General features: G+C 62.0%; 107 protein-coding genes and 2 pseudogenes (2 of these 109 cut by a window edge). 59 read left to right on the plus strand and 50 right to left on the minus strand.

Annotation, left to right across the window (positions count from 1 at the left end; all coding sequences use genetic code 11):
- Together BLW25_RS20650 and BLW25_RS20655 are read right to left on the minus strand one after the other, a co-directional pair.
- Positions 1-146, minus strand: partial view of a YncE family protein gene (locus BLW25_RS20650; RefSeq protein WP_092903691.1) — the 5' portion only. The gene continues 799 nt to the left of window position 1, outside the view; only the first 146 of its 945 coding nucleotides appear in the window; the start codon lies at positions 144-146; its stop codon lies beyond the left edge, outside the window.
- Positions 143-670, minus strand: coding sequence for an SRPBCC family protein (locus BLW25_RS20655; protein ID WP_092903692.1), 528 nt, complete (start codon positions 668-670; stop codon positions 143-145). The genes BLW25_RS20650 and BLW25_RS20655 overlap by 4 nt, the downstream gene beginning before the upstream one ends.
- A gap of 183 nt (positions 671-853) precedes the next feature.
- Here BLW25_RS20655 and BLW25_RS20660 point away from each other — a divergent pair, with 183 nt between their 5' ends.
- The 14 genes from BLW25_RS20660 to BLW25_RS20725 all read left to right on the plus strand — a co-directional run bounded on the left by BLW25_RS20660 (position 854) and on the right by BLW25_RS20725 (position 12,421).
- Complete coding sequence (locus BLW25_RS20660; protein WP_394328455.1) at positions 854-2,047, plus strand: ABC transporter substrate-binding protein; 1,194 nt, start codon at positions 854-856, stop codon at positions 2,045-2,047.
- A gap of 41 nt (positions 2,048-2,088) precedes the next feature.
- Positions 2,089-3,063, plus strand: a complete 975-nt coding sequence (locus BLW25_RS20665; protein ID WP_092903693.1) for a PQQ-dependent catabolism-associated beta-propeller protein — start codon at positions 2,089-2,091, stop codon at positions 3,061-3,063.
- A 10-nt stretch (positions 3,064-3,073) separates the two neighbouring features.
- The gene (locus tag BLW25_RS20670; protein WP_171909682.1) at positions 3,074-3,517 is read left to right on the plus strand and encodes a cupredoxin domain-containing protein; all 444 of its coding nucleotides are present in this window, start codon (positions 3,074-3,076) and stop codon (positions 3,515-3,517) included.
- 14 nt (positions 3,518-3,531) lie between these two features.
- Positions 3,532-3,789, plus strand: a complete 258-nt coding sequence (locus BLW25_RS20675; RefSeq protein WP_092903694.1) for a hypothetical protein — start codon at positions 3,532-3,534, stop codon at positions 3,787-3,789.
- On the plus strand, positions 3,786-4,526 hold the full coding sequence (locus tag BLW25_RS20680) for an ATP-binding cassette domain-containing protein (RefSeq protein ID WP_092903695.1): 741 nt from the start codon (positions 3,786-3,788) through the stop codon (positions 4,524-4,526). The genes BLW25_RS20675 and BLW25_RS20680 overlap by 4 nt, the downstream gene beginning before the upstream one ends.
- Positions 4,523-5,326: an ABC transporter permease gene (locus tag BLW25_RS20685; protein ID WP_092903696.1), complete on the plus strand. Its 804-nt coding sequence runs from the start codon at positions 4,523-4,525 to the stop codon at positions 5,324-5,326. Before BLW25_RS20680 ends, BLW25_RS20685 begins: the two co-directional genes overlap by 4 nt.
- Positions 5,323-5,919 carry a hypothetical protein gene (locus BLW25_RS20690; RefSeq protein WP_366268596.1) on the plus strand — a complete coding sequence of 199 codons (597 nt, stop codon included), beginning with the start codon at positions 5,323-5,325 and terminating at the stop codon, positions 5,917-5,919. Before BLW25_RS20685 ends, BLW25_RS20690 begins: the two co-directional genes overlap by 4 nt.
- Before the next feature lie 119 nt (positions 5,920-6,038).
- Complete coding sequence (locus BLW25_RS20695; protein ID WP_092903698.1) at positions 6,039-6,731, plus strand: LuxR C-terminal-related transcriptional regulator; 693 nt, start codon at positions 6,039-6,041, stop codon at positions 6,729-6,731.
- A gap of 2 nt (positions 6,732-6,733) precedes the next feature.
- Positions 6,734-7,900, plus strand: coding sequence for an FIST N-terminal domain-containing protein (locus BLW25_RS20700; RefSeq protein WP_092903700.1), 1,167 nt, complete (start codon positions 6,734-6,736; stop codon positions 7,898-7,900).
- Positions 7,890-9,233, plus strand: coding sequence for an ATP-binding response regulator (locus tag BLW25_RS20705; protein WP_092903702.1), 1,344 nt, complete (start codon positions 7,890-7,892; stop codon positions 9,231-9,233). The genes BLW25_RS20700 and BLW25_RS20705 overlap by 11 nt, the downstream gene beginning before the upstream one ends.
- A 2-nt stretch (positions 9,234-9,235) precedes the next feature.
- Complete coding sequence (locus BLW25_RS20710) at positions 9,236-10,789, plus strand: sensor histidine kinase (protein ID WP_171909683.1); 1,554 nt, start codon at positions 9,236-9,238, stop codon at positions 10,787-10,789.
- The gene (locus BLW25_RS20715; protein WP_092903706.1) at positions 10,789-11,475 is read left to right on the plus strand and encodes a response regulator transcription factor; all 687 of its coding nucleotides are present in this window, start codon (positions 10,789-10,791) and stop codon (positions 11,473-11,475) included. The genes BLW25_RS20710 and BLW25_RS20715 overlap by 1 nt, the downstream gene beginning before the upstream one ends.
- Entirely contained in the window at positions 11,472-12,074 is a 603-nt protein-coding gene (locus BLW25_RS20720) for a hypothetical protein (RefSeq protein ID WP_092903708.1), read from the plus strand. Before BLW25_RS20715 ends, BLW25_RS20720 begins: the two co-directional genes overlap by 4 nt.
- Entirely contained in the window at positions 12,074-12,421 is a 348-nt protein-coding gene (locus tag BLW25_RS20725) for a hypothetical protein (protein ID WP_092903710.1), read from the plus strand. The genes BLW25_RS20720 and BLW25_RS20725 overlap by 1 nt, the downstream gene beginning before the upstream one ends.
- A 29-nt stretch (positions 12,422-12,450) precedes the next feature.
- Here BLW25_RS20725 and pqqE read toward each other — a convergent pair whose 3' ends face one another.
- The 6 genes from pqqE to BLW25_RS20755 all read right to left on the minus strand — a co-directional run bounded on the left by pqqE (position 12,451) and on the right by BLW25_RS20755 (position 17,625).
- Complete coding sequence (gene pqqE / locus BLW25_RS20730; RefSeq protein ID WP_092903712.1) at positions 12,451-13,572, minus strand: pyrroloquinoline quinone biosynthesis protein PqqE; 1,122 nt, start codon at positions 13,570-13,572, stop codon at positions 12,451-12,453.
- Positions 13,569-13,856 (minus strand): pyrroloquinoline quinone biosynthesis peptide chaperone PqqD, encoded by a 288-nt coding sequence (gene pqqD, locus BLW25_RS20735; protein ID WP_092903714.1) that lies wholly within the window; start codon positions 13,854-13,856, stop codon positions 13,569-13,571. The genes pqqE and pqqD overlap by 4 nt, the downstream gene beginning before the upstream one ends.
- Positions 13,853-14,617, minus strand: coding sequence for a pyrroloquinoline-quinone synthase PqqC (gene pqqC, locus BLW25_RS20740; protein ID WP_253188609.1), 765 nt, complete (start codon positions 14,615-14,617; stop codon positions 13,853-13,855). Before pqqC ends, pqqD begins: the two co-directional genes overlap by 4 nt.
- The gene (pqqB, locus tag BLW25_RS20745) at positions 14,614-15,498 is read right to left on the minus strand and encodes a pyrroloquinoline quinone biosynthesis protein PqqB (protein WP_092903716.1); all 885 of its coding nucleotides are present in this window, start codon (positions 15,496-15,498) and stop codon (positions 14,614-14,616) included. Before pqqB ends, pqqC begins: the two co-directional genes overlap by 4 nt.
- 10 nt (positions 15,499-15,508) lie before the next feature.
- On the minus strand, positions 15,509-15,610 hold the full coding sequence (gene pqqA, locus BLW25_RS20750) for a pyrroloquinoline quinone precursor peptide PqqA (RefSeq protein WP_092903718.1): 102 nt from the start codon (positions 15,608-15,610) through the stop codon (positions 15,509-15,511).
- A 134-nt stretch (positions 15,611-15,744) separates the two neighbouring features.
- A complete protein-coding gene (locus tag BLW25_RS20755; RefSeq protein ID WP_092903720.1) occupies positions 15,745-17,625 on the minus strand; it encodes a sigma-54-dependent Fis family transcriptional regulator in 1,881 nt (626 codons plus the stop codon).
- Positions 17,626-18,060: 435 nt separating this feature from the next.
- Here BLW25_RS20755 and BLW25_RS20760 point away from each other — a divergent pair, with 435 nt between their 5' ends.
- On the plus strand, positions 18,061-19,863 hold the full coding sequence (locus tag BLW25_RS20760) for an NAD(P)-binding domain-containing protein (RefSeq protein ID WP_092903722.1): 1,803 nt from the start codon (positions 18,061-18,063) through the stop codon (positions 19,861-19,863).
- A 108-nt stretch (positions 19,864-19,971) separates the two neighbouring features.
- Here the strand turns inward: BLW25_RS20760 and BLW25_RS20765 are convergent, their stop codons facing one another.
- The 5 genes from BLW25_RS20765 to BLW25_RS20785 form a co-directional block, all read right to left on the minus strand.
- Positions 19,972-20,175 (minus strand): hypothetical protein, encoded by a 204-nt coding sequence (locus BLW25_RS20765; protein ID WP_092903725.1) that lies wholly within the window; start codon positions 20,173-20,175, stop codon positions 19,972-19,974.
- A gap of 33 nt (positions 20,176-20,208) precedes the next feature.
- Complete coding sequence (locus BLW25_RS20770) at positions 20,209-20,919, minus strand: hypothetical protein (RefSeq protein ID WP_092903727.1); 711 nt, start codon at positions 20,917-20,919, stop codon at positions 20,209-20,211.
- 242 nt (positions 20,920-21,161) lie between these two features.
- Complete coding sequence (locus BLW25_RS20775) at positions 21,162-21,566, minus strand: hypothetical protein (protein WP_092903729.1); 405 nt, start codon at positions 21,564-21,566, stop codon at positions 21,162-21,164.
- Between the two features lie 133 nt (positions 21,567-21,699).
- Positions 21,700-22,074 (minus strand): PRC-barrel domain-containing protein, encoded by a 375-nt coding sequence (locus BLW25_RS20780; RefSeq protein WP_092903731.1) that lies wholly within the window; start codon positions 22,072-22,074, stop codon positions 21,700-21,702.
- 54 nt (positions 22,075-22,128) lie between these two features.
- Entirely contained in the window at positions 22,129-23,028 is a 900-nt protein-coding gene (locus BLW25_RS20785; protein WP_092903733.1) for a PRC-barrel domain-containing protein, read from the minus strand.
- Positions 23,029-23,644: 616 nt separating this feature from the next.
- Here BLW25_RS20785 and BLW25_RS20790 point away from each other — a divergent pair.
- Positions 23,645-24,619, plus strand: coding sequence for a diacylglycerol/lipid kinase family protein (locus BLW25_RS20790; protein ID WP_171909684.1), 975 nt, complete (start codon positions 23,645-23,647; stop codon positions 24,617-24,619).
- A complete protein-coding gene (locus BLW25_RS20795) occupies positions 24,616-25,422 on the plus strand; it encodes a metallophosphoesterase family protein (RefSeq protein ID WP_092903738.1) in 807 nt (268 codons plus the stop codon). Before BLW25_RS20790 ends, BLW25_RS20795 begins: the two co-directional genes overlap by 4 nt.
- Before the next feature lie 254 nt (positions 25,423-25,676).
- Here the strand turns inward: BLW25_RS20795 and BLW25_RS20800 are convergent, their stop codons facing one another.
- Positions 25,677-26,324 (minus strand): DedA family protein, encoded by a 648-nt coding sequence (locus tag BLW25_RS20800; protein WP_092903740.1) that lies wholly within the window; start codon positions 26,322-26,324, stop codon positions 25,677-25,679.
- A gap of 153 nt (positions 26,325-26,477) precedes the next feature.
- Here BLW25_RS20800 and uppP point away from each other — a divergent pair, with 153 nt between their 5' ends.
- A complete protein-coding gene (gene uppP, locus BLW25_RS20805) occupies positions 26,478-27,302 on the plus strand; it encodes an undecaprenyl-diphosphatase UppP (protein WP_092903742.1) in 825 nt (274 codons plus the stop codon).
- Positions 27,303-27,321: 19 nt separating this feature from the next.
- Here the strand turns inward: uppP and BLW25_RS20810 are convergent, their stop codons facing one another.
- Positions 27,322-28,617 carry a sensor histidine kinase gene (locus tag BLW25_RS20810; RefSeq protein WP_092903744.1) on the minus strand — a complete coding sequence of 432 codons (1,296 nt, stop codon included), beginning with the start codon at positions 28,615-28,617 and terminating at the stop codon, positions 27,322-27,324.
- Positions 28,601-29,299: a response regulator transcription factor gene (locus tag BLW25_RS20815; protein ID WP_092903746.1), complete on the minus strand. Its 699-nt coding sequence runs from the start codon at positions 29,297-29,299 to the stop codon at positions 28,601-28,603. The genes BLW25_RS20810 and BLW25_RS20815 overlap by 17 nt, the downstream gene beginning before the upstream one ends.
- 205 nt (positions 29,300-29,504) lie before the next feature.
- Here BLW25_RS20815 and BLW25_RS20820 point away from each other — a divergent pair, with 205 nt between their 5' ends.
- The 6 genes from BLW25_RS20820 to BLW25_RS20845 all read left to right on the plus strand — a co-directional run bounded on the left by BLW25_RS20820 (position 29,505) and on the right by BLW25_RS20845 (position 40,867).
- Positions 29,505-30,134 carry a cadmium resistance transporter gene (locus BLW25_RS20820; RefSeq protein WP_092903748.1) on the plus strand — a complete coding sequence of 210 codons (630 nt, stop codon included), beginning with the start codon at positions 29,505-29,507 and terminating at the stop codon, positions 30,132-30,134.
- Between the two features lie 3 nt (positions 30,135-30,137).
- Positions 30,138-33,608: a glycosyltransferase gene (locus BLW25_RS20825; protein WP_092903750.1), complete on the plus strand. Its 3,471-nt coding sequence runs from the start codon at positions 30,138-30,140 to the stop codon at positions 33,606-33,608.
- Positions 33,605-36,154 (plus strand): DUF3131 domain-containing protein, encoded by a 2,550-nt coding sequence (locus BLW25_RS20830; protein WP_092903752.1) that lies wholly within the window; start codon positions 33,605-33,607, stop codon positions 36,152-36,154. The genes BLW25_RS20825 and BLW25_RS20830 overlap by 4 nt, the downstream gene beginning before the upstream one ends.
- Positions 36,155-36,509: 355 nt before the next feature.
- Complete coding sequence (locus BLW25_RS24775) at positions 36,510-37,043, plus strand: hypothetical protein (protein WP_216279453.1); 534 nt, start codon at positions 36,510-36,512, stop codon at positions 37,041-37,043.
- On the plus strand, positions 37,033-39,912 hold the full coding sequence (locus tag BLW25_RS20840) for a response regulator (RefSeq protein WP_092903754.1): 2,880 nt from the start codon (positions 37,033-37,035) through the stop codon (positions 39,910-39,912). The genes BLW25_RS24775 and BLW25_RS20840 overlap by 11 nt, the downstream gene beginning before the upstream one ends.
- Positions 39,913-39,928: 16 nt before the next feature.
- Complete coding sequence (locus BLW25_RS20845; RefSeq protein WP_216279454.1) at positions 39,929-40,867, plus strand: diguanylate cyclase; 939 nt, start codon at positions 39,929-39,931, stop codon at positions 40,865-40,867.
- Between the two features lie 428 nt (positions 40,868-41,295).
- Here BLW25_RS20845 and BLW25_RS20850 read toward each other — a convergent pair whose 3' ends face one another.
- Genes BLW25_RS20850 through BLW25_RS20870 form a run of 5 tightly spaced genes read right to left on the minus strand, consistent with a single transcriptional unit; the run spans position 41,296 to position 45,985 of the window.
- Positions 41,296-42,681, minus strand: coding sequence for an aspartate ammonia-lyase (locus BLW25_RS20850; protein ID WP_092903758.1), 1,386 nt, complete (start codon positions 42,679-42,681; stop codon positions 41,296-41,298).
- A 47-nt stretch (positions 42,682-42,728) separates the two neighbouring features.
- On the minus strand, positions 42,729-43,490 hold the full coding sequence (locus BLW25_RS20855) for an amino acid ABC transporter ATP-binding protein (protein WP_394328456.1): 762 nt from the start codon (positions 43,488-43,490) through the stop codon (positions 42,729-42,731).
- A gap of 8 nt (positions 43,491-43,498) precedes the next feature.
- Entirely contained in the window at positions 43,499-44,380 is an 882-nt protein-coding gene (locus BLW25_RS20860; RefSeq protein WP_216279455.1) for an amino acid ABC transporter permease, read from the minus strand.
- 1 nt (position 44,381) lies between these two features.
- Positions 44,382-45,125: an amino acid ABC transporter permease gene (locus BLW25_RS20865; RefSeq protein ID WP_092903760.1), complete on the minus strand. Its 744-nt coding sequence runs from the start codon at positions 45,123-45,125 to the stop codon at positions 44,382-44,384.
- 56 nt (positions 45,126-45,181) lie between these two features.
- Positions 45,182-45,985 (minus strand): transporter substrate-binding domain-containing protein, encoded by an 804-nt coding sequence (locus tag BLW25_RS20870; RefSeq protein WP_092903762.1) that lies wholly within the window; start codon positions 45,983-45,985, stop codon positions 45,182-45,184.
- 185 nt (positions 45,986-46,170) lie between these two features.
- Between BLW25_RS20870 and BLW25_RS20875 the strand changes: the two genes are divergently transcribed.
- Positions 46,171-47,133 (plus strand): GlxA family transcriptional regulator, encoded by a 963-nt coding sequence (locus BLW25_RS20875; protein WP_253188610.1) that lies wholly within the window; start codon positions 46,171-46,173, stop codon positions 47,131-47,133.
- A 443-nt stretch (positions 47,134-47,576) separates the two neighbouring features.
- Here BLW25_RS20875 and repC read toward each other — a convergent pair whose 3' ends face one another.
- From repC to repA, 3 genes are all read right to left on the minus strand, one after another.
- The gene (repC, locus tag BLW25_RS20880) at positions 47,577-48,662 is read right to left on the minus strand and encodes a replication initiation protein RepC (protein WP_143040579.1); all 1,086 of its coding nucleotides are present in this window, start codon (positions 48,660-48,662) and stop codon (positions 47,577-47,579) included.
- A gap of 148 nt (positions 48,663-48,810) precedes the next feature.
- Positions 48,811-49,761, minus strand: coding sequence for a plasmid partitioning protein RepB (gene repB, locus BLW25_RS20885; RefSeq protein WP_092903769.1), 951 nt, complete (start codon positions 49,759-49,761; stop codon positions 48,811-48,813).
- 1 nt (position 49,762) lies between these two features.
- Positions 49,763-50,953 carry a plasmid partitioning protein RepA gene (repA, locus tag BLW25_RS20890; protein ID WP_092903771.1) on the minus strand — a complete coding sequence of 397 codons (1,191 nt, stop codon included), beginning with the start codon at positions 50,951-50,953 and terminating at the stop codon, positions 49,763-49,765.
- A 295-nt stretch (positions 50,954-51,248) separates the two neighbouring features.
- Here repA and BLW25_RS20895 point away from each other — a divergent pair, with 295 nt between their 5' ends.
- From BLW25_RS20895 to BLW25_RS25420, 3 genes and pseudogenes are all read left to right on the plus strand, one after another.
- Positions 51,249-51,563, plus strand: coding sequence for a helix-turn-helix domain-containing protein (locus BLW25_RS20895; protein WP_092903773.1), 315 nt, complete (start codon positions 51,249-51,251; stop codon positions 51,561-51,563).
- Positions 51,560-52,804, plus strand: a complete 1,245-nt coding sequence (locus tag BLW25_RS20900; RefSeq protein ID WP_092903775.1) for a type II toxin-antitoxin system HipA family toxin — start codon at positions 51,560-51,562, stop codon at positions 52,802-52,804. The genes BLW25_RS20895 and BLW25_RS20900 overlap by 4 nt, the downstream gene beginning before the upstream one ends.
- A gap of 130 nt (positions 52,805-52,934) precedes the next feature.
- Positions 52,935-53,252 (plus strand): annotated as a pseudogene (locus BLW25_RS25420) (DUF1403 family protein); the annotation flags it as partial.
- Positions 53,253-53,275: 23 nt separating this feature from the next.
- Here BLW25_RS25420 and BLW25_RS20905 read toward each other — a convergent pair.
- The 5 genes from BLW25_RS20905 to BLW25_RS20925 form a co-directional block, all read right to left on the minus strand.
- Positions 53,276-53,893: a biliverdin-producing heme oxygenase gene (locus BLW25_RS20905; protein WP_216279456.1), complete on the minus strand. Its 618-nt coding sequence runs from the start codon at positions 53,891-53,893 to the stop codon at positions 53,276-53,278.
- Positions 53,894-53,964: 71 nt separating this feature from the next.
- Entirely contained in the window at positions 53,965-56,505 is a 2,541-nt protein-coding gene (locus tag BLW25_RS20910) for a TonB-dependent receptor (protein WP_092903779.1), read from the minus strand.
- A gap of 113 nt (positions 56,506-56,618) precedes the next feature.
- Positions 56,619-57,632, minus strand: coding sequence for a FecR family protein (locus BLW25_RS20915; RefSeq protein ID WP_092903781.1), 1,014 nt, complete (start codon positions 57,630-57,632; stop codon positions 56,619-56,621).
- A gap of 97 nt (positions 57,633-57,729) precedes the next feature.
- A complete protein-coding gene (locus tag BLW25_RS20920) occupies positions 57,730-58,245 on the minus strand; it encodes an RNA polymerase sigma factor (RefSeq protein WP_092903783.1) in 516 nt (171 codons plus the stop codon).
- A 357-nt stretch (positions 58,246-58,602) separates the two neighbouring features.
- A complete protein-coding gene (locus tag BLW25_RS20925; RefSeq protein ID WP_143040581.1) occupies positions 58,603-59,757 on the minus strand; it encodes a hypothetical protein in 1,155 nt (384 codons plus the stop codon).
- A 1,011-nt stretch (positions 59,758-60,768) separates the two neighbouring features.
- Here BLW25_RS20925 and BLW25_RS20930 point away from each other — a divergent pair.
- From BLW25_RS20930 to BLW25_RS20945, 4 genes are all read left to right on the plus strand, one after another.
- Positions 60,769-61,272 carry an RNA polymerase sigma factor gene (locus BLW25_RS20930; RefSeq protein ID WP_092903787.1) on the plus strand — a complete coding sequence of 168 codons (504 nt, stop codon included), beginning with the start codon at positions 60,769-60,771 and terminating at the stop codon, positions 61,270-61,272.
- 1 nt (position 61,273) lies between these two features.
- Positions 61,274-62,230: a FecR family protein gene (locus BLW25_RS20935; RefSeq protein ID WP_092903789.1), complete on the plus strand. Its 957-nt coding sequence runs from the start codon at positions 61,274-61,276 to the stop codon at positions 62,228-62,230.
- 287 nt (positions 62,231-62,517) lie between these two features.
- Entirely contained in the window at positions 62,518-65,103 is a 2,586-nt protein-coding gene (locus BLW25_RS20940) for a TonB-dependent receptor (RefSeq protein WP_216279457.1), read from the plus strand.
- Between the two features lie 63 nt (positions 65,104-65,166).
- Positions 65,167-65,823 carry a biliverdin-producing heme oxygenase gene (locus BLW25_RS20945; RefSeq protein ID WP_092903793.1) on the plus strand — a complete coding sequence of 219 codons (657 nt, stop codon included), beginning with the start codon at positions 65,167-65,169 and terminating at the stop codon, positions 65,821-65,823.
- 172 nt (positions 65,824-65,995) lie between these two features.
- On the opposite strand, the gene BLW25_RS20950 is transcribed toward BLW25_RS20945, so the two are convergent.
- The gene (locus BLW25_RS20950; RefSeq protein WP_171909685.1) at positions 65,996-66,712 is read right to left on the minus strand and encodes an IclR family transcriptional regulator; all 717 of its coding nucleotides are present in this window, start codon (positions 66,710-66,712) and stop codon (positions 65,996-65,998) included.
- A 110-nt stretch (positions 66,713-66,822) separates the two neighbouring features.
- The gene (locus BLW25_RS20955) at positions 66,823-67,500 is read right to left on the minus strand and encodes a hypothetical protein (RefSeq protein WP_143040582.1); all 678 of its coding nucleotides are present in this window, start codon (positions 67,498-67,500) and stop codon (positions 66,823-66,825) included.
- 224 nt (positions 67,501-67,724) lie between these two features.
- Between BLW25_RS20955 and BLW25_RS20960 the strand changes: the two genes are divergently transcribed.
- From BLW25_RS20960 to BLW25_RS20980, 5 genes are read left to right on the plus strand one after another with little or no spacing between them, the layout of a single operon-like run.
- Positions 67,725-68,711 (plus strand): TRAP transporter substrate-binding protein, encoded by a 987-nt coding sequence (locus BLW25_RS20960; RefSeq protein ID WP_171909686.1) that lies wholly within the window; start codon positions 67,725-67,727, stop codon positions 68,709-68,711.
- 34 nt (positions 68,712-68,745) lie between these two features.
- Positions 68,746-69,240 carry a TRAP transporter small permease gene (locus tag BLW25_RS20965; RefSeq protein WP_092903801.1) on the plus strand — a complete coding sequence of 165 codons (495 nt, stop codon included), beginning with the start codon at positions 68,746-68,748 and terminating at the stop codon, positions 69,238-69,240.
- The gene (locus tag BLW25_RS20970; protein WP_092903802.1) at positions 69,237-70,511 is read left to right on the plus strand and encodes a TRAP transporter large permease; all 1,275 of its coding nucleotides are present in this window, start codon (positions 69,237-69,239) and stop codon (positions 70,509-70,511) included. Before BLW25_RS20965 ends, BLW25_RS20970 begins: the two co-directional genes overlap by 4 nt.
- A 52-nt stretch (positions 70,512-70,563) precedes the next feature.
- Positions 70,564-71,349 carry a 2-oxo-hept-4-ene-1,7-dioate hydratase gene (hpaH, locus tag BLW25_RS20975; protein WP_092903804.1) on the plus strand — a complete coding sequence of 262 codons (786 nt, stop codon included), beginning with the start codon at positions 70,564-70,566 and terminating at the stop codon, positions 71,347-71,349.
- On the plus strand, positions 71,346-72,110 hold the full coding sequence (locus BLW25_RS20980; protein WP_092903806.1) for an HpcH/HpaI aldolase family protein: 765 nt from the start codon (positions 71,346-71,348) through the stop codon (positions 72,108-72,110). The genes hpaH and BLW25_RS20980 overlap by 4 nt, the downstream gene beginning before the upstream one ends.
- A 31-nt stretch (positions 72,111-72,141) precedes the next feature.
- Here the strand turns inward: BLW25_RS20980 and BLW25_RS24535 are convergent, their stop codons facing one another.
- Together BLW25_RS24535 and BLW25_RS20990 are read right to left on the minus strand one after the other, a co-directional pair.
- Positions 72,142-72,300: a hypothetical protein gene (locus tag BLW25_RS24535; protein ID WP_171909687.1), complete on the minus strand. Its 159-nt coding sequence runs from the start codon at positions 72,298-72,300 to the stop codon at positions 72,142-72,144.
- Positions 72,301-72,801: 501 nt separating this feature from the next.
- The gene (locus BLW25_RS20990) at positions 72,802-74,361 is read right to left on the minus strand and encodes an aldehyde dehydrogenase (protein WP_092903810.1); all 1,560 of its coding nucleotides are present in this window, start codon (positions 74,359-74,361) and stop codon (positions 72,802-72,804) included.
- 282 nt (positions 74,362-74,643) lie between these two features.
- Between BLW25_RS20990 and BLW25_RS20995 the strand changes: the two genes are divergently transcribed.
- The 5 genes from BLW25_RS20995 to BLW25_RS21015 all read left to right on the plus strand — a co-directional run bounded on the left by BLW25_RS20995 (position 74,644) and on the right by BLW25_RS21015 (position 80,173).
- Positions 74,644-75,687, plus strand: a complete 1,044-nt coding sequence (locus tag BLW25_RS20995) for an ABC transporter substrate-binding protein (protein WP_171909688.1) — start codon at positions 74,644-74,646, stop codon at positions 75,685-75,687.
- Positions 75,688-75,760: 73 nt separating this feature from the next.
- Positions 75,761-76,933 carry an ABC transporter permease gene (locus tag BLW25_RS21000; protein ID WP_171909689.1) on the plus strand — a complete coding sequence of 391 codons (1,173 nt, stop codon included), beginning with the start codon at positions 75,761-75,763 and terminating at the stop codon, positions 76,931-76,933.
- A 3-nt stretch (positions 76,934-76,936) separates the two neighbouring features.
- Positions 76,937-77,716: an ABC transporter permease gene (locus tag BLW25_RS21005; RefSeq protein WP_092903816.1), complete on the plus strand. Its 780-nt coding sequence runs from the start codon at positions 76,937-76,939 to the stop codon at positions 77,714-77,716.
- A 39-nt stretch (positions 77,717-77,755) separates the two neighbouring features.
- A complete protein-coding gene (locus BLW25_RS21010; RefSeq protein WP_092903818.1) occupies positions 77,756-78,865 on the plus strand; it encodes an ABC transporter ATP-binding protein in 1,110 nt (369 codons plus the stop codon).
- A complete protein-coding gene (locus BLW25_RS21015; protein WP_092903820.1) occupies positions 78,866-80,173 on the plus strand; it encodes an aspartate aminotransferase family protein in 1,308 nt (435 codons plus the stop codon).
- 86 nt (positions 80,174-80,259) lie between these two features.
- Here the strand turns inward: BLW25_RS21015 and BLW25_RS21020 are convergent, their stop codons facing one another.
- The 6 genes from BLW25_RS21020 to BLW25_RS21050 form a co-directional block, all read right to left on the minus strand.
- Positions 80,260-80,973 carry an isochorismatase family protein gene (locus BLW25_RS21020; protein WP_092903822.1) on the minus strand — a complete coding sequence of 238 codons (714 nt, stop codon included), beginning with the start codon at positions 80,971-80,973 and terminating at the stop codon, positions 80,260-80,262.
- Between the two features lies 1 nt (position 80,974).
- Complete coding sequence (locus tag BLW25_RS21025) at positions 80,975-82,342, minus strand: dihydroorotase (protein WP_092903824.1); 1,368 nt, start codon at positions 82,340-82,342, stop codon at positions 80,975-80,977.
- A gap of 7 nt (positions 82,343-82,349) precedes the next feature.
- Complete coding sequence (acnA, locus tag BLW25_RS21030; RefSeq protein ID WP_092903826.1) at positions 82,350-84,971, minus strand: aconitate hydratase AcnA; 2,622 nt, start codon at positions 84,969-84,971, stop codon at positions 82,350-82,352.
- Positions 84,972-85,272: 301 nt separating this feature from the next.
- The gene (locus BLW25_RS21040) at positions 85,273-86,073 is read right to left on the minus strand and encodes a GntR family transcriptional regulator (RefSeq protein WP_216279458.1); all 801 of its coding nucleotides are present in this window, start codon (positions 86,071-86,073) and stop codon (positions 85,273-85,275) included.
- 82 nt (positions 86,074-86,155) lie between these two features.
- A complete protein-coding gene (locus BLW25_RS21045; RefSeq protein WP_092903832.1) occupies positions 86,156-86,896 on the minus strand; it encodes a maleate cis-trans isomerase family protein in 741 nt (246 codons plus the stop codon).
- Positions 86,893-88,128, minus strand: coding sequence for an FAD-dependent oxidoreductase (locus tag BLW25_RS21050; protein WP_092903834.1), 1,236 nt, complete (start codon positions 88,126-88,128; stop codon positions 86,893-86,895). Before BLW25_RS21050 ends, BLW25_RS21045 begins: the two co-directional genes overlap by 4 nt.
- 96 nt (positions 88,129-88,224) lie before the next feature.
- Between BLW25_RS21050 and BLW25_RS24540 the strand changes: the two genes are divergently transcribed.
- The gene (locus tag BLW25_RS24540) at positions 88,225-88,374 is read left to right on the plus strand and encodes a hypothetical protein (protein WP_171909691.1); all 150 of its coding nucleotides are present in this window, start codon (positions 88,225-88,227) and stop codon (positions 88,372-88,374) included.
- An 8-nt stretch (positions 88,375-88,382) separates the two neighbouring features.
- Here the strand turns inward: BLW25_RS24540 and BLW25_RS21055 are convergent, their stop codons facing one another.
- Both BLW25_RS21055 and BLW25_RS21060 read right to left on the minus strand, forming a co-directional pair.
- Positions 88,383-89,015, minus strand: a complete 633-nt coding sequence (locus BLW25_RS21055; RefSeq protein ID WP_092903836.1) for a GntR family transcriptional regulator — start codon at positions 89,013-89,015, stop codon at positions 88,383-88,385.
- A gap of 22 nt (positions 89,016-89,037) precedes the next feature.
- Positions 89,038-89,943, minus strand: coding sequence for an isocitrate lyase/PEP mutase family protein (locus BLW25_RS21060; RefSeq protein ID WP_092903838.1), 906 nt, complete (start codon positions 89,941-89,943; stop codon positions 89,038-89,040).
- Positions 89,944-90,145: 202 nt separating this feature from the next.
- On the opposite strand from BLW25_RS21060, the pseudogene BLW25_RS25110 reads away from it, so the two are divergent.
- Positions 90,146-90,316, plus strand: a pseudogene (locus BLW25_RS25110) (transposase); the annotation flags it as partial.
- A gap of 491 nt (positions 90,317-90,807) precedes the next feature.
- Here BLW25_RS25110 and BLW25_RS21070 read toward each other — a convergent pair.
- From BLW25_RS21070 to BLW25_RS21095, 6 genes are all read right to left on the minus strand, one after another.
- On the minus strand, positions 90,808-91,659 hold the full coding sequence (locus tag BLW25_RS21070) for an EamA family transporter (protein ID WP_092903840.1): 852 nt from the start codon (positions 91,657-91,659) through the stop codon (positions 90,808-90,810).
- 79 nt (positions 91,660-91,738) lie between these two features.
- Positions 91,739-92,827 (minus strand): dihydroorotase, encoded by a 1,089-nt coding sequence (pyrC, locus tag BLW25_RS21075; RefSeq protein WP_092903842.1) that lies wholly within the window; start codon positions 92,825-92,827, stop codon positions 91,739-91,741.
- Between the two features lie 34 nt (positions 92,828-92,861).
- A complete protein-coding gene (locus BLW25_RS21080) occupies positions 92,862-93,815 on the minus strand; it encodes a PDR/VanB family oxidoreductase (RefSeq protein WP_092903844.1) in 954 nt (317 codons plus the stop codon).
- The gene (locus BLW25_RS21085) at positions 93,812-94,135 is read right to left on the minus strand and encodes a hypothetical protein (RefSeq protein WP_092903846.1); all 324 of its coding nucleotides are present in this window, start codon (positions 94,133-94,135) and stop codon (positions 93,812-93,814) included. The genes BLW25_RS21080 and BLW25_RS21085 overlap by 4 nt, the downstream gene beginning before the upstream one ends.
- Positions 94,136-94,170: 35 nt before the next feature.
- A complete protein-coding gene (locus BLW25_RS21090) occupies positions 94,171-95,460 on the minus strand; it encodes a Zn-dependent hydrolase (protein ID WP_092903849.1) in 1,290 nt (429 codons plus the stop codon).
- The gene (locus BLW25_RS21095; protein WP_092903851.1) at positions 95,457-96,551 is read right to left on the minus strand and encodes an Ldh family oxidoreductase; all 1,095 of its coding nucleotides are present in this window, start codon (positions 96,549-96,551) and stop codon (positions 95,457-95,459) included. The genes BLW25_RS21090 and BLW25_RS21095 overlap by 4 nt, the downstream gene beginning before the upstream one ends.
- A 347-nt stretch (positions 96,552-96,898) precedes the next feature.
- Between BLW25_RS21095 and BLW25_RS21100 the strand changes: the two genes are divergently transcribed.
- Entirely contained in the window at positions 96,899-98,032 is a 1,134-nt protein-coding gene (locus BLW25_RS21100) for an aromatic ring-hydroxylating oxygenase subunit alpha (RefSeq protein WP_092903853.1), read from the plus strand.
- An 83-nt stretch (positions 98,033-98,115) separates the two neighbouring features.
- On the opposite strand, the gene BLW25_RS21105 is transcribed toward BLW25_RS21100, so the two are convergent.
- Positions 98,116-99,069 carry a LysR family transcriptional regulator gene (locus tag BLW25_RS21105; protein WP_092903855.1) on the minus strand — a complete coding sequence of 318 codons (954 nt, stop codon included), beginning with the start codon at positions 99,067-99,069 and terminating at the stop codon, positions 98,116-98,118.
- Positions 99,070-99,171: 102 nt separating this feature from the next.
- On the opposite strand from BLW25_RS21105, the gene BLW25_RS21110 reads away from it, so the two are divergent.
- The 12 genes from BLW25_RS21110 (at position 99,172) to BLW25_RS21165 (ending at position 110,827) form a co-directional block, all read left to right on the plus strand.
- Positions 99,172-99,948, plus strand: a complete 777-nt coding sequence (locus BLW25_RS21110; RefSeq protein ID WP_092903857.1) for a maleate cis-trans isomerase family protein — start codon at positions 99,172-99,174, stop codon at positions 99,946-99,948.
- 9 nt (positions 99,949-99,957) lie between these two features.
- Positions 99,958-101,469, plus strand: coding sequence for an amidohydrolase family protein (locus BLW25_RS21115; RefSeq protein ID WP_092903859.1), 1,512 nt, complete (start codon positions 99,958-99,960; stop codon positions 101,467-101,469).
- A gap of 55 nt (positions 101,470-101,524) precedes the next feature.
- Entirely contained in the window at positions 101,525-102,307 is a 783-nt protein-coding gene (gene ehuA, locus BLW25_RS21120; protein ID WP_092904034.1) for an ectoine/hydroxyectoine ABC transporter ATP-binding protein EhuA, read from the plus strand.
- Between the two features lie 11 nt (positions 102,308-102,318).
- Complete coding sequence (gene ehuC / locus BLW25_RS21125) at positions 102,319-102,996, plus strand: ectoine/hydroxyectoine ABC transporter permease subunit EhuC (protein WP_092903861.1); 678 nt, start codon at positions 102,319-102,321, stop codon at positions 102,994-102,996.
- Positions 102,993-103,652, plus strand: a complete 660-nt coding sequence (gene ehuD, locus BLW25_RS21130; RefSeq protein WP_092903863.1) for an ectoine/hydroxyectoine ABC transporter permease subunit EhuD — start codon at positions 102,993-102,995, stop codon at positions 103,650-103,652. The genes ehuC and ehuD overlap by 4 nt, the downstream gene beginning before the upstream one ends.
- Before the next feature lie 33 nt (positions 103,653-103,685).
- A complete protein-coding gene (ehuB, locus tag BLW25_RS21135) occupies positions 103,686-104,531 on the plus strand; it encodes an ectoine/hydroxyectoine ABC transporter substrate-binding protein EhuB (RefSeq protein WP_092903865.1) in 846 nt (281 codons plus the stop codon).
- Positions 104,532-104,589: 58 nt separating this feature from the next.
- Entirely contained in the window at positions 104,590-105,738 is a 1,149-nt protein-coding gene (locus tag BLW25_RS21140) for a M20 family metallopeptidase (RefSeq protein WP_171909692.1), read from the plus strand.
- 82 nt (positions 105,739-105,820) lie between these two features.
- Positions 105,821-107,053 carry a Gfo/Idh/MocA family protein gene (locus BLW25_RS21145; protein WP_092903869.1) on the plus strand — a complete coding sequence of 411 codons (1,233 nt, stop codon included), beginning with the start codon at positions 105,821-105,823 and terminating at the stop codon, positions 107,051-107,053.
- A gap of 2 nt (positions 107,054-107,055) precedes the next feature.
- Positions 107,056-107,760, plus strand: coding sequence for an SDR family NAD(P)-dependent oxidoreductase (locus BLW25_RS21150; RefSeq protein ID WP_092903871.1), 705 nt, complete (start codon positions 107,056-107,058; stop codon positions 107,758-107,760).
- Between the two features lie 36 nt (positions 107,761-107,796).
- Positions 107,797-108,354, plus strand: coding sequence for an ureidoglycolate lyase (locus BLW25_RS21155; protein ID WP_092903873.1), 558 nt, complete (start codon positions 107,797-107,799; stop codon positions 108,352-108,354).
- 111 nt (positions 108,355-108,465) lie between these two features.
- Positions 108,466-109,350 (plus strand): LysR family transcriptional regulator, encoded by an 885-nt coding sequence (locus BLW25_RS21160; protein ID WP_092903875.1) that lies wholly within the window; start codon positions 108,466-108,468, stop codon positions 109,348-109,350.
- Between the two features lie 106 nt (positions 109,351-109,456).
- Complete coding sequence (locus BLW25_RS21165; protein WP_216279459.1) at positions 109,457-110,827, plus strand: aspartate ammonia-lyase; 1,371 nt, start codon at positions 109,457-109,459, stop codon at positions 110,825-110,827.
- 194 nt (positions 110,828-111,021) lie between these two features.
- On the opposite strand, the gene BLW25_RS21170 is transcribed toward BLW25_RS21165, so the two are convergent.
- Both BLW25_RS21170 and BLW25_RS21175 read right to left on the minus strand, forming a co-directional pair.
- A complete protein-coding gene (locus BLW25_RS21170) occupies positions 111,022-111,561 on the minus strand; it encodes a GNAT family N-acetyltransferase (protein ID WP_092903879.1) in 540 nt (179 codons plus the stop codon).
- A 30-nt stretch (positions 111,562-111,591) separates the two neighbouring features.
- Positions 111,592-111,981 carry an MFS transporter gene (locus tag BLW25_RS21175; protein ID WP_092903881.1) on the minus strand — a complete coding sequence of 130 codons (390 nt, stop codon included), beginning with the start codon at positions 111,979-111,981 and terminating at the stop codon, positions 111,592-111,594.
- Between the two features lie 350 nt (positions 111,982-112,331).
- On the opposite strand from BLW25_RS21175, the gene BLW25_RS21180 reads away from it, so the two are divergent.
- Entirely contained in the window at positions 112,332-112,733 is a 402-nt protein-coding gene (locus BLW25_RS21180) for a DUF2946 family protein (protein WP_092903883.1), read from the plus strand.
- Between the two features lie 134 nt (positions 112,734-112,867).
- Positions 112,868-113,466, plus strand: the beginning of a protein-coding gene (locus BLW25_RS21185) for a PepSY-associated TM helix domain-containing protein (protein WP_092903885.1). Its footprint extends 793 nt past the window's final position; the window shows 599 of its 1,392 coding nt (coding positions 1-599); the start codon lies at positions 112,868-112,870; the stop codon falls past the right edge of the window.

Here is a 113,466-nt window from a genome sequence, read left to right on the forward strand (position 1 = left end):
CTTGCGGTGTCAACAAGTGTCAGGGCATCCGCGTTTTGCGAGGTGATTGCGGCCAGATCGGCCCGGGCTCCGGGTACCCCATAAAGGCAGGCCAGGCATAAGGCCGCCCCGAACAGGGGTGCCCTGCAGGCCTGACGCAGGCTCATCCTGCCGCGCCGAACCGCACCAGCAGCGCGTCGACCATCTGCTGGCCGAGCGCCTCCACCGCGGCTGTCGACGCATCATCATTCAGATCCGCCGGCGGGTCGTTTTGCGGGAATGCGCGGTAGAAGGCCGATTTCAGCTCGACCCTGGCCTTGCCGCCTTCGTCTTTGATGGTGATATGCAGCGCGTAATTGGTGGCCTTGATGTAATCGAGATTATCCTCGGTCAGCCGGGTCGAGATCGCGAATTTCGCCGGGTCGATCTTCAGCAGCTCTTCATTGATCGAAACACCGTTGTCCAGCACCCGCACCCGGGTCGCGCCTTTTTCGGCACCCGTCGCCGTGATCGAGGTGACCGAGGGCAGCCAGGTCATGTCGCTGAAAGAACCGATCACCGCCCAGACCTCCTCCGGGCTGGCATTCAGCAGCACCGATTGTTCGGATTTCAGCCGCGACGGGCCATGGGCCTGTGCCATGCCCGCCAGCAGGGCAAGGCAGGCCGAAATCGCAATCATCAGTTTCTTCATTTCCGCATACTCCCACAGGCGGCGCGCCGCGCTTTTGCCGCAGGATGCGACCTGAATTAAGTTACGGGCAAATCATCCAAAAGTATTATCTGCCCTAAAATCATTACCTTATTATTTTATTATAGAGACAAACTGCTTTGTCACCTGCCCTTGCCATGCCCAGGTAAGGCAAGGGAGAATGGCATGATTAATCTGTCCCGGGCTGCATCCGGCCTTTTGTTTTCCGTCACGGCCCTCGCCGCACCGGGCGCCATGGCCGAAGAGACAACCGATTATCGCGTGGCGGTGATCCGGGTGGTGGCGCCGGGGCCAATGCCGATCTCACGGCTTGATCTACCACCTGACGATCTGGGTTTCGCCGGGGCCGGCCTCGGGACTGCGGATAATGCCACCACCGGCGGGTTTCTCGGTCAGAGCTTCACCACGGAAACAGTGCTTGCGACGCCAGAGACCGTAGAGGCAGAGATGCAAAAGCTGCTCGATGCCGGGATTCCCTATATCGTGACTTTGGCAGACGCGGCTACGACGGTGCGGCTCGCCGATATGGCGGGCGACCAGGCGCTGGTCATCAATGCGGCCTCCACCGATGACGCGTTGCGGGGCAAAGATTGCCGCGCAAATCTGCTGCATGTCGCGCCATCGGATGCGATGCTGACGGATGCTCTGGCACAATATCTGGTCTGGAAACGCTGGAATCGCTGGTTCCTGATCGAGGGCAACCACCCGGAGGACCAGGCGCTTGGCGCGGCCTATCGCAGGGCGGCCGAGAAATTCGGCGCGACCATCGTCGAAACCCGTATCTATGAAGATACCGGCGGCGCGCGCAGATCGGATTCCGGCCATGTGCAGGTACAGCGCCAGATGCCGGTCTTCACCCAGTCGGCCCCCGCGCATGACATCCTGGTCGCCGCCGATCACTCCGGCGTCTTTGCCGCATGGCTGCCCTATCACAGCTGGGATGCCAGCCCCGTCGCGGGCTCTGCCGGTCTGATGCCAGAAAGCTGGAGCCCGGCGCATGAGGCCTGGGGCGCCACCCAGTTTCAGAGCCGGTTCGAGAAACTGGCCGGCCGCCCGGCACGCGATGAGGATTATCAGGTCTGGATGGCGCTCCGGGTGATCGGCGAGGCCGCAACCCGCACCAAAGGCGGCGATTTCGACGTGATGCGCGCCTTCATCCTGTCGGACAAATTCGATCTGGCAGCGTTCAAGGGGCAAAAGCTGACCTTCCGCGACTGGGATGGGCAATTGCGCCAGCCGGTCTTGCTGGTGGCCGGCAATGTGGTCGCCTCGGTCAGCCCGCAGGAGGAATTCCTGCATCAGGTCAGCCAGCTCGACACCCTGGGCGTCGATCGCGCGGAAACCGAATGCAAACGATGAGGAGGAGGACGAGGATGAGAAGATCTGTGACCAGGCCCGTGATGCAGCCCGTGATCAGGCTCGCGCTTGCCTGTTCGGTTGCCTTCCTTGCCGGCCCGGCCCTGGCCGACAAAATTTTCGTCTCCAATGAAAAGGGCAATACCGTCACGGTTCTGGATTCGGCAACACTTGAGGTGATCCACACCATCACCGGCATGCAGCGCCCGCGCGGCATCACCGCCTCGCCCGATGGCAAACATATCTATGTCTGTGCCTCAGATGACAATCTGGTGCGGGTCTATGACAGCGCCACCTATGAAGAGCTGCCCTCGCTGCCCTCCGGCCCCGACCCCGAACTTTTCGTGCTCCATCCCTCGGGCAATCCGCTGTTCATCGCCAATGAAGACGACAATATCGTCACCGTGGTCGATGTGGTGACCCGACAGGTGCTGGCCGAAGTGCCCGTGGGGGTGGAGCCGGAAGGGATGGGGGTCTCGCCCGATGGCAAGATCGTGGTGAACACTTCGGAAACCACGAATATGGCGCATATGATCGACACGACGACCTATGAGATCGTCGCCAATGTACTGGTCGACAGCCGCCCGCGCTTTGCCGAATATACCCCGGACGGCAAAATCCTGTTTGTCACCGCCGAGATCGGCGGCACCGTTTCGGTGATCGATACTGCGACGAATGAGATCACCAGAACCATCACATTCGAGGTGGCCGGGATCCTGCCCGAGGCATTGCAGCCGGTAGGCCTGCGCGTCACCGCTGATGGGGCCAAGGCCTATGTCGCGCTTGGGCCGGCGAACCGGGTGGCGGTGGTGGATGTCGCAAGCCTCGAAGTGACAAATTACCTGCTGGTCGGGCAACGGGTCTGGCAGCTGGCTTTCTCGCCCGATGGCAAATTTCTCTACACCACCAACGGCAATTCCAACGACATCTCGGTGATTGATACCGCAACCGATGAGGTGACGGTTTCGGTGCCGGTGGGCGAGCAGCCCTGGGGTGTGGTTGCGGTCAAAACGGAATGAGGAGGATAGTATGAAAGCGATTGCCATTGCCGCCACCCTCGCGCTGACCCTGACCGGCAGCGCCAGCCTTGCCCAGCAGTTCGATTACGGATTTGCCGGGCTGATGGGCAAGGCCAACCGCGTGACCCTGCCGGATCTGATGCTCGGCTCGGGCAAGCCCGTGCAGCCGGACGGGCCCGTCGATCTGAAATCGGGCACCTATTACAAGATGAACATCGTGGCCGATGGTTCTGCCGAGCTGGCTTTGTCGGGCGGCGACTTCTTTCGTTCGATCTGGATCAATGAGATCGTGATCAACAAAATCGAAATTCGCCCGATGGGCGTGCATTCGCTGGAATTCGACGCGGGCGGCACCGCCGAGATCAGCTTTATCGCGATCACCCCCGGCAGCTTTTCGCTGTCTATCCCCGGATCCTCGGGAGAAAGCCAGAAGGCCATTTTCAACATCCGCTGAAAGGAGAACGACCCATGAAAAAACTGCTGCTTGCCGCCATGATTGCCGGCTTTGCCATGCCCGCTCTCGCCGATGACCACGACAAGGCCACCCCCGAACAGATTGCCAAAATCGACGAGGCCCTTGCCGCTGTCAGCTGCGAGGTGGATCCCGACAATATCGAGGTCGAGGAAGATGGCTCGTTTGACCTTGATGATGTGATCTGCGCCGATGGCCAGTATGATGTGAAACTGAACGCCGATTTCACCGAGAAAGAGCGCCGCAAGGAATGAGTGCAGACCAGGGCAGCGCGCTGAGGGTCGCAGGGGTCAGCCATCGCTTCGGCGCAACAGAGGCCCTGCGCGATGTGTCCTTTCAGGTCAGGAAGGGCGAATTCTGCGCGCTGCTCGGGGTGAACGGAGCGGGCAAGACAACGCTCTTTTCGCTGATCACCAGGCTTTATGACAGCTCTTCGGGGCTGATCGGGGTTGCGGGCTATGACGCCCGCCGCCAGCCGTCACAGGCCCTGGCGCGGCTTGGCGTGGTGTTCCAGAGCCGGGCGCTTGATGGTGACCTGACGCTGAGGCAGAACCTTGCCTATCACGCGGCACTGCATGGCATGGGCGGCACCGCCGCGCGCCGCCGGATTGCCGAGGTAACCGGCCTGGTCGGGCTTTCGGGCAAAGAGGCTGACCGGGTCTCGACGCTGTCAGGGGGGCAGCTGCGCCGGGCAGAGGTCGCGCGCGCGCTTTTGCACCGGCCGGAACTGCTGTTGCTGGATGAGGCCACGGCGGGCCTTGATCTGCGGGCACGGGCGGAGCTGGTCGCACTTGTACGCCGCCTGATTGCGGAAGAAGGCGTGTCGACGCTTTGGGCCACCCATATTTTTGAGGAAATCGCGCCGGAGGATCATGTCGTCATCCTGCACAGAGGGGCGGTTCTGGCTGATGGGCGCGCCGCAGAGGTCGCCGCAGGCGTGACGCTTGCCGAGAGATTTCTGGATCTGACCGGCGCGGGGCGCGCAGCATGAAAGGCTGGTCCATTGCCTTTGCCGGCATCGCCAGACGCGAATTCCTGCGCTTCACCCGCCAGCGCGAGCGGTTCCTGGCCGCGCTGGTCAGACCGCTGGTCTGGCTGTTCATTTTTGCCGCCGGCTTCCGTTCGGTTCTGGGCCTTTCGATCACGCCGCCTTACCGCACCTATGTGCTCTATGAGGTCTATGTGATCCCCGGGCTTTGCGGCATGATCCTCTTGTTTTCCGGCATGCAAAGCTCGCTTTCGATGGTCTATGACCGCGAAACCGGGGCGATGCGCAGCCTCCTGGTCAGCCCCTATCCGCGTTGGTTCCTGCTTGGCGCCAAGCTGTTTTCAGCGGTGCTGGTCGCGGTTTTGCAAGCCTATGCCTTTTTGCTGATCGCCTGGTTCTGGGGGGTTCGCCCGCCCTGGATCGGCTATCTGACGGTGCTGCCCGCACTGATCCTTGCCGGTCTGATGCTGGGTTCGCTGGGGCTGCTGATCTCATCGGCCATCCGCCAGCTTGAGAACTTTGCAGGTGTGATGAACTTCGTGATCTTCCCGATGTTCTTCGCCTCTTCCGCGCTTTACCCGCTGTGGCGGATGCGGGAATCAAGCGTGCTTCTGTATCACATCTGCGCCTGGAATCCCTTCACCCATTCGGTCGAGTTGATCCGCTTCGCGCTCTATGGCCAGATAGAGCCGCTGGCGCTGGCGGCCACCCTTGGCTGTCTGGTGGTTTTCTTCGGCGCCACCATTTTCATGTATGATCCGGCAAAGGGCCTCTGGCGCGGCCGGAAAGGAGGGGCGTCATGATCCTTCGCAGTCTCTTGCTGGCCGCGCTGCTGCCGGGTTCCGCACTTGCTGCGGGCGAGGCCGATCCCGACTGGCCCTGTATCCAGCGCCGCCAGCCGCAGCTTTCGCTTGGCCAGGTCTGGTCCGGGCCGCAACCGGACGAGGCGATCACTGCCCGCGCCGCCGAACCCGATATCCAGCGCGTCGCCTCGGTGCTGGCCTTGCGCCGCACAACACCCGAAGAGGCGGAGGCCCTGGTTGAGGCATTCGTCGCCGGGGGCAGCGATCCGGCCCGGCTGACCGCGCTTTATCTCGCCACCTTCGGGCATATCCAGCGCACCCGCGACCGGGTGATGGCCGGGATCACCCGCTACGCGCATAAACAGGCCGGTCTGGATGAACAGATCAAAGCCCGGCGGCATGAGTTCGAACAGCTCTCCGCAGCCGATTCGCCCGACTTCGACGCTATCGACAAGGCCGAGCAGGATATCGACTGGTCGACCCGGATTTTCCAGGATCGCCAGCAGGCCCTGACCTATGTCTGCGAAACGCCGGTCATTCTGGAACAACGCGCCTTTGCCATTGGCCGTCTGATCGGCGGAAAACTGCAGTAATGCGTCCTTATTGCACAGATTTGCGACCTGTCTGCAGTTAGGTCTCGATTCATAATAAGAATGTTCTAAGCTTCTTATGTCGTCTGCAGGGAGGTGCGGGCGTCAAAGGGGAGGGCAGAATGGAACATCAGACCGTCAAAGCGGGGGATGTCGCCGCGCCATCGGCTTATAAGTCCGTCCGGGACGTGCTTATCGTCGAAGACCATCCTCTGATGGGCGAGGCGCTTTCGATGACATTGCAGGCGGCCTTTCGTCTGACCCGGGTGCGCTGTGTCGCGACCCTTGCGCTGGCCGAGGCAACTCTTCGCGCCGAGGGGATCCCCGATGCCGTCCTGCTGGATCTGAACCTGCCGGATGTGAAGGGCATCGAGGCGGTGATCAGCCTGAAATCGCAGCTGGGCAAGCGCCCGCTGACGGTTATTTCCGCCGAGGTACAGCCCGAAATGGTATCGTCGGTGATCGCCGCAGGCGCCTGCGGCTATATCTCAAAATGCCTGCCCCGCTCTGAGATGGTCGAGGCGTTCCGCCGGATGTGGGAAGGCGAAACCGTATTGCCCGAGGGATTTGCCGAAGAAGCGGGCAATGGCGATCTTGCCGCGCTGACCCATAATTTCAGCACCCTCACCCAGCAGCAGATGAATATTCTGCGGCTGATCTGCCAGGGGCGGCCGAACAAGATCATCAGCTATGAGCTTTCAATCGCGGAGGCGACGGTAAAGACCCATATCGCGGCGATTATGTCGAAGATCCATGCCAGCAACCGTACCCAGGTGGCGCTGCTGGCCAACAGGGTCCGCCTGTTCGGGCGCTGAGAATGGACATCTCGCAGTCAGGTCGCCCTGCCCGGCCGATTGCCGCCTCGGCACGCGGCGGCTTTGTCGCGGTATCCGGATCGCTGATCTGCGCTTTCGCTGCTTTGGACCCCGCGCTGATCCTGGTTTTTGCCGATGATCAGGAACTGGTCACCCCGCTGACCGGCGCGCTGCATGACGCTTTCGGCGCCGGCTGCAAGGTTCTCGGCTGTTCCTCGGCCGGTGGCTTCTGCTTTGACGGATATCAGGAAGACAGCGTTGTCGCGATAGCCTTCCCCGCCAGCAGTTTCCGCGCCGAGGCGGTCTGTCTGCGCGGGCTGCGCCAGCATGTGACGCTGGACTGGATGGTCTCGCTGCGCGGTCTGATGGAGAAGTCGCGCGGACATGCCGGAAAATCGCGCTTCGGGCTGTTGCTGATCGACGGCTCCAGCGGTTGTGAGGAACTGGTGACCACGACGGTGGATGCGTCGTTGCCGGATCTGATGGTGCTGGGGGGCTCAGCCGGGGACGGGTTGCGGTTCGAACAGACAAGGCTGGCAATGGATGGTGTGGAATATGCCGAAAGCGCGCTGTTTTGCGTGATAAACACCGATTTCGACGTGAAAGAGGTGATTTTTGATCATTTTGTGCCGGTCGGCAACCGTATGGTTGTCACCTCTGCCGATCCGGAAACCCGGCTGATCCATGAGATCAACGCCGAACCCGCGGCCGAGGAATATGCAAGACTGATCGATGTGCGGGTGGATGAACTGGGACCAAGCGCTTTTGCCGAGAACCCCCTGCTGGAATGTGCCGGCGGGCGCCATTATGTCCGCGCGATCAGCGGCGTGACCCCGAATGGAGATCTGGCGCTGATGTGCTCGATCGAGCCGGGGGCGATCCTTACGCTGGGGCGCTCAGAAAGCCTGACCGAGGGGTTGCGGCGGCAGATGGAGCAGATCGGCCCGGCCGAACTGGTGCTGGGCTTTGACTGCATCCTGCGGCGCATTGCGGTTGAACGGGCCGGCGAGCAGGAGACTGTCGGCCAGCTCTGCCGTGATTTTCGCGTGGCGGGCTTTAATACCTATGGCGAGCAGCATGGCGGCATCCATGTGAACCAGACCTTTGTCGGGCTCGCGATCCTTGATCACAGCGGCGGCAAGGGCGTGGACAGCATTGATGTTGCGTGAGACGGACAGCCCCGGCCAGAAAATCACCAAGCTGACGCGGATCAATGAAGTGCTGATCCGCCGGCTTGAAAGCATCAGCCAGAAACGCGGCCCCGCCTATGCGTTGTCGCGGGCGGCTGAGGTGCTGGAGCGCGAGGTGGTGGCGCGCAACCTCGATCTTGAGACCGCGCTGGCTGAACTTGCGCTGATCAATACCGAACTGGCCAACGCGCGCGAGGTCGCCGACCAGGCCAATCGCGCCAAATCGCGGTTTCTGCGGGCGGCCAGCCATGATCTTTTGCAACCCCTCAGCGCGGCCAAACTGTTTCTCGCCCATCTTCGCGAAGTCTCGGGCGATGCGCTGCAACGCGACCTTGTCTCGCATCTGACAGCCACCATCGATTCCGCCGAAGAGCTGATCCGCGCCCTGTTGCAGATCGCCAAGCTCGACAGTCGCAGCTTTCAGACCAATCTTGCGCCGGTGGCGATGGGGCGGTTGTTTCGCCGGCTGATCATCGACACCCAGCCGGTGGCCAGCGCCCGGCGGATCGACCTGCGTTTTGTCGGATCGAAGGCCACCGTGCTGAGCGACGGGGTCTACCTGCGCCAGATCGCGCAGAACCTGATCACCAACGCGCTGAAATATACCACCGGCCGCAAGGTGCTGGTCGGGCTGCGTCATGACCGCAACAGTGCGGTGGGGCCTGCGGTCTGGTTTGAGGTGCTGGACCAGGGGCCGGGCATCGCGCCAGCCGATCAGACCCGTATTTTCAATGAATTTGAACGGCTCTCACTGGAAACGCAGCCCGGCACAGGTCTTGGCCTTTCCATCGTTCAGCGCGCCTGTGATCAACTTGACCACCGGCTCGAACTGATCTCGCATCCGGGCCTCGGCTCGCGCTTTCGCGTCAGGCTGCCTCTGGTCCAGACCCCCTCTTTGCCAGCGATGCCTGCAGAGGCACCCGATATGCCGCGCGCCGATCTGACAGGGCGCCGCGTCTTGCTGATCGAGAACGACCAGACCATGCGTCAGGCGATGCAATATCTGCTGGAAAGCTGGGGCATGATCGTCTGGCCCGTCGCCGGGAGTGACGAGGCGGTGCAGGTGGCGATGCTTGCCGCGCCCGACCTCATCCTCTCGGATTACCGGCTCGATGGCGAAGATACCGGGATGGCGGCGATCCGGCGCCTCTCGCAAGAGCTGGCCCTGGCGCCGCCGGCGCTGATTGTCAGCGCCGAACCCGCCGATATGATCCGCAGGAAAACCGGCGATCCGGGGCTGGAAATCCTGGAAAAACCTGTCGCCGCCGAAGATCTGAACCGCGCCATTCGTCACTCCCTCGGGGTGCTATGAGAGTGGCCCGGCGCTGGTTACGTCCCGGCCTGAGGCCCCGGCTGTGGACAGCCGCGACGCTGCTGGCCGGGCTGACGATGCTTTCGGCGGGGCTGGCGGTTTACGGCCTGTCACGCACCCAGTCCTACGCGCATGAGGCGATGGCGGCGCAGAGCCGGGTCGAGGCCTATGGTGTGTTTTCGGCGCGGGTGAATGACTGGATGATCGGCTGGCTCACGCGGCCGGAGACACCGCCCGACCCTGCCACGGTGCTGGCAACAATTGATCAGCTCGACCGGCTGGTCGCCGAGGATGTCGCCGGCGCCGCAACATCGGAACAACAGGCGCAGCGCGCACGGCAAAGCATGACCCCGGCGCGGCTGCGCGGCTTTTTCGGCCAGCTGGAAAAGACGCTGGCGCAATCCGGCCCGGGCACGCCACAGGGGGATGCGGCGATTGCCTTCTATATGGCACAGGCCCCCGAGGCCGTGGGCGGCCAGATCATCCAGGAAACCCGGCGTCGCGAAAATGCCCTGCTGGCGATGGATCGGCTGCAGAACACCCTGCGGATCTTTGCCCTTGCGGCGGGGCTGGCGGCGCCTCTGGTGCTGGCGGCGCTTTATCTTCTGGTGCTGCGCCCGCTGTTTGGCCGGCTGGAGCGGGTCACGGCCTCGGCCGAAAGCCTCGCAAGCGGTCGGTTCCCGCGCGGCGCCGGCGGGCATGACGAGCTTGGGCTGATGCTGGCGCGGTTGCGGCAGATGGCGCGCCGGCTGGACCGCAGGCGCGCCGGGCTGGAGCGCGACAGCCAGCGCCTTGAGGGTATCATCGCCGGGCGCACCGCTGATCTGTCTGCCGCGAATGAACGGCTGGCGCAGACCGATGCCGACCGCCGCCGTCTGTTCGCAGATGTCGGCCATGAACTGCGCACGCCCCTGACCGTCATCATGGGCGAGGCAGAGCTTGGGTCCCGCCATCCCGATCCGCTTGTACGCGCGGCCTTTCAGACAATCCTGGCGCGCGGCCAGCGTCTTAACCGCAGGATCGAGGATATCTTGCGCATCGCACGGTCTGACTCCGGTCAGCTGGAGCTTTGCCGCGACAGGGTGTCGCTGGATCAGGCGATCAGTGCGGCGCTGACGGATACCGCGCCTTTGCTGCGCCGCGCCGGGGTCAGCGTCCAGACAGAGGTCGCAGAGATCCATCTCTGCGCCGATTCCGACTGGCTACGCCAGGTCTTTGCCGGCCTCTTCGAGAATGCCTCGAAATATGCGGGGCGCGGCGCAGAGGTGGCGGTGACTGCCAGCGAAGAGGATGGGATTGCCCGGATCGTGATCACCGATACCGGGCCCGGCCTCGCCCCCGGCTTGCGCGATCAGGTGTTTCGCCGCTTTGCCCGCAGCGGAAATGCTCCGGGCTTTGGTGTCGGCCTTGCCCTTGCGGCCTGGGTCGTGGAAGCTTCGGGTGGACGCATGGGCCTGTTGCCCGAAGATCGGTCCGAAGCCGGTTTTGCGCAGGGAACGCAGGATCACCGGGGGCTTGGGGTGCAGATCGAGCTGCCGCTTTGGGAGGAGAGGTAATGGCGCATATTCTGGTGGTCGAAGACGACCCTGACATCGCCTCGCTGCTGTCGCGCGGGTTGGAAGCGGCCGGCCATCAGGTCGAATGGGCCGAGACGGCCGGGGCCGCCGCGGATTTCGTTGAGACGCGCGGTTGCGACGCCGCGATAATCGATATGATGCTGGGCGGTGACAGCGGTGCGGAATTGCTGGCCGGGATGCGGGCGCGGGGCAAGCGCATGCCCGCGATCATCCTGTCTGCCCTGAACCGGATCGAGGATCGCACCGAGGGGCTGGAAGCGGGCGCCCAGGACTATGTTGTGAAACCCTTCCAGCTCTCGGAGCTGCTGGCACGGCTCGAGGTGCAGCTGCGCCGTTCGGCGCCGCGCATCGCGCCGGTGACGCTGGCCGATCTGACCTATGACGCCACATCGCGCATGGTGACCGGCGCGGCGCGGCCACAGATGATGACCGAACGCGAAGGCGAATTGCTGGCCTATCTGCTGCAACGGCCCGGGGTTCTGCTGACGCGGGGCGAGTTGTTTGACGCGCTCTGGGCGCAGCATGGTGGCTCGACCGAGAATGTGGTCGATGTCTATCTGGGCTATTTGCGGCGCAAACTGGGGAATTTCACCCCCTATGGGCTCAGCCTGAAAACCCTGCGCAGCCGCGGCTTCATGCTGACGGCGCAGGGGGATGATCCGTGAAGCGCCTCGCGCTGGTTCTGGCGCTCTGCCTCAGTGGGGCGGCGTCGGCGGGGCCGCTTTCGGATCTGATCATGGCGGAAGGTGTCTTTGCTGATGCCAGGGCCGGCGCGGTGCTGCAATACAGTCTCAGCCGTAATGGGCCGGGCGATGCGGCACCGGCGCAATCGGTGCTGCGCCTTCTGGTGATGGAAGATAACGGCACGAAATTTCTGCTGCTGGACCAGGAATCCGGCGGCACGCGCAGCGAGATTGCCCGCTTTCCCGCCGCCAGCGCCAATCCGCTTTTGTTGTATTTTCTGGAAAATATCGTCCGCGATATGAGCCAGGCGACCGGGGGCAACCCTTTCTACATCCGCAACCGTATCCGCGCCGCGCTGATCGCCGCAGAGGCCGCGCCCGGATCTGATGGTCGCATCACGGTGACACTGGAGCCTTTCGCGGCGGATCCGAACCGCGACCGCCTTGGCGCCTTTGCCGGATTGCAGCTGCAGCTTTCCTTTGCCCCTGAAGAGCCCGGTCGCCTCCTCAGCCTTAAGGCGGATACCAGAGCCGGGCCGGGTGGCTATAGTGAAGAGATGATCCTGACCGGGGGGGAATGATGCACCGCCGCCTTGTAACCGCTGCTTTGCTGCCACTGCTGCTTGCCGCCCCTGCGGCCGCCGAGACGCTGGCCAATGACTATCCGACCGAGGCGCGGGCGGAATATGTCTTCACCTGCATGACCGTCAACGGCCAGACCCAGGATATGCTGCGCCGCTGCTCCTGTTCCATTGATACGATTGCCTCGATCCTGCCCTATGACAATTTCGTCTCGGCAGAGACGGTGCTGCGGATGCGGATCGGCGGCGGTGAGCGTACCGCGCTGTTTCGCGGCAGCCCGACGATGCAGGCGGTCGCCGCCGATCTGCGCCGCGCCCAGGCCGAGGCCGAGATGGTCTGTTTCTGAACCAGACGGCGCAGCCTGCGGGCGGATGATCAGACCACGCCGGGCACCAGTTTGCGATAGATGAAAGCCGGTGGCGGCGCGCTGGTTTCCAGCGCGATCATCTCATCAATTCTGGCCCGGAAGGGCGAAAGACGGCATACCGGGTCTGTCGCGCGCGAGTCGCCGGTCAGCGCCATGGCCTGGCAGCGGCAGCCGCCGTAATCAATCTCGCGCCGGTCGCAGCTCTGGCAGGGTTCGGGGAGCCAGTCTGTGCCTCTGAAGGCCGAAAAGGCCGGACCCTGCCATATCTCTGCCAGCGAAGCGCTGCGCACATTCTGGAACACCAGGCCCGGGATGATTTCGGCGGCATGGCAGGGCAGAACCCTGCCATCGGGGGCGATATTAAGCCCGGTCGTGCCCCAGCCATTCATGCAGGCCTTTGGAAAATCGGCAAAATAATCGGGTGGCACGAAATCAATCGCCAGGGTCCCTGCATAGGTCCTGCGGGCTTCGGCCACCACCCGCTTGGCCTCATCGACCTGCTCGCGGGTCGGTTGCAAACCGGCGCGGTTTTTCAGCGCCCAGCCCTGGAACTGCACGCAAGCCACCTCGATCCGGCGGGCGCCCAGCCTGGCCGCCAGCGCGATGGTGGCCGGCAGATCGCCCAGATTGTGCCGGTGCATCACCGCATTGATGGTCAGTGGAAATCCCAGCCGGGCGATTTCAGCGGCGGTCTGCATCTTACGGGCAAAGCCGCCCTTATAGCCTCCGACGAAATCCGCGACCTCGGGCGTGGTGCCCTGCAGCGAGAGCTGGATATGATCAAGGCCGGCCCGGTCCAGCGCCTCCAGCCTTACAGGCGTCAGCCCGATGCCGGAAGTGATAAGATTGGTGTAAAGCCCCGCCGCCCGTGCCGCTGCCACCAGGTCGACCAGATCGGGGCGCGACGCAGGCTCGCCCCCGGAAAGATGCAGCTGCAAGACACCAAGTGCGGCAGCTTCCTGAAACACCCGCGCCCATTCGGTGCTTGTCAGCTCGCCCTGGCGCTGCACCATATCAAGCGGGTTCGAGCAATAGGGACAGGAGAGCGGGCAGCGATGGGTCAGTTCGGCCAGCATCGCGATCGGCGGCGCCTGCTGCGGGGATGGCCGGGGCGTGACGCTGTCTTTCATGACAGATCGACCAGCCGCCTGACAGCGAGGCCCTGCAAGAATTCGATCACATCGGCCTCGATCATGTCGCGCGGCGCATCATAGCGCCGGGCCAGATCTTCCGATATCGCGGCGATATCGCGGGCGCCGTCCACCTCATCAAGCACCGCCTTGCCAATCGGGTCCAGCATCAACGCAATCTCGGGGCCAAGCAGCACCGGTGTCTCCCGCACCGCATCATAATGCAGCCTCACCCCGCGCGGCAGGCTGGGGCGATCCGATCCAATGACCGCGGCGCCGGTCATCGCATCAGCCCCTGATCCGGGCGCCATGCCCCGGGCGGGATCAGCCCGGGCGCGACATAGGCACCGTAAAGCGCGTCGAGCTGGGCCCAGAGCACATCGGTTTTAAACTCCAGCGCCGCGACGGCCATATCCTCCTGCTCACGCGTTTTCGCCTGATCCAGCACCCAGGCGAGGCCGAACGCCACATCCTTCGGCGCCTCCTTCAGCCGGTGCTGAAAGTAAGATATCGTATCCGGATTGGCGAAAGCATAGTGCCGCAGCAGGCCCGCAATGCGTTCTTCATGGATCGCCGGGGCGAAAAGCTCGGTCAGGCTGGCGGCGACGGCCTGCAAAAGCGGCTGCTCGCGGACATATCTGACATAGGCATCAACCGCGAAACGGGTGGCCGGCAGGACACCCTCGCAGGACGCCACATAAGCGGCGTCAAGCCCGACGCCTTCGGCGAGACGCAGCCAGCGGCTGATCCCCCCCGGCTGGCTGTCGCTGCCGTCGTGATCTTCGATCCGCGCGCGCCAGGCCCGGCGCAGGCCCGGCTCCTCTACCCGGCTCATGAAGGCCGCGTCTTTCATCGGGATGCGCGACTGGTAATAGTAGCGGTTCACCACCCAGGCCCGGACCTGGTCAATCGTACAGCCGCCCGAATGCAGCAGGCGGTGAAACGGGTGTTTGTCGTGATAGCGCAGAACCCCGACCTGGCGCAGCCGTGCCTCAAGCGCGGCCTTGCGATCCTCGGGGGTGATGGCGGGGGCAGCAGCGCTCACAGCAATATCTCCTGTCCGTCGCGGGCGATCTCCCAGCCTGCCGCCCCGACCCGGGCGCGTTCCTCCGAGCCGGGCCGCAGCACGGGATTGGTATTGTTGATATGGATATAGATGCGCCGCGCGATGCTCAGCCCGTCAAACGCGGCGAGGCTGCCATCCGGCCCTGCCATGGCGATATGACCCATCCGCCCGCCGGTTTTCACGCCGGTGCCGGTCCTGGTCATTTCATCATCGCTCCAGACTGTGCCGTCGAAGAGAAGAAGATCCGCGCCCCCGACCCGGTCGCGCAGATCCGGCGTCACCGCAGCACAGCCCGGGATGTAGAACATCACCCGACCGCCGCAGTCGATCCGCAGTCCGATGGTCTGTTCTCCCAGGAGATCGGTCTTCACCTCGCCCTCTTCCAGAAACAGCGGCACCTTGCCCGGGACGGCAAAAGCGGTCAGCCGCAGCCCGGCAAGCGGCTCAAAGGGTTCATCGGGCCGGACCACCTGCCTGCCGACCAAAGCGGGGTTGAGCACGCGGAACACCGGCTGTTCAAGGATCGCAAGCGTCGCGGCCGTCGCATGGATCTGAAAAGGGGTGCTTTCGCGCAGGGTCAGCAGCCCGGCGATATGATCGATATCGCCATTGGTCAGCACGACGGCACGCACTGGGCTGCCGCGCCGGGACGGCGGATGCAGCCCCGAGAGGCGCATCTGCTCGCGGATATCAGGCGAGGCATTCAGCACCACCCAGTCGCGGCCATCAGCTGATACCGCAACCGAACTCTGGCTCATGCCAGCGATCTCGCCCGACCGCGCATCGGCGCAATTCCGGCACCCACAATTCCATTGGGGCAGGCCACCGCCGGCGGCTGCCCCAAGAATCTTTACATGCATTCCGGACGAATCAGATCAGGTCGCGGCCACCGCGATCGTCTTCCGACGGACCGTACATGTTGATTTCCATACCGCATTTCACTTCAAGAGCCTTCGGTTTCGACCAGGTCATGGCAGTTCCTCCTTTGCCTCATCGCTAAAGCTTACGCCGGTGATGTCACTTGGCAATACAACTTTAGTTTCCCCCTGGCGTGACGCAGCCTGTCCGGTAAAGCAGCGGGACCCGGCCGGCTGCGGTTGTCTGCCCTAGCGGTTGACCCGCCGCGCGACCGGCTTTGCCTGACGTTTCAGGCCAAGCCGCGCCATCCTGCGATGCACCGTCGCCCGGTCAACCTGCAACAAAGCGGCGACCGCAGAAATGTTCCAGCCATTCTCGGCCAGGAGATGGCTGAGCATCGCAGCCGAACCCGGGCCGGCATCGCCGCCCTGCCCCCGCATATGGGCGGGAAAATGCTCTGCCCCGATCAGGAGCTTGTCTGCCACCAGCCCGCCCGTCGCCGCGATACTTCGGGCAAGCGCTTCCATCTCATGCAGATTGCCCTCCCATTTATGGCCCGTCAGCAGCGCGGCCGCCGGAAGATCAAAGGTCACGCCGGATCCGAAGGCGGCAGTAAACAGCTTTCTCGCGATCGCCATGATGTCCTGGCGCGCGGAAAGGCCCGGCAGCACCAGCCGGGTTGCCGCCAGCCTGTGGTGAAACTCCTCACGCGGGGCACCATTGGCGCCAAGGCCCCGGCTGGTGACGATGATGCGCGCGCTCGACTCGCGTTCCCGCATTGCGCCGATGGGACGAAAGCGGCGCGTGACCAGCAGGCTCGCGAGCCTTGCCCGAAGCGCGGCGGGCAATTGTTCCGGATTATCGAGCACCAATGTGCCATGATCCGCCGCGCTGATCAGACCGGGTTCATAGCTGCGCAGTTCGCCGCGCCCGAACAGCACCGCGGCCTCTTCACCGGTGATCGTCTCACAGGCCACGGTGATCAGCGGACCGCGCCGGCCCGCAGCATGAATCGCGCGCGCCAGTGCCGATTTTCCGCTGCCGCAGGGCCCCTCGATCAGCATCGGCATATCGCTGCGCGCAAGGACCATTGCCTGCCCGACCACCTCCTGCATCACCGTGTCAGTGCCTGCAAGCTCGCTGAGTTCGGCCGTCAGACGGGGCGCCGGAACGGTATGCGTGACCAGTGCGCGACGTGGCTCGATTGCATGGGCAAAGAGGCGGTAGCCGTCGCGGGTTTCAATCAGCCGGTCACGGGCCTCATGCTGGCGGGTCAGCCGTTCGAGGCCAGAGCAATCGAGATTGAAAATCTCTTCGATGGGGCGGCCGATCAGCGATGCGCCGCGCCGCCAGTCCTCGCCAAGGCTGCGCGCCATCAGCCGGGCCGCGCCATTGGTCATCCCGATCACCCTGCCCCCTTCGTCAAGACGCAACGCGGCTTCGGGATCGACATCCAGAAAATCCGGGCTGCCGGCCAGGCGCAGAACCCAGTCGGTGCGACTTTCCGCCATGATATTCGCCATCTCGATCCGCCGCGCAGTCTGGCGCACCAGGTTAAGCGCAAGGCTCTGGCTGGTGCGGATCAACGGCGAGGAAAGCAGCGAGATATCAAGAACCGCCGCCAGCTGCCCCGCCGTGTCATAGATCGGCGCAGCGGTGCAGGACAGTCCGGTATGGCTGATATCGAAATGGTCGCTCTGATGAATGATCAGCGGCTCGCCGGTCTCGATACAGGCGCCAAGCGCACAGGTGCCAGCGCGGGCCTCGGACCATTCCGCGCCGAGATACAGCCCGGACCGGCGCAGCGCGTCTTTCTGCGTCTCCTCTCCCAGATATTCGACGGTGACACCGGCGGCATCCGCGAGCAGCAGCACATAATTCTGCCCGGCGACCAGTTTATAAAGATCATCGATACCAGAGCGCGCGATCCGGATCAGATCCTCCGAGCGCTGGCGGTGCTGGCGCAGGGCCGCGTCCGGAAGGATATAGGCTTCGCCCCGCGCGGCAGGATCAAGCCCGTGCTTTTTCAGGCATCGCAGCCAGCTTTGCACCACGACGGGATCGCGGGTCTCGCTGCCGTGATGCAAGGCGGTCTCGATCTCGCGGATATGCTCGATATCGGTCTGCATTCTGCTCCCCGTCAGGGCGGTGGCCGCAGGTATTGTCGGGCGGCAACCCCGTGATCCTGGCATAAATCTTCTGTGCCGTTAACCACGCCGTCTGTGCGGTGCAGCATCCTGCCGCACTGCCGCAAGGCTGTTGCAGCCCGGTGCAACACTGTGCGCCCGCTATGCCTCAGTACCTCCCGCCAAGCCTTTGGAATCGTTGATCTGCAAGAAAGGCGTTCGCGCTGAACCGGCGGCAGGCCAGGCTGTTGCCACAGTGGAGGAGACCGAGAATGAAAGCCTTGCGCTTCCATGCCGCCCGGCACCTGCGGATCCCGGAGGCGAGGGAGATTCCCGCGCCGAAGTTCCGGATCGTTCTGACCTGACCCGATCCCGGCAGGCAGGGGTTGGGAGGCCCCGGTCAACCGGATGAGACACAGCACCATGGGAGGAGAAACTATGCTTGATACGATGAGAGAAGGCGCGCTTGCCGCGCTGGTTGCCGATCTGGAACGCGCGCTGGTGGCGCAGGATGCCGAGGCGGTGGCCGGGCTGTTTCTGGAAACCGGCTTCTGGCGCGACCTTGCGGCCTTTACCTGGAACCTGAAAACCTGCGAGGGCCGGGCTGAGATCGCGGAAATGGCCCGGGCGCAACTGGCGCATGTCAGGCCGTCGCTGCTGCGCCTTGACCCGTCGGAGCCTGTTTCAGAGGCGGCTGGCGTCACCGAGGGCTGGCTGCTGATCGAGACCGCCACCGGCCGGGGTCAGGGCTATATCCGCATGAAAGAGGGTAAGATCTGGACGCTTCTGACCACGCTCCATGAGCTGAAAGGCCATGAGGAACCGAGGAAGCTGCGCCGTCCGATGGGGGCCGAACATGGCCATGACCCGAACCGCAGAACCTGGAAGGAAAAGCAGCTTGATGAGGCGGCGCGGCTTGGCTTCGAAGAACAGCCCTATGTGCTGGTGATCGGTGGCGGTCAGGGTGGCATCGCGCTTGGTGCGCGGCTCAGGCAGCTTTCCGTCCCGACCATCGTGATCGACAAACACCCGCGCCCCGGCGATCAGTGGCGCAACCGCTACAAATCGCTCTGCCTGCATGACCCGGTCTGGTATGACCACCTGCCCTATATCCCCTTCCCCGACAACTGGCCGGTCTTCGCGCCCAAGGACAAGGTCGGCGACTGGCTGGAGATGTATACGAAGGTGATGGAACTGAACTACTGGTCCTCCACCACCGCGAAATCGGCGAAATATGACGAGGCGAAAGGCGAATGGGAGGTGGTGGTTCATCGCGACGGGCGCGATATCACCCTGCGCCCGAAGCAGCTGGTTCTGGCGACCGGCATGTCCGGCAAGGCCAATGTGCCAGTGATCCCGGGCCAGGATGTGTTCCAGGGCGAGCAGCAGCATTCCAGCCAGCACCCCGGCCCCGACGCCTATAAAGGCAAGCGCGTTGTGGTGATTGGCGCCAATAATTCGGCGCATGACATCTGTGCTGCACTGTGGGAGGGCGGCGCCGATGTGACGATGGTGCAGCGCTCATCCACCCATATCGTCAAATCGGAAAGTCTGATGGAGGTCTGTCTGGGCGGGCTTTACTCTGAGGCGGCGGTGGCCAGCGGCATCACCCATGACAAGGCGGATATGATCTTTGCCTCGGTGCCCTATAAGATCATGGCCGATTTCCATGTGCCACAATATGACGAGATCAAGGTCCGGGATGCGGCGTTTTATGCCGCGCTGGAAAAAGCCGGGTTCATGCTCGATTTCGGCGATGATGAAAGCGGGCTCTTCATGAAATACCTGCGCCGGGGGTCGGGCTATTACATCGACGTGGGCGCCTGCGATCTGATCATCGATGGCTCGATCAAACTGCAATCCGGCAAAGGGATCAGCCATTTGTCTGAAACTGCCGTGGTGCTGGACGACGGCACCGAATTGCCTGCCGATCTGGTGGTCTATGCCACCGGCTATGGGTCGATGAACGGCTGGGCTGCGGATCTGATCAGCCAGGAAGTGGCGGATAAGGTTGGCAAATGCTGGGGGCTGGGGTCGGAAACGACCAAAGATCCTGGGCCATGGGAGGGCGAGCAACGCAATATGTGGAAGCCCACCATGCAGGATGGGCTCTGGTTCCACGGTGGCAATCTGCATCAGTCGCGTCACTATTCGCGCTATCTCGCGCTGCAACTGAAAGCGCGTCAGGCCGGGCTTGAGACGCCGGTCTGGGGGCTCGAAGCGCCGCATCATTTGCGCTGAAGCCAGGCATGGGCCGCTTTGCCACTGGCGAAGCGGCCCGTTGATCCATGCCGAACGCGCCGGGTCTGTGCCGGGGGTTACGCTGAACCTGGCCCAGGTCGCGCCGGATTACTGGCTGGTGGATCGGGTCAGAACAGGCTGAGGCGCGCCCAGATCATCCTGCTCCAGCGGGTCGGCCCCCGTCTTCAGCAACTTAACAACCGCTGTGAAATGTTTGATCCGCGCCATGCGGAAAAGCAGCGCCAGATCGGGTTCCCGCACCAGCCGCGCTTTGATGTAATGGCCAAGCAGCCCAAGACCGACTGCCGCCACCAGGAACAGACCGATCCATTTCCCCCAGTCACTTCATGGTGTGGGGCCTGAGGCAGAGAAGCTGCGGAACTCTTCCGTAAGGCGGTCGAGCATATCCATGCTGCGATTGGTCTCATCGGCAAGCGCCACCATGATCCCGATCGATTGCCGCCGGGAGCAGTCTTGCGGCTCCTCGACGCTGCGCCGCGCCACACCATCCGCAATCGCGCTTTGCAGTTCGGCGTCAAAGATATCGGGCATCACTTCGGCGCGGGCCAGATCGACACGGCTGCGACCGCCATGGCATTTTGCGGCATAGGCATTGTGCAGCCGGGCAGAGCTTATGATCTCTGCCTTTCTGTGGGCGAGCGTGCTGCGATAATTCGCCTCTGTTTCAGGAACGAGGTAGATCCGGTCCGCCTCGGCAAGGCCGCTGTATTCGGTGACAGGCAGATCGCGGTCCGGTATCACCCAGTCCAGCGGGTCGATGCGCAAAAGATCGGCCGAACTGGCCAGCTGCAGCACACAGACCAGCACGGCCAGCGCTGCCAGCAGCTTGCGCGCTATCTGTCCCGGGCCCTTTTCCGCGATGACGGCAACCGCCAGGGCAATCCCGATCAGCGCAAGCACGATGCCGCCAGGGTTGAAACGGCTGTCGGAGACCGTTTCACCATTCACCATCAAAGTGCTGGTGCTGCCGATGAACAGAAAGAACGGCAGGAGCCCAAGGAGAAGGGCGATAACGGGTTTCAGAAAACGTTGCATGGATAACCTCTGGCCGTTGCCTTTATGGTGGTTTCGATCTGGTGGAGCGCGCAGCGGCGCCCGGGCAATTTCCCCTTCGGAGACATCCCGCTGAACCTGACCTAAAGTGTCTGCGCGCGGAATGCGATGAAAGCCTGTCCGGTTCAGGATCAGCGCCCCCACAGTCAGCTGCGCCGGCAACGGCCTCGCGGATTGCCTCGGCCCTACGGGCCGGTCGCGTGGTCAAAGAGCAAAACTGCGGATCACTCTTCTTCCTCCAGCCACCAGGCCACGCTGCCGATCTGCCGATAGTCGTAATGTGCGTTGTCGCGGAAATCGGACCCCGGCGAGACCAGCTCCTGCGCGTCGGTCAGATCGCGGATCGAGCCGTCAGCCGCGGCCAGCGTGATCCCCTCCCCCACCACCTCCCAGTGGCACCAGAGCGCGCTTTCGTGGGCCTTCTTCACGGCGACATTCAGGTCGGCAAAGGGAAAGGGCCAGTCGTGACGATATGCGCTGCTATCGGGCAGCAAGAGCCAGATGCCTTCGCGACGGCCGGTATAGCTGTTCCCGAACCCGTCGAGGCGGAAATCGAAATCGGCCTCATAAAGGACATGTGCTATGTGGCCACTGGCGATACCTGCGCCCGATCCGGCACAGATCGCCACGGTGCGTGCAACCGACCATTTGTGACAATCAAAGCCATTTGGGGCCCGGTCACGCCCCTTCTGGTCTGGTCGTGACGAAATAACCGGCCCCTTGCGGGGCCGGAAATCAACGGGAAAAGCCAGGCCAGCCGGTTTACAGCCAGTAGGGATTGACCCCGTAATGATCATAGGAGCGTTTCTGCCAGTCACGGTTGGAACGCCAGTCATCCGAATAGGCCGGTGCGCCCTCAAGCTGAGCTTTGGTCAGATCGGTGACATAGACGCCCCGCGCGCCGTCATAGCGCAGCTTGCCGAAGGGGATGGGATGATAGTCCGAACCGATCCCGAGGAACCCGCCGAACTGCAACACGCCATAGACGACCTTGCCCGAGGCGGGGTCGATCATGACATCATCGATATGACCGAGATCATCGCCCGCCGGGCTGTAGACTCTGGTGCCTTTGACGTCATCTTTGCCCGAAATCAGGTGGGCGGTGGTGGCTTCATATCCGGGAACTGCAGTGGTCATCTGTCTTCTCCTTTTGCAAAGATTAGGAAAGGTGGTCTGGTTCGGGCGCCCGGCTTACGTTCTGTGCTCGGGCAGCGCTTCAAGCTGTTCGCGGGTCAGGGATGTTTCGATCCGCACGACGGCGTTGTCGGCATCCCGGATGACGGTGAGAGTATCAACCGGCACGAGGACGGATCTTGCGCCAATCCCGAGAAAGCCGCCGACATCAATCACCGCGCCGGAAAGTGTGTCCCCGTTCAGGACCAGATCGCTGACCGACCCGATATTCTCGCCTGCCATGTCCTGCACGGCGGCACCCGTCAGCTCCTCCGAGGTCGGGGAAACTGCTGCGCGCTGGCCGGCAACGGGGGCTGCGGTGGTGGCATCGGCGGCCTCCCCGGCAATGGGGCTCAGGGCGGCATGGTCATCCCAGGAATATCCGGCCGTCAGATTGTCATCGCTCCATTCAGGAAGCGCCTCAAGCTGCTGACGCGACAGGCTGGCGACGACGAAGAAGTCACCCAGATCATCCGGCGTCGCGGTATCAGCCACGAAGTAAAGATCATTGGTGCCCACCATTACGGTGCGGCTGCCCATCCCGAGGAAACCACCGATATCAAGCAGAACACCCTGGATCTCGCCATCCTGGCTGAGGATGATATCGTTGATCCTGCCGATATCATCCCACTGGTCACGACCGGCGATAAAGGTCTCGCCACTGGTCCAGCGGGCGGCCCGCTCGTCCCAGGCGGGATCTGCGGGTCGGGCGGCGCGCAGCTCGGTTACAGCATCCGGGCTGAGGGTATAAAGGTTCATCCCGGTAAATTCCGACGCGCGGAACCCCGGAACCATAGCGCCTTGGGCCATCTCGCCGGCAACGGCTGCTTCGGCCGGAGCTTCGGTCGTCCCGGTCTGGGCCGCCACGATGCCACTGGTCGCCAGAAGAATGGCAGAGGTGAGCATGAGAGTCTTCATGTAGTCTCCTGTCGTTTCAGTTTCAGCCAGGGCGTTGCGGATAAAGCGAATGGCCTCTCCGAACCTTCCGGCCCGCCCATCTCGGGCATGACAAACGAACGGGCGTGGGGAGGAAATGTTCCGGCTGAATTTGAAAACAAAATTACAATAAATCGTTTTATATCAATTAATTGAATTGATTATCGCGGCGCCATGAAGGCGCCGCTTCCCGCTCTGCGGGTAACCGGTCACGGCAGGCGGGGCCTGGCTTATGTGACCGAGGGACCTGTGGTCCGGATTTTTATGCTGCGGCGTATTCAGCCCGGTCGGCAGGTACGATGCCGGTCTCTCATGAAGGGCCGGGCTAGTACTGCGAACGGTAAGCCAACTTCCGGCAGGGATCGCGGTTCCCCCAGACCGAGGACCCGAAGTCATGCGCGGCACGTAACCGCGGTCATTCGCCGTGAAGCCATGGCGATTTGGGCAAAAACCCGCCCAGGCCGCGGGCGAGATCGGAGAATACGGCGCGGAAGGGAACGTAAACGGCGCGGTGGGCATTCGCCTGCCGGTGCCAGTGCAAATGCCTCTTCGTGCAACGCGCTGCTGCCAATCAATCGCGCTCGCGGAGCTTTATAATATGGGCAAGAACCTTACCGGCGACGGCAGGCTGGATCTGGCATCGACCTCGGTCGCGCTGCTGGCCAATGCTGCATCGGGCCGCGATGATACAGCCGCGCAGGTCGAAGAGATCCGCGCGCGGCTGGAGCCGCATGTCGGCCGTTTCCGCCACTATCCTTTGCGCAAGGGATCAGAAATCGCCTCTGTCGCGCGGCAGGCCGTGAAAGACGGTGCCGGGCTTGTTGCAACTCTGGGCGGAGACGGGACACAATCCGCCGTCGCCGGTGCGCTTGCCGGGTCTGATACGGTGATGGCGGTGCTGCCGGGCGGCACATTCAACTATTTCTCGCGCGGGCTGGGTCTGGGCAATGACCTGTCCGATGCGCTTGAGGCGCTGGTGGCGGGGCATGTTGCCTGGATCGATCTTGGTGAGGTGAACGGGCGCATCTTTCTCAACAATGCCAGTTTCGGCGTCTATCCCGACATTCTGGAACGCCGCGAGTCGATATATCATCGCTGGGGCCGCAGCCGTCTCATGGCCTATTGGTCGGTCCTGGCCTCGCTGTTCGATCTGCGTCATCCGATGCAACTCAGGGTCAGTGCCTCGGGCGAGACGCGCGACATCACCACACCGCTCGCCTTTGCGGCACGCAGCCCCTATCAGCTGGAGAGCCTGGGGCTGGAAGGAGCGGAGGCGGTGCGCGACGGGCATTTCGCGTTGTTCATCGCACAGGGTCACCGCAGGCGTGACCTGATGACGGCGGCGCTGCGGCTGGCCTTTGGTCGTGCGCGGGAAGGCGTGGATTTTGAACTGATCATTGCCGATGATATCGTGATCTCCGGCGGGCGTGCGCGGCGGCTGGTCGCATTCGACGGCGAGAAAACCCATATGGCGGGCCCCTGGCACCTGAAGGTTCGGAAGGACCATCTGCGTGTGATCGTCCCGCCTCCTGCAACTGCGCCGCCCGACAGTCAGAAGAACGAGAGCCAATGACGAAACTTCTGCACCTGACTGACCTGCATTTCGGGGCAGAGAGGCAGGACCTGACGCCCGCGCTGGCGCGGGCGATTGCGCTGGCCGATCCCGATGTGATCGCGGTCTCGGGTGATCTGACCCATCGGGCCCGGCCGGAGCAGTTCAAAGCAGCCGTTGCATTCCTCCGGCAGCTAGGGCGACCGGCCATCGCGGTGCCGGGAAACCATGATATACCTCTGTGGAATCTTGGGCTGCGGCTGACCGCGCCATTCCGGCGCTGGCGCGAGGGGGTGCCCGCCGATCTGCGCAGCGACTGGTTGCACATTGGCGATTTCCACCTCTTTGCCGCCAATACTGCCGATCCGATGCGTATCCGCTCCGGCATCCTGCGCGAAAAGGATATCCGGCGGATCTGCGCCGGGCTTGTATCGGCGCCGCCCGCTGGATTCAGAGTGCTGGTCTGCCACCATCCGATCGAGGAGCCGCCAGGATTTGATCGCGGCGAGACGCGCAATGCCGCGCAGGGAATAGCGCGTCTGGTGAAAGGGGGGCTGGATATCAGCCTGAGCGGGCATCTGCATCACTGGCAGCCCGGTCTGGGCGTAACCGAAACAAACACCCGCCCGCTGTTGCAGATCCAGTCCGGCACCGCGCTTTGCGCCCGCCCGGGCGAGAAAAACCACGGCTTCGCGCTGCTGCAAACCCATCCGGGCGGCGTCAGCGTCACGCCCTGGCTGCTCAGCGAGGCTGAAAAACGCTTTTGCCCCGCCAAAGTGGTGAATTTCCGGCGGAGCGATGCAGGCTGGCTTCAGGAGAGGTGAGCGGGCTCAGTTTTGCCCGTTCACGACAGCCATGGCTGAATGAGCAGGGAAGCAGAATCTCGCGCTCATCTGACGGCACCTTTTCAGGCGCTGCCCTGACATCCTCAACCTCGCGCTGACACTTTCCCCAAAGCGTCCACATGTTATTGCAAAGAATGGTGAGAACCAGGATCACAGATTGTCAGGGGCCGCAGATGCACATGACGATCATGCTGCGCTGCCCGACAGGACGGACCGGGCCCTGCACTGCATCTTCAGGGCTGTCGGAGCGATGCCCGCGATACAGCCCGGACAAATCGTTTGCAGCACCGCTGAACGGGAAGCAGCTTCACCGCCCATTCCAGAACCAAACTGACCGTCATCGCAAAAAACAGTGCGACGATAATCGCGATCCAGGTGTTTTCGCCAAACCAGTGCCCGGCGAGATAGCCTGCGAGCGTCATGAAAAGCGCCCAGCAGATACCGGCAACCGTGCACCAGGGCAAAAAGCGCCAATAGCTGGTATCGACCATTCCTGCCGCCAGATTGGTCGTGATGCGCAAGCCCGGCAAATACCGCATCGAAACCAGGGTAAGGCCAAGACGCTTTTCCAGACCTGCTTCGACCTTCATGATCAGCGGCTCCAGCCGGCGCAGATAGCCCGAGGTGAGACGCTGTCGGTCCACCATTCTGCCGGCCCCGTAAGCCACATGATCTCCCAGCACCGAGCCAAGCGCCGCCGCCAGCATGAGCGGCCAGAGCAGCGGCTGGCTTTCGGCGGCGGCGAGCGCCGCCAGCGGCACCACCACAGTTTCGGCGGGCACCGGCGGGATGAAACCGTCCCCCATCACGCAGAGGAAGACAATCAGATAGATCCATGGCGAGCGTGCCATCGGCATGACGATGTCGTTGATAATTTCCATGGCACCCGGGATCAGAAAGAGGGCGGTAAGTCGCACCGGTCCCGCTACCACGGCGACCTGACCTGAACCTGATGCGGGCCAACCCGGGATGCTATCAGGTTCCGGTCAGCCGCATCCCTTATCAGGACCTCGGAATAACGAAGAGTGCAGCCGATGGAAATCTGGGAAGCAGCCGTTCTGGGGCTGTTGCAGGGCCTGACCGAGTTTCTGCCGGTCTCCTCAAGTGCACATCTGCGCATCGCGGGCGCGGTGATGCCGGCGGCGCATGATCCGGGGGCCGCTTTCACTGCCATCGTGCAAATCGGCACCGAACTGGCGGTTTTGCTGTATTTCCGCCGTGAGATCCTCGCGATCTGGCGCGCGATGGCACAGCAGATCGGCGGCAGGGCCTTTGATGCTGATGCGGCCCGGCTGGGTTGGCTGATCGCGATCGGCACGCTGCCGATTGTCGGGCTTGGGCTGGCTTTCGCAGATCTGATCGAAACCGCCTTGCGCAACCTTTATGTCACCGCTGCCATGCTGATCTGCTTTGGGATCGTGCTGGGGCTGGCGGACAGGTTCGGCAGCCGCAAGAAGGCGTTGCGCCAGCTTGGCTGGCGGGCCGGTATTTTGCTTGGCTTTGCCCAGGCCCTGGCACTGATCCCCGGTGTCTCGCGTTCGGGTGCGACGATCAGCGCCGGTCTCTTGCTGGGCTTCCGCCGCGAGGATGCCGCGCGCTATGCCTTCCTGCTGGCGATCCCTGCGGTGTTCGGCTCGGGCTTTTATCAATTGTTCAAATCGATGGGAGTGCCGGATCAGGTCGGGCTCGCCCCGACCGCTGTGGGCACTGCCGTGGCGTTTCTGAGCGGCTATATGGTTATCGTGGCCTTCATGCGACTGATCTCGACCGCCTCTTTCCTGCCCTTTGTCTGTTACCGGATCGGGCTTGGCCTTGTCTTGCTGGCCTTGCTCATGACCGGATGCCTGGCGCCTGTCTGATCCCCTGGGCCGCGCGGGATCAGGACAGCGGCAGCATCAGCTCGACACAGAAAGTCCCGTTCTGCGCCATGGTCGCGGTGCCGCCGAGATTGGCCATCGCCTGACGCACGATGGCAAGGCCGAGGCCAGTGCCGCCCTCGCTTTGCCGCCCCTTGCGAAAGCGGTCAAACAACAGCTCGGCTTCGGCTGCCGGTGGGGCGGGCCCTTCATCCGAGACGCGGATGACAGCGCGATTGTCCGGCAGAGCCTGCAAAGACAGCGTCAGCCGGCCCCGGCCATGTTTCAGCGCATTGTCGAGCAGGCTGCGAACCGCCTGGCGCAGCTGCCCGCCGCCGCGCGCAAGCATCAGCCCCTCGCTGAGGGTCAGCGTCAGCGCGCGCCCGGCTGCCTCACAGGCCGGCAACATGTCGGCGGCGGCATCGCGCAGAATACGCGCCACCGCCACCGGGACCTCTGCGGTTCCGACACTGTTTTCATGATCAAGCCGCGCCAGATCGAGCAATTGCTGCAGCAGGTGGCGCATCTGGTCCATATCATGGCGAATGGCCTGCCAGTCTGGCTTTGCGCCCATTTCCGCATTTTGCAGCCGCAGATCCAGCACCGCAAGCGGCGTGCGCAGCTCATGCGCCGCATCTGCCGTAAAGCGTTTCTCCATCGCATAGGCCTCGGCCAGCCGGGCGAGGGCGATATTGGCCGAGCGGGCGAGCGGCAGGATCTCGACGGGCAGCTCTTCCAGCGGGATGCGGCGATCAGGGGTGGATTTGCTGATGGTCGCGGCCAGCGCGGCAGCCCGGTGTACCGAACCAAGCGCCCAGTCCGACAGCATCCGGATCGAGACCAGGCTGATCAGCGCCAGAATCGCAATCACCAACGCAGAACCGGCCATGCGGTCACGGAAAATCTGGCAGAGCTCTTCGCATTCCGCCCAGTCATTACGTCCTAATATCAGCACCTTATCAGCGCCGACTGCCCGCACTGCCATCGTGGAGGGGATCTGATCGGGGCGGCCAGAGGGGGGAATGAACTCAAGGGCAGGCTGCGCCGCCGGGCTATGGGCGATCAGCCTGCCATCCGCCCCATAGAGCGCATAGCGCCAGTCGGATGCTGAGAAGTGATGCGGCAGACGGGCAATGTCGTCCGGTTCCGGTGGCTGCGGCAGTCCTGCCAGCAGGATCTCGATCTGTTCGCGGAACACATGGTCGCGGACATCATTGTCCAGATCCAGAAGATAGATCGCCACATTCACCACGCCGAGGGTGAATACCGCCGCCATCACCAGGATCAGACGGCTGCGAAGACTATTGATCCGGCGCATTCGTCCCCCCGAGTGTCAGCCGGTAGCCAAGACCGCGCAGGGTCTCAATCCGCACCGAAGTCGGCGTCCCCGCCAGTTTTTTGCGCAGACGGGAAACGATGGCCTCGACGGCATTCGGGGTCACCGGCTCGTCCAGCGAGTAAAGCCTGTCCTCGATGCTGTCCTTGATCACAACACCGGGCGCCGCGCGGATCATCTCTTCGAGCAGTGCATATTCCTTACGGGCCAGATCGAGCGTTACGCCTGAGACACGCACGGACATCGCCGCGGGCTCAAAGAGCAGATCGCCGAATTGCAGCAAGATCGATTGCCGCGCACCCGGACGGCGCAGCACGGCCCGCAGACGGGCCTCCAGTTCGGTCAGGCTGAAGGGCTTTACCACATAATCATCCGCGCCGGCATTCAGCCCGGTGACCTTGCTTTCCACCCCGTCGCGGGCGGTCAGGATGATTACCGGAATGCCGGCATTCTGCCCGCCGCGCCGCAACGCCGTCAGCAGGTTGAGACCGTCACCATCGGCAAGCCCGAGGTCGAGCACCATCGCCTGATAGGTGGAGATCGCCAGCATATGCTGCGCTTCCACACCGCCCGGAGTGTGATCGACCACGAAGCCAGCCCGTCTCAGATGGTCAGCAACCATGGCGGCCAGATCCCGGTTATCCTCGACCAGCAAAACCCGCATTCCGCCTCCCTTTGCGCAGCCTGCCCCGGCTTTGCCTCTGCCCCGATCCTGACCGCCAAAGCTGATCAGGCGCTGACAGTCTCAGACCCTGTGCCGAACTCGGCGGCCTCAGGCAAGCCTATCAGGTTCCTGTCAGCCAAGACCGATAGAGTTCCGGGCCTGCGGCAGGCCGGCCCGCGACGGATCCGACACAGGTGAGACTGGTATGAGTTCTGAAATTCTGGCGCTCGTTGCGCTCGCCATACCGCTGTTCGCGGCCACCAATGTCGACAATTTGATTCTTCTTACAGGGTTCTTCGCCGACCGTCGCCTGCGGGTGGCGGAGGTCCTCGCCGCTCAGTTTGCCAGTATGGCGCTGCTGATCCTTGCAAGCCTGCTGGTTGCGGGTGGTGTGCTGGCGCTGACCGACGGCCATGTGGGACTGCTGGGGCTGCTGCCGATCGGGATCGGGGTTTACAAACTGTGCCAGCGTCGCCTGGACGTTCCGGATGCCAGCGGCGGCATTGCGCGCCCACGCGCGGCGGTGCTCAGCAATATTGGCGCAGTTTCGTTGGTCATGCTGGCCAATGGCGGTGACAATATCAGCGCCTATGCGCCGGTATTCGCGCTTAAGTCAGGGGCTGCAACAGGCATCATCATCCTGAGTTTTCTGCTTATGACAGCGCTTTGGTCCGCGCTGGCCTTCTGGTTGGTCCGTCATCCGGCGATCGGCCGGCCGATCCGCAGATATGGCGAATTGCTGCTGCCCTATGTGCTGATCCTGATTGGTCTGTGTGTTCTCTGGGACGGGGTATCGGCGGGATATCCCCGGCAGGGAGAGCGTGGCGTATTTTAATACATGAGCCAGACCCGTGACGCCTTTTTGCCGCCGCCCGCCGGAAAGCTGATGCCGCCTCCCGAGCCGGGCGAACCTGTATTCCAGGACCGCAGCGGATCGCGTCATCGCAGCTGGCGCCGGATCTTCCGCTTCGGATTGCTGGCACTGTTGCTCTGGCTGGCGACGCTGTTTGTCCTCGCCCTGCAGCCCGGATCCGAGCACAGCCCGGAGCAGATGCGCGCGCAAGGCGAGACCGCTCCCCGTCTCGCCGGGGCGGCGCGGGGGGGTCCACATCCGGAACTGCAAACCGTCCAGGCGCTGGCAGATGCGACCGCTGATCCAGACCCGCAAACCGGCCAGCGCGGACGATGCCGTCCGGCGCAGCCGATTTTTGGCGCCGCAATGGCCTCAGCCACAGAGACGCAGCACAGTGCCAGGCGGATCTATGCGATCCTGCCGATGTATCTCGACAATGCCTTTCTGCCGCTTGAAAGGCATTGCGGACTGATCGATGCCATCCTGCCGGAGTGGTTTGAGATTGATGCCGATGCGCTGCGGGTGGAGGCAGCCAGCCTCGATACGGAATTGACGGAAACGGTCGCCTCGATACGGGCGGCCCGGGGAAAAGAGCTGACATTCCTGCCGGTTTTCAGCGCGGGCGGCACGCTGGAGCCGCGGGCATTTCTGGATCGGATTACAAAGGCCGAGGCCCGCCCTGGTCTGGTTCAGGCGATGCTCACCAGCGCCGCCGGGAACGGCGCCGATGGGCTTTGTCTGCGGCTGCGGGGTGTCAGCGGCGCAGAGCTGAAAGCTGCGCTGCCTTTTCTGCACGAATTTTCAGACGCCGCCCACGCCGCCGGAATGACCCGTTGCCTCATCACGGATGCAGGCTCGCGGCAATGGGCCGAAAAGACCGTCACCGCCCTGTTCGATACCGTCGTTGTCACTCTGTTCCACGAGCCCTGGATGGGGTCTGTTCCGGCGCCGCTCGCGCCACAGGACTGGTTCCGCAGCGAGGCCCGGGAAATGCGCAGCCTTGTCGGGCAGAAAAAGCTGGTGATCGCGCTTGGCGGCCATGCCGAGGACTGGGTGTCCGGGAGGGCCGGGCCAGAGCGGCTGAGCCTCGCCGAGGCGATGCACCGCATTGCCGGGGCCGGGGCTGAGATCCGCTTTTCTCCGACCGCGCTGAACAGCTATGCCGAATTTGCCGACGCCTCAGGAGCCCGGCATCAGATCTGGATGCTGGACGCGGCCTCGGCCTATAACGCGGTCAAGACGCTGGATGATCTGGGCATTGCCGGCATCGGCCTGGCCAGCCCCGGCGACGAAGAACCGGCCTTCTGGGACGCGCTCGCGCGCTGGCCGGCGGCGACGGTCGGAGATGACTATTTGCGCCCGACATTTCCGGATCGCGTCATCTATACCGGGACCGGCTCTTTCTACAGCTTCGGGCAGCCGCCGCGAACAGGGTTGCGCAAGGTGCAGCTGGAAGAAAGCAGCGGCATGATCGTCGGCCAGGACTATCTGGTGACGCCGGAGCCGGTGACGATGGGGCGCTTCGGCACATCATCGGGGCCGCAGATCGCGCTGACCTTTGATGACGGGCCTGACCAGGTTGCCACCACGAAGATTCTTGACGTGCTGCGGCGCCATGATGCGCCGGCGACCTTTTTCGTGGTCGGGCAATCCGCCATGGTGGCGCCTGGCCTGCTGACGCGGGCCATCGCCGAGGGACATATCATCGGCTCACACACCTTCCGCCATCCTCATATGGATGCGATTGGACCTTTGCGCGCCCGCACCGAGATCCGCTCGAACCGGATGGTGATCGAGGGGCTGACCGGGGCCACGCCCTTGCTTTACCGCCCGCCCTATGTGCGCGGTCCGGGGCCGCTGGATCTCTCAGAAGCCCAGGTGTTCGGGATGATCGGCGAGGAAGGCCATATAGTGGTCGGCAGCGATATTGTGCCCCCCGACTGGGCCGGTCTTGGCGCCGAAGAGATCGTGGCCGAGGTGCTGAGCGACCTGGAAACCACCGGTGGCAATGTGATTGTGCTGCATGACGGGCGCAGCCAGGGCATGCATACCACCGCCGCCGTCGATCTGCTGATCCCGGCGCTGCGCGAAAGGGGCTATCAGATCGTGCCGGTCCCCGCGCTGCTGGGGCTGGATACGGCCGCGATGATGCCCGAAGCGCCCTGGGCCACCACCCCGGTCAAGACAGCGTCAATCAGGTTGATCGGCGGGCTGATGCAATTCGCCGTCCTGGCGCTCTGGCTCTGCCTTTGCATCAGTTTCCTGCGCAATCTGCTATATTTCTTGCTGGCCTGGCGCCGCATCGCCAGCTACCCCAGCGATTTTGCGCCCCCTCCGCCGGTTACCGTCATCGTCCCCGCCTATAATGAAGAAGCGGTGATTGTCGCGACGCTGCGTTCGGTGCTGGCAAGCGATTATCCCCGGCTGCACTGCATCGTGGTGGATGACGGGTCATCGGACCGGACCGCAGCGGTGCTGCAGGCCGCCTTTGGCACCAGGCCGGATGTCACGCTGATCACCCAGCCGAACCAGGGCAAATGGAGCGCGCTGAACCGCGGCTTTGCGCTTTCTGAAACGCCGGTCACTATTTGCCTTGATGCCGATACGCGAATTGATCCCGGGGCGATCAGGGCATTGGTAAAGCCCTTTTCCGACCCCCAGGTCGGGGCGGTGGCCGGGACCGTTACGGTGGGCAATCGTCGCGGTCTGCTGACCCGGTTCCAGAATATCGAATATATCGTCTCGCAGCAGATCACCCGCCGGGCACAGGAACATCTGGATGCCATCATGGTGGTGCCGGGCGCACTCGGGGCCTGGCGTACCGACATCGTGCGAAATGCCGGGGGCTTTTCCGGGGAGACACTTGCCGAGGATACCGATCTGACCATCCTTTTACGACGGGGCGGCTATCGTGTCGCCTATTCCGAAGAGGCCCGTGCCGCGACCGAGGCCCCCGCCGATATCGCATCGCTGATGAAACAGCGGCTGCGCTGGACGCTGGGCAATCTGCAGGCCATCTGGAGACACCGCCGCGCGGGGGCAGACCTTGGCCCGCGCAGATCGTCTTCGATGCTGGATATGCTGCTGTTCGGCTTCGTGGTGCCGGTTCTGGCGCCGATCGCCGACCTCACCCTCGTGGCCTTTGCCGCCAGCGTCTTTGCAGACTGGTCGGCGGGCAACCCGGTGCAGATCCCGGTCGGGATGGGTCTGGCACTGCTGCTTTTTCTGATGGTTCAGCTGATGGATTTTCTCGCGGCGGTCATCGCGCTGCGCTGTGACAGGCGCAGCCCGCTCCGGCTGGCCCTGCTGGTGCCACTGATGAACCTGCTCTATCGCCCGCTGCTCTGTATCACGGTCTATCGCGCGCTCTGGGCCGCGCTGACCGGCAGGCTCAGCCAGTGGAACAAGCTGCGCCGACGCGGACTTGAGAGCCAGGCAGGGGTGCAGGCACCATGAAACGCCGCAGAATGCTCGGGCTTCTGGCTGCTTCCGCGCTGCCCTTGCCGGCGGCCGCCCAGAAAACCGCCTCTGCCGATCCACGACGGCTGCTGGTCTCGATCCGCGACATCGGCCACAGAACCGATCCGGCGGGGCTTTCGGCCGTGCTCGATCTGCTGACCGCCGCCATGATCCCGGTCAATCTGGTGCCTGCTGCGGGTGAGGAGGGCATGGATCCGCAGGCCAATGGCGAAATCTTTACTCTTGTCAGCAACTATACCAGACGCTTCCCTGGCCTGATTGGGCTGGCAGCGCGCTGCGGTCGTCCTGGGGATCTGCCGCCCTATGATATCGCGCGCCAGGGCTTTATGGCCCGGCAGGCGCTGCATCGGCTCATGCCGGAAGCGCCGCCGTTTTGCACGGTGCTGGCCTGCTCCGGGCCTATTGCGGAAGGTGATACAGCGGTGCTTGCCGGCGCGGGGTTTCGCACCCTGCTGGTCCTGCCCGCGGTGGCAGCACCCGTGCGCGTGACCGGGAGCCCGCAAGATGTTCTGGTTGTCACCGGTGGCGAGCCCCTTGGCTTCCCGGATGCGGGCACCGTATTCGCCCGCCGCCATCTCGGGCAGTATCGCCATCTGGTTTTCAGCGCCCCTGAGGCTGGGACTGCGACTCCTGCGGCCATCGTCGCAGGGCTGAGCGCCTTCTCGCATCAGCTGCGCGAGGAGACGACATCAGCCCGGCGCGTCAGCCTGTTGGCCAGCGAGGTGGCACTGCGCAACCATGCGGGCTTTCGGCGGCGGCTGGCTCTGCATCTGTTTGAGCCCGATCCCCGGCTGGAAGAAGATGCCGCTGCGCTGGAGGTCTTTGCCCGGATGCTGACCAGGGCAGAGATCCCGTATAGCAAAGGCCCCGATCTGCCCCTGTCCGACACGGCAGAAAGACCGACAGGCCTGTGCTGGATGGAGTTGACAAATCCTGGCCTTCGCCACCCTTCGCCATCCCATCTTTCCCGGCTCGATCAGAACGGCGCTGGCGAGGCGTCAGGCTGGCGGCTGCAGGCAGGAGCTGGCGCCGGCATCCCTGTCGGACTGGCATCGGCAAGGGCCGACAGCTTCGGGCTGAACGCCCAGGCCATGCAGATGCTGCCAGTCCTTTTGTCCGTCCGGACCGAAAGTGAGAGTGCAGAAGCGCTTGCAACAGATTTCCCGCTGTCCTGCGAGGGCGTGATCACTGTCAGCCCGGCGGCAATTCGCAGCGATTATGCCCGCGCGGCGCTCCTGCGCATGATCACGAAATTGCGGGTGCTGCCGGGGAACCATCTGACCACCCTGCCCGCGCTGGCGGCAGATCTGCTGCCGCGTGACCCGTTTCTGCCTGCGGTTCTGCGCGCCCGCGGCCTTCGCCTGAGCGCTGGCACAGAAGCAGGGCGGCCAGACCCGTCGCGCTATGGTGACGCACACGATCTGATGGAGGATGCCCGGGCGGCGTGGTCCTATTTCAGCGGCCTCACCAACCGGACCACCGGCCTCTGCCCGGCAACGGTACAGACCGGGGGCGGCGCAGGCTCAGTCCAGGACCGGCTGACGATGTGGGAGGCCGGCAGCCACATCAATGCGCTGATGGCGGCGGCAGATCTGGGACTGATCGCGGCCGAGGAGTTTTCGGCGCGTTGCAAGCGCCTGTTGAAGACACTCTCGCGGGCCGCAAACGGGCCGCTCAGGCTGCCGCCCGAGACGATCAGCTCGTCGACCGGCAAGGGCTCGTCGCGGTTCAACGCCTTCGACACCGGGCGGCTTTTACTGGCGCTGGACCGGTTGCGCCGGTACCGGCTGGCGCCGCCGGATGTCGCCGCACTGGTCGCCTCCTGGGATTTCTCCAGCATCCTCAGGCAGCGCCACCTGCATTCGTGGCGCGATGGTGCTTTTGTCGATGAATATCGCTCGAATTATTCCGATTATGTCGCGGTCGGTTTCCGTCGATGGGCCTATGACGTGGCCTCGCCCTTTGACAGCCTGCGTCTGCAGGACAATGCGGACCAGCAGATTGCATTGCTGCGTCTGGTCGAGCAGTTCGGCCCGCTCGGGATCGAACCCACTTTCCTGCATCTGCTCGAAATCGGGCCCGAGCGTTGTGCGCTGACGCTCGCCGATTGCCTGAGCGCGCTTTTGCGCGATGCAGCGGCAGATTATGGCCATCCGGTTGCGCCCTCAGAATCGCCCGTGAACCAGGTGCCCTGGTTCACCTATCAGGGCTTCCGGCTGCGCACGGATCCTGAGCCCTGGATGGTCACTGCGGGCTTCGCCGATACGACTGTCTATGACAGCGGCTTTCTGGCCAGGCTGCGCGCGACCAGTTCAAAGGCTGCCTATCTGCTGCATGCGGTGCGGCCCGACACTGACAGCGCAAAGCTGACTGCGCAGGTGCGGCAGAAGGCCAGGCGCGCGGGTGGCTTCGATTCTGCTATTTTCGTAGCAGACGGACAATCGACGGAGGGCTATACAGATCTGAACACAAATGCTGTCATCCTGACAGCGATTTGCCGAATGTTCGCTGACCAATCTTAGGTCAGGATGGCGCTGTTGATGTGACCATGATCGGCATCGATGGAACAGTTTAGCATGATCTGCGATCCCCGATGACCACTCGCGCTCCTGCGTCGGGCGGGGGATTTCACCGACATGCTCCATATCGCTCAGGCCGCGTCAGGTTCGATTTCTGCGCCGTGAGATGCTTCTGTCGGAGGCTCAGCCTGGCAAAGCCCGGCACCGGCCCGTCAGGGCGGGACGACGTGAGGCGGTTCGTCACCCTCCCGGTCGTTTGTCGAAGTGGCTCCCCGGGTGGATTGCCTTTCCCCGCCATTAACATTTAATAGTTGAGTAGAAATAGCCAATAACACGCTTAACAGGATTTTGCCGGATCATGAGGGCATGGCTTAAGATCAGAGACTTCCGGTCCGGCGGTGAGCTTTCAGACCAGCGTGCCGTGTCACCGGGTGGCGCCCCGGATACAGCTGAGCCCGGAGATCTGCAACTTCACCCCGATGACGGATCCGCAAGCGGAGGTCTGGCCGCGCTGATCCCTGCCGGGCTGCTGCTGTTTGCGGGGCTCGGTGGTCTCGCATTTGCGAGCCTGCTTGCGGATGGAGTCGAGGGACAATTCGTGGTCGTCAGCCCGCCCTGGCAGGCAGCCGTTCATCTGGTCACCCGCGCTGACGGAGCACTGCTGGCCGGAGGGGGGTTCAGCAATGTGATCGTTGCGGCTTCCGACCGGCCGGGCTTTGCCGATGACCTGCGCGCAGCCGGTGCATGGCTGGTCTTTCCCGCGCCACGCGCCCTTGGCTGCGGCACGCCGGAACAGACCAGCATGCAGGCAGGCCGGGCCAGTGCAGGGCCTGCATTCCAGAAAACCATTCAAGATCAGACCAACAGGCAGGATTCCTCTGATGCAGTATGAGCTGACATTGCTGCGCGAAAAATTTGGCCGTTTTCTGATCGGCCTGCTCTGGCTCCATGCGCCACTCCTGGCGGTGGTGGCGGCACTCAACGGGCATAGCTGGCTCTGGGCCGGGCTTGCCGGCGTGGGGATCGCCGGAACCTATCACCTCAGCTATGCCCGCAACGGCATCGCGCTGAGCACCCGCTATATCTCATCTGTGGCGCTGATGGCGGAGCCGGCATTGCTGGTCTTTCTGCTGCGCGGTCATGCCTGGCAGATGGATATGCATATGTATTTCTTTGCCATGCTGGCGCTGACCATCGCCTGGTTCGATGCGCGCCCGATCCTGATGGCGGCGGTCGCGGTCGCCCTGCATCACCTGGTGCTGGTCTATCTGCTGCCCTACGCGGTCTTCCCTGCCAATGCCGATCTGGCGCGGGTGCTGCTGCATGCGGCGATCGTGGCCTTCCAGACTATTGTCCTGGTCTGGCTGGCGCGGATGATCAGCGCCGCATTCGAGCGGATCCGCGACATGAACCAGGAAATTCTGACCGCCAATGCCGAACTGAAGCAGCGCACGACCGAGGCGGAAAAGGCCAATCAGGCCAAATCGATGTTCGTTGCCAATATGAGCCATGAGATCCGCACGCCACTGAATGCGGTGCTGGGCTTTTGCCATCTGATGCAGCGCACCGAGATGAATGCCCGCCAGCTGGATTATGTGCAAAAGATCAGTGATGCCGGCACCACGCTCCTGCGGCTGATCAATGACATTCTCGACTTCTCGAAGAACGAGGCGGGCAAGCTTACGCTGGAGGCTGCGCCGTTCAATCCCCATGCCGTGATCGAACAGCAGTTGCAGATGGTGCTGGTCGACGCCGAAAGCAAAGGCGTTCGCCTTGAGGTGCAGAAAGACCCCGGCATCCCGCGCGAGGTGATGGGCGACGGATTGCGCTTTGGTCAGGTGATCCTGAACCTGGTCAGCAATGCGGTGAAATTTACCGAACAGGGCTCTGTCACCGTGCGCACCCGCGCCGAGGCGCCTGTCGGGGATGGTGACGATGACCGGGTGAGCATGCTGGTCGAGATCATCGATACCGGTATCGGCATGTCGCCCGAACAGCAGAAGAACCTTTTCACCTCTTTCACCCAGGCCGATAATACCATGACGCGCCGCTTCGGTGGCACGGGGCTTGGGCTTGCGATCAGCCGGCAGATCGTCGGGCTGATGGGCGGCGACATCACTGTGCGAAGCCGGCAATGGGAAGGGACAACCTTCAGCTTCACGGTGCATTTCGACCCCGTCTCGGGTATGGTGTCGCAGGATGTGGTCCCCGATTGCGGCCTGCGCGATCTGCGTATCCTCGGCGTCGACGACAACCCCGCCTCGCGTCAGCTGATCGAAGAGCTGTTCAACCAATGGGGAATGAGGGCCGATGTCGCGGTCTCGGCCAGCGAGGCGATCAGCCGGCTGCAGGCGGCGGACGGGGCCGGAAAACCCTATGAGCTGGTACTGATCGACTGGAAGATGCCCGGCATGGACGGGCTGGAGGCGGTGCGGGCGATCAGCCAGGATGCCTATATCCGGGCCAAACCGAAAATGGTGGTCGTCACCGCTTATGGCTCGGACCGGTTCACCAGCGAAATCGATGGCTATGGCCATGCCGGCTATCTGACAAAGCCGTTGCAACCCCGCGCTGTGATCACGACGCTCGAGGATCTGTTCCGCAACCGGCTGGCGGGATCGGCGCAGGATCGTGCCCAAAAGGCAAATCCCCGTATCGATGGCGTACCCCAGGTCGAACCCGCCTTGCGCGGCCAGCGCGTGCTCTTGGTCGAGGATAATGAGATCAACCGCGAAATCGCGATTGAACTCCTGACCGATGCCGGGTTGCGGGTCGATGCCGTTGAGAACGGCTTGCAGGCGGTGGAACAGGTCGCGCGCCAGGGCGACAGCTATGCGATGGTCCTGATGGATCTGCAAATGCCGATCATGGACGGAATCGAGGCGACAATCCGCATCCGCAAGGATCGCAGCGCCGCAGAACTGCCGATCGTCGCGATGACGGCTCATGCCTATGCTGATGAGAAAGACCGCTGCATGGCGGCAGGAATGAATGACCATGTTGCCAAACCGGTCGAGCCGCCGGTGCTGCTGGCAGCGCTGAACCGCTGGCTGAAACCGGTGAACCCGGGCCCTGCCCCGGTCAGTGTCACAGTGGTCGCACCGGCGGGGGATGACCTGCCCGACAATCTGCCGCCTTTCGGCATTGCCCGCGCACTGGAACGGGTGAATGGCAAACGCCCGCTCCTGCGCCGGCTGATCCTGAGCTTTGCCGACAGCCAGGCCAGTGTGCCCGATGAGCTGGGCCGTCTGCTGGCCGAGGGGAAATATGATGATGCCCGCCGCACCGCCCATACGCTGAAAGGGCTTGCCGGTTCGCTGGAATTGCCGGATCTGCAACAGGCTGCCGCCGAGATGGAGCGGGCGCTGAAAGAGGGAACCCCCAGGGAGCACGAGGCCGCCCCCTATATTGCCCGCATCGCGGCATGGCTGGAACCGGCAGTCGCCGCCGCGCGCGGGCTGAGCGGCACTACCGTCGCAGCGCGAGACGGGGCAGCACCGGTGGCTCCGGCCAGTGCAGCTGAGATTGAGGCACGGCGCGCGACGCTCCACGAGCAGCTGATCAAACGCAGCCTGAGCGCCCGCGCCGGTTTTGCGGCCTGGGCCGGAGCGCTTGGCCTGCCCGCCGAAGCCATCGCCGCCCATCCGCTGCGCCTCGCGCTGGACAGGCTGGATTATGCCACTGCGCTGCGCGAGCTGGAAATGTCCGGGCAGGACGCCGGATCCGGATCGGAGAAAGCCTCCGCCGAAGCACAAAGCTGAGAATGGGAAGAAAGCCGTGACCACGCCACAGGAGCGCGAGCCCCGTAAAGCCGTTGTTCTGATCGTCGATGACGATATCTCCAATATCGAGATCATGAATGCGGCGCTCGGGGATGATTATGAGATCTGCTTTGCCACCTCGGGCGAGCAGGCGCTGGAGGTGATGCAACTGACCCTGCCCGACCTCGTGCTGCTGGATGTGGTGATGCCGGGGATGCAGGGGTTCGAAGTCTGCTCCATCCTCAAACGCGACCCGCTGCTCTCGGATATTCCGGTGATCTTCACCACCGGGCTGGGTGATACCGAGGATGAGGTGCGCGGCCTTTCGCTGGGGGCCATCGATTATGTCACAAAGCCCATCCATCCGGTGGTGCTGCGCAACCGCGTGAAAAACCATATCGAGCTGAAGACTCTGCGCGACAATCTGGCCGAGATCGCGGTGACCGATGCGCTGACCGGGCTGCACAACCGGCGCAAGCTGGATCAGCTGATGCAGGATGCATTGCAACGCCGGGCCAGCTCGGAAAGCTGGCTTTCGGTGATCATGATCGACATTGATTTCTTCAAGCTGTTCAACGATGCCTATGGCCATCAGAGCGGCGATCAGTGCATTCATATGATCGCCTCGGCCCTCAACCGGGCGGTCAAGGCGGCGGCAGGCTTTTCGGCGCGCTATGGCGGCGAGGAATTTGCCTGCGTGCTTCCCGATACCGCCCCCGAAGAGGCGCTGGTCATTGCGGGCAATATCCGCGCCCAGGTGCATCAGCTGCAGATCCCCCACGAGAAATCAATGGTCAGCCCCTGGGTGACGCTGAGTATCGGCATCGCCTCAGGGCGCACCGATACCAGGCTTTCGATGAAGGAATGGATCGAGGCAGCCGACCGTCAGCTCTATATCGCGAAATCGGAAGGCCGGGATCGGGTGGCTGCGATCACTATTTCCGGCGAGAGCTGAGCACAGGTTCAACCGAAGAAAGACCCCGCAGATCAATCATTGCAGCGGTCTGGCAGCATGTCGAACCCTATGGGCATTGTTGTCGAGATCACCTCTTGAGCCAGCAGCCCCCCTGCCCCGCTGAGTTCATGCCACCTATTCGATCCCGGCGGTGCCGGGCAAATTGAAGCGGTTCATGTGGACCAGGTGATCGCCATTGGTCGGCGAGAATCTGCGCCCCGATGTGGAAGTGGATCACTGCCGAGCGCCACCGGTCGCGGGGGGGCGCAAAAAAGGCCGTGCGATACGTCCGATCCGGGAGAGCCGAAGCTCGGCTGTCAGCTGATTTCTGCAACACGGCAGGTGCACCCGATCAGCGCCACCCGACCCAAGGGTCGCATGTGACAGGCGCGATCCGCCTCAGGCGCCGCATTGAATTTTTGCGGCGATCAACGAACGGGCACGACGGCCGCGCGCAGTCTGTCCATAACCCCTTCCCGGCTCATCAGGCCTTTGGCGATCATGACATCCACGAAGGGGACACCTTCCTTATCCGCCTGCTTCACAATTGCCGAAACCTGGGTATAGCCCAGTTCCGCGACCATCACCGTGGCCAGTGCGGGTGAGTTCAGCAGCAGTTCCAGCGCGCGTTCGGGACGGGCCTCGATGCCGCTGATGCATTTATCAGCGAAAAGCCGGCTGCCATTGGTCAGAAGACGGCAACTTTCAAAGAGGCGTGAGGCGATTACCGGCTCGAAATGATTGATCTCAAGCTGGCCGGCCATCGAGGCCAGCGCCACGCTCTGATCGTTTCCGGCCAGCGCGAAGGCAAGCTGCTGCACCAGCATTGGCAGGACCGGGTTGATCTTGCCGGGCATGATCGAGGAGCCGGGCTGCACCGCAGGAAGGCGGATCTCACCAATGCCGGTTTGCGGGTCCGATGAGATCAGGATCAGGTCATGCGCGATCTTGGCGATGGTTTCGCCGGCGATGCGGATCTCAGAAGAGACGCGGGCAAAGGTGTCTGAATTCTGCATCGCGTCAAACGGATTGTCAGCGCGGAGCAAAGGCAGGCCCAGATTGGCGCTGAGATTGGCATAAAGCGCCGCCGGATAGCCCGGGTCAGAGCCCAGTCCGGTGCCGATGGCGCTGCCGCCAAGCGGCAGGGTCAGAAGATCGGATGACGCTGCTGCGATCTTTGCCGCCTGACGGCGCACGGCGCTGGCATAGCCGCCGAATTCCTGGCCCAGCGTCATTGGCTGCGCCGCCTGCATGCAGGTGCGCCCGATTTTCAGCACATCGGCGAAAGCAGTGGCGCGCTCCGCAAAAGCATCGGCGAGATGGTTCAGCGCCTGAACCAGGGGCAGAGTGGCGTCATAGACCGCCAGTTTCAGCGCTGATGGCACGACGTCATTCGTCGATTGCCCGTGGTTCACATGGTCATTGGGGTGCAGGCTGGCGTAATCTCCGGCCTCGTGCCCGAGGATCTGCAAGGCACGGTTGGCGATAACCTCATTCGCGTTCATATTGATCGAGGTGCCGCCCGAGCCTTCCATGATGTCGATGATGAACTGCTCATGATGCCTGCCCGCCAGCAGTTCATCACAGGCGGCAATGATCGCCGCCGCGAGATCGGGCTGCAGCACACCGATGTCGCGATTGGCCTGTGCCGCCGCTTTCTTGATCGCCGCAAGGCCGTTCACGAAGCGCGGGTGATCGCCGATCCGCTCGCTGCCAAGCGCGGAGTTTTCGGAGCCGCGCAGCGTGTTCACGCCATAAAGCGCCGTATCGGGAAGTTCGCGCGGGCCAAGGCCATCGGTTTCAATACGAGCCATGCTCGGTCATCCTGTCTGATCAGTGGATAAAGGTCGGGGGCGGACGCTCAGAGCACCTGGGAAAGGAACTGCCGCGTGCGCGGGTCGGTCGGATTGGCGAAGAACCCGGCAGGGGGCCCATGTTCGACGATGACGCCCTTGTCGGTAAAATAGATATGGTCCGCGACCTCACGGGCAAAGCCCATCTCATGGGTCACAAGGATGCAGGTCATGCCCTCGGCCGCGAGATCCTTGATTGTCACCAGCACTTCTTTCACCGTTTCCGGGTCCAGCGCTGCGGTCACCTCGTCAAAGAGCATGATGTCGGGGCGCATCGCCAGGCTGCGGGCAATGGCGACACGCTGCTGCTGGCCGCCGGACAGTTCGCCCGGATAGCTGTTCTCCTTGCCCTCGAGCCGGACTTTGCGGATCAGCGCGCGGGCGCGTTTTTCGACCTCGGCGGGGTTTTCCTTCAGCACTTTCACAGGTGCCATCATGACATTCTGCAGCGCGGTCTTATGCGGAAAGAGGTTATATTGCTGGAACACCATCCCGACCTTTTTGCGAAGCGCGAGCTTGTCGAGCTTCGGGTCATGCACTTCCAGGCCCTCAACCCGGATCGAGCCGCCCTGTATGTCGTTCAGCGCATTGATGCAGCGGATCAGCGTGGACTTTCCCGAGCCCGAGGGGCCAATGATGCAGATCACCTCGCCCTTCATGATATCAAGGCTGATCCCGTTCAGCACCGGCACCGAGCCATAGGATTTCCGTACGTCTTTCAGGGAGACGATGGGCTGGTCTTCTGTCCATTTCACGTCGGTCATGGCCATCAGCCCTCTCAGAGTTTCACGGAATAGCGGCGTTCCAGCCGCGAGGTCATCAGGCTGATCGGGTAGCAATAGATAAAGAACCAGCACAGCACATAGAGATACATCGGGATCAGCACATCGGGCCGCCCTTCGGCCGAAAGCGCCGAACGGGTATAGCCCATGATGTCATCGACCCCGATGATCGAGACCAGCGGCGTGGCCATGGTCAGCACCGCGTAAAGGTTCATCCAGTTCGGCAGGATACGTTTTACCGTCTGTGGCAGGATCACCATCCGCATGGTCTGGCCGCGCGAGAAGCCAAGCGATTCCGCGCTCTCCCACTGCCCCGACGGTACCGACTGGATCGCGCCGCGCACATATTCCGACATATAGGCCATCACCGGCAGCGACAGTCCGATCACCGCCTTCAGCCAGCCGGGAAAGGGCATCGTCACGCCAAACAGCGTCACCTGGAACGGAATCAGGAGGATCGCGTAGAACAAAAGCACCAGCCAGGGCGAGTTGCGGAAGAACTGTGTCACCAGCCAGGCCAGCTTGCGGATCACCATGACCGGCGAAACCTGAAGGATGCCCAAAAGCACACCAAGCACGGTGCCGATCGCCATGGAAAGCACAGAGATCAGGATATTATAGCCAAAGCCCTGGGCCAGCAGAGGCGTCCATTTCAGCAGGACCGAAGGAATCGAGGCCTGACCCGGCTGGGTGCCCTGCGCCCAGGCGGTGCCGATCACACTGGCGATCAGGCAGGCGAAGACGAGGGTCAGGGTCAGCGGGTTAAAGAGTGTCTCCCGCCAGTTCAGCGCGGGCGCGACATGGATGCGGCGTGGCAGCAGCACATCCATGTGACCGGGCACGCGACGGTCGGGTTCGGGGATCGGGCGCAGCCACATGTCAGACTCCATATCCGGGGATGCGCAGCGCCTTTTCCCAGCGACCAAGGATCCAGACAAGGACCGCGACCAGCAGGATATAGGTCAGCAGAAGAACGGTCATCATTTCGCGCACATTCAGCTGTTCCGACCAGATCTGTGCGGCGGCGTATAAAAGCTCTGGCACAGCAATCGCATAGGCAAGCGAGGTGGTTTTAACGAGGTTCACCAGATTGGTGCCCAGCGATGGCAGTGAGATCCTGAGCGCCAGCGGCAGTACCACATAAAGATAGGTCTGAAACCGCGTGAAGCCGAGCGCCTCTGACGCCTCGATGGTGGAGCGCGGCACGGCGTCGATGCCAGAGCGAAAGATCTCGGTATTCAGCGCACCCGCAAAGAGCGAGAGCGAAATCACCGCCCAGGCAAAGGCAGAGATCATCGGCGTGCTGAGCCCGGTTTCACCCGTCACCCTCAAGACCGAGCCAAGCGCGAAGAAGAAGAAGTAAAGCTGCACCAGCGGTGGCGTATTGCGGAAAAAGGTTACAAACAGCCCGACCGGCGCGCGCAGGATCAGGTATTTCGACCCCTGGGCAAAAGCGCCGATCATGCCGATGATCAGCGAGAAGATGATCGACAGCACCGAGAGTTTGACCGTCATCCACAACCCGCCAAGGAACTGTGCCCGGTCCCAGGCGTCATAGCCAATTGTGATCTTGAGCCCGTAGCTCTGGCGGAGCCACTGGAAAAACGTCTCGACAGTTTCCACCGCCAACTCCCCGGGAAAAGGCCGGCCCCGCTACAGGGCCGGCGGGATCAGAGCGGTTATTTGAACTTTTCGTATTGCTCTTCGAAGAACGGAGCGGGAGCGATGCCATAGCGCTCATTGCCGTCGATCAGGAAGCGCGTCTTGTGCCAGTCAGTGACGATCTCGCTGATCTTCTGCCCGTATGGGCCGTTCAACTCTGCCAGCGGCACGGCGATGGCCCAGGGCTGCATCTGTTCGGTGACGAAGGGCATCTCGTAATCGGCCCAGACCGCTTCCGAGGCCAGCTGGCTTTCGATCCAGGTGTTATCATAGGCGATGCCGACGCAGCTGCCATTGGTCAGTGCGGCGGTTGCCTCGGGAACGCCCGCGAAGGCCACGATATTGGCTTTGTATTTCTGGGTGATCTCGCGCAGGTAATAGCTGCCCTGAATGCCGCAAAGTTCCTTGCCTTCCAGATCCGACCATTCTTTCAGGCCATTCGCCTTGGGTGCCAGCACATTCGCGCCGCCCGCGTAATAGTTCGGCTCGATCATGCCGACCACCTCACGGCGCTGCGGATTGTCGCCCAGCGTCGCGATGATCAGGTCGATCCGGCCCTGTTGCAGGAATTCCATCCGGTTCGACGCCACAACCGGCACCAGCTCAAGCTCGACGCCAAGGCGGGTCGCGATGTCTTGCGCAAGGTCGATCTCAAGCCCGACGATTTTGCCAGACGCATCCAGATAGCCCCAGGGGCGGTAATCGTTCTTGACGCCGACCACGATCTTGCCGGCGCCGGCGATCTTGTCCAGCGTGTCAGCCGAGGCGAGCCCGGTGCTGGCAAGCAAAGCCGTCAGCGCGATTTTCAGCGATTTTTTCATTCGTCACTCCCGTGGATCAATGTCCGGTTTGGCTGCTCCAGGTCTGTCGCCCGGTATCTGTCTTATGTCTCTCGCCTGGCCCGAGATCGGGGGCTTGAAGAATCACCCTATTCTGATCGGGCCAAAGCTGCGAAAATACTCCCGAACAGACATTTTGTTGTCATTTACGGACAGGTTAACGAGGAGTGACACGAGGCACAACCGAGAGATATGGCTTCGTCCTGATCAATGATTTCGCGTTGATGTCGATGGCCTCTTCCGTGGATCCGCTCCGCTCGGCCAATCAGATGTCAGGAAGACAGCTTTACGACTACGTCTTTCTCTCGGCGCAGGGCGGGCCGGTTCGGGCCTCTTGCGGGGCATGGTTCGACACCATTGCCCTTGCCGCATCACCACCCGATCTCGACTATCTGTTTATCGTCGCAGGCGGCAATCCCTTCGCTCTCGACATCCCGGACTGCACAGGGTTTCTGCGCCAGGCAGCCCGGCGCGGCGTACCGCTTGGCGGGATTTCCGGCGGGGTCGTGTTGCTGGCGCGGGCCGGATTGCTGGACAGGCGACGCATCGCTGTCCACTGGGAATATGCCGACTCTCTGCGCGAACTGGCCCCCGATCTGCTGATCGAACAGCGGCTTTTCGTGCTGGATCGCGACCGCGCCACCTGCGCGGGGGGCGTCGCTGGCCTTGACATGATGCATGCGCTGATCCGCTCGCAGCACGGCCATGCCCTGGCGGACTCGGTCAGTCGGCGCTTCATCTACACCACCATCCGCACGCCGGACGCGGCACAGCGTGGCAGCGTGGAGACAGAAGCCCGGCTACTGCCGGCGGTCTTTGCCGCGACCCGCCTGATGGAAGACCACATCGCCGATCCCTTGCCGCTGGGACAGCTTGCCCGCCTGTCGGGGTTGAGCAGCCGGCAGATGCAGCGCCAGTTTCGGCGGGATCTGGGCGTTTCGGTTATGGATCATTACAGCGCAATCCGGCTCGACAAGGCCGATGAGCTTTTGCGGCAAACCCGGCTGCCGATCGGCCAGGTGGCCTATGCGACAGGCTATTCCAGTCAGTCTAATTTCAGCCGCGCCTTCCTGCGTCGCTTCGGAATGAACCCCAGCGAAAGGCGCACTGCAGCCACTGTGCCTGGATAGCGCCTGATGCATGAGCCGCAGAAACCGCGGCGACTGCCTTTACGGTCGTCCCGACGGCACAGGCTGTGACTTCTCTGCCCTGCCCCGTCAGCTATTTCGGCGTCAGCCGATCCGATCCAGCAGCTTTTAGCCTTACTCGCCAAATCAAAACGCGCGTCCTGCTGTGGCCAGTCTCGTTGAAGGCCCGTGATCTACTTTTCTCAGTTCGACTAGGGCACTTAACATTATCACGAAGTCACCCGGTCACGGTTCCGGCGGTCGAATGGTCAAAGGCCGGGCGCAAGGCGCAGAGAAACCCTTTCCGTAAACTCCATCCTCGTTGCATTCTGATCTGCTGTTTCCTAGAAATAGGCTTTGGACAGAGAGTCAGATTCGCCTGGCATTCTTTGCACGGACCCGGAAACCGTTATGTTCAACCTCTGATCTCCCGTAACAAGTTGAATTTATTGGTTTCCGGCCGGAAACCGATGGCTTCTGGTCAGGGATCTGAACATTTTCAGGATATTGATCTCTCCGTTCTCAGCCTTCTGACTCAATGTCGCAAGATAGCGCGGCACATTCTTGATACGCTCGAAAGCCTGAACCAGACCAAGGACGGCCAGGGTATATCCTTTTGGTCCAAGACTTTGCCTGGCGTTTTTCTGAAGATCCGACTTGAGACCCAATGCCGGAGCAAGTGTCTCAGCAAGATTCTCGAGGTCTGACCAGGTCTGAACGGGCGTCGGCGAGAGTTCGACGGCGCTTTTGGCAGCATCTGCGCAGTCGGATGCCGTAATAGCTTCTGTAATCGAAGAGGGCGTAGATTCTTCAATTATTTCTTTATCAGAATTCTGAATATGCAGGTCATTCTGGCCGTGGCTGTCGGTCATCTGAGGTGTATTACGCAGGGCTTCGATCGCGGATTCAAGCTCTTCGGTGGATGTTTTGTTGCGCAAAAGCTTGTGCATCTCGGCATCGGAGGACTGACTTTCCCAGAGGAGATGCCGAAGGACAGAGCGGAGTGACCGCAACCGCAGGGTCTGTTGTTTTGCGTCCTCTGCCAGTGCGGCGATACGTTCCGCATGCGCCTTAAGCCCGCTCAGATCAAAGCCGTAGCACATCATCATCGCGCCCGTTACGTCACGAACGGCGTAGCGCTTGCGATTGGGGCTCAACTTGCGCTGGATCACTCCAGCGGCGCAGAGATGGGCCAGATGACGGCGAAGCGTGCGTTCATCCATGGCGTCGCACCGTTCTTGCAGCGCCCGATTAGAGGGGAACACGATCAGTTCACCAGCATGCCATTTTGCGGGGGTAACGAAACTCAGAAGCCCGCGCAGAACGGTCAGACTTCTTGGCCTGATGCCGATGGCTTCGCGCGCCGTCTGGATCTGGGCAAGAATTGTCCAGCGAGGATCATGATTCTGGATGAGTGCTGCTTTCATGGCATTCTGACCATCAGGAACGCGTCCGGCGAACAGCAAAACCCTCCTGGTCTGATCCGCAGATGCGGTCAGTTCATTTTGCGCAAGGCACAAAAGTTCGTTCACCGCGATTGCGGTGTTGCGGGGGCAGAAGCCTTGAGCTACAGTCCGAGGTGTGAAAATGCTGTGGACAGGGTTGGCGCCCTTTTTGTAGCTTAAGGCCTCTCGGGTTCACTCGAGAGGCTTTTTCCTTTTCCGGCCGTTCTCCTTTCTCTTACTGCTTCGATTTCGCTTGTGCCTCGAGCAACGCGTCAATCGCGGCCTGAGGGTTCTTTCTGATCCAGGCATGCAGGTCTTTTGCCGTTGTGATCGAGACGGTGATGGTCGCCTTAAGGGCCGTTGTTTTCACGATGGCGGGCGCTTCGGTGGCCAGCACCTGAGGCTTTGCCTGTGGCGGTGCTTTTGCTTTCGACGGAATCGCCCGCTCGACCGCTGCAAAACGGTCGTCGCTGGTGCCTTTCCTTGCCTCTGCCGCTTTGATGAAATCTGTCTGGTTTCCGGGCGGAAACCCTGCTTTTTCAATATCTTGCGCGAGGCTATACCAGCGATCCCTGCCAAAACCGGGGGCGGCGCCAATGGCGCGGATCAGGTCAGGAGAGATGCGCTGAATGACCTGCCGGATCCGCGACAGATTGGTGAGCTTGTCACCATTGGCACGGGCCTTCTGGTCGATGTTCAGCGCATCCGCGATCAGATCATCTGACTTGCCTTCGGCCATCAGCTGACCTGCAAAGGCGGCTTTTTCGATAAAACTCAGATCCTTGCGGGCGCTGTTTTCCTGACCTTGCGCGATAATCGCCTGGTCATCGCTCAGGTCCCGGACAAGGGCTTTTGCCACCTGGCCAAGCTGACGCAGGGCTAGAAGACGCCGCCGGCCATAGACGATGCGAAACCGGCCTGCGGGCAGGGGGCTGACCAGGATCGGCACCAGCTGGCCGTTCTGGCGAATGCTCTGCGCGAGTTCGGCGATTTCATCCGGGTCAATTTCAAGCCGGTCCTGATGTGGGCTGTCCTCGATCAGGGCGACATCAAGGTCGCGCACACTGGCGGCTGCAGCGGCCTGCAGGGAACGCGCCATGCCGGCAAGGGCAGGGGCCGGTTTGGCCGCGGTATCGGGATCGGCCACTTCGTCAGGGCTGACATGGAATGTAATTTTGCGTGCCAACTTACACTTCCTTCCTGCCCCAGGCGGATTGGATCAGGCCCTCAATCTCATCGACGACACCGGTGATGCTTTCGATGGCCCGATCATAGGTTTGCCGGGTGAAATCGCTGCGATTGGCCTCGAACAGCGTTTGCTGTGTCAGCCCTGCATCCGAGACCGCCGAGGATTTGAGGAAAGTGCGGGTCAGCACCTCATCGGTGAACATGGTGCGCAGGAAGGCCGCCATCTGGGTCTGTGGCCCGTCATTTGGCTCGAAACGCGTGATCAGGAATTTCATGAAATCCCAGTTCGGGCTTGCGCCGACCTGAGCGATGGTCGCCATCAGGCTCGCGGTGAGCTGCAGGAATTGCGCCATCGAGGCAACATCCAGCATGCTTGGCACCACTGTCACGATCAGCGATGTCGAGGCAACCAGGGCCGACAGCGTAATGAAGCCAAGCTGCGGCGGACAATCGATGACAACGACATCATAGAGGCTTTCGACATCCGCGAGGCAGATCGCGAGACGCTGGTAGAAGGGGGGCTGGGTATTGTTCTGCAAAGCATGCGCGGTCTCGGTCTCGAATTCCGAGAGCAAGAGCCCGGCCGGCGCCAGATCAAGATTGTGGAAATAGGTCTTTCGCAGAACGCTGGCGAAGGGCAGGGGGTCGTCATAGCGCAGGGCGTCATAGACCGTGCCGGTTTCAGCCAGCTCGATCTCGGGGCGGACGCCGAACATGGTGGTCAGCGAGGCCTGCGGATCCAGATCGACCGCCAGGACGCGATACCCGTCCAGCGCAAGCTTTTGCGCAAGGTGAATGGCCGTCGTTGTCTTGCCGGCGCCGCCTTTGAAATTCGCCACCGAAATGATCTGAAGCCTGTCGCCGTCGCGGCGACCCGGCACGAGGAACTGGAACCGCCTGGCCCGGCTGTCCTGAGCGATTGCGTGGCGCGCCTGATCAACCTGCACCGCTGTGTAAAAACGGCGGCCACGACTGTCCGTGTCGACATCAAGGTCAAGTTTTTCGTTGAAAAACTGTTTGCGCAGATGATCCTGGGAAATGCCGATCAGGTCGGCGGCTTCTGCGGCACTGAAGCGGCGCAGTTCTTTCTGCTGGTCGGGCAGGAAGGAACGGCGCATGTTTGCGTCAAGAGATCGGCTGAGGCGGTGTGCCATAGCCTGAATGCGCTGATCGATCCGTTCGTCTGACATCTGCTCACCCTTTTCGGGACTATTTGTCGTAGGAACGCCAGGCGGAGATTTATCCTGCTCATGCGTTCTTTTGTAGCTTTGGCAGTTGTTACAGATTCTGGCAAGGGCGGAATGCACTATATATAGCGATCTCACATGGCCCATGTGCCAGGAAAAGGGTCTGAAGAGAGTAGGGCGCTCTGGTCTGGTCCGGTGTTCCCAGGTTTGACAAGCATTAGATGTCTTGCAACTAGTGAATAATATATTAGCCTTTAATGCGACAAAATATGATAATGACTAATATATTGGCTATAAAATGTTCATCGGTCTTGAGACATCTGCTGAAGTTAGGGATTCGATGCGTCAGGCGGCGCGTCAGCGACGTCTTCTGCTTGGCTGGAGCCAGGCTGACCTCGCCGCCCGCTCTGGCGTGTCCTTGGGCAGTCTGAAACGATTTGAAACTTCGGGCGAGATTTCACTGACGTCTCTCCTTGCCATTGCAGAGGCGATGGCCGTGCTTGAAGGGTTCTTATCGCTGTTTCCAATGCCCGAACCGCGCAACCTTTCTGAGATTGAGCGGCAGGCCCATGTTCCGCAACGGGCAGGCCGCAAGCCGGGATCTGCCAGATGACATCAATCCGCTTGCGCGCTTTCCTTTGTTTTGATGGCCGAACGGAAATCCCGGTGGCGCAGTTGGGCTGGGATGCGCGGGCGCGACATGCGGTGGCAGAATGGGATCCGGACTTTTCTTCCCGCTCCCTGCCGCTCTCACCGCTGCGCATCAAAAGTTATAACGCGCTGCTGAGGCCGCAGCAGCGGGCCTTTGGCGATCTTCCGGCGCTGTTCGGGGACAGCCTGCCTGATGGCTGGGGCCGATTGCTGATCGACCGTGAACTTGCCGCACGTGGCGTGAGCCGCGTGGAATTGACCGATCTGGAACGACTGGCGCTGGTCGGGACAGATGGGATGGGGGCGATGGTCTATCGTCCTGAACACCCGCATCAGCCGGAAGAGGAGATCAGTCTCGACTGGTTCGACAGGCTTGTGCCTGAACTGGATCACGGCATTGCGCTCGATGATCTGGAGCGGCTGCGCCATATGGCGGGGGGCTCTCAGGGGGCACGGCCGAAATTTGTCGCGCAGCTGGCAGAGCAGGGCACGCAACTGCGCAGCCACCGCAAAAAATGGCGAAAGGGATGGCGTCAGGTCCTGATCAAGCGACGGGCGAAACTGGATCCTCCCGGTTCGGTTGAGGCGGAAGCGGCTTATGCTGCAATGGCCCGGGCCGCAGGGATTGAGATTGCGCGGGTCGACGTCCTGCGCGCGCAGTCTGGCGAAGCCTTCTTTGTGACGGACCGGTTTGACCGCGACGGTCATCAGCGGTTGCATATGCAGACGGCAGCGGCGTTGCTCGAGACAGATTTTCGCAGCGCAATGGGGTTCGACTATCGGCAATTGCTGAAAATGGTCTCGGTTCTGACCCGCGACCGGCGTGCTGTCGAAGAAATGTACCGGCGGATGGTGTTCAACATTCTGGCCATGAACCGGGATGACCATTTGAAAAATCATGCTTTTCTTATGAACAGCGACGGTGAATGGCGCCTCTCTCCTGCCTATGATCTGAGCTTCAGCGCAGGCCCGGGCGGGGAGCACAGCATGTTGATTGCAGGGGAGGGGCGGTATCCTGGTCGGTCCGCAATGGCCCGTGTGGCAGAAGCCGCCGGGCTGAGACCAGGCAGAGCGCGGGACCTGATTGCTGAAGTCAGCGATGCTTGCGCGCTCTGGCCCAGCTTCGCGCGGGCGGCAGAAGTTCCGGCGGGTTTGCAGGATATGATTGGCGCATCACTTGTTGCCGCCAGGCTCTGGGACTGAATTGCCAATAGCTGGTTCGCTATCGTAGCCGTTACATCTATACATCCGATAATGCAAGATTATTGATCATAAAACGAAATTGACGAGCGCGGCTTATAATTTGAAAATAGATGGATATAAGCGCCGTATCATGTCGACGTTCCCGAGTGTCCGTGCTGAGAAATCGCCCCTGACACACAAAAATCCTCCGGCCCTGCCGCGATGGGTCCGGCGTGCTGTGAGGCTGGAAGATATTGAGACGGCGGTGTTTTCTTCCAGGTCAGCTCTGGCTGCGCTGGATCCGATCGCCGGGTCTGGAGGTCTGGTCTGCGTCCTGTGGGGCAAGCGTCTCGCGCACTTTGCGCCCGCAGCGGTTTCCCGGCTGGAAGGGTCCCGGGAGGGCCAGGCGCAGCTGCGTGATGCCTTTACGCAGCCTAAACCCGGCGGTGGTCCTGGCCCCGCCGGGCAGATGAGCGCCTTGGCGGCAGAGTTTTATACAGGCGTCAGAAAGGCAGCGACCAGGCTTCTGACCCGCTGGAAGGCCGCCTCTGCGCCGGCGATGGCGCGGGCCTCTTCGGCTTTGCTCAGCGCGACGGCGTCTAGGGCCTCTTTAAAACGGCGCCAGGACGCCGCCCGCCCCTCGGGCGCTTCGGCGAGATGGCGGGCGCCATGATCGGCGGAAAGCCCCATTTTCAGCGCAGCCTTGAACAGGAACGCGGCGCCAAGGTTCGATCCTTCGACGACATAGAGCCAGCCGAGCGCCTCGGGCAAATCCATCCCCTCTCCTGCAGGGGGCAAGGTCGTATCGTCGGCGATGGCAAGACCGATATCGTTAAGATCTGCCGCAACCGCTGCAAAGCGGGACCGGCCTGCGAGGCCCGGAAAGGCCTGTTGCAGCGCCGGATCCTGGTAAAGCGGCGCCACATCGCGGTGAAAGCCAGACTGCACCTTCAGAAACCGCGCGTAATTCTGCACGCTTTCAAATGGGCGCGCGGCCATGATCGCGGCGTCAAGGCGCTCATGGGTGGAATGGGTGGCCTCGCGCAGCCGCCGGGCACGGCCATATGTGCCGGTGGGTTCAGATGCGGTGGGTGTGTCGTGAAGTGTCAAGATCATGCCTGCCGGAGAGTGAGGGACGGAAAGGCCGGGCAACTGCTGCTGCCCGGCCCCGGGGAAGGGGGTCAGAACTTCATGGTGAAGTTGACCCGCGCCGTGCGGCCCGGTGCGGCCTGGGGCGTGGCGGAAAGCGGCTCGATATAGAAGCGGTCGGTGAGGTTCTCGACACTGAAATCCAGCGAGGAGGTCTCGTTGACCCTGTAAGAGCCGAACAGATCAAGGATGGTGCTTTTCGTGTAATAGGTCGGCGGGTTCACTGCGCCGGCCGGCATGACATAGCCGCTGTAGCGCTGCCCGGTATGCCAGGCCCTGAGGCCGAGCGTCAGGCGATGATCCTCCAGCATCCGCGCGCCGCCCGTCAGCGACCCGCTGGTCCTGGGCGGCATATTGACGATGCCGTAATCGGTGGCCCCGGTGGTGAAGCCACATGTCCCGGCGTCACACATTTCGACCTTGCTGTAATGGGTGACATTGCCTTCGACAAAGAAGGCGCCGGTATCGTAATTCAGCGTCAGTTCTGCCCCGCGGAACGCGGCTTTTTCGATATTGCCCCAGGTATAGGTGCTGAGCGGCGCGCGTTTGCGGATGATGTAATCTTCGTAATCATTCCGGAAGAGAACGAACTTTACCCGCATCTGGTCATCGTCGCGCAAAAGGCCGTCCCGGGCATAATTCACGCCCAGTTCGATATTCTTCGCCCGTTCCGGTTCGAGATCCGGATTGATGGTGATGGAACCCGCCCCGAACGCGCCCTGTTCGCGCAGGCTTGGCGGGCGCCAGCCTTCGGTATAGGTGGCGAATATCTGCATCCCTTCGAGCGGCGCGAGGGTGATGCCGAAATTCCTGCTCAGCTGGTTGCGGCTCTGATCGCCCAGCCCCGCCGTCAGGCCCTTGCCTTCAAGGCTGTAGTAATCATAGCGAAAGCCACCCGAGACGGTGAGCCAGTCATTGATTTCAAGTTTGCTCTTGTGGAAGAAACTTGCGAGCCGGCGGTTGGCATTCGGGTTCGCGCTGAGATAGCTGGTGGCCCAGGGATAGACCAGTGTGATCTGGTCGCTGCGCCCGCGCTCCAGAACGGCCTCGATGCCGTTGCTCATGGTCCACAGACCGGCCCCGGTCGAAATATGCGAGGTATTGGTGATATCGCCGCCGAAGGTGCGGTTGCTGGTCTCGCCGGTGCCGCCAAGCTGGGAGCGGATCACCCCGCTGGTGGTATCGACCTCGGTGGCCCAGAGGCTTGCGCGCAGGTCGATCAGCTCGTTGTCGGGGGTGTAGCTGTAGCTGAGGCCCACCGATTTCGTCGTGGTCTTGCTGTGGATGAACTCGCTGGGCGGAATATAGATGATGCTGCCGGGCAGGCCGAAATTCAGCATCGTCTCATCGGTCTCGCCATAGACATTGCGATAATGCGAGACGTTGAGCCGCAGGCTGTGATCGCCCCAGGTCCAGGTCGCCTTGCCAAGATATGTCGCGACATCCTGCGAGGTGTTGAAAACCTCGCTGTCCTTGCCATAGACCGAGATCGGGCGATCCCTTGGCAGCCGCGTGCCATGCACCGTGGTATTGTAGTTCTCCTGGCCATGCGAGCCGGTGAAATAATTGCCTGACCTGCGTCGTGAGGCCCCGAGCACCAGGTCGAAATTCTCGCGTTTCATCGCCCATGCAACGCTTCCGTTCCAGGCGTCACCGTTGAAGCCGCTGCCGCCGCTGCGACCGGCCTCAGTGCCGGTGGCCGGGGCACCGACCGAATTCGATGCCGTGCCGAAACGCAGGCGAAAGCCCTGATCCTTGCCAGGCGCCAGCACATCTTCGGCGTTGATCGTGGTCATATTGACCACGCCCCCCATCGCGCCAACGCCGCCTGCCCCGGAGGAGGGGCCTTTCGAGATATCAACGCCCGCGATGAAATCGGGGTCGATATAGGTCTCGTTGCGCGAACCGCGATAGCCGCGGTAGCTGCCACTGGTCTGGCGCGCGCCATCGACGGTGACGCTGACCCGGCTCTGTCCCTGCAGGCCGCGGATGTTGAGATCGACGGATGGCCCGACGCGGTTGCCGGCAGAGATCACGCCGGGCGCCGATTTGAAGACATCGGACACGGTGCCGGTGGTGAAACGGTCGATCTGTTCGGTCGTGATCACATTGACCGACCCCGGGGTGGTGAAAGCCGCATCTGCCATCTGGGCGCTGCCAAGAACGATGGTGCCCAGCATGACGGATCCATCAGCGGCCCCTTGGTCACGGCTCTGTTCGACCAGGGCCGCGGCATTGGCTCCGCCCTGGTGCACAGCCAGACCGCTGCCGGCAACCAGGCGTTCCAGCGCTTCGGCTGGCGACATTGCCCCCCGGACCCCGGGTGACATCTTGCCCTGCGCCGCCGAGGACGGGTAGCTGAGCTGCCAGCCGGTTGCTTTGATGAAGGCCGCAAGCGCCGAGGGCAGTGGTTGCGCCGGAATATCAAACCGGCTCTCTGCCATACCGGGCCGGGCTTCCGTTTCGGCCCGCAGTGCTGGCGCTGTCGCCAGGCAGCAGAGGATCGTTGTCAGAAGAAACCAGCCTTTGGCCCGTGACGCTGGCCTCTGGCCGGAAAAATGCGGTGCAGTCATGTCCCTATCCCTTTGCAGGTCACGGGCCGCTCCTGTGGTTTCAGATGTGGATCCCCGGGCCCTTCAGAGGCATGACGTTTCGGAAGCGTGAAACGGAAAAAATAGTTGAGTGTTTAACGAAGAATTATGATCCCCCCGGGAATCCTGGTCAGACTGAGCCCGGCGGTCTCGGCCAGAATCCGCATTGCGGTCTCGACATCATCGAGGCGGTAATTGCCACTGACGGCCATGCCGGCGACGGCGGAATTCATCATCATCACTGTCCCGCTGCGATAGCGCTGCAATTCATCGACGACGGTGCTGAGCGGGGTCTCGTCGAACAGGATCCGCCCCTGGCGCCAGGCGAGCGCGCTCGCACTGTCGGCCGCCTGCACCTGCGACAGGCCGGAAGGCCCGAGGAAAATCATCTGTTCCGGCTCCAGCGTGACCGGCGGTGCCACCGCGCCGGAGCCTGCAACCTCGACCCGGCCCTCTTCCAGCACGACCGTGTCATGATCCGCGCCAAGCCGCAGGCTGAATTTCGTCCCGGTCACGGTGACGGTGCCATATTGCCCGGTCACGCGGAACGGTCTCGACGTATCGGGGATAACGCCGAACCAGGCCTCACCTTCCAGAAGCCGGATCTCACGGCGTCCATCCGCGAAATCGATCGCCACGGCGCTTGCCGTGTTGAGGATCATTGTTGATCCGTCTGGCAAGGTCAGATTCGCCTGTTCACCGGCAACGGTGTAGAAGTCCGAATGCCAGATGCGCCACAGATGCGGCCCCTGCCAGATCCCCAAAGCCAGCATAAAAACCGCCGCTGCCGCGACACCTGCGCGGGCCATACGCGGCCAGGCGCTGCGACCGGCAGCGCGACTGGCAGAACGCAGCCCGAAGACGCCGGACTGCGCAGGTGCCGCCGCAAGAACAGCGTCGCGAAACCCGGGCGCACCCCACATGTCCTCAAGCCGCAGGAATTCATCGGCATGACGGCTGTCTTCGGCCAGCCAGTCCGCAAAGGCCTGGCTCGCCCGGGCAGAGGGCGCCTCATTGCGCAGGTTCACGAACCAGTCCAGTGCCTGATCGGCCACCGGATCCTCATGCGTGAAGGTCGCGCTGTCTGTTTCCTGTCTCTCTCGTGTCATTGGGTCATCCGATGATTGCCTGTGCCACTTTGGTATTGACGTTTCACCGCCGGAAAAGCGCAAAGAAACCCGTAACGTGGGGAAGGAGGGTGATGCGTCATGTTCGCCCCCGCCTTGCCAGCACATCGCGGCAATGCATCATTGCCAGTTTCAGATCATTCAGCACCGTCCGCTCGGACACATCCAGCGCTGCCGCGATCCGCTTGTTCGGCCATTCCTCGATCCGGCTGAGCCGCACCACCGTCCGCACCCGTTCCGGGAGTTGCCGCAGAGCCTCGGTCAGCTGGCGCAGGTTTTCACGGTCTATCAGCACGGTTTCGGCAGTGGGCGCGCAGGAGGGGATCTGTGCGACGCTGTCGGCTTCCGGATCCGACGGCGCTGCGGTCTGGCGTAAGCGGCTCCTGCGCAGATGATCCAGCGCCAGATTGCGCGCGGTGCGGAACAGAAAGGCCTCGATATGGATGATTTCCTGCTGTTGTGCCGCTTTATGCGCTCGCAGATAGGTTTCCTGGGTCAGATCGGTCGCCACCTGCCTGTCGCGTACAAGCCGCAGGACAGAGCCGGTCAGGGCCTGCCGTTGCGCAATAAAGATCGTATCCAGCGTGTTGGACATGGAACGGAAACCACGGGGGCCGAGCCTGGCGATGCTTGATGGGAAGCCGCAGGGGCGGCGGTTGTGCCTGTGCTTCCCGATGCTCTGGCTGTGCCGCTCCGCATGACGGAGCTTACATGGCTCTGCCCCTGATTAGAAAAATAACGGCAGATCCGCAATGCGCGGCGCATTGATTGCTGTCGGAAAATACATCTCGGCGGCTCGAAAGGGGCGGCCCCAGGGCGCCGGCCCATTGCCGCCGGTCGCAGAGCGAGAATGCTGTGCGACAGTATGCCCGCTAAGCGGCCATTCGGCGTGTGGCGCAGAAACCCGCCCGCCAGAAGGTTGGAGCGCCGGCGATACCTGCCGGGGTGGCGGCTAGTCAGCCGCTGCCGCAGCGGGCGCGGAACCGATACGCAGGATCGCCACATCGCGGAACTGGATGCCGGTCACAACCGAACGCAAGACGGGGAGGTTGCCAGCCTCGCTGTCCTCAGCCGGGGCGAGCACGATCCGCGCCGCGCAGCCTGGGGCCGCATCAACGGTCTGGCCCGTGAGTCTGGCGGCTGCGGGAACATAGGCCGGGTTCATCATGGTCCAAAGCAAAGGGGCCCGCGCGAGCGCCTCTTCCGCTTCGGCGCAGCTTGGATAGGCGAGAGAAAGAACGGCCTGTGCGCCGGACGGCGTCACGACCTCGGCCAGAATGGCACCTGAATAAAGCGGCAGCCCTGCGGAGATATTCGCGACTTCGGCCTCGAATGCGGCCTGCGCTTCTTCCTGGGTCTTGCCGATCAGAAATGCAGGATCGACAGACTGCGCCCCCACGGCAAGCGGCGACAGGATCAGGGCCTGGATCACGCCCTCGCTTTCATATTCGACCCCGGCAAGCGCGATACGTCCTGCATCGCTCTCAAGCGCGGTCGTTGACGCGCCAAGCACAGGCGCGAAATCGGCCGAAGTTGCGGCCTGCAGCAGGGCCGCGTCACGCAAAGTGACTGTGGAGGTTCTGCCCATCGGGCCGCGCCATGGATCTGCCACGTCAGAGCGGGCAAAGTCCATCGCGCCCGGATCGCCATTTGCCAGCACACCGGGCAGAAGCCCGGCCCGCGCGAAGCCAAGGTCGGCCAGGCCGTCAAAGGCGCCCTGAGCGGCAGACGCATCCGGGAACCCCCAGAGCGAGATTTCCTGCGGCGCCTGTCCGAAACCAGCCAGCCAGCGCAGATCGCTCAACCCGATACCGGATCTGGCGCGAAACAGCGCCGGGTCCGCGCCCAGAGCCGCAACTGGCCGGATGTTCGCGCCCCAGGCAAGTCTGGCAAGATGCTCCGACGAGAGTGAACCGTCTTTTCCCAAAAGCTGTGCAAGGCCAAGATATTCGACATAGCCCTGCTCTGCCGACGTAAAGACAGAAGCAGGCAACAGCGCCATCAGGACGCGCAGATCGGCATCCTCTCGGGCACTGGCCGCCGCCGGAAGCCATGTCATCGCCGCCATACCGATCAAGGCGCTGACCATTCTGTGTCTGAATGCCATGACTATCCCCTTGTTGCCGTGAAGTCGGGCGAGAGGCTGCAGCCAACCTCTCCGGGTTGCAAGTACGGGAAGCCATTGCCTGTGTTCAAAAAATCGGGTGCGAGATAAAGAGGGCCGCGCGGCACGCAAGTAGGCCCCTGAGCCATAGCTTCGATGGGCGGTCGGCGGCGGCGTTACGCCCTGCGCGCCGCCGGACGGCAGAACGGACCATTGGCCTTCAGGTATCCAGGACGCCGCCCTGAAGGGATCGCATCTTAGGGCTACTACCGGGCAACCTTCCAAAATCGCATCTGTACAGAAGGCCACTGGGGCGCGCAGTTTTAGATCCGACATTACAGAGCCAGGGAAATCATGGGCCAACATGACCTGATTATCTTTCCGCGGCGCTAATTCTCACCGGAAAGATGAGCCGTCGCCGCAACAGAAAAACTGTTGCGGTCCCGGTCGGACGGCAGCATTCCGGGAATTCCGTCAAGATACAGTGGTCGATGCCGATCATCGATAATGGGTCGACCGTGCCCTCCTGGAAATGCTTCAGCCGGTTTGCCGCGGTGCCCGTGGCGCTACGGTTCAACATGTCAACTTGAAAACTACCTGGGCTCACCGCCTTACGACACAGAGCGAATATGCTGGGTAGGTATGAAGCTCTTGCCGGAAACGGCGGGCCGACCGAGATAGATGTCGTGTGGTTTCATTGTCTGCTTGAAATTCAGAAGGAGATTGTTCTGAAATCCGGACATGGTGTTCCAGCCGGGCGGCTGTGCTCTGTTGAGACTCCAGGATACCCTTTGCTGGCACCAATGATGCGATACCGATCATGACCACCTGCTGGTGTGCATGCTGAACGCAGACCAGCCGCACGACACAAAGGCCGGATAGCAATTGACAGGGTTCGGGAAACGCAGCATCTCCGCCATAGCCGAGGCCAAAAAAAGCAGAAACAGACCCTCAGCCACCGGGTGGATTCGTCTTGCCCGGCGACTGGAACCGGCAACAATCGGAGCGTCAGGCATGGCCTGGGACTTTCAGGGCCTTTTTCGGCGGCATGCACCGGGTATCAGCAGCGCCCTGCGCAGGCGCGGCCTTGATGCTGAAACAGCTGCCGATCTGACCCAGGATGCGTTTGTCAGAACGATAGCCGCACGGCCGGACAGTGATGCGGCGGACCATCTGATGCAGGCCTATCTCCACCGGGTGGCGCGCAATCTCTGGGTCAACCACACCAAACGGCAGGCGCTTATCTTCGTTCTTCCGCTGGATGATCCCGAAGCGAAGGCTGCGCAGGCCGGCGCACCCGATACCGAGAGCATTCTCGTAAGCCGCGAGCAACTACGCCTTGTCGCCGCGGTTCTGGCGGAACTGCCGGAGCGGCAGCGCCGCGCCTTCCTGCTGCACCGCATGGAAAACCTCGCCATAGCTCGTATTGCGGAGGAGTTGGGCCTCTCGACCACCCGCACCTGGGAGCTGATCCGCGCGACTTATCGCCTGATTGTCCTGCGGACCGGAGGCACGTGACATGTGCTGCGCTTTCGCAACTCGGCCAGATCCGGACAGCAAAAGTGCCAGATTGCTGGATGAGGCCATTGATCTGACGATGCGGCGGCAGATCGCCCCGGATAATCCGGTCACGCAGCAGACCATTGCTGTCTGGCGCGCGCGCTCGCCCGAGCATGACCGCATCTGGCTGCGCGTCGCCGAAGCCCATGGTCTTAGCGGCATCGCCCTCGCACCAGAGGCGGGCGGGCGCGGCATCTCCAGACGCAAACTGGTGACGGGCGGAGTTGCCGTGATCGGCTGCAGTTTGGCCGGCGCCTGGGCTGTGCCCCACCTGCGCCTGCGCCTGACTGCCGACCATATCACGACTACCGCTGAGCTCTTGCCTTTGGAATTGCCGGACGGAACACGCGTCACTCTGGGCCCGGACAGCGCAATCGCCGGCCCCGCATCGCAAAGGCCCCGCGAGCTCCGGCTTTTGCAGGGAATGGCCTGGTTCGAAGTGGCCGAGGATCCGAGTCTGCCATTCGTGCTGGGACTGGGAGACAGCATGGAGGCGCGGACGATCAGCGCCTCATTCGAGGCGTCAAGTGATGCCGGCGTCGTCAACCTGGCGGTCAGTCGGGGAACGCTCAGCCTGGCCGGGCGCGTATCACAGCGGATCGACAGCGGAACATGGCTCCGCATTGACCCGTCAACCGGTCTTTCGGAACAGGGCAGCCGCGATCCATCGCTTGCCGGTATCTGGAAAGAGGGGCTGATCATCGCCGAAGCTGAGCCGCTTGAATCGCTGGTGGCCCGGATCGCGCGCTGGTTGCCCGGCTCCGTTATCATCGCCGGGGCGGAGATCGCGCGAGCCAGGGTGAGCGGGCTTTTTGACATCTCAGAGCCCGAGCGCGCATTGGCGGCAGCGGTTCACCCGACCGGCGCCAGGATCCGCCATGCAAGCGGCCTTTTGACCGTTATTTCCGCAGTCTGAACTTTTTTCGCAGTTTATGCCGAATGAATCGCCTGTCCGATTGTATTACTTACAGGGTCGGGCAATACCCACGGCGTTCCAGCGGAACGAGGCACGGCGCACCCTCCAGTTCAGTTTGACCGAAGGAGTGGGACGCCGTGGGCGAAATACGTGCAGTTTCAGACTATTACCCGGTGAGGCCGGGAACAGGAAGCCTGTGTCGGCTTCTTTTGCTATCCACGGTGATGTTTGCAGCACAGGCGGCGGTGTTTGCGCCTGCGGCTATTGCACAGGAAATCCTGGAAGAGGTGCGCTTCTCTGTTCCGGCGGGCCCGCTGGGGCAGGCGCTGGTCGTCTGGGGTCGTCAGGCGGGCGTGCAGATCTCGTATCTGGATGCCACCACATCGGGCAAAAATACCTCCGGGCTGACCGGGACATTGCCGCCCGAGCAGGCGCTTTCGCGGCTCCTGTCCGATACCGGGCTCAGCTACAGTTTCAGCGACGCACGCAGCGTCATTATCTTTGGCCGGCCCGCTGAGGAAACGGGCGCAGATCCTGCCGGCAATGTCATGCTGGGCACCATCCTTCTGGGGGGCGGCAGTCTTGGCAGCCATGACGACACTTTCGAAACGGCAGGCTCGGTCGCCTATGTTTCGGGTGAGGAAGTGGCGCAAAAGCGCGGCACATCTGTTGGCGACTTTATCTCTGGTGTGCCTGGCGTATTGAATGGCGACAGCCGCAATTCCGGTGCGCTTGATGTCAATATTCGCGGGATGCAGGGCGAAGGCCGCGTTGCGGTGGTGATTGACGGCGCCAGCAACCAGCAGACTGTCTATCGCGGCTATAACGGTGCCCGGTCCAGCAGCTATGTCGACCCTGATTTCATCGGTGAGGTCGCAATTGAAAAGGGTGCCAGCACGGGCGCCGATGCCTCGGGCGCGATTGGCGGTATCATGCGGATGCGGACGCTTTCGGTCCACGACATCCCGCTGCCTGGCAAAAAGCTGGGGTTCCGGATCCGCACCGGGGTGAATACAAACAGCACTTCCGCGCCGGAGGTACAGACTTTGGGCGGGGTCGCGGGCGGCTATTTCCCGATCGGCCAGCCCGCAAATACGCGCGATGGCGGCAATATGAATCGCCCAGGGCTCCTGAAGCCGACAGGCGGCAGCGCCAGTATCGCTGCCGCCTTCACCTCGGAAAATGTCGATCTGGTTGCCTCGGTTGCCCGCCGCGTCAACGGCAACTATTTTTCCGGCGAGCATGGCCGGGGGCAGGCCCATCTCGTCGAGTTCGGGGATAACGGCTATGGCTCGAATGTGATCGGCTATGAAGGCCTCTCGCCCTGGAAAGGCGGCGAGGAGATCCTCAACACCTCGAATGAGAATACCTCGGTCCTGCTGAAGGGCAATTTCCGCATCGGGGCGGATCAAGAGTTCGAACTCAGCTATATGGGATATGACAGCAGCTATGGCGAGATCATGCCCACCCGACTTGGCACGCATACAAGTGCCGTGGGCGGCTATCAGTCGCCGCTCGATACGCTTGATCTGAAGACCTATACTCTGCGCTATAAATGGGATCCGGAAAGCGATCTGGTCAATCTCAAGGTCGATGCTTTCAGAACCGACCTCGATCACCGCCCGACCAGCCTGACAACCGTCAATGGCATAACGACCACATCCTATATCTGGTCCCGCGTCGTGCGCGACGGCGTTACCATTTCCAATGAAAGTCTCATCACGGCAATTCCGGGCGACTTCAGGCTGACCTATGGTGGTGCATGGCAGCGCGAGAATATGGGGCTGCCGGATGGTCTGGAAAACAACCGCGCCTTCACCGATCAGATGGAGTTTCCACCAAGAACCGGGAAGCGAACCGAGATCAGCGGCTTCGTAAATGCCGACTGGCAGATCAATCCGGAATGGCAGATCGCTGCGGGCCTGCGTTACGCGGATTTCGAAACGACCGACCACAATTACAAGCTGGCCTGGGACGGCGTAAGCTACTGGCCGAATATGCGTTTCAACCTGGTCCCGGGTCAAACGACCACGCTTTCCGGTCATGGGTTGTCAAAAAACATCTCGCTCAGCTGGGCACCGACAGAAACACTTCAGCTTTATGCCCGCTATTCCGACAGCTTCCGAATGCCAAGCATTTTCGAGACGATCAACGGCTTCTCGACCGGAAGTGTTCCCGCAGATCTGCGTCCGGAAAACGCGAAAAGCCTGGAGTTGGGCGTGAACAAATCCTTTGCCGGCGTATTGGCAGAAGATGACGCCCTGCGCCTGCATCTGGCCTATTATGACAACAATATCGACAACTATGTGACGCGTTCGGACGTTCCGACCGAACTCGCCCCCAACTGGTTCATTGGCGGGCTGGGGATGCTCAATCTTGAGAATGCCCGAATGAAGGGGATCGAAGTCGCGGCCGATTATGTGCGGGGCGATTTCTCTGCAAGGCTGACCTGGAATCACGCGATCACGTCACGTTACTGCGCCCGACCCGGAACGGTGTGGAACCAGGAGCTTTGCAATGGTGGTGGTTTCGTTAACAGCTATGCGCTGCAACATGTGCCGCCAAAGGATCAGGTCACGCTGCAGCTCGGCTATACGCTTCTCAATGACAGGTTGGATATCGGCACCCGGATCAGCTATTTTTCACGCCGCCTCGTTGAAACCACGGTCGCAAATACTTCGCAGATTCAACCGGGTAAGTGGAACCCCTATACGCTGGTCGATGTCTATGCGACCTACAGGATCGACGATGCAAAGCAGATCGACTTTGCCATCGATAACCTGACTGACCGCTACTACATGGATGCGCTAAACGCGGCGCTGATGCCCGCGCCCGGTCGGACCTTCCGCATAAACTTCACTGCGAAATTCTGACACATGATCCGGGCGCCATGCGCCCGGATAAATCACCGCCCTCATGACAACAGGCTCCAGAACATGATCGATCAGGAAACATCCGCAGCACCGGCGCGGGGCAAGGTATCCGACCGCGCGGCGGTTCTGCGTGCAGCGACCCAATCGACTCATGAAAAGCTCGACACGTCGATCATGGCCGCCCGCCCCTTTGACAGCATCTCGAACTACAGTAAATTCCTTAAGGTCCAGCACGCATTCCACCGCGATGTGTCGCCTCTCTATGACGCCCAGGTGCTGCAAAATCTTATCCCTGATCTGCCGAACCGTGCCCGGCTTGCGGCCGTTGTGCAGGACGCAACTGATCTTGGCATTACCCTGCCGGATTATGTCACGGCACCTGCAACAGCCGAGGATACCGGGCTCCCCGAGGCCCTTGGCTGGCTTTATGTTGTCGAGGGTTCTAATCTCGGCGCCGCCTTCCTTTTCAGGGCTGCCCTGAAGCTGGGGCTTTCGGCCACACATGGCGCCCGTCACCTGGCTGAAGCCCCGGAAGGTCGTGCCAAACAGTGGCGCGACTTCAGGGCAGCACTCGATGCAGTGCAGCTTACAGAAGCGGAACAGGCCCGCGCTATAACAGGCGCAAATGTCGCCTTTGAATGTGTTCGCTCTCTCGTAGCTGAACATCTCGCAGGAAGACCGTCCGATAGTGAAACGGTGACCTTTCCCGGGGTCAGCTAGTACAAACCGCAGGGCGCTGTTGCAGCAGTCACCAGCGATCGGGATTCACACGAGGAATCCAGGGTGTAAGGGCTCGGGATGACCTGGCCTGAACCCGCCGGCTATCGCGCTGGAATGGCTTCGCCGGTGCAGATGCGGTTCATAGATGCCGGATTGCGCCTGATCTTCACTGTCAGATCCGGTAACCCAGCCCGGCCGATATCTGTTCCGCACTATCCTGAAGCAAGCGGATAATCCGCGGATCGGGTGTTTTCGGAATGAAGTCGATCGACCCTACCAGGGCAAGAGCGCCGAACAGCGTGCGGTCGTTACGCAAAACAGGGGCGGCGATCGCATTAATACCAGAGAAGATTTCTTCCGGCGCATCGGCCCAACCCCGATTTCTGGTCAGATCGATTTCAGCCCGGAGGCGGTCGGGATCGGTGATTGTGTGGCTTGTGCTGGCGGTGAGCGCCGCTCCGAACAATCTGTCGCGCAGATCCTGCGGGCCGAACGCCAGGGCGATTTTACCCTGCGCCACGGTGTTGAGCGCGAAGCGCGTGCCTGGCCGCAGGCCGATTTCCAGCAGGCTGCGCCCGGAAACCACGTCGATGACCACAACTTCGTTTTCATTGAAGGTCGAGATGACGACGGTTTGCCCGACCTGATCGCGCAGCTCTTCCATCACGGGGCGGGCAATTTCCATGATGTCGAATTTGCGCACGAGCTGCTGCCCCAGAAGATGCAGCCGCCAGCCGGTCGTGTAACGGTTGTTGCGTCCGGTCTGCACGACATAGCCATGTTCGCGCAGACCGGAGAGATGCCGGTGGACACGCGCTTTCGGCATGTCGAGCATCCGTGCCAGATCGCTGACCCCAAGCGCCGCATCGGCCCCGGCCAGCGCCTCCATGATCAGAAGCGAGATGACCGCATTCGGCAATACATCGGCCTGGCCATCAGCGGGCAAATCATCGGCTGCTGCGCCCGGCACCAAATGCGGCTTCATTCCCACCTCACATATTATCCTGGCAAATCTATAAAACGTTCACCGAAAACAAAGTAGTCCTGAACTTTCGGTGCCGCTGCATCCTCGGGGCGCACATACCGGATAGAGCTGCGGCCGCGGCAATTTCTCGGCAGCACGAAAGTGCGGATGAAGGAGGTCGGGCTGCTTTCGGTCGTGGGGGCAAGCACCGGCTCATGACCGATTTCCAGCCAGGGATCGCCCGGCCCATAGGTGCCTTTCCCGCTGGGGGTCTCGATGCTTATCTCGCCTTTCAGACAGCAACGGATGCCAGGCCCCTGATGAACATGGGTCAGTGCGACGCCGCCCGGGGGAAAGCCGACCCGGTCGCAGCGCAGCAGCCATTCCTGCGCCGGATCAAGATCAAGCTCTGCCGAGAGGCGGGCCGTCGAGGTGACGCCCGGTGCCGATTGCAGCCTGCCATCCCCGGGCGCATCTGGTGCCACAAGATCCCAACGCCAGAGCCGAGTCCCGTTCGGTCCGCCTGAAAGGGCCACAGGGCTCTGACCAAGCCATGCCCCCCCGGCCTGGTGATTTTGCGCGCCATCGCTGAATTCGACTGTCACATCGCCTTCGACAACATAAATTGCCCGCGCCGCCGCCGGAAGATAGGCATGTTGCGTGAAACCGGCGGGAAAAACATCTTCCGTCAGCCGCAAAACCACTTTTGTCATCATTCGTCCTTCCCATTCCCCCGACTTGCCCCGGATCAGGGGTAGCGGGGTCGCTCACTCGATTCCGTGATCGTATTGATCAACGAGACAGCAGTATCGTATGTCGTTACGATACGCTTGACAATCACCCGTGCATTTGAAAACAACATTAATCGATACCGATATCTCGTTCACAGATACGGTCTGCTCATGATGTTGGTTGGGAGGCCAAGGGGAGGATGACGATGAAACGATTCTGTGCTGCGATCAGTGTTGCTGCCGCTGTCTGTGTGTCGGCGGGCGCGGCCCTGTCTGACGTGACCATTCGCCTGGGCCATGTGACCCAGACCTCGCACCCGTTCCATATTGGCGCGGAAATGTTCCGCGACGCTGTTGCCGCTGAAAGCAATGGCACGATTGAAATCAGCATCTATCCGGCTCGTCAGCTTGGCGACGACCGTCAGCTTCTGGAAGGTGTACGGCTTGGCACCGTGGACGCTGCGATCATTTCTTCCTCGACCTTCTCGCTGTTCACGCCGGTGATGGACGCGCTGCAGCTTCCCTGGCTGATTGGGTCCTATGACGAGCTGGCCGAGGCCTTTGTCTCGGCGCCGGCCAGGGACATGCTTGTCAGCCTGGACGGGTTGGGCATGACCGGGCTGGGATATTATGAGGGTGGTTTCCGTCATTTCCTGAACAACCGGGTCACCGTCAATACGGTCGCGGATATGAAGGGGCTGCGCGTGCGCGTGGTTCCGAACCCGCTGCATATCGCGATCTTCGAGGCGATTGGTGCAGCGCCGACCCCGATGGCCTATGGCGAAGTCTATACCGCGCTGGAAACCGGTGTACTTGACGGTGCAGAGATAAATGTCTCTTCCGTCTATGGCGAGCGCTTCTACGAGGCGGCGCGGGAATTCAGCCTGACCGGGCATTTCTTCTTCCCGGGCGTGCTGGTGGTCAACAAAAGCCTTTATGACCGTCTCTCTCCCGACGAGCAGACCGCACTGGCCGAGGCAGCCCGCAAGACAATCGCAACCCAGGTCGCTGCGGCAAAACAGCAGGAAATGGATGCGCTTGAAGAGCTGAAAGCTGCAAGCGTCAAGGTTGTCGAATTCAACGATGTCGAGGCAGCCCGTGCGCTTGTCCAGCCGCTTGTCGAAGACTACGAGGCCCGCGACCCGCTGGTGAAGGCCTTTGCCGATCACGTTCGCGCCGCTGCGGCCAACTGATCCCCCGCACGAGCGAAAGGCGGAGAGCCCGTAAATGTCTGTCCATTCCCTGTTCAGTCTCTATCGAAAGGTGATAGGGGCTTTCGCCTTCGCCTGTATGGTCGGGATCGTCCTTCTGACGGCCCTTCAGGTGGTGTCGCGCTATGCGCTGCAATCTGCGCTGTTCTGGCCGGAGGAAGCGGCGCGCTTCCTCCTGATCCTCATCACCTTCATCGTCGCGGGTCTGTCCTATGATCGGGGCGAGATGATCGGTGTCACGATCTTCACGCAGCGGTTCAGTCGCCGTATTGCGCTGGTGTTCTCGGTGCTGGTCCATCTTTCGATGCTGACACTGCTGGGTTTGCTGATCTGGTATGGCTGGCAATTCGCCCAGATGAATGCGGTCCAGAAAGCGGCGGCGCTGCGGATCCCGATGCAGTGGATCTATATGGCGGTGCCGGTGGGCTTTGCCATCCTTGCCTGCCATGTGCTGGGCAATCTTCTGTGCACTTTGCGGGAACTGGCCCGTCCGAAAGGAGATCTGGCATGAGCCTCTTCATGGGCAGCTTTGCCATCTTCCTCCTGCTGAGTGTGCCGGTGGTGATGGTGCTGGGGCTTGCCTCGGTGACCTATCTGGTGATCGTCGGCCAGTCGCATCTGCTGATCGCCCTGCCGCAGCGCCTGATCGTCGGCGTTGATCAGTTCATCCTGCTGACGGTGCCTCTGTTCATCCTGGCCGGTAATCTGATGACTGTGGGCGGGATTTCCGGCCGGATCATCGATCTTGCGCAGGCAGCCTTTGGCCATCTGAAGGGTGGTCTCGCCCAGGTCAATGTCAGCTCCAGCGTGTTCTTCTCGGGCGTCAGCGGTTCTGCCACAGCGGATGCAGCGGCAATGGGCACCATCCTGATCCCCGGCATGAAGCGCGAAGGCTACCCCGCGCCCTATGCGGCGGCGCTGACTGCGGTTTCCTCGCTGATCGGGCCGATGATCCCGCCCAGTCTGCAACTGGTGGTCTTTGGCGCGCTGACCGGCACTTCGATTTCGGCGCTGTTTCTGGCCGGGATCGTGCCGGGAATTCTGCTTGCCCTGGCGCTGGCGCTTTATGCCTGGTGGGCGGCGCATCGCAACAATCATCCCAGCAGTGGCTGGATTGGCTGGCGGGCGCTTGCCCGGGCCTTTATTCGTGTGCTGCCGGTGCTGCTGCTGCCCTTCCTGATCCTTGGCGGCATCCGGTTCGGCATCGTCACCGCGACAGAGGCGGCAGTGATAGCAGTGCTCTATGCGCTGGCGGCCAGCGTCTTCCTCTATCGCAGCCTGACCTGGCAGAGCTTTTACACTGCCACCGTAAATTCGGCCATTATGACCGCAGGCATCATGCTGATTGTCGCCATGGCCAGCATCGTATCCTTCGTCTTCGGTATCGAGCGGATCCCGGAAAAGATCGTCGGCGCCATGCTGTCGATTTCCGATAACAAATATGTCGTGCTGCTGATCATCAACATCTTCCTCTTGCTGCTGGGCTGTTTCCTCGAACCTATCGGCGCGATGATCATCACGCTGCCGGTGCTGACCGAGCTTGCCGCGCAGATCGGGGTCGATCCGGTGCATCTGGGAGTTATCGTCTGCCTTAATCTGGTGATCGGCATGGTGACGCCGCCGCTTGGCCTGTGCCTGATGATTGTCTGCGCCATCGGTAAACTGTCGATCGAAGAGGTGACCAAAGCGATCCTGCCGATGATCGGCGTCGCAATCGCCGTGCTGATGGCGGTGACCTATCTGCCCTTCATCTCGCTCTGGCTGCCGGGATTGTTGCCGTAAGGCCGCAGCCTCCGGCGCCCCTCTATTCTGCCATTAGCCTTTGAGGAATCTGATGTCCCTGACCGAAACCGATCTCGACCAGGCCGCCCGCGCGCTCTACGACGCCGAGATTTCGAAGCAGATCATCCCGCAGCTTTCGCGCAGCCATCCCGGCCTGACCCTCGCCGAGAGCTATGAGATCCAGCGGCGCTGGATGCGCCACCATCTGGAGGCGGGCCGCAGGGTGGTCGGTCACAAGATTGGCCTTACCTCGCGCGCGATGCAGATGGCATCGAAAATGACCGAGCCGGATTATGGTGCGCTCCTCGATCATATGATGTTCCGTGATGGCCAGACAATTCCGGCAGGGCGCTTCATCAAGCCGCGCCTCGAAGTCGAGCTGGCCTTTATCCTTGGCGAAGATCTGACGGGCCCGGGCTGCAATATCTATGACGTGATGCGGGCAACCGAGTTCGTGGTGCCCGCGCTGGAGATCATCGACTACCGCACCGAGGTGCCGCGCGCGATCACCGATACGATTGCCGATAACGCGGCCTCGGGCGGCGTGGTTGTCGGCGGCCGGCCGGTACGACCCTTCGACATCGACATCCGCTGGGTCGGCGCTACCCTGTCGAAAAACGCGGTGATCGAGGAATCCGGCGTCTCGGCTGCGATCATGGGTCATCCGGCTGCGGGGGTGGCCTGGCTTGCGAACAAACTTGCAGATCAGGGCGAGATCCTGCGCAAGGGTCAGTTCATTCTGGGCGGCTCTTTCACCCGGCCGGTGGATATTGCTGCGGGCGATGTGATCCAGGCCGATTACGGCCCCATGGGCGCGATCAGCGTGAGGTTCGAATGATCACCAATGCGTTCAAGGCCGCGCTGACGCGGGGCAAGACACAGTTCGGGCTCTGGAGCACATTGTCTTCGGGCCTGACGACAGAGGTGATTGCCGGCGCAGGCTATGACTGGATGTTGCTCGATACCGAGCATTCGCCCGCAGATCCCCTGACCGTGCTGCCGCAGCTTCAGGTAATCGCCGGTTATCCTTCGGTCAGCCCGGTGGTGCGTCCGGCTGCGAATGATCCGGTGCTGATCAAGCGCTTTCTTGATCTTGGCGCCCAGAGCCTGCTGATCCCCTATGTCCAGACCCGCGAAGAGGCCGAGGCCGCCGTGGCCGCGACCCGCTATCCGCCCGAGGGGATAAGGGGGGTTTCGGCCCTGACCCGCGCGACCCGTTTTGGCCGGGTGCCGGGCTATTTCGACCATGCGGCAGAGGAGATCTGTACCGTGATTCAGATCGAGACCGGGGCTGCGCTGGACGCGCTTGAGGATATTGCGGCGGTGCCGGGGGTGGATGCGCTTTTCGTCGGCCCGGCAGATCTGGCGGCAAGCCTTGGATATGGCGCGGAGCAGACCCATGACGATATGCGGGCAGCGGTTCTCGATGCTCTGCGCCGCATCCGCGCAGCTGGCAAGCCCGCCGGGCTCCTGACCGGGGATCCGGTCTTGCAGTCAAAGGCTCTGGCCGCCGGGGTGGATTTCCTGGCCGTAGGTGTTGACGCTGGCATTCTGGCCCGTGGCGCAGAGAGCTTGCTGAAATCGGCCCGCACCCTCTGACGCCGGCGCGGAACTGAGACGGTGGCGCGATTTACACGATCTGGCGGTTCAGCGTCACATACCCGACCTCGCCACCGCGCCCGGCCATGATCTTTTCCGGGTCACGACAGGAGACAGCGTAGCTGAAGCAGAAGAAAGCGACATGCGTGATCACCGACTTCGGAAAGTGAAGGCCCCTGAATCCGGCCATCATGACCGCGCTTTCGATTCCGCTGGCATGCAAAAGACAGATGCGACCGACCGGGAAATCGGGGGGGCGGCAATTTTTGTGACAGAAGCCGCGAAGAGCGAGCGCACGGTGTCCATCGCCGTCTTCATGTTGTCGTAAATCCCACGGGGGCAGCTGCACCTGAAGAAGGCAAAGGCCCTGTCGGGGGTGTCGAACATCCAAGCCATCGCAGCCCCGCTGTCATTGCGGCCCTGGTGAGCTCGATTGACGTGCGGCAGTCGACAGGCGATCTCTGACCTGAGATACCAAATTCTCTCTGCTCTCAGGCGCGGCGTCAAACCGCATAGCTGCGGTTCGCAATGTCCGGATTGAAGGGATTGCTGTGTCTGCGGCCTGGTCTCCGCTGACTCAGCATGATTTTGAACAGTCATTGGTGAGGGCTCTACACGCCCGAGCAAACCGTGCAGCTTGCCCGGGCGGCGCCCGTCGAAATGTGTCGATCCGGCGGGAACGCTGACCGGATCAGCGCCGGATGAAGGGGTTCGGGATTTCAACCCCTGTCGAGAGCCAGACACTTTTCAGTTCAACATATTCCATGATGCCGGTCATGCCACCTTCGCGACCGATGCCGCTCATCCCGAAGCCGCCAAAGGGCGAGGTGATCGAGGTGGAACGGTAGTTGTTCACCCAGACCGTGCCGGCGCGGATCTTTTCCGTCATGCGCAGACCACGGGCGAGGTCGCGGGTCCAGACCCCTGCGGCCAGACCGAAGATGGTATCATTGGCGATCTGCACCGCCTCTTCCTCGTCTTCAAACGGGATGATCGAAAGGACGGGGCCGAAGACTTCTTCCTGCGCGATCCGCATCGAATTCTTCACGTCGGTGAAAATCGTGGGCTCATAGAACAGCCCGTTGGGCCAGTCTGCGACAGCGGCACGTTTTCCGCCGCGCACCAGCTTTGCGCCCTCGGCGGTGGCGATGGCGACATATTCCTCGATCTTTGCCAGCTGCGGCGCGGTTGAGATCGGCGCGATCTGGGTGTCGGGGTCCGACGGGTGGCCGAAGCGGATATCCTTCAGGAAGTCCACCAGCCTTTCAATAAAGCGGTCATGGATGGACCGCTGCAGCAACAGGCGCGAACCTGCCACGCAGGTCTGGCCCGAGGCCGCAAAGATCCCCGCAACCGCACCTTTGACCGCCTGATCCAGATCGGCATCTTCGAAGATGATGTTCGGGGATTTGCCGCCCAGCTCCAGTGTGACCCGTTTCATCGCGCGGGCAGCCTGTTCATTGATGATCCGCCCTGCGACCGGCCCACCGGTAAAGGCGATGCGCTCGACCTTCGGATGCGCGACAAGGGCCTCTCCCATCTCATGGCCATAGCCGGTCACCACATTGACCACACCTTTCGGGAAGCCGGCCAGTTCCACCAGCTTCACGAATTCCAGCGTCGAGGCCGAGGTGAACTCCGACGGTTTGAGCACCACGGTATTTCCCGCCGCAAGCGCCGCAGCGAGTTTGAAGCTCATCAGCGGCAGGGGCGAGTTCCAGGGCATTATACAGGCCACGACGCCCAGGGGCTCATAGCGGGTGTAGTTGATCACCCCCGGCTTGTCGGTCGGGATGGTTGCGCCCTGCAATTTGTCCGCCATGCCGCCATAGTAATAGTAGTAATTCGGCAGGTAGTTCATCTGGACGGTCAGCTCGGCAATCAGCTTGCCGTTATCCTTCATCTCCAGCTGGGCGAGCCAGGCGGCGTTTTCAGTGATCAGATCCCCGAGCTTGCGCAGCAGCGCGCCGCGCGCCGTGGCAGACAGGCTGCGCCAGGCGGGATCGTTGAACGCGCGATGGGCGGCCATGACTGCGCGGTCGACATCTTCATTCTGCGCCCGGGCGATGGTGGACCAGACTTCGCCGGAGACCGGATCGGTCGATTCGATTCGGCCGCCCGAAGCTGCGGGGGTGAAGGCGCCGTCGATATAGAGCTGGTATTCGACAATGCCATCGCGGGCCGGGGTCGGACGGATGGCGGGATTGGCGGCCTGCGGCTGGAAGGGCCCGGTCGGGTTGGAGATAGGCATGGCAACCGTCCTGTTTTGCGTGACAAATGTATTATAGTGGCTACAATATAGCTTAAGACACATCTGCCCTGCAAGATGCTGTCTCGGCTGTCATGGCCGCCTCCGCAGGTCTGCGATATGTCCGGAAGCAAAATCTGCTTGCCAAATATATAAATGTATTATTATTGCTACTATATAAACTATCCGGCGCCATGCGACCTGATGGCAGCAGAAAGCTGCCTGCTTCCGGATAACGATAATGGGCCGGTGTGTCGCCTGCCCTCTGACAGGAGAGTGACCAAAATGAGAGAAAGAAGGCTCCGGAACTCCGTCCTGCTGGCATTGCCGCTGGCACTCGGCTTTGCTGCAGGGGCGCAGGCGCGCGACCTTGTGATCATCGGGCCGGGCGGTGGCTATCAGGATGCGGCGCGCGAGACGCTGTTCAAAAGCTTTACCGAAGCGACCGGAATCAAGGTCAAGGATGATGCGTCAGACGGCGAGCTGGCCAAGATCTATTCCATGGTCGAAACCGGTCAGGTCACCGAAGACATCCAGATGATCGGCGAGCCGGAATTGCTGCGCGGCTGTGAAGACGGGATCTTCGAACCCGTCGATTATGATATTGTCAAAAAAGATAAATTCATCGACGGAACAGCGCTGGAATGTGGGATTGGCGGCGCCGGCTGGGGCGCAGTTGTCTTCTATGACAAATCGAAACATGCCGCCGGACCGCAGAGCTTCGCGGACTTCTTCGATGTTGAGAAATTCCCCGGCAAGCGGTCCCTGCGCTCTACTGCTCAGATGACGCTTGAGGCGGCGCTGCTTGCGGATGGCGTGCCTTCTGCAGAGGTCTACGAGCTTCTCGCCACCGAAGAGGGCGTGGCCCGTGCTTTCGCCAGGCTTGATACGCTGAAAGGCCATGTCGTCTGGTGGAGCACCGGCGCGCAGCCTTTGCAATTCGTCGGCAGCGGCGAGGTCGACTTTGCGCTGGCCTTCACCGGTCGTATCCTGCGCGCGATGAACGAAGACAAGAAAGACTACCAGCTCGACTGGAACACGCTGATCTATTCGGTCGATTATTGGGCAGTTGTCGCCGGTTCGCCGAAGAAAGATGAGGCGATGAAGATGCTCGACTGGATCACCGATGTTGGCCCGTTGCGCGAGCAGGCGAAAATCTGGCCAATCTCGCCGGCCAATAAAGAGGTGAACGAGGATCCGGTCATCCGCGAAAGCAATCCGGGTATGGTTCTGAACCACACGGATGAAGGCCTTCGGATCAATACCGAATTCTGGGTCATCCATGGCGAGGACCTGGAAGCACGGTTCGCGGCCTGGGCTGCGCGCTGATCACTGAATGAACCGGCAGGCGCCCGCTTCAGGACGCGCCTGCCAGAACCGACTGCGGGGCGTGGGTGGCGAAGTGAACAAAACGACCGTTTCATGGCTGCTGATTGCGCCTCTTCTTTTGCTGATCCTGATCGGCTTCGTCATTCCGATCGGGGTCTCAATCAAACGTGCCTTTGACAGCCCCGAAATAAGCATCGCATTGCCCCGCACGACGCTGGCGCTTGACGCCTGGGACGGTGAGGGGATGCCCCCTGAAGAAGCCTTCGCAGCGGTTGTCGCCGATATGGGGGCGGGGCTCGACAATCGCGCTTTCGGGGCGCTGACCCGGCGGCTGAACTTTGAATCGACCGGGCTGCGGTCGACGCTGACAAAGACCCGGTCCGGCGCGGATACGCTTGAGGCGCCCTTTGCGACCTCGCTTCCCGAAATTGCCCCGGAATGGGGGAAGCCACAGATCTGGCGGCTGCTGAAGCTTCATGGCAGCCCCTATACCGCCACTTATGTGCTGCGGTCTCTGGATCTGCGCTATAATGACACCGGCGCCATTGTTCCGGTCAGCGAGGATCAGGCGATCTTTCGCAGCCTGTTTCTCCGCACCTTCCTCATCAGCGCGGCGGTGACCCTGATTACCGTGGTGATTGGCTACCCCGCTGCCTGGTATCTCTCGACCCTCACGGGGCGTGGCAAGGCGATAGCGATGATGTGCGTGCTGATCCCGTTCTGGATCTCGATCCTCGTGCGCTCGACCGCCTGGTTCATCCTGTTGCAGCGTGAGGGCGTGATCAACGGTCTGCTGAGCGCGGCCAGTCTGATCTCGGAGCCGAAGGCGATCATTTTCACAAGGCCAGCGGTCTATATCGCGATGGTCCATGTGCTGCTGCCCTTCTTCATCCTGCCGCTGCTGAGTGTCATGGCGCGGATCAAAGGTGATTATGTGCGGGCGGGTGCCTCGCTCGGGGCGAAGCCGTGGCAACAGTTTCTGCTGATCTACCTGCCGCTGACGCTGCCTGGCCTCAGTGCCGGTGCGCTGATCGTCTTCATGCTCTCCGTGGGCTTTTACATCACACCCGCGCTGGTCGGCGGCATCACTGATCAGATGGTCGGCTACTATATCGACTATTTCACCAATAACACTATCAACCAGGGCATGGCGGCGGCGCTTTCCTTCCTGCTTTTGCTCTTTACCGGGTTGATCCTGCTGGTGGCAGGGCGGCTGATGCCCTCTATGGGCAAGGGGAAGAGCTGAGCCATGATGCTTGCAATCCGTATCTTCGCGATCCTCGTCTTTGCCTTTCTGGTGCTGCCGATCCTCGTGATTTTCCCGCTTTCCTTTTCTTCGGGCGAGGTGCTGACGCTGCCGACCCCGGGCTGGTCGCTGCGCTGGTACGAGGATTTCTTCCATTCGCCGCGCTGGCTGCTGGCGACATGGAACAGCTTTGTGGTGGGGATCGCCACCATGATCCTGGCCAGCACGCTGGGCACTCTGGCGGCCTTCGGCCTGCATATGTCCGAGTTCCGTGGCAAGAAAATCGTGATCGCAACGCTGTCTTTGCCGATGGTGGTGCCGACCATCGTCATCGCCTCATCGTTGTTCTTCGGCTTTGCCACGGTGGGGCTGACCAACTCGCGCACGGGTCTGATCATTGCCCATACCATCATCGCCGCGCCCTATGTGGTGATCACTGTGCTGGCCGCCGTCCAGACCTTTGATAACTCGCTTTTGCGCGCAGCAATGTCGCTGGGCGCCGGCCCTTTCACGGCCTTTGTCGAGGTGGTGCTGCCGATGATCATGCCAGGTGTCATTGCCGGGGCGATCTTTGCTTTCGCCACGTCGTTTGATGAGCTGATCATCGCGATCTTTCTCTCAGGGCCGGAACAGATCACCCTGCCGCGCCAGATGTTCTCTGGTCTGCGCGAAATGCTCAGCCCGACCATCGCGGCGGCAGCGGTGCTGATGATCCTCTTCTCAACCGCCATGCTGATCGTTGCGGAAATCGTTCGCGCCCGCAGCGAAAGCATCCGCCGCTAGTTCTTCGTTCTCACCGGCCACAGCCGTCAGGAAATGCCTATGTCTTCGCAAGACCCCTCTCAGCCGTTCGTCCGGTTCCGCGATGTGTGCAAGAGCTATGACGGCTCTGTCCAGGTGGTCGATCACCTGAATCTCGATATTGCCGAAGGCGAGTTTCTGACGCTGCTCGGACCATCGGGATCGGGCAAGACCACCACCCTGATGATGCTTGCGGGCTTTGAGAAACCGTCCTCGGGCGAGGTGATCTTTGATGGCAAGCGCATCAATGACACCCCGACCTATGCCCGCAATTTCGGCATGGTCTTCCAGAACTATGCGCTGTTTCCGCATATGACCGTGGCGCAGAACCTGGCCTTTCCGCTCCGGATGCACAAATTCGCAAAGCACGAGATCGAAGCGCGGGTGAACCGGGCGCTGGATATGATCCGGCTCGACAAGGTGGCAGATCGCCGTCCGGTGCAGCTTTCGGGCGGCCAGCAGCAAAGGGTTGCCCTCGCGCGCGCTCTGGTATTCGAGCCGAAGATGGTCTTGCTGGATGAGCCGCTGGGCGCGCTTGACAAGCAACTGCGCGAACATATGCAGCTTGAGATCCGCGAGCTGCATGAAAAGCTGGGCCTCACCATGCTTTATGTGACGCATGACCAGTCCGAGGCGCTGACCATGTCGGACCGGGTGGCGATCTTCAACGAGGGCCGCATTCAGCATATCGGCCCGCCGGACGAGGTCTATGACCGGCCCCAGACCGCTTTCGTCGCCCGGTTCATGGGCGAGAATAACGTCATCACCGGCAAGGTCAGCAGCAGGGATGCTGATACCGTGACGGTGCGGACAGCGGCAGGCACCGAAATCCTGACAACTGCGACCGGCTCCCAGCCGGATGGCGAGGATGTGCAGGTGCTGGTGCGTCCCGAACATATCCGGCTTGGTGCGGAAGAGGGCGCCCCGAACCGCTTCGCCGCCCATATCCGCGATGTCATCTATCATGGCGACCATTTCCGCGCGGTGATGGAGGTCGCAGGGATCGGCCCGATAACCGCCTATGTGCCGCGTGGCCTTGGCACGAAACGCCCGGCAGCGGGCGATGATGTCTCAATCAGCTGGAAAGCCATCCGCGCGCTGACTTTCGCAGCAGATGAGAAGGTTCGGTAAATGAACATTCGAAACGAGTTGACCATGGCAGAGCCCGCTTTTGTAACCGCTGCCCGTGAGCACCGCGCCCGCGCGCTGAAGACAGTGGCCTTTGGCTGCTCCTCGACCCCGAGAGGGCGCCAGTTGCCGGCGCCTCTGGTGGTGGCCCGCGCCGAAGGGGCGCATTTGTGGGATATATCCGGCGCACGTTTCATTGATTACGCGCTTGGCTACGGGCCGCTGATCCTCGGGCACAGTCCGCAAGGGGTGATCGGGGCGGTGAAGTCTTCGCTGGATCTCGGGCTCAGGACCGCGACCATCCATCAGGGCGAGGCGGAGCTGGGTGAGCTGATCGCACAGACGCTCCCCTCGGCTGAAGTCAGCGCCTTTGCCAGCTCGGGTTCCGAGGCAATCCAGCTGGCGCTGAGGATTGCACGCGCTGCGACCGGGCGCACCCGGATCGTGAAATTTCGCGGCAATTATCATGGCTGGTTCGATTCGATCCAGATTGCGGGTATGCCGGGCAATGACGGGCCGGATACGCTGGGCCAGGACCCGGCTGCGGCGGCTTCGGTCACGGTGCTGGACTGGGGTGATCTGGACCAGCTGCGCGCGGTGCTGGATGACACATTCGCCGCCGTTATCCTCGAGCCTGTTGCGATCAATGGCGGCTGTTTCATGCCGCCGGCCGGCTACCTTGAGGGGCTGCGCGACCTGACGCGTGAAAAGGGCGTGGTGCTGATTTTCGACGAGGTGATTTCGGGTTACCGGCTGGGGACCGGTGGCGCGCAGGCGCTGGTCGGGGTGACGCCTGATCTCTCGGTGATCGGCAAGGCGATGGGGGCGGGGTTCCCGATCAGCGCCGTCGCCGGCAGCCGCGCTGCGATGGAGCCGGTGGCCTCGGGCAGGATGCTGCATCGTGGCACCTTCAATGGCAATCCGGTGTCGGTTGCGGCATCTGTTGCCTGCATCCGCGAACTGATCGCGCGCGAGGATGAGATATTCCCGCGCATGGAAGCGCAGGGCGCGGATCTGGAGTCCCATATTCGCGAGACTGCCCGCGAGGCGGGGCTGCCACTTTCGGTTGCGCGGACCGGCTCTGCGTTGCAGATCTTTCTCGGGATTGATCAGGTCTCAGGCCTTGGCGATCTGCCGCGGATCGACCGCGCCGCGACCGCAGCCTTCTGTGGTGAGCTGTTGCTTGCAGGTGTGCAGACCATTGCGCGAGGGCTTCTCTATCTCTCGGCAACGCATTCGGATGAGGATATTGCCCTCACCAAAGCGGCTGTTACCAGGGCCATCGCCTTTGCCTCCGGGCGGAGTGCCTGACCGCCCTGCCTTCAGCGAAACAAGGAAGCAAAAGGCGGCCCGTATCTGGGCCGCCTTTCATGTTTTAAGTGCGGGACGCTGAGCCGTCAGGCCTCGCGGCGGGGCAGCCCCTTCATATAGTCCAGCACCTCGGTGGTGGGGATCACATCAGCATATTTGCAGTTCATGTCGAAGAGGTTGATCGCATGGCTCGCCTCGAAACGGTCGAAGGCGGTTTCCTCCGGTATGATCACCTTGAAATTGTAAGAATAAGCGTCAACCGTGGTTGCCCGCAGACAGCCAGATGTCGTGCAGCCGGTCATGATCAGCGTATCGACATCAAGGAAATTCAGGTGGCTCATGAAGAGCGTGCCGAAGAAGGCCGAGGGTTTGCGCTTGCCGATCAGGATATCCTGCGGCTGCGGCGCAAGTGGCGCGACGGTCTGGGTCGCATGGCTGCCCTCGGTGGAGGTCTTCTCGCCCCCACGATGGTTCTTGCCGATCTGAACACCGCTGTCGAGCATATCGGGGCGCCGCTCTGACTGCGTATAGAACACCGGCAGGTTCTTTTCGCGCGCCATCTTCAGCAGCGGCTCGATCCGGTTTACCGCTTCCCAGCCCGCCGGGCCGCAATGGGTGCGGTATTTCTTCACGCCTTCAATCTGCGATTCACCAGGTTCGTCGCCACAGAAATTATACTGCACGTCGATGATGAAAAGGGCGGGCCGTTTGCCAAATCCGCCGCGCTTGCCGTATCCGGCGAGCTGGTAGATTTCCTTGTCATGTTCGGTGAGGAATTTATCCCAGACCCGTTCCGTCATTTCACGCTTTCCCTGCAGTTCTGAAAATATACTCGCCGCCGGCCTCGATGCCGGGCAGGATCTTGCCGCCCTCAGCAATCAGACGCCCTTTCAGCACGGTTGCGGTCACCGCGCCTTTCAGTTTGCGCCCGGCCCAGGGCGTATAGTCGGAATGCGATTCCAGCTGGTCCGGATCGACCAGCGTCTCGCCATCAAGATCGACAATTGCGAAATCGGCGCTGTAGCCCGGTGCGATACGACCGCGGCCCGCCAGATTGTAAAGATCCGCCACATTTGCGCTGGTTGCCGCCGCCAGCACGTCCAGACCGACGCCGCGCCGGTGCCAGCCCTCGTCCAGCAATACCGGCAAGAGCGTCGCGATTCCGGGGAAACCTGCGCTCGCATTCCAGATGCCGCCTTCTTTGGTCGCGGCTTTGCGGGGCACATGGTCCGATCCGATGGTGCTGATCTCGCCCAGCCGCACCCCTTCCCAAAGCGCGTCGATATCGGATTGCGACCGCAGGGGCGGGTTCACCTTGGCGAGCGATCCGCTGGCATCGTCATGCGAGAGCGAGAGGTAATGCGCGCAGGTCTCGACATGGATCGGCGCTCTGCCGGGCCGGCGCAGACGGCGCACGAGGTCGAGGCTCTCCGCCGCAGACATATGCACGATATTGACCGGGCAGCCGGTTTTCTCGCCAAACCAGCAGACGCGGAAGACGTTCTCGGTTTCCAGAAAGCCGGGGCTCTGTTCGTCCCAGGCCTTAAGATCGTCGCGCCCTGCCTCGCGCAGCGGTTCGCGGAAGACGGGAATGACTTCGGTATTCTCGCAATGCACGCCCACCACGGCGCCAGGGATCTTTGCCCCGGCCTGCAGCGCGCGGAACAGCAATGCGTCATCGACTTCGCCAAAGCCTTTGGCGGCCCCGGCGGCGCCTTTATACATCAGATAGACCTTGATCGAGGTCACCCCGAACCGCGCCGCATTCTCTGCCAGCGTCTCGACATGGGCGCGGCTGGTGACCCCGAAATGAAAGCCGAAATCGATGATCGAGCGCGCTTCGCCCGCCTCGCGCCACGGCCCGGTCGACAGCGCCAGATCGTCCGAGCGGTGAAAGGTCATCATGCCGGTCACCCCGCCAAGCGCGGCGGAACGGCTCTCGGTCAGGAAGTCAGCTTCTTTTGCGCCAAAGCCGATATGGGTATGGGGGTCGATCACGCCGGGGAAGACGTGTTTTCCCTTGCAGTCGATCACACGGACGGCCGTTGCGATCTGGCCCGGCGCCAGCAGCGCGGCAATGCGCCCGCCGGTGACCGCGACCGAGGCGTCGACAAGGCCGGTGCCGGGGATCACGAGGGTTCCGTTTTTCAGGATCAGGTCAAAATGCATCGAAACCTCAGGAGACAGGGGCAAGCAGGCGGTCAAACAGCCGCGGGAAGATACCACCGGCGGCCAGCAACGCCCGCTCATCGGCACCGTGAAGATCGGCGGTCAGGCTGAAGCGGGTCTCGCTACCATCCGGCGCGGTGGCGGTGACGCGGATCGGATCTCCGGTCCTGATCGCCGCGTGAAGGCCGTCAATGGCAAAGCTCTCCTCACCGCTCAGTCCGAGGCTTTCATGGCTCTCGCCCTCCTGGAACAGCGCGGGCAGGATCCCCATGCCGATCAGGTTCGAGCGGTGAATGCGTTCATAATTTTGTGCCATCACCAGCGATACCCCCAGCAAAGCCGGGCCTTTCGCTGCCCAGTCGCGGCTGGAACCCATGCCATAATCGCGCCCGGCGAGGATAACCGTCGGAACCGAAGCTGTGCGGTAGCGCAGGGCGGCGGTATGGATCGGCATCTCTGCGTCATCGGGCAGGTAGCGGGTCCAGCCGCCCGGACGGCGGACAAGGCGGTTGCGGATGCGCGGATTGGCAAAGGTCGCCCGCGCCATAACCTCATGATTGCCGCGCCGCTGCGTATAGGCGTTGAAGGCGCTGACCGGCACGCCCTGGCTGGCCAGGTATTCACCGGCAAGCGTATCTGCGGTGATCTCGCCCGACGGGGTCACATGGTCCGTCGTCAGGCTGTCGCCAAAAACCGCCAGCGCGCGGGCCGCGTCGAGATGATCCGGAACAGTGCGGCGGGTTTCCAGGAAATCCGCGTCAAAGAAGGGCGGGCGGGAGATATAGGCGGAGGCCTTATCCCAGTGGAAGAACGGGCCCTCCGGTGTCTCCAGCGCCTGCCATTCCTCGGTGCCCTGTGCGATTTTCGCGTAGTTCTGACGATAATCTTCCGGGCGGAGCGCCGTTGCGCTCAGCGCCGCCAGTTCCTCTTCGCCCGGCCAGATATCGGCGAGAAAAACCGGCTTGCCCGCCTGATCATGGCCCAGCGGCTCACGCGTCAGGTCAATGTCGATACGTCCTGCCAGCGCATAGGCTACAACCAGCGGCGGCGAGGCGAGATAGGCGGCCTGGACGGCCTTGTGAGTGCGGCCTTCGAAATTGCGGTTGCCGGACAGCACAGCAGTGGCGACCATGCCCTCCGCGCTGACCTGATGCTGGATGTCGGGGTCAATCGGGCCGGATTTGCCTGAACAGGTGGTGCAGCCAAAGCCGACTGTATGAAAGCCCAGCTCATCCAGCGGTTTGAGAAGCCCGGCCGCTCCGAGGTAGCTGAGCGCGACCCGCGACCCCGGCGCCATCGAGGTCTTCACGCCTTTTGCGGTTCTCAACCCGCGCGCGACCGCAGCACGGGCCAGCAGCCCTGCGCCCAGCATCAGCGTCGGGTTGGAGGTATTGGTGCAGGAGGTGATTGCCGCTATCGCCAGGCGGCCATGATCGGGATGCGGCCCGGCCTCGAACCCGCCCGCCGATGCGGGGAGAGAAAGCCCCGCACGAAACGCGTCCGCGACCTGTGACAGGGCCAGCCTGTCCTGCGGACGGCGCGGTCCCGCAAGCGAGGGCTCGATTTCGGACAGATCAATCTCAAGCAGGTCGGAAAATTCCGGCTCCGGCGCCCCGTTGTCGCGAAACAGGCCGAGGCGGCGCGCAACGGTTTCGACCTGAGCGACATGAGCCTCGTCGCGGCCCGTCTGACGCAGATAGTCGAGGGTCAGGCGGTCGATCGGAAAATAGCCGCAGGTCGCCCCATATTCCGGCGCCATATTGCACAGGGTCGCGCGTTCAGGGACCGCGAGGTGATCAAGCCCCTGGCCGGTAAATTCGACAAAGGCCCCTACGACGTTCAATGCGCGCAGGTGCTGCGTCAGCGTCAGAACCAGATCGGTCGTGGTGACACCGGGTCTCAATGCGCCGGTCAGCCTCACGCCGGTGACACGCGGGATCGTGACGCGGTAACGTTCGCCCACAAGGGCGGCCTCGGCGTCGATCCCGCCAACGCCCCAGCCGAGTACGCCGAGCGCATTGATCATCGGGGTGTGGGAATCGCAGCCCAGCACGAATTCCGGATGCCCGTCTGCCGTGACGACCCGCGCGAGATATTCCAGATGAACCTGGTGGATGATGCCCATGCCGGGCGGGATCACCCGCAGCTTTTCAAAGGCCTGCTGCGCCCAGCGAAAGACGGTGTAGCGCTCGGAGTTACGGCGAAATTCCATCTTCAGATTGTGCTGCATCGCACCCGGATGCCCGGCCTGATCGACGATCAGCGAATGATCCACCACAAGGTCGCACTGGATCTGCGGCTCTGCGCGGGCCGGGTCGCCGCCTTCCCGCAAAAGCGCATCCCGCAAGGCGGCGAAATCCATAAGCACCGGCAACCCGCTGGAATCGGGCAGCACCACCCGGTCGACCGCCAGAGGCACCACAAGACCCGGTGCCCCCGGTCTCCAGGCGGCGACCTCAAGGATCTGGGCGCGCTCCTCGTCCTGGCTGTTACGGATCAGGTTCTCAAGGACGATCCGCAATGAATAGGGCAGGGGTGCGGATCGTGTGGCGACGAGCCTTGCCAGTTCGGCTGCAACAGAGGCCTGTCGCCCATCGGCGCGGTCCTCGGAAATCTGGGTAATGCTCATGCCTCGGCTCTCCTGACGCCATCCTGGTGCAGATCGCGAAAACTGTCAAGAAAGTTGTATTATAAAGAATACAATAAAACAAATATGATTGAAGAGAAGGGCGCAGCTTCTGATGCGCAGCATCCGGATTACAGGGAGAGAATCCGGGCACATCGTCTGGCATTGCTCAGGCCCCTGTCGGGGAGCCTGGCAGATCTGTTCGGTTTCGAATGTGGCGGCTCAGCCTGGCGCAAGGGCAGGGCTTCCGGTTGCCGCTGAGACCGGAAATTCGCGGGATGTCAGGAAGAAGCGGAAGGGCCGGTCAGGATGCGAAGTCCTGGCCACGCCGGACCCATTGCGGCGTCTGGCTTTCGCCCTGTTCGCGCGAAAGGCTTACCCGGTATTCAAACAGTTCCGGATTGTAGAAGATCCGCAGATATTCCACGAGGCGCCCGGTGCTGTCGAAAACCGTGCGGCGCATGCAGATCAGCGGCGCGCCGGGGGCCATGCCAAGATGGCCGGCCAGCTCCGGATCAGCGGCAACGGCAGTCAGGCGCTGTTCGGCATGGGAAAAGACAAAACCCTGTTCTTCCAGGGCCGCAACCACTGTGCGGTTGCCAAGCGTTTCTTCGGAAAGAAGGTTCGATTCCGGTGGGAAAACATAGACGACGGAATGTGAGAACGGCACTTCGCCGCGGCGACGGGTACGCCGGATCCTGAGCGCGGGACCGTTCAGCGACTGACCGGTTTCGCGTGCCAGATCATTCGGAATATCGACTTCGGCGAATTCATGCAGCTCAACCGACGTGGTTTCCTCAAACTCCCGAATATTGTCTTTGAAGCCACTGATACTGTCTCCCGGGCCACGGTCCAGCACCTCCGGATTGACGAAGGTGCCGCGACCGCGATGGCGGGTGATCAGATTGGCCTCTTCGAGAAGGGCCATGGTCTTGCGCACCGTCACCCGCGAGACGCCATATTCAGCTGCAAGCTCCTGCTCGGAGGGCATGACCTCGCCCTCGCCCCAGGTTCCGGCGCGAATCTGCTGATCCAGCACCAGGAAGATCCGGAAATACAGCGGAATGATGTCCTGCAAATCCCTGCTTTGTCGGGCTTGTGTCATCATTGCTTTACTGTAGATCCTGCACCGGGTTACCAGAAGCTATAGGCCGCACAGGGGCTTGCGTCCAGTCTGGTGTGGCGGTTCAGCCAATGGTTTGCGCAAGCTCGGGGGCGGTGCGTTTCATGTTCTCGCCCGGCGCCACATTCAGCGTCTTCAGCAACCACCATGCGGTGCAGAGATTGGACGAGAGGAAGGGCAGGCCGCGGCCAGAGACCGCAAGTCCGGCGGGCACGGTGATCATGCCGGTGCCGCTCATCACCACGGCATCCGCGCCGCTGTGATCTACCCGGCCGAGGGCGGCCGCGACCTCATCTGTTGTCAGCTCATAAGCGCGGAACTCTTCCGAGATCGGGACAATCTGGGTCACCTCGCAACCAAAGGCCGTCCAGAAGGCGCTGGCTTTTTCGGTGAGCCAGGCGGGATAAGGCGAGACCAGGGCGATCCGCTTTGCTTTCAGGGCCTCAAGCGCACGCAGGATCGCGAGGCTGGCCGTCGCGACCGGATGACCTGCCTGGGTCGAAAGGCGTTCACATTGCGCGATATCGCCCTCGGGCAACAGCCGGTAGGACGGGCCGGTCAGGCCAATAGCTGTCGCGGCCAGCGTGATCGAGCCGAAATCGCCCAGTCGCTGCGGATACTGGTCAAGATAGGCCTGGTTGCGCTCTTCGAGCGTCGTTCCGGGGCGTACGGGGAAGCGGGTCACATGCAGCCCGACGGTTTCGGGAAGCAGGAAGCGCAGCTCGGGTTCAACTGTCGGATTGGCGGGCGGCACCATCAGGCCGACACGGGCGGCGGGGGCGAGAAGATCGGCTGCGACGGTCATTTTGCGGTCTCCGGCTGGATGGTCTGTGCGGGTGCCTTCCGGGCGTCCGGCTGCAGGTTCTGGGCGTTGCGCGGCGGTGCCATGTCAAGCATGGTGGTTCGCACCAGCATTTCCCGCGCGTTTTCCGGGCTGGCGGCGCGGCGGCGCACTTCGTCAAGCCATCCTGGCCCGCCCGCGACATTGCGGTCGGTGCGGGGCAGCAGCTCCTCTTCCGCGACGTGTCGCCTTGCAATCGCTGCCGCTTCGGCAAGCCCCGGCTGGCCGCTTTCCAGCGCATCGGCAATCGCATGGCCCAGCACCCAGGCATCATGGATGCCGCAGTTCATATTCATGCCGCCGCGTGTATTGGTCAGATGCAGCGCATCGCCAATCAGGAAAACCCGGTCATTGCCATGGCAGGAGGCCAGCATCTTCCGCGCGCCATAGATGTCATGGCTGCGAAGAGTGAGGCGTTCGGGAAGCATCGGCAGGAAATGGTGCAACTCTGCCATGTACCATTCCGGTCTGACCACTTCATCCTCGTCAAACCCGGCGGGCAGGCGGATGATAAGCCGCCAGCAATCGGGCATTTGCAGCAGGCTGACCGAGCGGTTGTCACGGTCGAAAATATAGCTGATCTGACCGATCCCGGGGAGGTAGTCTTCAATCGGGTCGGTGCTAACAAGTCTGAGCACCCGGCCCGGATAGTGGATACCCTCCAGCTCCAGACCCAGAAGATCGCGCACCGTGCTGCTGGCGCCATCGGCCCCCACCACGAAGTCACTGTCATGATGATGAACGGCGCCATCCGCGTCAGACCAGCCGACGCGCACCCCGTCTTCCAGTGTTTCAAGACTTTGCAGCTCCGCACCGAAGCGGATCTCACCATGGCCCGAGCCGCGCACGATATCCGCCATCAACGGCGTGATCGCCGATTGCTCCAGATGCAGGCGGAAAGGATAGGGAGTGTCGGCCTCCAGCAAAGCGTGATCGAATTCGGCAAAAACACCGTCGGGATCGCGATACTGGATATGGGTCGCCTTGCGCCCTTTCTCGAGCATTGGCCCGAGAACCCCGAATTTTTCAAAGATTTCCAGCGTCGGCGGGTGGAAGGTCGACGCTTTTGATGCGGTGCTGAGCCCGGCGCGCTTTTCGAGCAGAAGGCAATCTGTGCCACGGCGGCTGAGCACGACCGCAATCGCCAGCCCTACCGGCCCGGCTCCGATCACCGTTACTCGTGCAGCATCGGCCATCCGACTCTCCTCAGTCTTGTGGTTTCGGGCAAACGGACAGCCAAGGCTCCGGATAGTCCTATCGCATAGCTTTATGTCTCATACAAGATACATTTGATGTGGTGTGATGTCTCACTCCAGGCCATCGCGCTTTGGGCTGATCTTGCCGCCGAACGTCTGAACGCCGTTCCGGCGGAACGCGGCAAGGCACAGATCAGCAACGAACAGGACAGGGGCCGTTTCCGGACCAGAGGCAAGCCGAAATGAAACAGGCCTCAGGCTCCGCCTTCCGGCAAAGCGCGCAGCTGATCCAGCGCCAGGCGGATATGGGCCCGCATCAGGGCTTCGGCCTGGTCCCCGTCTCCGGCGGCAATCGCGGCGGCAATGGCGCGATGCTCGGCAGCGGCCTGGGATTTGCGCTCTGGCACCGCGCCGGATTGGCGGCGATAGAGCTTGAGCAGGTGATAAAGGTCGCCGCAAAGCGTGCGCACCAGCCGTTCATTGCCGCTGGAAACTGCGACCAGCTCATGAAAATCCAGATCCGGGCCATCAATCAGCGGCTCAAACTGCGCAAGCAGCGCCTGCGCAGATGCAGGCTGCATCCGTTCCGCCGCAAGCCGGGCGGCGCAGCCTTCCAGCGCTTCGCGCAGCTGGAAGAGATCAATCATAGCCGCACGCGACAGCCGGACCACCCGCGCCCTTTGCCAGGATTCGCGGGTGATCAGTTCGAGGCCCTGAAGGCGGCGCACCGCCTCCCGTACCGGGCCTCGGCTGACGCCCATTTCGGCCGCAATCCGCGCTTCGCGGATTTCGGTGCCGGGAGGAATGGCGCCGGAATGGATCTGCTCCAGAAGAGCATGGAACACCCGGTCGCCAAGCGCCGCTGCTTTCGGTTCTGGCTCTGTCATATGGCCTCAGTCCGGGTCGTGGTCAGTATGTGACCCCGTCAAGGTCCATATAGCGCGCTTCCAGACCGGCAACATCATTCTCGCCCATCAGATCCCACAAATCATCAATATCGGTGAGCAGGTCCGGTCGTTCTGTCGGCTCAAAGCTGTCGAGCGAATCCTTCATCGCCACCAGCGCCCGCCGCATGGCCAGCACGGCCGCCGCAGGCAGCATCCGGGGCAGGGTTACGCGCTTCACCCCAAGCTCTGCCAGCCGCGCCACCGGAATCAGCGGTGTCGTCGGGCGTGAACGGAGGCCAAAGCCCATATTGACCGAAACCGGCACATCCACCGATTCGACCAGGCGGCGGATCTGGTCCTCTCCCTTGATCGCATCGGCAAAGATCAGATCCGCCCCCGCCTTTACATAAAGCTGCGCCCGGCGGATCGCCTCATCCAGCCCCTCGACGGCAATCGCATCCGTGCGGGCGAGGATAACGAAATCATCATCCCTGCGGGCATTGCAGGCGGCCTCGATCTTGCGTGCCATCTCGCGCGCATCGATCACATCCTTGCCTGCCATATGGCCGCATCGCTTCGGGCTGACCTGATCTTCGATGTTGATGCCGACAACGCCGGCTTCCTCAAAGAGCTTCGCGACATGGAAGACGGTGACCGGGTTTCCATAGCCCGTATCGGCATCGGCCATCAGCGGGATCGTGATCGAGCGGGCAAGAATGCGTACCGCTTCGAGATTGTCCGTCAGGCTCATGATGCCCGTATCGGGCACACCGAGCCGCGCATTGGCGAGGCCCGCGCCGGTGGTGCAGGCGGTCTTATAGCCCATCTGCTCGACCAGCTTTGCGGAATATCCATCGAAGACGCCTGGAGAGACGAGGATGGGCTCTGACTTCAGAAGCTCCCTGAAAACACGCGCCTTAGTGACCATTTTCTTCCCTTACCACTGATCGAGTTCGTTGGCTGGCAACATTGTGGAGCAGCAGAAAAGTGTCAACACTTTGAATGCAGCCTGCCGCCTTATGCCTGGCCCCGTGCCTTTTTGGCGCCTTCTGCGCTGACCATGAGGTGACCTTACCCCCTGCGGCCAATCCGGTTTGACCTCGGCTCTGGCCCAATCGAGAGGACCAGAGATGAAGCGCAGCAGGGTTGCCGAAGCCCAGATCATCGGCATTCTGAGGGTGCAGGAAGCCTGGGTTTCCGTCGTCGATCTGTGCCGGAGGCACGGCGTCAGCGATGCCACCATCTGCACGTGGAAGGCCAATTATGGCGGTATGGATATCAGCGAGGCAAAGCGGCTGAAGGGGTCAGGATGTTTGATCCCACAGGGTTTGCTGGCGCGATCCTTCTTCGGAATGGAAGGATGCCCTGCCATTGGCGGGGGGCTGCAGGTCATCTGGCAACGCGGGATTGTGGGCGGTATCGGCACTTCCTTGGGAACACCGGTCCAGGACTGCGATATGGCCGAGGCTGGGATCAGATACTGGACCCAGGAGGAAAGCGCCTGGTAATCAGAACAGGCTAAGGCGTCAGTGGCATGAAGTCATGACTTTCCACTGGTCGCTGATCCGTTCTGCCCGGCTCAAGCATCACCTGAATTGCTCTATGGCCTTGACCAATTCGGGAGGCACCCGCACCTCTCGGGGCGGCAGGCAAGACGCGCCCCGGACCGGCTCGGAAAGCTGGTCTTCGAAGGCCCGCACAGATCAGATCCGGTTGCCCTGGCGTCGTCGCTGGGAAATAAAGCACCCGGATCCTTTACGACAGCACTGCCTCGAACAATTGTGAGGCGGGTCTAAGTTCTCGATACCGCTCCGATACCCGCCAGAACGATCAGTACGATGGCCGTTATTTGGCTGAGGCTGAGCGCCTCCAGCAACCAGAGCGCACCGATCAGGGATCCCATGGCTGGCTCTGCCGCCAGAAGAACACCGAAAACGGGTTTGGGGATGCTGCGCAGGGCGACCATTTCCAGTGAATAGGGGATGACGGCCGAAATCGCTGCCGCCACCAGCCCCAACAGGATCGAGGATGGCATCAGGAGACTGACCCCGGCCGAACTGATGCCGAAAGGTGCGATGATGAGCGCAGCAAAGCAAAGGCCAAGGCTGACTGCATGGCCGGGATGCACCTGTGCCGCGCGCGCGCCGCAGATGATGTAAAGCGCCCAGAATGCCCCCGCCGCCAATGCAAACCCTACTCCGATCGGATCCAGGCTGTTGATATCCTGTCGGATCGGCAGCAGCAGCCCGACCCCTCCCAGGGCGAGGCAAACCGAGAGCAGGTTTCGCAGGCTGCGCGCGTAGAGGGCCGACATTGCGAGCGGCCCGAGAAGCTCGATCGCCAGTGTTATGCCGAGTGGCAGGGTACGTAAGGCCATGAAAAAACACAGCGTCATGCCGCTCAGCGCGCCGCCATAGGCCACCATAGATAACAATTCCTGCCTGCTCCAGGCCCTGCGCCACGGACGCCAGAGCAGCAGCAGGATAAACGCAGCAAAGCCCACGCGGTAGAAGGCGGTTCCCGCCGCACCAACCAGCGGAAAGAGCTGCTTTGAAAATGCGGTTCCGAGGGGCAACATCACGAAGGCTGCGACAAGGGCCAGATAGGGCAGAACGGCCCGCGACCGCGACTGGCTGACGGACATGATGGTATTCCCCGCAGAAAATGGGCCGTCACAGGCGGCAGCCTGGCTGACAGCCGCGTACCGGGTGCTGAATCCGCTGTCAGCGGAGGATGGACCAGGGCAGGGTTTCCCCTTCGCGAAAGACGACAATCTCGTCTTCCCCCAGATCAAGCGGCTGCGGCGGATCTGCCGGAAGCTCGGCCAGGGTCACGGACCCCTCATTGGGGGCGAGGCCGTGAAAGCGCGCACCGTTGAACGCGGCAAAAGCCTCCAGCCGGTCAAGGGCACCCTCTTCGGCAAAGACCTGGGCATAGCATTGCAGGGCAATCGCGCCATGAAAGATGCCGGCGCAACCGCAGGCGGCTTCCTTGGCGCGGCGCGGATGCGGTGCGGTGTCCGTACCCAGAAAGAAGCAGGTCTCGCCGCCGGTTGCTGCTTTGCGCAAGGCCAGACGGTGATGTTCGCGCTTGGCTACGGGCAGGCAATAGTGATGCGGACGCAGCCCGCCCTGGAACATGGCGCTGCGGTTTATCATCAGGTGATGGGGCGTGATCGTGGCTCCCATGCGCGGCGCATGGGCTCGCACCACATCCAGCGCCTCGGCGGTGGTCACATGTTCGGCAACGATCTTTAGCCCCTGATGCCGGGCCAGAAGCGGCACAAGGCTTTCCTCCATGAAGCGCGCCTCGCGGTCGAATATGTCCACGGTGGGATCGGTGGATTCGCCATGGGTCAGCAGTGGCATGCCGATCCGCTCCATCCGCTCCAGAACGGGGGCAAGCCGGTTCAGATCGGTCACGCCGTGATGGGCATTGGTGGTCGCACCGGCCGGATAGAGTTTCGCAGCGATCCAGGCCCGTTCCGAAAAGCCCCGCTCGATTTCCTCTGGGGTCGTCGTATCGGTCAGATAGCAGGTCATCAGCGGTACGAAATCCGCCCCCGCCGGCAATGCGGCAAGAATGCGCGCGCGATAGGCGAGGGCGGCTTCAACCGTGGTCACCGGCGGTGAAAGGTTGGGCATGACGATGCCGCGGGCGAATTGCATCGCGGTAAGGGGCAGAACCTTTCGCAAAATCTCGCCGTCGCGCAGATGGATATGCCAGTCATCGGGGCGGCGGATGGTTATTTGTCGCCGGGGTGACGGAGTGTCAGCAGGCGTGCTGGGGGCGGCAGGCGAGTCCAGAGTCATTGGGGGCAGCCTCTTCGGCGCGGGGTGAAGGGGGTCAGAGATCCAGAACCAGCCGCTCGGTTTTTGAGCGAGAGCAGCAAACGGCGATCAGCGCATTCCCGGCCCGCTCTTCATCGGTCAGAAAACTGTCCCGGTGATCGGGAACACCGTCGAGAACGCCGGTCAGGCAGGTGCCACAGATGCCTTGCTGGCACATGGTTTCGACCCTGATCCCGGCCCCGCGCAGCGTTTGCAGGATTGTCTGGCTCTCGCCAACCTGCAGCACCAGTCCGCTCTGGGCGAGCTCGACCGTAAAGCCGCCGCCCGATGTGTCGATTTCGGCTGAGAAATGTTCCTGATGCAGGTTTGGGGCACTATAACGCCGCGCCAGACATTGCGCCTCCAGCCAGGTCATGAAACCGTTCGGGCCGCAGAAATGCACCTCGATCCCGGGCTCGGGCGCAGGCAGATCACGGACAGGATCAAAGCGCTGATCCGCTGCGCCGTCATCGGCATGGATGCTGACCCGATCCGCAAAGGGCAAAGCCGCCAGCTCTGTCAGAAAGGCAGCCCGGCTGCGGCTGCGGATGCAGTAGTGCAGGCGGAAGGCATGGCCCGCGCGGTGCAGATCATGCGCCATTGCCAGCAGCGGTGTGATGCCGATGCCACCGCCGATCAGAAGCGTTTCGCGCTGGCCGATATGGAGGGGGAACAGGTTGCGCGGCACCCCGGTCCTGATGCTGCTGCCTTCCTGGAACAGCTCATGTGCCCGCACCGATCCCCCGCGTGAGGCCGGATCGCGCAGGATGCCCAGCCGATAGCGGCTTCGGTCGGCGGGGTCGCCGCAAAGTGAGTATTGGCGGATCAGATCCGGCCCGATGCCGACATCGATATGCGCGCCCGCCTGCCAGGCGGGAAGCGGCGCCCCGTCGGGCGCAACCAGATCAACCAGGGCGGTATCGCCCTCTGTCCGACGCCGGGCAATCAAAAGCGTTTGCCCGAGGTTCATGATGCAAGGCTCTTGCGGTTGGCCAGTTCGCGCGCGGCAGCATCAAGGCTTGCCAGCAGGGTCGCCGCATCGCTGTTTGCCGCGTTGAACGCCGCAACATGGCGCAAAAAGGCGTCAAAGCTGTCCTGCAATTCCTGGCTTGAAACCGGCATCCTTTCGCAACGCTCCACGAAATCATCGGCCAGCAATGCAAGGAAGGCCCAGGTGGCGGCATGGTTCTGCCGGTCCCCGGCTTTTGCCCAGGCAATACGGCTGATCGCCTTGTAGCCATGAACGCCGCGCCCCAGCTCGCTGAAGGTTTCGGTGATCTCAGTGAACATATTCATCCTTTCGGGAGCAAGATGTCGCGCGGGGTTTACAGGCTGGTGGGGGCTTGCAGATAGGTCGAGAGGATCTGTACGCCGACCAGCATATCCGCGATCTCCATCGCCTCATGCGGGTTGTGAGACCCATTATGGTTGCGCACGAAAACCATCCCGGCCGGAATACCGGCCTGCGCAAAGATGGCCGCGTCATGGCCCGCGCCGGAGGCCATGGTAAAGCCCTGCTGACCAAGCGATTGCGCCGCCTTGCAAAGTCCTGCGGTGATCTGCGGCGCCATCAGGGCAGGGGCTGCGGGGACCTCGGGGCCGGTTTCAAAGGTGACGCGTCGGCGCGCCGAAATCCCGGCGATCCGCTGTGCGAGGAAGGCGCGCATCGCATCAAGGGTGGCGATATCCCTTGAACGGATGTCGAGGCTGAAGATGACATCATCCGCGATACGGGCCATGGCATGGCGCGCGGGATCGGTCGCCACGATGCCGCTGGTCAGCACCAGATCTCCTTCGGCTTCCAGAACTCTGTCCCATTCGTGATCGAGATCGGTCAGGAGTTCGGCCATGGCCAGAACCGGATCATGGCGATAGTCGCGCGGCACGGCACCGGAATGGCCCGCCTCGCCAATGCAGCGAACCGCGCGGTAGCGGATATTGCCGCGGATCCCCGTCACCACTGCGACCGGAAGACCGCGCTCGGCAAGAAGCGGCCCCTGTTCGATATGCAGTTCAAGATATTCGCGGATGCGCGACAGATCGGTCAGCGGCTGCCCGGCCTCGACGGCGTCGGTCTCGATACCGATGGCGCGCATATGGGCCCTGAGCGGCCGGCCGTCACCACGATGCGGCGCGTTCAGTTCGGCGGTTCCCAATTGCCCGGTCAGCGTCCGTGAGCCGATGTAACAGGCCCCGAACCAGGCGCTTTCTTCGGCGCGCATCGCGATGCAACGCACCGGCGCCCGAAAAGTCCGGCCGCTTTGACGTGCTTCAACCAGGACCAGAAGGCCCGCAACCACTCCGGCCAGGCCGTCGTAATTGCCGCCTTCCGGCACCGTATCGACATGCGAGCCGATCAGGATTGCGCTTTCTGAGCCGTTATCGCCGGGCAGGCTGAATACGCGGTTGCCAGCGGCGTCCTGTTGAACCTCAAGCCCTTGTTCCCTGGCAATATCCGAGAGGTAATCGAGCGTGCGGGTTTCGATGTCAGAAAAGGCCGGTCGGCTGACCCCTGCCCCGTCGCGCGAAAACGCTCTGATATCGGCGAAGACCGTTGTGGCCAATGCAGCAAGATCCGCCACGGCAAAGCCGTTCTTTCTTTGGGCGCGCGTCATGCGATATCCCGCAGCTTATCGGCAAAGCCGCGCTTTTCAGCTACGGCCATTGCCATGTCCCATTCTTCTGCCCGCAGTTCCACGCCATCGCGCAGCCAGGCGCTGCGCCGCTTTCCGGCACCGCCGCCTGGCAGGCGGACCGAAGCAAATCCCTTTGCCGGGGTCATGGCGGTCAGCACCCGGACCATCCGTTCGGCCGAGGCGGCAAAAGCGGCGGGATCCTGAAAATGCTCGACGGAAATCGCGATCAGCGTCTGCGCATAATAGGCGGGCCGGTCGAGTGTATTGACCGCAGTGGCGACTTCGCCTGCCCCGTCCTCCTGCCAGTCGCGCTCGCCGCTCAGCAGGGCTGCCAGCATCTCGACCATCAGCAGCATGCCGAAGCCTCTGGCACCGGCGGGCAGGAGCGCGCCGTTCAGGGGCGATTCCCGATCCATCGCGTCCAGGATCACCCGCGCGGGGTCATCGGTATAATTGCCCTCGGGATCGACGAGCCAGGCCCCTTCAAGGCGCTGTCCGTCACGCGCCGCCAGCACGACTTTGCCCATCGAGGAGGCGCTGGTCGCCATATCGACAACGATCGGGTCTTCCTCACCGGCCGGGACGGCGATCGAGAAAGGGTTGGTGCAGAATTTGACATCGCGCCCGCCCCAGGGCGCCACCAGCAGCGGGCCGGTGCTCATCGAGAGACCGATCATGCCCTGTTCAACGGCGCGCAGTGAATAGCTGGCAACCATGCCGCAATCGCCGGAATTGCGCACGGTGACCAGCCCGACGCCACAGATGCGCGCCTTTTCGATGGCCAGATCCATGGCTTTCGCTGCGGCGACGTGACCCGATCCGCCATGTCCGTCGATCAGCGCCGATGCGCTGCTTTCGCGAATCACCTCGAATGCGGCACCGAAGCGGGCATGCCTGGCCTCGAAGAGTTCGTCCATATAGGGCACAAGCGCGATGCCCTGGGTCTGATGCGCCCGAAGATCGGCTTCCAGCAGGCTTTCCGCGAAGAGCCGCGCCTCTTCATCCCCGGCACCATGGGCGCGCGCCAGCCCGTCATAGAGGTCTTGAAGGTGGTGAACTGGGATGCGCATGGCCGGGCTCCTGCCAGGGGATGTGGACCCTCAGGATCGGCGCTGATTCACTCTGATAAAATCGCTAATTATGACGTGTATAGTTTGATGACTAATAAAGTAATTTCGGAAGAACAAGAGAGCCCATCCTCTGAGAATCCGGCCGGAATGTCGCATTTTTTCTATTAAATACACGACAATATTGCATAAAATGTGGGGGAGGATTGTTTTGATTTCACCAAACTGAATGCGTGAAGCATGTGGATTTTTTGGTGATGCCTTGTCTGGGATGCTGAGCCGGACGAATCGCAGATTTTTGCGGCACAATGCCCTCTCTGCCAAAACAAGCTTCACGGAGGAAAGCCAGAATGACCAAATTCGAGCGGATCGACGCCCTGGGAGAGCTGCGCGCCAATGTGGCAGTGCCTTTCAACCAGGCCCGTGCGATGCCCCGCAATGTTTACACCTCGCAGGAGTTTCTGGAAGTCGAAATCGACAAGATCTTCTCGAAGGAATGGCTTTGCGCCGGGCGGGCCTCGAGCCTGTCGAAACCTGGTGATTACCTCACGATGGAGATCGCAGGCTATCCGATCGTGGTCTTGCGCGACGCCGAAAAGAATCTGCGCGCGATGTCGAATGTCTGCCTGCACCGGATGTCGACCCTGTTGCAGGGGTCGGGCAACACGCGCGCCATTGTCTGCCCCTATCACGCCTGGACCTATAATCTCGACGGGACGATGCGAGCGGCGCCGGGCATGACGCTGAACGAGGCCTTCTGCAAACATGATTACAAACTGCCCGCCTTCCGCTGTGAGGAATGGCTGGGATGGATCATGGTCAGCATTGATAAGGACGTGCCGCCGGCGTCCGAAAAGCTTGCCGATCTGGGTCGACTGGTCGGGCATTACGGCATGGAAAACTATGTCGAATCCTTCCGTGAGACCCTGCGCTGGAACACCAACTGGAAGGTGCTGGCCGAGAATTTCATGGAAAGCTACCATGTGCCGGTCTGCCACCGGAACACGATCGGGTCGCAGGTCGACCTGGCTGAAGTGGAATGCCCCAGCGGGACGCCGACTTTCAATTACCACTGCGCGCTGAAAAGCGACGAGCAATATCTGGCACTTGCGCATCCGAACAACACCCGCCTGACCGGAGAGGAGCGGCGCAAGACCTATATCATCACCGTTTATCCTGGCCTCTTCATCTCGCTCTCGCCGGGCTATTTCTGGTATCTCTCACTCTATCCCAGAGCACCGGGAGAGGTTGAGGTGACCTATGGCGGCGGGCTTGCGCCGGAATTTCTGGAGGACCCGGACTCCGAGAAGCACTTCGCGGCGCTTAAAGTTCTGATCGATGATGTGAATGCCGAAGACAAAGGCTGCACCGAAAAGGTTTATCGCGGTCTTGTCGGCGGCCTGACGCAGCCAGGGCATCTGTCGCATCTTGAACGTCCGAATTTCGAATTTGCGAATTATATCCTGTCTAAATGTGACGCCTGATCTGCGCTCTCGCGCAGGTATTCCGACCGCCGACCCCTGCAAGGGCCGGCGGTTTACCTATGCCAGGCCGTCCCGCAGCAGTGCTACCCATCCTTTTTGCCGACTGTCGCCATTGCCGGGGGTGGCGCCTCGTTCAGGGCCGCTGAATTGATCTCCGCCAGAAGCAGCGGCACCAGCGTCGCTGCCGCCGTCGAAAGGTCGAGCGTGCGCGGCACCAATAGCGAATGGTGCGAAATATGTTCCATTTCAGGAGCGTGGACATGCGACAGCTGGCCTGATTTCACCCAGGTCGCGGCAAGATGGTCGGGAAGCAGACCGATGTAATTGCCGGTCAGCACCAGTGTGAGCATGGCTTCCATATTGTTTGCCGTGGCGCGCACATTCATGCCGTGGAAACGTTCCTCATCGGCGCGGCCCAGATGGCTGCGCAGCACGAAGGGAAATTGTGCCAGCGCGGCCCGCGTCATCGGCGCCACCGAGCCGAAAAGCGGATGGTCCGGTCCGCAGTAAAGCTTATGACGCTCGATCAGCAACCGGCGGAAATCGAGCCCGGCGACGGGGCGCACAAAGGGGCTGACCGCAGCATGAAGATCATGCGCCAGAACCCGCCTTTCCAGCTCTGAGCGCTCATCGACCAGCAATTGCAGTTCGACTTCATTCTCAAGCCGGTTGAACTTGCGCAATGCTTCGATCAGGGGCGAATGCGGATGGGTGACCAGCGAGTCCACCACCCCGAGCCGGATCCGCCCGGTAAGGCGCTTACGCAGCGACAGGATGCTGTCAAAATGGTCATCCAGCGTGTTGAGCATCCGTTTGACCTGCTCATAGGTCATATAGCCCCGGTCGGTCAGCATGAAACCCGCCCGGCCGCGTTGACAAAGCCTGAAGCCGAGACGTTTTTCCAGCTCGCTCATATGCAGTGAGATGGTCGAGGTCGAGGTGTCGAGCGTGCTTTGCGCTGCGGCAAGACCACCTGCCTCCACCACTGCCCGAAACACGCGCAAGAGGCGAATATCAATATCTGCAAGCCGGCTCATGCGATGTCCTTTGTTAGTGAAAGATCAAACTAACCACCGATAACATTGCAATATACTAAAGCAACAAGTTTTGGCTAGCTGACTCAAAACAGGGAGAAAAGAATGCCCGAGGTTTGGGAAACGGTGCAAAGCACCGACAGGGATTTCGATGCAGGCACCGCCCCTGCCGGGGCAATCGGCATGATCGCGCTGGCTGTCGACCGGGCGAGCATTTCCGATTGCAGGAACTGGCTTGCCCCCTTTGCAGGCGTGGAGATCTATTCGACCCGCGTGCCGATGAGCCCGGTGGCGACGCCGGAGAGCCTTGCGGCGATGGGCGATCATCTGGCCGCTGCGGCCGAAGTGCTGGTGCCGGGCGACCGGCTCGACGCGCTTGCATTTTCCTGCACATCCGGCCTTGTCGCCATCGGTGCCGAGCGGGTGCATCGCATCCTCTCGCAGGTCCGGCCGGGCGTGCCGGTCGTCACCCCGATAGAGGCCGCGGTAAAGGGGCTGCGCGGCCTTGGGGTGCGCCGTCTTTCGCTGCTGGTGCCCTATCATGCCGAGGCTGCCGATCTGGTGGCCGGCCATTTCGCGCAAGCCGGTTTCGTTATTGATCGCTGCAGCACTTTCGATCTGGATGGTGATATCCAGATGAACCGTCTGGATGCCGGAGCGCTGATCCGCGGCGCCCATGCGGCGCTGCATCCCGACAGCGACGGATTGTTCATCTCTTGCACGGGATTGCGCACCAGCGGCATCGTCGCCCGGCTTGAGGCGGAACTGGGCGTGCCGGTCGTGACCAGCAATCAGGCGATGAGCTGGGAATGTCTGCACCATTCCGCCTGTCCCGATAAGATGCGGGGCGAAGGGCGGCTCTTTTCCCTTTCCCCGCAATAGGGGGCGGCGATGGAGCTTCTTGTCAGAAACGGACGCGTCTTCGATCTTGACGGCGATGTCGATACCCCGCCCCTGGCCGATCTTCTGATCCGCGACGGGCGCATCGTTTCGGTTGGACCGGACCTGAAGGCGGGCCCGGATGCCGAAATCCTGGATGCTGCCGGACAACTGGTGATTCCCGGGCTTGTGAATGCGCATTACCATTCGCATGATGTGCTTCTGCGCGGGCTGTTTGAGCAGATGCCGCTTGATATCTGGGGCTTTTACAGCGGACCGGGGAACTATCCCGCTGCCAGCCGCGCCGATATTCGCCTGCGTACATTGCTCGGGGCGGCAGATTGCCTGACGAATGGCATCACCACCGTGCAGGACATGGTGACGGTTCCCTCGGCCGAGGAAGCCGATCTTCAGGCCATTCTCGACGGCTACCGGGATTCGGGCATCCGCGTTTCCCTGGGCCTGCAGGTCACTGACCGCATTGCGGCGGAAACAGTGCCTTACTGGGATCAGATCGGCGGCTTGGAGGGCGACCGGCTTCGCGCTCCGGTCGATGTCTCGGGCCTGCGGCGGCTGATAGAACGTACCATCGACACCGCGCCTGATCCCCGGCTGGTCTGGGCCCTGGCACCCTCTGCGCCGCAGCGCAGTTCGGATGCGCTGCTTGATTGGGTGGGCGGCCTCTCGCGTGAACGCAGAATCCAGACCTTCACCCATGTCTATGAAGCGCGCAATCAGGCCGTCATGGCACGGATCGACTGCGCGGAGGGGTCTCTCATTTCCCGGCTGGAGCGGTTCGGCCTGCTGAATGAAAGGCTGACCATCGCGCATGGCGTCTGGATTGACCAGGACGAGATCCGGCGCTTCGGCGCGGCGGGGGCCAATATGGCCTTCAACCCGGCCAGCAATCTGAAGCTGATGAACGGCTTCGCGCCGATCCGCGCCTATTCCGATGCCGGAACCGGCATGGCGATCGGCTGTGACAATTGCAGCGGCAATGATGCGCAGAGCCTCTTCCAGTCGATGAAGCTTTTCGCGCTTTACTGGGCGATGCAATCAGAGGCCGGTGAGACCGGTGCGGCCCGCCATGCCTTCCATGCGGCAACGCTGGGCGGGGCGCGTGCGCTTGGTCTTGAAGGGCAGGTCGGCGCATTGAAGCCCGGCTACCGCGGCGATCTGGTGCTGATTGATCTGAACACACCCTGCTACCGCCCGCTGCATTCGGCCCTGAATCAGCTCGTATATGGTGAGACGGGGCAGTCGATCACCTCAGTCGTGGTTGAGGGGCGGCTGGTGATGCATAAAGGCGAGCTGAAGGACCACCCCTCCCGCCGCCTCAAAGAGGCTGCCGAAGAGGTGCGGGCGCGTATGCAGCCTGCAATCGCAGATGTAGCCAGGCGGAATGCCACCCTGGTGCCGGCCCTGCTGGATGCCTGGAAAAAGGCGGATCTCTATCCTTTGCCGGTCGACCGATACCGTATGCCGCGCCAGGCTGATTGTTCCTGCGGAGGGGCTCATGACTGATATGCCTCAATTCCCTGCCGCCCAAACCACGATTCAGCCAGAGATCCGAGCCAAGATGTCGCATCAAGACTATATCGAGTTCCGCTCAGTCGGAAAAAACTACGGTCCCGTCCAGATTCTTAAGGATTTCAACCTGAAGATCGCGAGGGGGCAGCGCGTTTCCCTGATCGGGCCAAGCGGGTCGGGCAAGACCACGATCCTGCGCATCCTGATGACGCTGGAAAACATCCAGGACGGGTCGATCTGGATCGATGGCAAGCCGCTCTGGCATGAACAGCGCGGCGAAACCCTTGTGCCCGCGTCAGAACACCATCTGCATCAGCAGCGGTTGCGCCTTGGTATGGTGTTCCAGAATTTCAACCTTTTCCCGCATCTTTCGGTGCTGGAGAATATCTGCCAGCCGCAGCGCCTGGGGCTCAACCGCTCTCGCAGCGAAGCCAGGGACCGCGCGATGGAATTGCTGGAGATGGTCGGCCTTGGGCACAAGGCCCAGGCCGCGCCGGAGGAGCTGTCGGGCGGTCAGAAACAGCGCGTCGCAATTGCGCGCACCCTGGCGATGGACCCGGAGATCCTGCTTTTCGACGAGATCACCTCTGCGCTTGATCCGGAGCTGGTGGACGAGGTGCTCAATGTCCTTCGCGGCCTGTCCGAACGGCCCGATCTGACCATGTTGCTTGTGACCCATGAAATGAGCTTTGCCCGGGAATTTTCTGACAGGGTGATCTTCATGGAGGCCGGCCAGGTCGTCGAGGATGCTCATCCCGAAAGCCTCTTTTCCAATCCGGCACAGGACCGCACGCGTCAGTTCCTGCGCAAAATTCTGCCGCACACGCGCTGAGGACCGGCCGGATGCAATCTTATCTTCCCTATATCCCGCTCCTTCTTGAAGGTCTGGCCGTTACCCTGCAGATCTTCGTATTGGCGACCCTTCTGGCAGCCGCTTTTGCAATATTTGCCGGTTCGGTGCGTTTTGTCGGCCCGGCCTGGGCCAGATGGCCTGTGGCATGTCTGGTGGAATTCTTTCGGGGCACCTCCTGCTTCGTGCAGCTGTTCTGGTGCTTCTATGCTTTGCCACTTTTCGGAATAACGCTGTCGCCTTTCCTGACTTCGGTTGTCGTTCTGGGGCTGAATGTCGGAAGCTTCGGATCCGAAGTGGTGCGCGGTGCTCTTGAAGCGATCCCGAAAGGGCAAATCGAAGCTGCACGTGCGCTGAATTACACCACTCCCCGGGCCTTTCTCCATATTCTGTTGCCCCAGGCCATGCGCATCGCAATCAAGCCTTCGGCAAATATGATGGTGGATCTTCTTAAACTGACACCGATCACCTCGCTGGTTACGGTCTCTGAGTTGACTCGAAATGCCATGGTGATGCGAACCCAGACCGGCAGCACGATGAGTACGCTGCTTTGCATCTTCGTGATCTATTTCATTCTTGCCTCGGCGATCTACTGGGTCATGAACCGCGTCGAGGCACGCGTGTTCCGCAGCCGCACAACAGAGGACGAAAAGGGGCGCGTTGCAGCATGATCTGGAATAATGAATTCGCGATCTCAATTCTGCCAAAACTTCTGCAAGGCCTGCTTACCACCATTCAGGCGACATTCCTAGGGTCTTTGTTGGCTCTTGTGCTGGGCCTATTGCTGGCACTGGTTCAACGGTCGCCGAAAAAAATCATCCGATCAGCCGGGTATGCTGTAACAGAGCTTCTGCGAAGGACGCCGCTTCTCGTGCATCTTTACCTTCTGTTCTATGCGTTTCCTGAAGTCGGCGTGGTGCTGAGCCCGCTTACGGCAGGGGTGCTGGCGCTTGGGCTTCACACTGGATCCTATATGGCAGCGGTGTATCAATCTGGCATTGAGGCTGTTCCGAACGGACAATGGGAGGCCGCCAAATCCCTCGGATATACCCGCTCGCGGATATGGACAAAGATCATCCTGCCACAGGCAATTCCGATGATGATACCGGCACTTGGCAATTATATCCTCCTTATGTTCAAGGAAAGTGCGATCCTTTCGGTGATTGCGGTTCCCGAGGCGATGCAGGCAGCCATGTCCATCGGTAGCCGGTCCTATCGCTACTTTGAGGCGGTAACTGTGGTCGGGATTCTCTATCTCGTGATCAGCCTTCCTATTGCAGTAGTGCTGCGGCACCTGGAATCCAAACTGGCGATCAAACGCCAGTAATAAAATCTCGTCAAAAAGCCAACAGGAGTAATCATGACACAGAAAGCCAAAGCCGGTATCATGACCGCCATTGCCACAATCAGCCTGATGATTTCCGGTATCCCGGCTGTTGCCGAGGGCAAACTGGAGGCCATTAAATCGGCCGGAGTGATTCAGATGGGCGTGGCAACAGAGCCGCCTTTCTCAGAGCTGAAGGCCGATGGCACATTGACCGGGGCTGACCCGGATGTCGCACGACTTGTATTCTCAGATCTTGGCAATGTTGATCTGAACCCTAATGTGGTGGACTGGGGCGCTCTTATTCCTGGTCTTATGGCAAATCGCTTTGATGCGATCGCGACCGGCCTGATCATTACGCCTGATCGTTGCAATGCGGTGCTGTTCTCTGAGCCGGTCCTGTGCATGGCGGAAGCCTTTATCGTTCGTAAGGGCAACCCCAAAGCGGTGACAACATATGAAGAGCTTGTGGCAAGCGATGCGATCTTCGCCGCCGTTTCCGGGACCGAAACAAGCCGTGCGCTGTCATTGGGTATGCCAGAAGACCGCATCATGCTGGTTCCCGATATTTTTGCTGCGGTCGAACTGCTGAAAAGCGGGCGCGCCGATATTATCGGTTTCCCCGATGTCACGCTCTACCAGGCGATGAAATCGCTCTCGGAAGACGAATATGAACTGCTTTCAAAGGTCGAAGGCGAGCCGGTTTCCTGCACGGCTGCGGCTTTCAATCCGGCAAATCAGGATGTCAGGGATTTCTACGACTCCCGCATGGTGGCCTTGCGGGAATCGGGGGAGCTGCAAAAGATTCTCTCTGCCTATGGTTTTGACCCCGATCTGCCGGCCACGCTCTCGCGTACCGATCTTTGCGGTGCTCCGAACTGAGCGCATTTCGCCCGGACCTGTCGGGTCCGGGCTCCCTTCATCTCCCTGCGGATTTCCAATGCCCCTTCCTCCCCTCCCGGATGCTGAGCGCCTGACCAGATGGGCGCAGGCCTTCGCCCGTTTCCCTAGCCCCCAGACCGGGCTTTTCGAGGCAGAGCCTCAGGTTCAGGCCTTCCTTGCCGGTCCGGTGAGCGCCGTTCTGGATGAGTGCGGCCTGAACGCCCGCCGGGATGCGATGGGAAGCCTGATCGTTGATATCGCGGGATCCGAGCCCGGGCCTTCGCTTCTTGTGATGGCCTATGCCATGACCCATCCGGCGGCGCGGATGGAAGACCCCTATGAGGCGCGGCTTATTGACGGAGGCACCCGCCTGCGCGGGCGCGGCCTTGCCGAGCAGAAAGGTGCCCTTGTTGCGGCAATTGCGGCGGTGGCGGCGGCAGCGCCTGCGATCACAACGGGCCGGTTGGTTCTTGTCATCTCGTCCGCTGGTGAGACCGGGCGCCATGACGCTGCACGGGCTGCCCTTACCGAGCTGGATTTCGTGCCCGATGCTGCGATCATTGCCATTGGCACATCGGGCCGCCTTGCCCTGGCCAATAAGGGCAGGATCGACGTTGATATCTGCGTCCGGGGGCAGGCGGCGCATTCCTCGACCCCATGGGCGGGCGTAGATGCCATCACGGGAGCCCGCCAGGTGCTGGACCGGGTGCTGGCGCTCGATCCGGGTGACAGGGCGCATCCGGGCCTTGGCCGGGCGACACTGGTTGCAACTTCGATCCGCTCGCTGCCCGAGGCGACCCATACGATCCAGGACGAGGTGAACCTGACGTTCGACCGCCGCCTTCTGCCGGGCGACGATGCTGAGGATGCCTTTGCCGCCATCGCATCGGCCGCCGCAATCGGCGCGCCCTGGCAGGTCGAGGTCTCTCGCGGCCCGCATATGTTTCCGGCCGAGATTGCCCCAGATGGCCGGCTGGCCCGGGCGGTGGCAGCGGGCTGCCATCTCGCCGGCCTTGCGCCACCGGAGCCGTTCTTCTCGGATGGTGCGCTTGATGCCGGGCTTTTTCATTCGCTGGGGGCCGAGGCTGCCATGTGGGGGCCGGGCGACATGTCCCTCTGGCACTCGGCCGAGGAGACAATCGCGCTTTCGGACATAGGCGATGCGGCGCGCGGCTATCTGGGGCTGATCCGCACCTGGCTCGCGTGACCCCTCGCAGAGGGAATGCGCATCCGTGCCGCATGACCCATGCCCAAGACATGCACGGATAAGACTAAAACCGGAGTTAAGAATGCTTTCTGAATTCAAACCGCTGCGCGTCGGCCTGGTCGGATGCGGAGGGATGGGGATACGCCACGCACGCGCAGTCTCCGGGATGCGCGCCCGCGGATGCGCGGTTGTCGAGATCGTGGCGATCTGTGACGCTGAGGAAGGCCGCAGGGAAGTGGTTGCCGGGCTGATTGCGAAAGATGGTCGCCGACCGGCGGAATACGCGGATCCGGCAGCTCTTTTTGCCGATCCGAATGTAGAGGCCGTGGATATCGTGCTGCCCACGTCCCTGCATCACGTGATGATCCTTGAGGCGCTGGCGGCAGGCAAACATGTGCTGGTCGAAAAGCCGCTCGCGCTGACTGTCGCGGCATGCGACCTGATCGTTGAGGCGGCAGGGAGCACGAATCTGGTCGTGGCGGTTGCCGAGAATTATCGCCGCATCGCCAGCAACCGGGCGGTGGCTGGCCTGATCCGCGAGGGTGCTTTCGGGCCGCTTGATGCGATGTATGCGCGAAATTTTGCTTCGCCTGAGCCGCCGGTCAAGGCGGGAGAGTGCCCGGTTGCCGCTCCGCCCTGGTATCGTGACCGCCGCAGCGCCGGCGGCTATCATGTGCTGGAAATTGGCGTACATGAGGCTGATCTTCAGCACTTCTGGTTCGGCCCGGTCCGCAGTGTCGAGGCAAGAATCGGCTTCTTCTCGCGGAAGCGCGACAATCAGGCCTTTCCCAGCGAGGATCTGCTGACCGCTTCTTTCGGTTTCGACGGCGGCTTTACCAGCCATATCGATTTTTGCTCGACCATTCGCGGCTATGAAACCGCAGATCGCTTGCTGATCGGGCGGGAGGCTGTGGTGAGCAGCAATGCCTGGCATGCCTGGCAAGGCGGCGAGGTCCGCTTCGAGGATGGCCGGCGTGAGGCGCTGGACCGGATGATCGCGACCTGGATTGACCAGCTTGCGCCGGAACACCGCGCCCAGGTTCTGCCCCATGGGGCGTGGATCGAGGATTCGGAGGCGCTGGCAACAGAACCGCTGACCTATGGCGTCGGGCTGGCGATCCATGACTTTGCCCGTGCGGCGCGCAGCGGCACCCAGCCGGAAATCAATGCCGAGCAGGCGCGGCGCGCGGTCGCAACCTGCTGCGCTATGCTGGAATCCGCCGAGCTCGGGACCCGGGTTGATGTTGACGATGTGTTGAGCGGCGCGCTGCGCGCCGGACAAGCGCCCCTCAACCAGGCAATCGGATTGGCGTGATCATGACCCTTCAGCATCAGCTTACCGGTCGTTTTGCGGTGGTAACGGGCGCGGCACAGGGGATCGGTGCGGAGATTGCCCGCTCTTTGCAGGAGGCGGGGGCCAGCGTGCTGGGGCTTGACCGTGAGGCCGGGCCGGATTGCATTGCCTGCGATCTGGCGGATCCCGGGCAGATAGCGGCAGCTGCGGCTGAAGTGGTGACCCGTTTCGGCCGCGTTGATATTCTGGTGAACAATGCCGGGGTTAATGAAAAACGCGGCCTTGATGAGATCGATCTTGCCCATCTGGACCGGCTGATCGGGATCAACCTGCGGGCACCGATCCTTCTGACCGCCGCGCTCGCCCGGCACATGGCTCCGGGCGGGCGAATCATCAATATTGCCTCGGAGCTGGCCTATACCGGGCGGGCCTGCGGCTCGGTCTATGCCGCGACCAAGGGCGCGATGCTGTCGCTGACGCGGTCCTGGGCGCGTGAACTTGCCCCCGGCATTCTGGTCAATGCCGTGGCACCGGGGCCGGTTGATACCGGGATGCTTGGTTTCGCGACCCTGCCGCCGGAACGGCGCGCCGCCGAGACAGACAATCCGCTGGGCCGTATCGGCGAAGTGTCCGAAATTGCGGCAACGGTGCTGTTTCTCTGCGGTCCGGGCGGAAATTTATATACAGGTCAATGCCTTGGTCCGAATGGTGGCATCGTGATGACCTGAGGCTGCCACCGCTAATCATAGCAAACAGAGGGAAAAATGACGGAAAGCACTGCGGTCAGGATAGAACTTGCAACCCGAGATAACTTCGCCCCCTTCGGGCATCTGATCTCACCCGAAGACGGTATGCCCGATTTCGCGGGTCCGAATTATTCGACCTGGCGCTATCCGCTTCACCTCGGTGGAACCGCCGATCTGACCATGCTGCGCCACCAGTACCGGCCGGTGGTCTGCGCGCGGCTTGAGCGGCATTCGGAAATTACAGAACTCCGGGTTCCGCTGGATCACCGGCCGTCGATTGTCTTCCTCGCCGCCACCCCGCATGAGCCATCGCCCGCTGAGGTTCATGGCTTTCTGGTGCCGGGGGATTGCTCCATCCTGATCGCGCGTGACTGCTGGCACTCCTCTTCCTTTGCGACAGATCCCAGAGGGGCACAGTTCATCCTGATCTCGGATCGGGAAACCGAGGCAGAGCTTGAAGAGGCCGGGCTGGACGGCACACCGGCCATCCGAACTCAGGTTCTAGACTGGACCGGCAAGGCCTGCCTTGTTCCGGATTTCGGGTCGCTGGGCAAAGCTTTCGACAGGTTCCGCTAGCACGAAATCCAGTGGCGCGCAGCACGCCTGCCCTTTCGAAAAGGGTCTGCTTCGGTCCTGTTACTGGCGGAACGATGTCTTTACAACAGGCGAAAGGGAAGGGGCCGCCGCATGGATATCCGCTGGCTACAGGATTTTCTGGCTCTGGCCGAATTGCGCAGCTTTACCCGCGCGGCCGAGTTTCGGAGCCTGTCACAGGCTGCCTTTTCGCGCCGGATGCAATCGCTGGAGCATTGGGTCGGGGCAGAGCTGGTTCGCAAGGGCTCGCAGCCGGTGCAGCTGACCGAGGCCGGTGCGCAGTTTCGCGAAGAGGCGCGTGGCACGGTTGACCGGCTGCTGGAGGCGCGGGCCAGCGCAAGGGCAAGCCTTTTCGAGACACGCACCCAGATCCGTCTCGCCATGCCTTCGGTGCTGGCGCGCAGCGATTTCCGACGCGTGATGGAGGGGCTGCCGCTGGCAAAGGATCTTTCCTTTGCCGTGATCGTCGGCACCACAGCCGAAGTGACCGCGCGTTTTATCGCGGGGGACGCCGATCTGCTGATCGCGCATGATTCCCCGGCGCTTCCCTCGCATGAGCGGATGTTGCAACTGGACCGGCTGGTCCTGCGTCGCGACCGCTTTCGCCCCTATGCCGCAGCCGGGCGGGGTGATTTCGGCTTTCCCGGCACGCGCCAGCAGCCCTTCCCGCTGATCGGCTACGGTATGCGCGCCTATTTCGGGCAGCTGCAGGAAGAATTACTGAGCCGGACCGGCATACGCTCCAGTCATCGCCTGGTGGTGCAATGTGACATGTCCGACATTTTGCGCGAGGCGATTGCCGCAGGTTACGGCATCGGCTGGCTGCCTGAAAGCGCAGTCGGGGGTGAGACGGGACTCGTGCCGGTTGGCGGCCCGGAATGGGAGTTACCGATGGAGATCTGTGCCTTCCGGCCGCATCGCAGCCCGTCTGCACTGCTCGGGCGGGTCTGGGCGGCGCTGGCGGCAGAGGCCGGTTGAAAGGGCCTTGCATGGCTCATGCAGCATTTGCATTGGACGGCGGAAGGACGGCGCGCCCATCATCGGGCATATCGTAACCGAACAGTCATTCGCCGGACCTGACATGATGCAAACCACCCGTATCGAAGAAGACAATCTCGGAAATCTCGAGCTGCCTGCCACTTGCCTCTGGGGCGTGCATACCGCGCGCGCGGTTGAGAATTTCCCAATCTCGGGAATACCGCTGGCGGATTTTCCTGAATTCATCCGGGCTCTCGCGCAGGTGAAGCAGGCGGCAGCGCGTGCAAATCAGCGCCTTGGTGTCCTTCGCCCGGAGAAGGCGCGCGTGATCGATGAGGTCTGCGACGAGCTTATTGCCGGGCGCTGGCACGAGAGTTTTCGCGTCGATATGATCCAGGGCGGCGCCGGCACCTCGACCAATATGAATATGAACGAGGTCATCGCCAATCTGGCGCTGTTGAAAATGGGCCATCGCCCCGGCGATTACGCGCATCTGCATCCGAATGACGATGTGAACCGCTCGCAATCGACCAATGACGTCTATCCTTCGGCCATGCGGCTGGCCATGGTTGCGCAGTGCGCGGCGCTGAAGGCGGCACAGTTGCGGCTGGTTGCGGCGCTGGATGAACGCGCGCTCGCTTTCGCGCAGATCCGCAAGATCGGGCGCACCCAGCTCCAGGACGCGGTGCCGATGACGCTGGGCCAGGAATTTGCCGGTTTCGCCGTCACCATCCGCGAGGATATCGCCATCATCGAGCGGCTTTCGCAGCTTTTGCTTGAGATCAATCTGGGTGGCACCGCCATTGGTACAAGGGTCAATACGCCCGAGGGCTATGCCGAAATCGCCGTGACCGAACTGGCGCAGATCTCGGGGCTGGAGGTAAAGCTCGCGGGCGATCTGATCGAGGCGTCATCAGATACAGGTGCCTATGTCACCTTCTCCGGGGCGCTGAAGCGGATCGCGGTCAAACTCTCGAAAATCTGTAATGATCTGCGGCTGCTCTCGTCTGGTCCGCGTTCCGGGTTCATGGAAATCCGCCTGCCCGCGATGCAGGCCGGATCCTCGATCATGCCGGGCAAGGTCAATCCGGTGATCCCCGAAGTGGTCAATCAGATCGCTTTCCAGGTGATCGGCAACGATCTCACCGTGACCATGGCTGCCGAGGCGGGGCAATTGCAGCTGAACGCATTCGAGCCCATCATCGTGCTTAATGTACTGCAAAGCATTCGTATCCTGATCCAGGGCATGGATGTGCTGACTGCGCGCTGCATCAGCGGGATCGAGGCGAATATCGCACAATGCGAGGGTGCGCTGGAGAACAGCCTTGTTCTGGCGACGATGCTGGTTCCGCATATCGGTTACAGCAGGGCCGCAAGCATCGCCAAAGCCGCTCTGGCCGATGGGAGCACTGTGGCGGAAACGGCAGTCCGCCTGGGGTTCATGACATTGGCAGAGGTCGAAGCGGTGTACCACTGAACAGGCGGTATGCCGGCCCTGAGCGTTGGGCTGCCCCTGTTCCTGATCACACGGGCCCGCCTGTTCATGACCTTTCCTGCGGTTTTCATCACGGCACTCGCCGGGCTGGCGCTGCCTGGGACCATCGGGCGGAACCTCACCACGGCGAATGTCCGGTTTCCGGGCATTGGCGGGGCCATTTGGGGGGCTGCCGGTCAACCGTTCTCCTGTTCGCGGCGGAGGAGGGCATATTGCATGGTGTTCTCATAAATCGGCTGGCCTGCCGCATCGCTGGTGAAGGTGGCAAATTCGACGAATGTTCCCTCCTGCCGCATCCCCAGCCCTTCGCAAAGCTGGCGGGAGCGGGTTTTGTGATCCTCGACACAGGCATAGAGGCGGCGCGCCGCGGCAGTGCTGAAGAAGTAATCGAAAAGCGCCCGCGCCGCTTCAAGAGCAAAACCCCGGCCCGCGAAGGCCGGGTTAAAGTTCCAGCCGATCGAGACGGTGTCGGGCTCTTCCGCCTCGGGATGGGGGAAGAGATCCCCGATCAGCTGACCTGTACCTTTGAGCGCGACGGCGATCTGCTGATCATCACCGCTGCGCGTGGCGGTCTCTGCACGGGCCGCCGCCAGATCTGCCAGTCTCAGATCCAGAAAACAGCTGGACACCGGGGCCTGGAGATAGGCGAACAGCGCCTCTGCGTCACCCTCCTGGAAGTTGCGCAGGATGAGGCGTTCGGTCTCGATCGGTTGCATGATACATGGGGTATTTACGGCGCGCGCCGCTCAGTGTGCCGGTGATCCGGCAGGTTTGCGGTAGCTGGCGAGGGCGATGTAAACCACCACAGACAGGATCAGGACGGCCGAGGTGCTAAACAGCAGCGAACGGGTCTGCGTGTAGGTGGCCTTTCCGGTCTCGATCAGGGCGGTGCCCTGCGCGCCACCCAGCTCACTCGCCACGATATAGCTGTCGCCGATGCTGCGGGCGGCTCGTGCTGCGAGAGCGGGCGGCAGGGTCGCGGGCAAGTCGATGGCGCGGCTGAACACGCCGGAGATGAAGACGCCAAAGAAGGTGATGCCGCCCTTGCTGGCCTCGACCGAGCCCATGATCGCGATGGACGAGGCCGTCCGCCCGATGCTGAGAGTCAGGCCAAGTACGGCCAGCGCCGCGGGCACCGTGATGCCGGGGTCTGGAAATCGCTCTGCGCGATACAGGCAAGTGCCGCTGCTGCAATGGCCAGAGACAGGCTCGATACCAGCACATATTGCAGCTATTGCGCCAGCGTCAGCTCTGCCCGGGCGCACCCGGCCCGGTTACGGCAAAGTTGCGATACCAGCAGTCAGACACCAGTGTCGCACAGGCCCGCGTGCTATTTCAGGCGTGGAAGTGGTGCGCACGCCTGACCCGGGCGCCCGACGTTGCAGACCAGAACGGACGGCCGGGAAAGGCCGGTCGGCAATTGCGGCAGGGCCGCAGCGCCATGCCGCATTGACCTTCCCCGGCGTCAGGAGATAGCGGTTTGGGTATGAGGTCGCATCGGACAGGCTGGCTGCGCAATTTCGCGCTTTGGGTGCTTTTCGCGCCGTTTTTGCTGACCTCGCTGATTGCGCCGGGTGTGATGCCGGTGCGTGATGCCAGCGGTGTGCTGGTGCTGGTGATCTGTTCGGCCGAAGGGATGACAGAGATCGCCGTCGACCCGCTGACGCTGGAGCCGCTTGCGGCCGGAGACATTCCCGCACCGGAGCATAAAAGCGATCACTGTGCCTGGGCAAATGCCCATGTGCCTCTGGTCCTTGTCCCACCGCTGCAGAGCCCTTTGTTGACCGGTCAGGCCCGGGCATCTGAGCTGCCATCGCTGCCTTCAATCCTTGCGATTGCCAGAGAGACCGGCCTGCCTCCGGCAACCGGACCACCCGTTTCCGTCTGACGTTTCCCTGAACAGAAACTCTCAGAACGGATATATCAGATGATGACTGCAACCGGCGGGGCCAGGACCCCGCAGGCAGCTTTGGCTGTCGCCCGGAATACGACCCCCACAGGAATTCTGCAGGGAGAGGCTGCATGACTGCCAGCCTTTCTTCGCAGAACACAGCCACCCGCGCCGCTGCGCCCTCCGGCCTCTATCGTGCGGTCTGGCGCTGGCATTTCTATGCCGGGCTGCTGGTGCTGCCCTTCCTGATCACGCTGGCGGTGACCGGCGCGCTCTATCTCTTCAAGGACGAGATAGACGGCTGGCTGCATGCCGATCTGAAACATGTGCAGATCGGCGAGGCGGCAACACTGCCCCCGTCAGAGCTGGTCGCCTCGGCCCTGCGGGCCGTGCCGGGGGTTGCGGTGAAATACACCGACCCGCCGCGTGAGGACATGTCGGTCGAGATCACGGTGCAGACCGAAGACCGGGGCCGTCTGGCGGTCTATATCGATCCGAGAAGCGGCGAGGTTCTGGGCAGCCTGCCCGATCGCGGCACCATCTCATGGACGATCAGATATCTGCATTCGCTGAAGTTCTTTGGCCAGGGGCCACGCATGCTGATCGAGATCGTTGCGGGCTGGACGATCCTGCTGGTGGCCACCGGGGTCTGGCTCTGGTGGCCGCGCGGGCAAAAGGGTGGCGTCGTCACCATCCGGGGCAGCAGGCAAAGGCGGGTGTTCTGGCGTGA

Origin of the sequence: Rhodobacter sp. 24-YEA-8, assembly GCF_900105075.1 — a bacterium.
Classification (GTDB): Bacteria; Pseudomonadota; Alphaproteobacteria; order Rhodobacterales; family Rhodobacteraceae; genus Pseudogemmobacter.

Excerpts from the sequence above, each read along its gene's own strand:
- BLW25_RS20655 (WP_092903692.1), bottom strand. The coding sequence starts at position 670 with ATGAAGAAACTGATGATTGCGATTTCGGCCTGCCTTGCCCTGCTGGCG.
- BLW25_RS20660 (WP_394328455.1), top strand. The coding sequence starts at position 854 with ATGATTAATCTGTCCCGGGCTGCATCCGGCCTTTTGTTTTCCGTCACG.
- BLW25_RS20665 (WP_092903693.1), top strand. The coding sequence starts at position 2,089 with ATGCAGCCCGTGATCAGGCTCGCGCTTGCCTGTTCGGTTGCCTTCCTT.
- BLW25_RS20670 (WP_171909682.1), top strand. The coding sequence starts at position 3,074 with ATGAAAGCGATTGCCATTGCCGCCACCCTCGCGCTGACCCTGACCGGC.
- BLW25_RS20675 (WP_092903694.1), top strand. The coding sequence starts at position 3,532 with ATGAAAAAACTGCTGCTTGCCGCCATGATTGCCGGCTTTGCCATGCCC.
- BLW25_RS20680 (WP_092903695.1), top strand. The coding sequence starts at position 3,786 with ATGAGTGCAGACCAGGGCAGCGCGCTGAGGGTCGCAGGGGTCAGCCAT.
- BLW25_RS20685 (WP_092903696.1), top strand. The coding sequence starts at position 4,523 with ATGAAAGGCTGGTCCATTGCCTTTGCCGGCATCGCCAGACGCGAATTC.
- BLW25_RS20690 (WP_366268596.1), top strand. The coding sequence starts at position 5,323 with ATGATCCTTCGCAGTCTCTTGCTGGCCGCGCTGCTGCCGGGTTCCGCA.
- BLW25_RS20695 (WP_092903698.1), top strand. The coding sequence starts at position 6,039 with ATGGAACATCAGACCGTCAAAGCGGGGGATGTCGCCGCGCCATCGGCT.
- BLW25_RS20700 (WP_092903700.1), top strand. The coding sequence starts at position 6,734 with ATGGACATCTCGCAGTCAGGTCGCCCTGCCCGGCCGATTGCCGCCTCG.
- BLW25_RS20705 (WP_092903702.1), top strand. The coding sequence starts at position 7,890 with ATGTTGCGTGAGACGGACAGCCCCGGCCAGAAAATCACCAAGCTGACG.
- BLW25_RS20715 (WP_092903706.1), top strand. The coding sequence starts at position 10,789 with ATGGCGCATATTCTGGTGGTCGAAGACGACCCTGACATCGCCTCGCTG.
- BLW25_RS20725 (WP_092903710.1), top strand. The coding sequence starts at position 12,074 with ATGCACCGCCGCCTTGTAACCGCTGCTTTGCTGCCACTGCTGCTTGCC.
- pqqE (WP_092903712.1), bottom strand. The coding sequence starts at position 13,572 with ATGAAAGACAGCGTCACGCCCCGGCCATCCCCGCAGCAGGCGCCGCCG.
- pqqD (WP_092903714.1), bottom strand. The coding sequence starts at position 13,856 with ATGACCGGCGCCGCGGTCATTGGATCGGATCGCCCCAGCCTGCCGCGC.
- pqqB (WP_092903716.1), bottom strand. The coding sequence starts at position 15,498 with ATGCATGTAAAGATTCTTGGGGCAGCCGCCGGCGGTGGCCTGCCCCAA.
- pqqA (WP_092903718.1), bottom strand. The coding sequence starts at position 15,610 with ATGACCTGGTCGAAACCGAAGGCTCTTGAAGTGAAATGCGGTATGGAA.
- BLW25_RS20755 (WP_092903720.1), bottom strand. The coding sequence starts at position 17,625 with ATGCAGACCGATATCGAGCATATCCGCGAGATCGAGACCGCCTTGCAT.
- BLW25_RS20760 (WP_092903722.1), top strand. The coding sequence starts at position 18,061 with ATGCTTGATACGATGAGAGAAGGCGCGCTTGCCGCGCTGGTTGCCGAT.
- BLW25_RS20770 (WP_092903727.1), bottom strand. The coding sequence starts at position 20,919 with ATGCAACGTTTTCTGAAACCCGTTATCGCCCTTCTCCTTGGGCTCCTG.
- BLW25_RS20780 (WP_092903731.1), bottom strand. The coding sequence starts at position 22,074 with ATGACCACTGCAGTTCCCGGATATGAAGCCACCACCGCCCACCTGATT.
- BLW25_RS20785 (WP_092903733.1), bottom strand. The coding sequence starts at position 23,028 with ATGAAGACTCTCATGCTCACCTCTGCCATTCTTCTGGCGACCAGTGGC.
- BLW25_RS20790 (WP_171909684.1), top strand. The coding sequence starts at position 23,645 with ATGGGCAAGAACCTTACCGGCGACGGCAGGCTGGATCTGGCATCGACC.
- BLW25_RS20795 (WP_092903738.1), top strand. The coding sequence starts at position 24,616 with ATGACGAAACTTCTGCACCTGACTGACCTGCATTTCGGGGCAGAGAGG.
- BLW25_RS20800 (WP_092903740.1), bottom strand. The coding sequence starts at position 26,324 with ATGGAAATTATCAACGACATCGTCATGCCGATGGCACGCTCGCCATGG.
- uppP (WP_092903742.1), top strand. The coding sequence starts at position 26,478 with ATGGAAATCTGGGAAGCAGCCGTTCTGGGGCTGTTGCAGGGCCTGACC.
- BLW25_RS20810 (WP_092903744.1), bottom strand. The coding sequence starts at position 28,617 with ATGCGCCGGATCAATAGTCTTCGCAGCCGTCTGATCCTGGTGATGGCG.
- BLW25_RS20815 (WP_092903746.1), bottom strand. The coding sequence starts at position 29,299 with ATGCGGGTTTTGCTGGTCGAGGATAACCGGGATCTGGCCGCCATGGTT.
- BLW25_RS20820 (WP_092903748.1), top strand. The coding sequence starts at position 29,505 with ATGAGTTCTGAAATTCTGGCGCTCGTTGCGCTCGCCATACCGCTGTTC.
- BLW25_RS20825 (WP_092903750.1), top strand. The coding sequence starts at position 30,138 with ATGAGCCAGACCCGTGACGCCTTTTTGCCGCCGCCCGCCGGAAAGCTG.
- BLW25_RS20830 (WP_092903752.1), top strand. The coding sequence starts at position 33,605 with ATGAAACGCCGCAGAATGCTCGGGCTTCTGGCTGCTTCCGCGCTGCCC.
- BLW25_RS24775 (WP_216279453.1), top strand. The coding sequence starts at position 36,510 with ATGAGGGCATGGCTTAAGATCAGAGACTTCCGGTCCGGCGGTGAGCTT.
- BLW25_RS20840 (WP_092903754.1), top strand. The coding sequence starts at position 37,033 with ATGCAGTATGAGCTGACATTGCTGCGCGAAAAATTTGGCCGTTTTCTG.
- BLW25_RS20850 (WP_092903758.1), bottom strand. The coding sequence starts at position 42,681 with ATGGCTCGTATTGAAACCGATGGCCTTGGCCCGCGCGAACTTCCCGAT.
- BLW25_RS20855 (WP_394328456.1), bottom strand. The coding sequence starts at position 43,490 with ATGGCCATGACCGACGTGAAATGGACAGAAGACCAGCCCATCGTCTCC.
- BLW25_RS20860 (WP_216279455.1), bottom strand. The coding sequence starts at position 44,380 with ATGTGGCTGCGCCCGATCCCCGAACCCGACCGTCGCGTGCCCGGTCAC.
- BLW25_RS20870 (WP_092903762.1), bottom strand. The coding sequence starts at position 45,985 with ATGAAAAAATCGCTGAAAATCGCGCTGACGGCTTTGCTTGCCAGCACC.
- repA (WP_092903771.1), bottom strand. The coding sequence starts at position 50,953 with ATGTCAGACGAACGGATCGATCAGCGCATTCAGGCTATGGCACACCGC.
- BLW25_RS20895 (WP_092903773.1), top strand. The coding sequence starts at position 51,249 with ATGTTCATCGGTCTTGAGACATCTGCTGAAGTTAGGGATTCGATGCGT.
- BLW25_RS20900 (WP_092903775.1), top strand. The coding sequence starts at position 51,560 with ATGACATCAATCCGCTTGCGCGCTTTCCTTTGTTTTGATGGCCGAACG.
- BLW25_RS20910 (WP_092903779.1), bottom strand. The coding sequence starts at position 56,505 with ATGACTGCACCGCATTTTTCCGGCCAGAGGCCAGCGTCACGGGCCAAA.
- BLW25_RS20915 (WP_092903781.1), bottom strand. The coding sequence starts at position 57,632 with ATGACACGAGAGAGACAGGAAACAGACAGCGCGACCTTCACGCATGAG.
- BLW25_RS20920 (WP_092903783.1), bottom strand. The coding sequence starts at position 58,245 with ATGTCCAACACGCTGGATACGATCTTTATTGCGCAACGGCAGGCCCTG.
- BLW25_RS20925 (WP_143040581.1), bottom strand. The coding sequence starts at position 59,757 with ATGGCATTCAGACACAGAATGGTCAGCGCCTTGATCGGTATGGCGGCG.
- BLW25_RS20930 (WP_092903787.1), top strand. The coding sequence starts at position 60,769 with ATGGCCTGGGACTTTCAGGGCCTTTTTCGGCGGCATGCACCGGGTATC.
- BLW25_RS20935 (WP_092903789.1), top strand. The coding sequence starts at position 61,274 with ATGTGCTGCGCTTTCGCAACTCGGCCAGATCCGGACAGCAAAAGTGCC.
- BLW25_RS20945 (WP_092903793.1), top strand. The coding sequence starts at position 65,167 with ATGATCGATCAGGAAACATCCGCAGCACCGGCGCGGGGCAAGGTATCC.
- BLW25_RS20950 (WP_171909685.1), bottom strand. The coding sequence starts at position 66,712 with ATGGAGGCGCTGGCCGGGGCCGATGCGGCGCTTGGGGTCAGCGATCTG.
- BLW25_RS20955 (WP_143040582.1), bottom strand. The coding sequence starts at position 67,500 with ATGACAAAAGTGGTTTTGCGGCTGACGGAAGATGTTTTTCCCGCCGGT.
- BLW25_RS20960 (WP_171909686.1), top strand. The coding sequence starts at position 67,725 with ATGAAACGATTCTGTGCTGCGATCAGTGTTGCTGCCGCTGTCTGTGTG.
- BLW25_RS20965 (WP_092903801.1), top strand. The coding sequence starts at position 68,746 with ATGTCTGTCCATTCCCTGTTCAGTCTCTATCGAAAGGTGATAGGGGCT.
- BLW25_RS20970 (WP_092903802.1), top strand. The coding sequence starts at position 69,237 with ATGAGCCTCTTCATGGGCAGCTTTGCCATCTTCCTCCTGCTGAGTGTG.
- hpaH (WP_092903804.1), top strand. The coding sequence starts at position 70,564 with ATGTCCCTGACCGAAACCGATCTCGACCAGGCCGCCCGCGCGCTCTAC.
- BLW25_RS20980 (WP_092903806.1), top strand. The coding sequence starts at position 71,346 with ATGATCACCAATGCGTTCAAGGCCGCGCTGACGCGGGGCAAGACACAG.
- BLW25_RS24535 (WP_171909687.1), bottom strand. The coding sequence starts at position 72,300 with ATGGCCGGATTCAGGGGCCTTCACTTTCCGAAGTCGGTGATCACGCAT.
- BLW25_RS20990 (WP_092903810.1), bottom strand. The coding sequence starts at position 74,361 with ATGCCTATCTCCAACCCGACCGGGCCCTTCCAGCCGCAGGCCGCCAAT.
- BLW25_RS20995 (WP_171909688.1), top strand. The coding sequence starts at position 74,644 with ATGAGAGAAAGAAGGCTCCGGAACTCCGTCCTGCTGGCATTGCCGCTG.
- BLW25_RS21005 (WP_092903816.1), top strand. The coding sequence starts at position 76,937 with ATGATGCTTGCAATCCGTATCTTCGCGATCCTCGTCTTTGCCTTTCTG.
- BLW25_RS21010 (WP_092903818.1), top strand. The coding sequence starts at position 77,756 with ATGTCTTCGCAAGACCCCTCTCAGCCGTTCGTCCGGTTCCGCGATGTG.
- BLW25_RS21015 (WP_092903820.1), top strand. The coding sequence starts at position 78,866 with ATGAACATTCGAAACGAGTTGACCATGGCAGAGCCCGCTTTTGTAACC.
- BLW25_RS21020 (WP_092903822.1), bottom strand. The coding sequence starts at position 80,973 with ATGACGGAACGGGTCTGGGATAAATTCCTCACCGAACATGACAAGGAA.
- BLW25_RS21025 (WP_092903824.1), bottom strand. The coding sequence starts at position 82,342 with ATGCATTTTGACCTGATCCTGAAAAACGGAACCCTCGTGATCCCCGGC.
- acnA (WP_092903826.1), bottom strand. The coding sequence starts at position 84,971 with ATGAGCATTACCCAGATTTCCGAGGACCGCGCCGATGGGCGACAGGCC.
- BLW25_RS21040 (WP_216279458.1), bottom strand. The coding sequence starts at position 86,073 with ATGACACAAGCCCGACAAAGCAGGGATTTGCAGGACATCATTCCGCTG.
- BLW25_RS21045 (WP_092903832.1), bottom strand. The coding sequence starts at position 86,896 with ATGACCGTCGCAGCCGATCTTCTCGCCCCCGCCGCCCGTGTCGGCCTG.
- BLW25_RS21050 (WP_092903834.1), bottom strand. The coding sequence starts at position 88,128 with ATGGCCGATGCTGCACGAGTAACGGTGATCGGAGCCGGGCCGGTAGGG.
- BLW25_RS24540 (WP_171909691.1), top strand. The coding sequence starts at position 88,225 with ATGTGGTGTGATGTCTCACTCCAGGCCATCGCGCTTTGGGCTGATCTT.
- BLW25_RS21055 (WP_092903836.1), bottom strand. The coding sequence starts at position 89,015 with ATGACAGAGCCAGAACCGAAAGCAGCGGCGCTTGGCGACCGGGTGTTC.
- BLW25_RS21060 (WP_092903838.1), bottom strand. The coding sequence starts at position 89,943 with ATGGTCACTAAGGCGCGTGTTTTCAGGGAGCTTCTGAAGTCAGAGCCC.
- BLW25_RS21070 (WP_092903840.1), bottom strand. The coding sequence starts at position 91,659 with ATGTCCGTCAGCCAGTCGCGGTCGCGGGCCGTTCTGCCCTATCTGGCC.
- pyrC (WP_092903842.1), bottom strand. The coding sequence starts at position 92,827 with ATGACTCTGGACTCGCCTGCCGCCCCCAGCACGCCTGCTGACACTCCG.
- BLW25_RS21080 (WP_092903844.1), bottom strand. The coding sequence starts at position 93,815 with ATGAACCTCGGGCAAACGCTTTTGATTGCCCGGCGTCGGACAGAGGGC.
- BLW25_RS21085 (WP_092903846.1), bottom strand. The coding sequence starts at position 94,135 with ATGTTCACTGAGATCACCGAAACCTTCAGCGAGCTGGGGCGCGGCGTT.
- BLW25_RS21090 (WP_092903849.1), bottom strand. The coding sequence starts at position 95,460 with ATGACGCGCGCCCAAAGAAAGAACGGCTTTGCCGTGGCGGATCTTGCT.
- BLW25_RS21095 (WP_092903851.1), bottom strand. The coding sequence starts at position 96,551 with ATGCGCATCCCAGTTCACCACCTTCAAGACCTCTATGACGGGCTGGCG.
- BLW25_RS21100 (WP_092903853.1), top strand. The coding sequence starts at position 96,899 with ATGACCAAATTCGAGCGGATCGACGCCCTGGGAGAGCTGCGCGCCAAT.
- BLW25_RS21105 (WP_092903855.1), bottom strand. The coding sequence starts at position 99,069 with ATGAGCCGGCTTGCAGATATTGATATTCGCCTCTTGCGCGTGTTTCGG.
- BLW25_RS21110 (WP_092903857.1), top strand. The coding sequence starts at position 99,172 with ATGCCCGAGGTTTGGGAAACGGTGCAAAGCACCGACAGGGATTTCGAT.
- BLW25_RS21115 (WP_092903859.1), top strand. The coding sequence starts at position 99,958 with ATGGAGCTTCTTGTCAGAAACGGACGCGTCTTCGATCTTGACGGCGAT.
- ehuA (WP_092904034.1), top strand. The coding sequence starts at position 101,525 with ATGTCGCATCAAGACTATATCGAGTTCCGCTCAGTCGGAAAAAACTAC.
- ehuC (WP_092903861.1), top strand. The coding sequence starts at position 102,319 with ATGCAATCTTATCTTCCCTATATCCCGCTCCTTCTTGAAGGTCTGGCC.
- ehuD (WP_092903863.1), top strand. The coding sequence starts at position 102,993 with ATGATCTGGAATAATGAATTCGCGATCTCAATTCTGCCAAAACTTCTG.
- ehuB (WP_092903865.1), top strand. The coding sequence starts at position 103,686 with ATGACACAGAAAGCCAAAGCCGGTATCATGACCGCCATTGCCACAATC.
- BLW25_RS21140 (WP_171909692.1), top strand. The coding sequence starts at position 104,590 with ATGCCCCTTCCTCCCCTCCCGGATGCTGAGCGCCTGACCAGATGGGCG.
- BLW25_RS21145 (WP_092903869.1), top strand. The coding sequence starts at position 105,821 with ATGCTTTCTGAATTCAAACCGCTGCGCGTCGGCCTGGTCGGATGCGGA.
- BLW25_RS21150 (WP_092903871.1), top strand. The coding sequence starts at position 107,056 with ATGACCCTTCAGCATCAGCTTACCGGTCGTTTTGCGGTGGTAACGGGC.
- BLW25_RS21155 (WP_092903873.1), top strand. The coding sequence starts at position 107,797 with ATGACGGAAAGCACTGCGGTCAGGATAGAACTTGCAACCCGAGATAAC.
- BLW25_RS21160 (WP_092903875.1), top strand. The coding sequence starts at position 108,466 with ATGGATATCCGCTGGCTACAGGATTTTCTGGCTCTGGCCGAATTGCGC.
- BLW25_RS21165 (WP_216279459.1), top strand. The coding sequence starts at position 109,457 with ATGCAAACCACCCGTATCGAAGAAGACAATCTCGGAAATCTCGAGCTG.
- BLW25_RS21170 (WP_092903879.1), bottom strand. The coding sequence starts at position 111,561 with ATGCAACCGATCGAGACCGAACGCCTCATCCTGCGCAACTTCCAGGAG.
- BLW25_RS21180 (WP_092903883.1), top strand. The coding sequence starts at position 112,332 with ATGAGGTCGCATCGGACAGGCTGGCTGCGCAATTTCGCGCTTTGGGTG.